At 52.8% G+C, this 115,343-nt stretch carries 102 protein-coding genes, 1 tRNA gene and 1 pseudogene (2 of these 104 running past the window's edge); 67 read left to right on the top strand and 37 right to left on the bottom strand.

Going from position 1 to position 115,343, the window contains the following annotated elements:
* A protein-coding gene (locus SERS4_RS0103285; RefSeq protein ID WP_156816636.1) for a LacI family DNA-binding transcriptional regulator crosses the window boundary here: on the bottom strand, nucleotides 1–907 show its 5' portion. The gene continues 128 nt to the left of window position 1, outside the view; 907 of the gene's 1,035 nt are visible here — the first part of the coding sequence; it begins with the start codon at nucleotides 905–907; its stop codon lies off the left edge, out of view.
* A 286-nt stretch (nucleotides 908–1,193) separates the two neighbouring features.
* On the opposite strand from SERS4_RS0103285, the gene ascF reads away from it, so the two are divergent.
* The 5 genes from ascF (at nucleotide 1,194) to SERS4_RS0103260 (ending at nucleotide 7,253) form a co-directional block, all read left to right on the top strand.
* Nucleotides 1,194–2,645, top strand: a complete 1,452-nt coding sequence (ascF, locus tag SERS4_RS0103280) for a PTS cellobiose/arbutin/salicin transporter subunit IIBC (protein WP_017891475.1) — start codon at nucleotides 1,194–1,196, stop codon at nucleotides 2,643–2,645.
* Between the two features lie 27 nt (nucleotides 2,646–2,672).
* The gene (locus tag SERS4_RS0103275; RefSeq protein WP_017891474.1) at nucleotides 2,673–4,103 is read left to right on the top strand and encodes a 6-phospho-beta-glucosidase; all 1,431 of its coding nucleotides are present in this window, start codon (nucleotides 2,673–2,675) and stop codon (nucleotides 4,101–4,103) included.
* Between the two features lie 355 nt (nucleotides 4,104–4,458).
* On the top strand, nucleotides 4,459–4,776 hold the full coding sequence (locus SERS4_RS0103270) for a hypothetical protein (RefSeq protein WP_017891473.1): 318 nt from the start codon (nucleotides 4,459–4,461) through the stop codon (nucleotides 4,774–4,776).
* Nucleotides 4,777–5,030: 254 nt separating this feature from the next.
* Nucleotides 5,031–6,149 (top strand): HNH endonuclease, encoded by a 1,119-nt coding sequence (locus tag SERS4_RS0103265; RefSeq protein WP_017891472.1) that lies wholly within the window; start codon nucleotides 5,031–5,033, stop codon nucleotides 6,147–6,149.
* Nucleotides 6,150–6,281: 132 nt separating this feature from the next.
* A complete protein-coding gene (locus tag SERS4_RS0103260) occupies nucleotides 6,282–7,253 on the top strand; it encodes a 5'-nucleotidase (RefSeq protein WP_017891471.1) in 972 nt (323 codons plus the stop codon).
* A gap of 96 nt (nucleotides 7,254–7,349) precedes the next feature.
* On the opposite strand, the gene SERS4_RS0103255 is transcribed toward SERS4_RS0103260, so the two are convergent.
* The 4 genes from SERS4_RS0103255 to fic form a co-directional block, all read right to left on the bottom strand.
* Complete coding sequence (locus SERS4_RS0103255; protein ID WP_017891470.1) at nucleotides 7,350–8,672, bottom strand: type II toxin-antitoxin system HipA family toxin; 1,323 nt, start codon at nucleotides 8,670–8,672, stop codon at nucleotides 7,350–7,352.
* A gap of 4 nt (nucleotides 8,673–8,676) precedes the next feature.
* Nucleotides 8,677–8,973: a helix-turn-helix transcriptional regulator gene (locus SERS4_RS0103250; RefSeq protein WP_017891469.1), complete on the bottom strand. Its 297-nt coding sequence runs from the start codon at nucleotides 8,971–8,973 to the stop codon at nucleotides 8,677–8,679.
* 207 nt (nucleotides 8,974–9,180) lie between these two features.
* Nucleotides 9,181–9,816: a carbonic anhydrase gene (locus SERS4_RS0103245; protein WP_017891468.1), complete on the bottom strand. Its 636-nt coding sequence runs from the start codon at nucleotides 9,814–9,816 to the stop codon at nucleotides 9,181–9,183.
* A 255-nt stretch (nucleotides 9,817–10,071) separates the two neighbouring features.
* On the bottom strand, nucleotides 10,072–11,148 hold the full coding sequence (fic, locus tag SERS4_RS0103240; protein WP_012005021.1) for a protein adenylyltransferase Fic: 1,077 nt from the start codon (nucleotides 11,146–11,148) through the stop codon (nucleotides 10,072–10,074).
* Nucleotides 11,149–11,465: 317 nt separating this feature from the next.
* Between fic and SERS4_RS26905 the strand changes: the two are divergent.
* Nucleotides 11,466–11,585, top strand: a pseudogene (locus SERS4_RS26905) (IS3 family transposase); the annotation flags it as partial.
* Between the two features lie 307 nt (nucleotides 11,586–11,892).
* On the opposite strand, the gene SERS4_RS0103230 reads toward SERS4_RS26905, so the two are convergent.
* From SERS4_RS0103230 to SERS4_RS0103185, 11 genes are all read right to left on the bottom strand, one after another.
* Nucleotides 11,893–12,729, bottom strand: coding sequence for a DUF4942 domain-containing protein (locus SERS4_RS0103230; protein WP_017891466.1), 837 nt, complete (start codon nucleotides 12,727–12,729; stop codon nucleotides 11,893–11,895).
* A gap of 113 nt (nucleotides 12,730–12,842) precedes the next feature.
* Entirely contained in the window at nucleotides 12,843–13,163 is a 321-nt protein-coding gene (locus SERS4_RS0103225; RefSeq protein ID WP_017891465.1) for a TA system toxin CbtA family protein, read from the bottom strand.
* Between the two features lie 41 nt (nucleotides 13,164–13,204).
* The gene (locus tag SERS4_RS0103220; RefSeq protein ID WP_017891464.1) at nucleotides 13,205–13,561 is read right to left on the bottom strand and encodes a type IV toxin-antitoxin system YeeU family antitoxin; all 357 of its coding nucleotides are present in this window, start codon (nucleotides 13,559–13,561) and stop codon (nucleotides 13,205–13,207) included.
* 31 nt (nucleotides 13,562–13,592) lie between these two features.
* Nucleotides 13,593–13,814: a DUF987 family protein gene (locus tag SERS4_RS26080; protein ID WP_071592986.1), complete on the bottom strand. Its 222-nt coding sequence runs from the start codon at nucleotides 13,812–13,814 to the stop codon at nucleotides 13,593–13,595.
* A gap of 8 nt (nucleotides 13,815–13,822) precedes the next feature.
* On the bottom strand, nucleotides 13,823–14,293 hold the full coding sequence (radC, locus tag SERS4_RS0103215) for a DNA repair protein RadC (protein WP_017891463.1): 471 nt from the start codon (nucleotides 14,291–14,293) through the stop codon (nucleotides 13,823–13,825).
* 71 nt (nucleotides 14,294–14,364) lie between these two features.
* Entirely contained in the window at nucleotides 14,365–15,186 is an 822-nt protein-coding gene (locus SERS4_RS0103210) for a DUF932 domain-containing protein (protein ID WP_017891462.1), read from the bottom strand.
* Between the two features lie 75 nt (nucleotides 15,187–15,261).
* Nucleotides 15,262–15,690, bottom strand: a complete 429-nt coding sequence (locus tag SERS4_RS0103205) for a hypothetical protein (protein ID WP_017891461.1) — start codon at nucleotides 15,688–15,690, stop codon at nucleotides 15,262–15,264.
* A gap of 35 nt (nucleotides 15,691–15,725) precedes the next feature.
* Nucleotides 15,726–15,905 carry a hypothetical protein gene (locus SERS4_RS0103200; protein ID WP_004390421.1) on the bottom strand — a complete coding sequence of 60 codons (180 nt, stop codon included), beginning with the start codon at nucleotides 15,903–15,905 and terminating at the stop codon, nucleotides 15,726–15,728.
* 49 nt (nucleotides 15,906–15,954) lie between these two features.
* The gene (locus SERS4_RS0103195) at nucleotides 15,955–16,758 is read right to left on the bottom strand and encodes a hypothetical protein (RefSeq protein WP_017891460.1); all 804 of its coding nucleotides are present in this window, start codon (nucleotides 16,756–16,758) and stop codon (nucleotides 15,955–15,957) included.
* A gap of 19 nt (nucleotides 16,759–16,777) precedes the next feature.
* Nucleotides 16,778–17,212: a hypothetical protein gene (locus SERS4_RS0103190; protein WP_017891459.1), complete on the bottom strand. Its 435-nt coding sequence runs from the start codon at nucleotides 17,210–17,212 to the stop codon at nucleotides 16,778–16,780.
* A gap of 413 nt (nucleotides 17,213–17,625) precedes the next feature.
* Nucleotides 17,626–18,786 carry a hypothetical protein gene (locus tag SERS4_RS0103185; RefSeq protein WP_026142178.1) on the bottom strand — a complete coding sequence of 387 codons (1,161 nt, stop codon included), beginning with the start codon at nucleotides 18,784–18,786 and terminating at the stop codon, nucleotides 17,626–17,628.
* Nucleotides 18,787–19,154: 368 nt separating this feature from the next.
* Here SERS4_RS0103185 and SERS4_RS0103180 point away from each other — a divergent pair, with 368 nt between their 5' ends.
* The 15 genes from SERS4_RS0103180 to SERS4_RS0103110 all read left to right on the top strand — a co-directional run bounded on the left by SERS4_RS0103180 (nucleotide 19,155) and on the right by SERS4_RS0103110 (nucleotide 40,805).
* The gene (locus SERS4_RS0103180) at nucleotides 19,155–19,361 is read left to right on the top strand and encodes an AlpA family transcriptional regulator (protein WP_017891457.1); all 207 of its coding nucleotides are present in this window, start codon (nucleotides 19,155–19,157) and stop codon (nucleotides 19,359–19,361) included.
* A 325-nt stretch (nucleotides 19,362–19,686) separates the two neighbouring features.
* Nucleotides 19,687–20,262, top strand: a complete 576-nt coding sequence (locus SERS4_RS0103175; protein ID WP_017891456.1) for an inovirus-type Gp2 protein — start codon at nucleotides 19,687–19,689, stop codon at nucleotides 20,260–20,262.
* A gap of 93 nt (nucleotides 20,263–20,355) precedes the next feature.
* Nucleotides 20,356–20,613 (top strand): hypothetical protein, encoded by a 258-nt coding sequence (locus SERS4_RS26900; RefSeq protein WP_128451329.1) that lies wholly within the window; start codon nucleotides 20,356–20,358, stop codon nucleotides 20,611–20,613.
* Between the two features lie 383 nt (nucleotides 20,614–20,996).
* Complete coding sequence (locus SERS4_RS0103170; protein WP_017891455.1) at nucleotides 20,997–21,830, top strand: TerY-P anti-phage system-associated VWA domain-containing protein; 834 nt, start codon at nucleotides 20,997–20,999, stop codon at nucleotides 21,828–21,830.
* A 7-nt stretch (nucleotides 21,831–21,837) separates the two neighbouring features.
* The gene (locus tag SERS4_RS0103165; RefSeq protein ID WP_017891454.1) at nucleotides 21,838–22,557 is read left to right on the top strand and encodes a TerY-P anti-phage system serine/threonine phosphatase; all 720 of its coding nucleotides are present in this window, start codon (nucleotides 21,838–21,840) and stop codon (nucleotides 22,555–22,557) included.
* 13 nt (nucleotides 22,558–22,570) lie between these two features.
* Nucleotides 22,571–24,274 carry a TerY-P anti-phage system serine/threonine kinase gene (locus SERS4_RS0103160; protein WP_017891453.1) on the top strand — a complete coding sequence of 568 codons (1,704 nt, stop codon included), beginning with the start codon at nucleotides 22,571–22,573 and terminating at the stop codon, nucleotides 24,272–24,274.
* A 66-nt stretch (nucleotides 24,275–24,340) separates the two neighbouring features.
* Nucleotides 24,341–24,883, top strand: coding sequence for a hypothetical protein (locus tag SERS4_RS0103155; protein ID WP_017891452.1), 543 nt, complete (start codon nucleotides 24,341–24,343; stop codon nucleotides 24,881–24,883).
* Between the two features lie 296 nt (nucleotides 24,884–25,179).
* The gene (locus SERS4_RS0103145) at nucleotides 25,180–26,166 is read left to right on the top strand and encodes a hypothetical protein (protein ID WP_026142176.1); all 987 of its coding nucleotides are present in this window, start codon (nucleotides 25,180–25,182) and stop codon (nucleotides 26,164–26,166) included.
* Between the two features lie 549 nt (nucleotides 26,167–26,715).
* Nucleotides 26,716–28,944, top strand: coding sequence for a DEAD/DEAH box helicase family protein (locus SERS4_RS0103140; protein ID WP_017891449.1), 2,229 nt, complete (start codon nucleotides 26,716–26,718; stop codon nucleotides 28,942–28,944).
* Between the two features lies 1 nt (nucleotide 28,945).
* Nucleotides 28,946–31,396, top strand: coding sequence for a sigma factor-like helix-turn-helix DNA-binding protein (locus SERS4_RS0103135; RefSeq protein WP_017891448.1), 2,451 nt, complete (start codon nucleotides 28,946–28,948; stop codon nucleotides 31,394–31,396).
* 458 nt (nucleotides 31,397–31,854) lie between these two features.
* A complete protein-coding gene (gene hsdR / locus SERS4_RS0103130; protein ID WP_017891447.1) occupies nucleotides 31,855–34,290 on the top strand; it encodes an EcoAI/FtnUII family type I restriction enzme subunit R in 2,436 nt (811 codons plus the stop codon).
* Between the two features lie 74 nt (nucleotides 34,291–34,364).
* Complete coding sequence (locus tag SERS4_RS0103125; protein WP_017891446.1) at nucleotides 34,365–35,837, top strand: N-6 DNA methylase; 1,473 nt, start codon at nucleotides 34,365–34,367, stop codon at nucleotides 35,835–35,837.
* A complete protein-coding gene (locus SERS4_RS0103120; RefSeq protein WP_017891445.1) occupies nucleotides 35,837–37,612 on the top strand; it encodes a restriction endonuclease subunit S in 1,776 nt (591 codons plus the stop codon). The genes SERS4_RS0103125 and SERS4_RS0103120 overlap by 1 nt, the downstream gene beginning before the upstream one ends.
* A 44-nt stretch (nucleotides 37,613–37,656) precedes the next feature.
* Complete coding sequence (locus tag SERS4_RS0103115; protein ID WP_017891444.1) at nucleotides 37,657–39,558, top strand: AAA family ATPase; 1,902 nt, start codon at nucleotides 37,657–37,659, stop codon at nucleotides 39,556–39,558.
* 143 nt (nucleotides 39,559–39,701) lie between these two features.
* Entirely contained in the window at nucleotides 39,702–40,805 is a 1,104-nt protein-coding gene (locus SERS4_RS0103110; RefSeq protein WP_017891443.1) for a nuclease, read from the top strand.
* 108 nt (nucleotides 40,806–40,913) lie between these two features.
* Here SERS4_RS0103110 and SERS4_RS0103105 read toward each other — a convergent pair whose 3' ends face one another.
* From SERS4_RS0103105 to lptF, 4 genes are all read right to left on the bottom strand, one after another.
* Nucleotides 40,914–42,179: an integrase arm-type DNA-binding domain-containing protein gene (locus SERS4_RS0103105; RefSeq protein ID WP_017891442.1), complete on the bottom strand. Its 1,266-nt coding sequence runs from the start codon at nucleotides 42,177–42,179 to the stop codon at nucleotides 40,914–40,916.
* Between the two features lie 199 nt (nucleotides 42,180–42,378).
* Nucleotides 42,379–42,463 (bottom strand) — tRNA-Leu (locus tag SERS4_RS0103100).
* A gap of 245 nt (nucleotides 42,464–42,708) precedes the next feature.
* Nucleotides 42,709–43,779, bottom strand: coding sequence for an LPS export ABC transporter permease LptG (gene lptG / locus SERS4_RS0103095; RefSeq protein WP_012005020.1), 1,071 nt, complete (start codon nucleotides 43,777–43,779; stop codon nucleotides 42,709–42,711).
* The gene (lptF, locus tag SERS4_RS0103090; RefSeq protein ID WP_017891441.1) at nucleotides 43,779–44,873 is read right to left on the bottom strand and encodes an LPS export ABC transporter permease LptF; all 1,095 of its coding nucleotides are present in this window, start codon (nucleotides 44,871–44,873) and stop codon (nucleotides 43,779–43,781) included. The genes lptG and lptF overlap by 1 nt, the downstream gene beginning before the upstream one ends.
* Nucleotides 44,874–45,153: 280 nt before the next feature.
* Here lptF and pepA point away from each other — a divergent pair, with 280 nt between their 5' ends.
* The 4 genes from pepA (at nucleotide 45,154) to SERS4_RS0103070 (ending at nucleotide 50,804) form a co-directional block, all read left to right on the top strand.
* Nucleotides 45,154–46,665, top strand: a complete 1,512-nt coding sequence (gene pepA, locus SERS4_RS0103085; RefSeq protein WP_012005018.1) for a leucyl aminopeptidase — start codon at nucleotides 45,154–45,156, stop codon at nucleotides 46,663–46,665.
* 84 nt (nucleotides 46,666–46,749) lie between these two features.
* Nucleotides 46,750–47,199, top strand: a complete 450-nt coding sequence (locus SERS4_RS0103080; RefSeq protein WP_017891440.1) for a DNA polymerase III subunit chi — start codon at nucleotides 46,750–46,752, stop codon at nucleotides 47,197–47,199.
* A 13-nt stretch (nucleotides 47,200–47,212) separates the two neighbouring features.
* Nucleotides 47,213–50,104, top strand: coding sequence for a valine--tRNA ligase (locus tag SERS4_RS0103075; protein WP_017891439.1), 2,892 nt, complete (start codon nucleotides 47,213–47,215; stop codon nucleotides 50,102–50,104).
* 196 nt (nucleotides 50,105–50,300) lie between these two features.
* Entirely contained in the window at nucleotides 50,301–50,804 is a 504-nt protein-coding gene (locus tag SERS4_RS0103070; RefSeq protein ID WP_026142174.1) for a GNAT family N-acetyltransferase, read from the top strand.
* 47 nt (nucleotides 50,805–50,851) lie between these two features.
* Here the strand turns inward: SERS4_RS0103070 and SERS4_RS0103065 are convergent, their stop codons facing one another.
* Nucleotides 50,852–51,841, bottom strand: a complete 990-nt coding sequence (locus tag SERS4_RS0103065) for an acyltransferase (RefSeq protein WP_017891437.1) — start codon at nucleotides 51,839–51,841, stop codon at nucleotides 50,852–50,854.
* A gap of 352 nt (nucleotides 51,842–52,193) precedes the next feature.
* On the opposite strand from SERS4_RS0103065, the gene SERS4_RS0103060 reads away from it, so the two are divergent.
* Nucleotides 52,194–53,801, top strand: a complete 1,608-nt coding sequence (locus tag SERS4_RS0103060) for a GMC family oxidoreductase (RefSeq protein ID WP_017891436.1) — start codon at nucleotides 52,194–52,196, stop codon at nucleotides 53,799–53,801.
* 21 nt (nucleotides 53,802–53,822) lie between these two features.
* On the opposite strand, the gene miaE is transcribed toward SERS4_RS0103060, so the two are convergent.
* Nucleotides 53,823–54,587 carry a tRNA isopentenyl-2-thiomethyl-A-37 hydroxylase MiaE gene (miaE, locus tag SERS4_RS0103055; protein ID WP_012005012.1) on the bottom strand — a complete coding sequence of 255 codons (765 nt, stop codon included), beginning with the start codon at nucleotides 54,585–54,587 and terminating at the stop codon, nucleotides 53,823–53,825.
* A 55-nt stretch (nucleotides 54,588–54,642) separates the two neighbouring features.
* Nucleotides 54,643–55,071, bottom strand: a complete 429-nt coding sequence (gene rraB, locus SERS4_RS0103050) for a ribonuclease E inhibitor RraB (RefSeq protein ID WP_012005011.1) — start codon at nucleotides 55,069–55,071, stop codon at nucleotides 54,643–54,645.
* A gap of 163 nt (nucleotides 55,072–55,234) precedes the next feature.
* Between rraB and argF (SERS4_RS0103045) the strand changes: the two genes are divergently transcribed.
* The 7 genes from argF (SERS4_RS0103045) (at nucleotide 55,235) to SERS4_RS0103015 (ending at nucleotide 64,072) form a co-directional block, all read left to right on the top strand.
* Nucleotides 55,235–56,254, top strand: coding sequence for an ornithine carbamoyltransferase (gene argF / locus SERS4_RS0103045; protein WP_012005010.1), 1,020 nt, complete (start codon nucleotides 55,235–55,237; stop codon nucleotides 56,252–56,254).
* A 618-nt stretch (nucleotides 56,255–56,872) separates the two neighbouring features.
* Nucleotides 56,873–58,093, top strand: coding sequence for an arginine deiminase (arcA, locus tag SERS4_RS0103040; protein WP_026142173.1), 1,221 nt, complete (start codon nucleotides 56,873–56,875; stop codon nucleotides 58,091–58,093).
* A 21-nt stretch (nucleotides 58,094–58,114) separates the two neighbouring features.
* The gene (arcC, locus tag SERS4_RS0103035) at nucleotides 58,115–59,032 is read left to right on the top strand and encodes a carbamate kinase (protein ID WP_156816635.1); all 918 of its coding nucleotides are present in this window, start codon (nucleotides 58,115–58,117) and stop codon (nucleotides 59,030–59,032) included.
* Nucleotides 59,033–59,050: 18 nt separating this feature from the next.
* The gene (argF, locus tag SERS4_RS0103030; protein WP_017891433.1) at nucleotides 59,051–60,055 is read left to right on the top strand and encodes an ornithine carbamoyltransferase; all 1,005 of its coding nucleotides are present in this window, start codon (nucleotides 59,051–59,053) and stop codon (nucleotides 60,053–60,055) included.
* Nucleotides 60,056–60,145: 90 nt separating this feature from the next.
* Entirely contained in the window at nucleotides 60,146–61,576 is a 1,431-nt protein-coding gene (locus SERS4_RS0103025; protein ID WP_017891432.1) for a basic amino acid/polyamine antiporter, read from the top strand.
* A gap of 64 nt (nucleotides 61,577–61,640) precedes the next feature.
* Nucleotides 61,641–62,132 carry an arginine repressor gene (locus SERS4_RS0103020; RefSeq protein WP_017891431.1) on the top strand — a complete coding sequence of 164 codons (492 nt, stop codon included), beginning with the start codon at nucleotides 61,641–61,643 and terminating at the stop codon, nucleotides 62,130–62,132.
* Between the two features lie 371 nt (nucleotides 62,133–62,503).
* Nucleotides 62,504–64,072, top strand: a complete 1,569-nt coding sequence (locus SERS4_RS0103015; protein WP_017891430.1) for an ABC transporter substrate-binding protein — start codon at nucleotides 62,504–62,506, stop codon at nucleotides 64,070–64,072.
* A 104-nt stretch (nucleotides 64,073–64,176) separates the two neighbouring features.
* Here SERS4_RS0103015 and SERS4_RS0103010 read toward each other — a convergent pair whose 3' ends face one another.
* The 5 genes from SERS4_RS0103010 to SERS4_RS0102985 all read right to left on the bottom strand — a co-directional run bounded on the left by SERS4_RS0103010 (nucleotide 64,177) and on the right by SERS4_RS0102985 (nucleotide 67,821).
* Nucleotides 64,177–64,437, bottom strand: coding sequence for a Rho-binding antiterminator (locus SERS4_RS0103010; protein WP_017891429.1), 261 nt, complete (start codon nucleotides 64,435–64,437; stop codon nucleotides 64,177–64,179).
* 13 nt (nucleotides 64,438–64,450) lie between these two features.
* Complete coding sequence (locus SERS4_RS0103005) at nucleotides 64,451–64,702, bottom strand: DUF2024 family protein (RefSeq protein ID WP_017891428.1); 252 nt, start codon at nucleotides 64,700–64,702, stop codon at nucleotides 64,451–64,453.
* 361 nt (nucleotides 64,703–65,063) lie between these two features.
* Complete coding sequence (locus SERS4_RS0102995) at nucleotides 65,064–65,462, bottom strand: RidA family protein (RefSeq protein ID WP_017891426.1); 399 nt, start codon at nucleotides 65,460–65,462, stop codon at nucleotides 65,064–65,066.
* A 17-nt stretch (nucleotides 65,463–65,479) separates the two neighbouring features.
* Nucleotides 65,480–66,919, bottom strand: a complete 1,440-nt coding sequence (locus tag SERS4_RS0102990) for an amidohydrolase family protein (RefSeq protein WP_017891425.1) — start codon at nucleotides 66,917–66,919, stop codon at nucleotides 65,480–65,482.
* Nucleotides 66,920–66,957: 38 nt separating this feature from the next.
* Nucleotides 66,958–67,821, bottom strand: a complete 864-nt coding sequence (locus tag SERS4_RS0102985) for a MurR/RpiR family transcriptional regulator (RefSeq protein WP_017891424.1) — start codon at nucleotides 67,819–67,821, stop codon at nucleotides 66,958–66,960.
* Nucleotides 67,822–68,014: 193 nt separating this feature from the next.
* On the opposite strand from SERS4_RS0102985, the gene SERS4_RS0102980 reads away from it, so the two are divergent.
* From SERS4_RS0102980 to SERS4_RS0102945, 8 genes are all read left to right on the top strand, one after another.
* Nucleotides 68,015–69,256: an amino acid deaminase gene (locus SERS4_RS0102980; protein ID WP_017891423.1), complete on the top strand. Its 1,242-nt coding sequence runs from the start codon at nucleotides 68,015–68,017 to the stop codon at nucleotides 69,254–69,256.
* A gap of 19 nt (nucleotides 69,257–69,275) precedes the next feature.
* A complete protein-coding gene (locus SERS4_RS0102975; protein WP_017891422.1) occupies nucleotides 69,276–70,073 on the top strand; it encodes an ABC transporter ATP-binding protein in 798 nt (265 codons plus the stop codon).
* 121 nt (nucleotides 70,074–70,194) lie between these two features.
* Nucleotides 70,195–71,151 (top strand): ABC transporter substrate-binding protein, encoded by a 957-nt coding sequence (locus SERS4_RS0102970; RefSeq protein WP_017891421.1) that lies wholly within the window; start codon nucleotides 70,195–70,197, stop codon nucleotides 71,149–71,151.
* Nucleotides 71,151–72,155: an iron ABC transporter permease gene (locus tag SERS4_RS0102965; protein ID WP_017891420.1), complete on the top strand. Its 1,005-nt coding sequence runs from the start codon at nucleotides 71,151–71,153 to the stop codon at nucleotides 72,153–72,155. Before SERS4_RS0102970 ends, SERS4_RS0102965 begins: the two co-directional genes overlap by 1 nt.
* 303 nt (nucleotides 72,156–72,458) lie before the next feature.
* Entirely contained in the window at nucleotides 72,459–73,394 is a 936-nt protein-coding gene (gene pyrB / locus SERS4_RS0102960) for an aspartate carbamoyltransferase (RefSeq protein ID WP_012005001.1), read from the top strand.
* Nucleotides 73,395–73,406: 12 nt separating this feature from the next.
* The gene (gene pyrI / locus SERS4_RS0102955; protein WP_012005000.1) at nucleotides 73,407–73,871 is read left to right on the top strand and encodes an aspartate carbamoyltransferase regulatory subunit; all 465 of its coding nucleotides are present in this window, start codon (nucleotides 73,407–73,409) and stop codon (nucleotides 73,869–73,871) included.
* Between the two features lie 98 nt (nucleotides 73,872–73,969).
* On the top strand, nucleotides 73,970–74,356 hold the full coding sequence (ridA, locus tag SERS4_RS0102950) for a 2-iminobutanoate/2-iminopropanoate deaminase (protein WP_017891419.1): 387 nt from the start codon (nucleotides 73,970–73,972) through the stop codon (nucleotides 74,354–74,356).
* A 213-nt stretch (nucleotides 74,357–74,569) separates the two neighbouring features.
* Nucleotides 74,570–77,551, top strand: a complete 2,982-nt coding sequence (locus tag SERS4_RS0102945) for an amino acid adenylation domain-containing protein (RefSeq protein ID WP_017891418.1) — start codon at nucleotides 74,570–74,572, stop codon at nucleotides 77,549–77,551.
* A 77-nt stretch (nucleotides 77,552–77,628) separates the two neighbouring features.
* On the opposite strand, the gene SERS4_RS0102940 is transcribed toward SERS4_RS0102945, so the two are convergent.
* Together SERS4_RS0102940 and SERS4_RS25640 are read right to left on the bottom strand one after the other, a co-directional pair.
* Nucleotides 77,629–77,895: a hypothetical protein gene (locus SERS4_RS0102940; RefSeq protein ID WP_017891417.1), complete on the bottom strand. Its 267-nt coding sequence runs from the start codon at nucleotides 77,893–77,895 to the stop codon at nucleotides 77,629–77,631.
* 57 nt (nucleotides 77,896–77,952) lie between these two features.
* Nucleotides 77,953–78,210, bottom strand: coding sequence for a hypothetical protein (locus SERS4_RS25640; protein WP_017891416.1), 258 nt, complete (start codon nucleotides 78,208–78,210; stop codon nucleotides 77,953–77,955).
* Between the two features lie 282 nt (nucleotides 78,211–78,492).
* On the opposite strand from SERS4_RS25640, the gene SERS4_RS0102930 reads away from it, so the two are divergent.
* From SERS4_RS0102930 to SERS4_RS0102915, 4 genes are all read left to right on the top strand, one after another.
* A complete protein-coding gene (locus SERS4_RS0102930) occupies nucleotides 78,493–79,929 on the top strand; it encodes a circularly permuted type 2 ATP-grasp protein (protein WP_026142171.1) in 1,437 nt (478 codons plus the stop codon).
* Complete coding sequence (locus tag SERS4_RS0102925) at nucleotides 79,923–80,852, top strand: alpha-E domain-containing protein (protein ID WP_017891414.1); 930 nt, start codon at nucleotides 79,923–79,925, stop codon at nucleotides 80,850–80,852. Before SERS4_RS0102930 ends, SERS4_RS0102925 begins: the two co-directional genes overlap by 7 nt.
* Complete coding sequence (locus tag SERS4_RS0102920; RefSeq protein WP_012004996.1) at nucleotides 80,849–81,643, top strand: transglutaminase family protein; 795 nt, start codon at nucleotides 80,849–80,851, stop codon at nucleotides 81,641–81,643. Before SERS4_RS0102925 ends, SERS4_RS0102920 begins: the two co-directional genes overlap by 4 nt.
* A gap of 75 nt (nucleotides 81,644–81,718) precedes the next feature.
* Complete coding sequence (locus SERS4_RS0102915; RefSeq protein WP_017891413.1) at nucleotides 81,719–82,447, top strand: proteasome-type protease; 729 nt, start codon at nucleotides 81,719–81,721, stop codon at nucleotides 82,445–82,447.
* A gap of 60 nt (nucleotides 82,448–82,507) precedes the next feature.
* On the opposite strand, the gene SERS4_RS0102910 is transcribed toward SERS4_RS0102915, so the two are convergent.
* Nucleotides 82,508–84,901, bottom strand: a complete 2,394-nt coding sequence (locus SERS4_RS0102910) for a beta-N-acetylhexosaminidase (protein ID WP_017891412.1) — start codon at nucleotides 84,899–84,901, stop codon at nucleotides 82,508–82,510.
* Nucleotides 84,902–85,046: 145 nt separating this feature from the next.
* Nucleotides 85,047–87,755, bottom strand: a complete 2,709-nt coding sequence (gene mgtA, locus SERS4_RS0102905; protein ID WP_017891411.1) for a magnesium-translocating P-type ATPase — start codon at nucleotides 87,753–87,755, stop codon at nucleotides 85,047–85,049.
* Between the two features lie 477 nt (nucleotides 87,756–88,232).
* Between mgtA and treR the strand changes: the two genes are divergently transcribed.
* The 4 genes from treR to SERS4_RS0102885 all read left to right on the top strand — a co-directional run bounded on the left by treR (nucleotide 88,233) and on the right by SERS4_RS0102885 (nucleotide 93,134).
* Nucleotides 88,233–89,180, top strand: coding sequence for a trehalose operon repressor TreR (gene treR, locus SERS4_RS0102900; protein ID WP_012004992.1), 948 nt, complete (start codon nucleotides 88,233–88,235; stop codon nucleotides 89,178–89,180).
* A 297-nt stretch (nucleotides 89,181–89,477) separates the two neighbouring features.
* Entirely contained in the window at nucleotides 89,478–90,614 is a 1,137-nt protein-coding gene (locus SERS4_RS0102895) for a tail fiber domain-containing protein (protein ID WP_017891410.1), read from the top strand.
* A 100-nt stretch (nucleotides 90,615–90,714) separates the two neighbouring features.
* Nucleotides 90,715–92,871: an S-type pyocin domain-containing protein gene (locus SERS4_RS27205; RefSeq protein ID WP_017891409.1), complete on the top strand. Its 2,157-nt coding sequence runs from the start codon at nucleotides 90,715–90,717 to the stop codon at nucleotides 92,869–92,871.
* Nucleotides 92,871–93,134 (top strand): hypothetical protein, encoded by a 264-nt coding sequence (locus SERS4_RS0102885; protein ID WP_017891408.1) that lies wholly within the window; start codon nucleotides 92,871–92,873, stop codon nucleotides 93,132–93,134. The genes SERS4_RS27205 and SERS4_RS0102885 overlap by 1 nt, the downstream gene beginning before the upstream one ends.
* 153 nt (nucleotides 93,135–93,287) lie before the next feature.
* Here SERS4_RS0102885 and SERS4_RS0102880 read toward each other — a convergent pair whose 3' ends face one another.
* Nucleotides 93,288–93,701 (bottom strand): Exc2 family lipoprotein, encoded by a 414-nt coding sequence (locus SERS4_RS0102880; RefSeq protein ID WP_017891407.1) that lies wholly within the window; start codon nucleotides 93,699–93,701, stop codon nucleotides 93,288–93,290.
* 320 nt (nucleotides 93,702–94,021) lie between these two features.
* Between SERS4_RS0102880 and treB the strand changes: the two genes are divergently transcribed.
* Nucleotides 94,022–95,437, top strand: a complete 1,416-nt coding sequence (gene treB / locus SERS4_RS0102875) for a PTS trehalose transporter subunit IIBC (protein ID WP_012004987.1) — start codon at nucleotides 94,022–94,024, stop codon at nucleotides 95,435–95,437.
* Between the two features lie 44 nt (nucleotides 95,438–95,481).
* Nucleotides 95,482–97,146, top strand: a complete 1,665-nt coding sequence (treC, locus tag SERS4_RS0102870; RefSeq protein WP_017891406.1) for an alpha,alpha-phosphotrehalase — start codon at nucleotides 95,482–95,484, stop codon at nucleotides 97,144–97,146.
* Between the two features lie 27 nt (nucleotides 97,147–97,173).
* On the opposite strand, the gene SERS4_RS0102865 is transcribed toward treC, so the two are convergent.
* Nucleotides 97,174–97,698, bottom strand: coding sequence for an NAD(P)H-dependent oxidoreductase (locus tag SERS4_RS0102865; RefSeq protein WP_017891405.1), 525 nt, complete (start codon nucleotides 97,696–97,698; stop codon nucleotides 97,174–97,176).
* Between the two features lie 104 nt (nucleotides 97,699–97,802).
* Here SERS4_RS0102865 and SERS4_RS0102860 point away from each other — a divergent pair, with 104 nt between their 5' ends.
* The 3 genes from SERS4_RS0102860 to nrdG all read left to right on the top strand — a co-directional run bounded on the left by SERS4_RS0102860 (nucleotide 97,803) and on the right by nrdG (nucleotide 101,647).
* The gene (locus SERS4_RS0102860) at nucleotides 97,803–98,711 is read left to right on the top strand and encodes a LysR family transcriptional regulator (protein ID WP_012004984.1); all 909 of its coding nucleotides are present in this window, start codon (nucleotides 97,803–97,805) and stop codon (nucleotides 98,709–98,711) included.
* 272 nt (nucleotides 98,712–98,983) lie between these two features.
* Complete coding sequence (nrdD, locus tag SERS4_RS0102855; protein ID WP_017891404.1) at nucleotides 98,984–101,122, top strand: anaerobic ribonucleoside-triphosphate reductase; 2,139 nt, start codon at nucleotides 98,984–98,986, stop codon at nucleotides 101,120–101,122.
* Between the two features lie 60 nt (nucleotides 101,123–101,182).
* Nucleotides 101,183–101,647 carry an anaerobic ribonucleoside-triphosphate reductase-activating protein gene (nrdG, locus tag SERS4_RS0102850; protein ID WP_017891403.1) on the top strand — a complete coding sequence of 155 codons (465 nt, stop codon included), beginning with the start codon at nucleotides 101,183–101,185 and terminating at the stop codon, nucleotides 101,645–101,647.
* Between the two features lie 71 nt (nucleotides 101,648–101,718).
* Here nrdG and SERS4_RS0102845 read toward each other — a convergent pair whose 3' ends face one another.
* The gene (locus tag SERS4_RS0102845; RefSeq protein ID WP_026142169.1) at nucleotides 101,719–102,777 is read right to left on the bottom strand and encodes a permease; all 1,059 of its coding nucleotides are present in this window, start codon (nucleotides 102,775–102,777) and stop codon (nucleotides 101,719–101,721) included.
* A 231-nt stretch (nucleotides 102,778–103,008) separates the two neighbouring features.
* Here SERS4_RS0102845 and phnF point away from each other — a divergent pair, with 231 nt between their 5' ends.
* From phnF to phnP, 11 genes are read left to right on the top strand one after another with little or no spacing between them, the layout of a single operon-like run.
* Entirely contained in the window at nucleotides 103,009–103,734 is a 726-nt protein-coding gene (gene phnF / locus SERS4_RS0102840) for a phosphonate metabolism transcriptional regulator PhnF (RefSeq protein WP_026142168.1), read from the top strand.
* Nucleotides 103,735–104,178, top strand: a complete 444-nt coding sequence (phnG, locus tag SERS4_RS0102835) for a phosphonate C-P lyase system protein PhnG (protein ID WP_012004979.1) — start codon at nucleotides 103,735–103,737, stop codon at nucleotides 104,176–104,178. It begins immediately after the preceding gene.
* 3 nt (nucleotides 104,179–104,181) lie between these two features.
* Nucleotides 104,182–104,763 carry a phosphonate C-P lyase system protein PhnH gene (phnH, locus tag SERS4_RS0102830; protein ID WP_017891400.1) on the top strand — a complete coding sequence of 194 codons (582 nt, stop codon included), beginning with the start codon at nucleotides 104,182–104,184 and terminating at the stop codon, nucleotides 104,761–104,763.
* Nucleotides 104,763–105,848 (top strand): carbon-phosphorus lyase complex subunit PhnI, encoded by a 1,086-nt coding sequence (locus tag SERS4_RS0102825; RefSeq protein ID WP_012004977.1) that lies wholly within the window; start codon nucleotides 104,763–104,765, stop codon nucleotides 105,846–105,848. The genes phnH and SERS4_RS0102825 overlap by 1 nt, the downstream gene beginning before the upstream one ends.
* Nucleotides 105,841–106,701: an alpha-D-ribose 1-methylphosphonate 5-phosphate C-P-lyase PhnJ gene (locus SERS4_RS0102820; protein ID WP_017891399.1), complete on the top strand. Its 861-nt coding sequence runs from the start codon at nucleotides 105,841–105,843 to the stop codon at nucleotides 106,699–106,701. Before SERS4_RS0102825 ends, SERS4_RS0102820 begins: the two co-directional genes overlap by 8 nt.
* Nucleotides 106,701–107,489 carry a phosphonate C-P lyase system protein PhnK gene (gene phnK, locus SERS4_RS0102815; RefSeq protein WP_012004975.1) on the top strand — a complete coding sequence of 263 codons (789 nt, stop codon included), beginning with the start codon at nucleotides 106,701–106,703 and terminating at the stop codon, nucleotides 107,487–107,489. The genes SERS4_RS0102820 and phnK overlap by 1 nt, the downstream gene beginning before the upstream one ends.
* A 16-nt stretch (nucleotides 107,490–107,505) precedes the next feature.
* Nucleotides 107,506–108,210, top strand: a complete 705-nt coding sequence (gene phnL / locus SERS4_RS0102810; protein WP_017891398.1) for a phosphonate C-P lyase system protein PhnL — start codon at nucleotides 107,506–107,508, stop codon at nucleotides 108,208–108,210.
* Nucleotides 108,210–109,346: an alpha-D-ribose 1-methylphosphonate 5-triphosphate diphosphatase gene (phnM, locus tag SERS4_RS0102805; protein ID WP_017891397.1), complete on the top strand. Its 1,137-nt coding sequence runs from the start codon at nucleotides 108,210–108,212 to the stop codon at nucleotides 109,344–109,346. Before phnL ends, phnM begins: the two co-directional genes overlap by 1 nt.
* Complete coding sequence (phnN, locus tag SERS4_RS0102800; RefSeq protein WP_017891396.1) at nucleotides 109,346–109,915, top strand: ribose 1,5-bisphosphokinase; 570 nt, start codon at nucleotides 109,346–109,348, stop codon at nucleotides 109,913–109,915. Before phnM ends, phnN begins: the two co-directional genes overlap by 1 nt.
* Nucleotides 109,912–110,514, top strand: coding sequence for a DapH/DapD/GlmU-related protein (locus tag SERS4_RS0102795; RefSeq protein WP_017891395.1), 603 nt, complete (start codon nucleotides 109,912–109,914; stop codon nucleotides 110,512–110,514). Before phnN ends, SERS4_RS0102795 begins: the two co-directional genes overlap by 4 nt.
* 14 nt (nucleotides 110,515–110,528) lie before the next feature.
* Nucleotides 110,529–111,311 carry a phosphonate metabolism protein PhnP gene (phnP, locus tag SERS4_RS0102790; protein ID WP_017891394.1) on the top strand — a complete coding sequence of 261 codons (783 nt, stop codon included), beginning with the start codon at nucleotides 110,529–110,531 and terminating at the stop codon, nucleotides 111,309–111,311.
* Here phnP and SERS4_RS0102785 read toward each other — a convergent pair.
* Together SERS4_RS0102785 and SERS4_RS0102780 are read right to left on the bottom strand one after the other, a co-directional pair.
* Nucleotides 111,262–111,900: an NAD(P)H-binding protein gene (locus SERS4_RS0102785; RefSeq protein WP_017891393.1), complete on the bottom strand. Its 639-nt coding sequence runs from the start codon at nucleotides 111,898–111,900 to the stop codon at nucleotides 111,262–111,264. The two genes, phnP and SERS4_RS0102785, sit on opposite strands and share 50 nt — an antisense overlap.
* Before the next feature lie 46 nt (nucleotides 111,901–111,946).
* Entirely contained in the window at nucleotides 111,947–112,381 is a 435-nt protein-coding gene (locus tag SERS4_RS0102780; protein WP_012004968.1) for a YhbP family protein, read from the bottom strand.
* A gap of 431 nt (nucleotides 112,382–112,812) precedes the next feature.
* Here SERS4_RS0102780 and speFL point away from each other — a divergent pair, with 431 nt between their 5' ends.
* Entirely contained in the window at nucleotides 112,813–112,917 is a 105-nt protein-coding gene (gene speFL, locus SERS4_RS26890) for a leader peptide SpeFL (RefSeq protein WP_112363015.1), read from the top strand.
* A 277-nt stretch (nucleotides 112,918–113,194) separates the two neighbouring features.
* On the top strand, nucleotides 113,195–115,343 hold the 5' portion of the coding sequence (gene speF / locus SERS4_RS0102775) for an ornithine decarboxylase SpeF (RefSeq protein ID WP_017891392.1). 14 nt of this gene lie beyond the right edge of the window; only the first 2,149 of its 2,163 coding nucleotides appear in the window; its start codon is at nucleotides 113,195–113,197; its stop codon lies off the right edge, out of view.

The following is a 115,343-nucleotide window of genomic DNA, read 5'->3' as shown; positions in this document are numbered from 1 at the left end:
TGGTTTCCTTAATCATTTCGGACACCGGCATTTTCATGCTGGAGAGTGAGGGAATGGTATAAGGGGCCAGTGGAATATCATCGAAACCTATCACCGACACGGCGGACGGCACCGGGATTTGGCATTCCGCCAGCCGCTTGATGGCGCCGATGGCCATCTCGTCGTTGCTGGCAACAATCGCGCTAAAGGCGTGGTCGCCGGCCAACAGCTTATCGACCGCCGCCATGCCGCTTTGCGCGTTCCACTTCCCTTCGACAATCAGCGCGTCTTTTACGCCAATATCATGTTCCGCCAGCGCAGATTTGTAGCCTGAGAGCCGCTCCAGCCCGGTGGGGGAATCCAGCGAACCGGTGATAAAAGCGATATCGCGATGCCCCCGCTCGATTAGCTGCTGCACCGCCGTCACGCTGGCGGCGTGTTGATCGCTGAAGATGCAGTAGCTGTCGTTAAGCCTGAGCCGACGGTTGATGACCAGGATCGGCTGCTTGTGCCGGGAGATGATCTCGTCCATTTCGCTAATCGACAGAAAACGCGGGTAGATGATCACGCCGTCGCAGCGCATATCCAGCAGGTATTCAATGGCGGCTTTTTCTTCTGCGGCGGTGTGCTTGCCGTCCGCCAAAATCAACTGGCGGCCGTGCTCTTCCATGATGCGCGCCGACTGAAACATCAGCTCGCTGAAGTAGTTACCGCTGTACAGCGTATTGGTCACCACCAGCCCGATGGTCTGGGTGGTTTTGGTCGCCAGATTACGCGCCAGCAGATTGGGCCGGTAACCCGTTTCGGCGATGGCTTTGTCCACCCGTTCACGCTTCTCCGGGCTGACGTAGCCGCTGCCGGACAACACGCGGGACACCGTCGCTTTCGACACGCCCGCCCTGTTCGCTACCTCAAGTATTGTTGCCATCTCTGCGCCGTCAAAGTCGATTGAGTCAGCGCAGTCTACCCAAGACGCCCCCTGTTTGAAATGTTTTCACACCCGCTTCCGTCGCCACCCTTGAACCAAAAGTGACCGCCATCACGAAACAAAAAACCAAAAAATCATAATTCTTGCCACCAAACAAATATCACATCATGATTTTGTGAAACCGGTTTCTTGTGGGCGTTTCATTCAGATGGAACGGCGGATCGCCCAGGCAATAAAAGTTCGCCTTTGGGCAATCCGAATTCCTATCTAAAGAGACGATAATTCCATGCCGAAGAATTACGCAGAGATCTCACCCGCTATCGTGAAGGCGCTGGGTGGCCTCACCAATATTGAAGCCGTGACCCACTGCATGACCCGCCTGCGGTTCGTGGTGAAAGACAAGGCTCTGATCGACACCCCGGCGCTGAAAGCCATTAATGGCGTATTGGGCGTGGTGCACAGCGGTGAGCAATGCCAGGTAATCATCGGCAATGAAGTGTCGAAGGCTTATCAGGCGGTGCTGGCGCTAGGCATGCCGGGTAACACCCCCACCGCCACTCCGGCAAAACGCAAAATCACCCTGAAAGGCATTGGTGCCGGCATTCTCGACGCCCTGATCGGCACCATGTCACCGTTGATCCCGGCCATCATCGGCGGTTCGATGGTGAAACTGCTGGCGATGATCCTGGATATGTTCGGCGTGTTCGAAAAAGGCTCGTCGACCCTGGTGATACTGAACGTGATTGGCGACGGCGCGTTCTTCTTCCTGCCGGTGATGGTGGCCGCCTCTGCGGCGCTGAAATTCAAAACCAACATGTCACTGGCAATCGCCATTGCCGGGGTGCTGCTGCACCCCAACTTTATCGACCTGATGGCCAAGGCGGCGCAGGGCCAGGCGGTGGAGTTTGCCTACATCCCGGTGACGGCGGTGAAATACACCTACACGGTGATCCCCGCGCTGGTGATGACCTGGATATTGTCGTACATCGAGCGCTGGGTTGACCGCATCACCCCGGCGGTGACCAAGAACTTCCTTAAGCCGATGCTGATTGTGCTGATTGCCGCGCCGATCGCGATAGTGTTTATCGGCCCGGTCGGCATCTGGATCGGCAGCGGGATTTCGGCGCTGGTGTACACCGTGCATGGTTATCTGGGCTGGCTTTCCGTCGCCATTATGGGGGCCATTTGGCCGCTGCTGGTGATGACCGGCATGCACCGCGTATTCACGCCAACCATCATCCAGACCATCGCCGAAACCGGCAAAGAGGGCATGGTGATGCCTTCGGAGATTGGTGCCAACCTGTCGCTCGGCGGCTCTTCGCTGGCGGTGGCGTTCAAAACCAAGAACCGCGAACTGCGCCAGACCGCCTTGGCCGCCGCCGCTTCCGCCATTGTCGCGGGCATTTCCGAACCGGCGCTGTACGGCGTGGCGGTGCGACTTAAACGCCCGTTGATCGCCAGCCTGATCAGCGGTTTTATCTGCGGTGCCGTCGCCGGTCTCGGTGGGTTGGCCAGCCATTCGATGGCTTCGCCCGGCCTGTTCACCAGCGTGCAGTTCTTCGACCCGACCAACCCGATGAGCATTGTCTGGGTCGGCGGCGTGATGGTGCTTGCCGTGGTGCTGTCATTCGTGCTCACGCTGCTTTTGGGCTTCGAAGACATCCCGGAAAGCGAAGAGGCTCAAACCGCGCCCCCGGCCCCCGCGACGAATACCGTTAACGCTGCGAATACCCAATGAAGCACTATTTAAGTTACAGAGGATTTCATGTCTGATTCGACATTCCCGCAAGGGTTTTTATGGGGCGGCGCCTTGGCCGCCAACCAGTCTGAAGGTGGCTATCTGGAGGGCGGAAAAGGGCTGACCACGGTCGATATGATCCCGCATGGCCCCAACCGCATGCCGGTAAAACTCGGCCTGGAAAAGCGCTTTACCCTGCGTGAAGACGAGTTTTACCCAAGCCACGACGCCATTGATTTTTACCACCGCTACCGCGACGACATTGCGCTGATGGCGGAGATGGGCTTTAGCGTATTCCGCACCTCTATCGCCTGGAGCCGGATTTACCCGAACGGCGACGAGCTGACGCCCAACCCGGAAGGCATCGCCTTCTACCGCAGCCTGTTCGAAGAGTGCCGCAAATACGGCATCGAGCCGCTGGTGACCCTGTGCCATTTCGACGTGCCGATGCACCTGGTGACCGAATACGGCTCCTGGCGCAGCCGCAAGATGGTGGAGTTTTTCACCCGCTATGCCCGCACCTGTTTTGAAGCCTTCGACGGGCTGGTGAAATACTGGCTCACCTTCAACGAGATCAACATTGTGCTGCACAGCCCGTTCTCCGGCGCAGGATTAGTGTTTGAGGCGAACGAGAACCCCGAGCAGGTAAAATACCAGGCCGTGCACCACGAACTGGTGGCCAGTGCGCTGGCGACGCGCATCGCGCACGAGGTGAACCCCGCCAACCAGGTGGGCTGTATGCTGGCCGGCGGCAATTTCTACCCCTGGTCCAGCAAGCCGGAAGACGTGTGGGCCGCGCTGGAGAAAGACCGCGAGAACCTGTTCTTTATCGATGTGCAGGCCCGTGGTGCCTACCCTTCTTACTCTGCCCGGGTGTTCCGCGAGAAAGGCGTGAGCATCGCGATGGAAGAAGGCGACAGCGAGATCCTGAAGAATACCGTCGATTTTGTCTCTTTCAGCTATTACGCCTCGCGCTGCGCTTCTGCCGATATGAACGACAACAACAGCAGCGCCGCCAACGTGGTGAAATCCCTGACCAATCCGCATATTCCGCGCAGCGACTGGGGCTGGGGTATCGACCCACTGGGTTTGCGCATCACCATGAACATGATGTACGACCGCTACCAAAAACCGCTGTTCCTGGTGGAAAACGGCCTGGGCGCGCACGACGAGTTCAATGCCGACGGCGAGATAGCCGACGATTACCGCATCAGCTACCTGCGGGAACACATCCGCGCCATGGCCGACGCCATCGCCGACGGCGTGCCGGTGATGGGTTACACCACCTGGGGCTGCATTGACCTGGTGGCGGCTTCGACCGGCGAAATGAGCAAGCGCTATGGCCTGGTTTACGTCGACCGCGACGACAACGGCAACGGCACCCTCGCCCGCACGCGCAAGAAGTCTTTCTGGTGGTACAAACGAGTGATTGCCAGTAATGGGGCCGATTTGGGGTAGGTTGGGTACGATAAAGGCAGCTAAAGGCGATTATTGCGAGCCGTATTCCAGATTGGGCAGTAAGCCCCTGTAATTCTGTACAGGCTGTTTTTTAGCCTTTTTGTCAGCGCTATAGTCTGTTGGCTGCGGCACAATCCGCAGCCGGAGTTAGCGTTCCGAATCCCCCAACCCTGTCCGAATATGGTATAAATTCGGCATGCCGATGCGCACCCAAACAATGGTGGCTCGGGTGGTGCTTCCTCCGGGAAGGCCGGGATCCGTTGGGGCCGGTTACGCTAACTCCGCTCGAGCTACCACCCCGAGTTTAGCGTCTCTTCTGGTAGCGGTATTTCTCTCCCCAATGGAAATGACCGATATGGAAAACACCTCTCCAACAAGCACACCTGAAACAGCGCCAAGCACCCTCACCCTCTATCGCCAACTCTTCATTCAGCTCGATCTCAGCACCCTAGATTCAACACAACTTTTAGACCTTGCCGCCCTCTCCGCCGAGCAGGCCGAAGGACTCTGCCACGGCCTGATGCTGTTCGGTGAACTTATGCAAAAGCACCCGCAACCTGACGACACCCAGTGGGAACAGCTAACTCACTACCTCAACGCGACGGCTCACTTGGTGCCAGCACTTTGCAACCTCTATGGCCGCGCGCTGCGTGAGATGGAGTGCCAGAGCTGATAAGTTAAAATAAAAGCCAAAATCAATAATAAGAACGGCATTAGTTTTGTGCCGTTCTTATCACTCCGGTAAATCTTATAGATCTGACTGACATATCACGATAAACACATTCACGAAGGTAGGCATTTCCCCCGTGGCCTGGCATAGTTAACGCATTCGATAAATCGATGAGTTAACTGCTGGATAACGACGCATGGCCGCTGGCAGCACGCAAACGCATTGATCAGAATCTGTTCTGCAATGAGGGAAATGTTTTGGCTATTAAGATCGCGATGTTATCTTCTAAAGAGGCTGTTTTAGACGCAATCAAGGAATATAACAACCAAGGTTATGATAATTTCCTTAAAAAAAATAAAATTGAAAAAATAAGAACACACAAGGTCCGTTATAATAAATCTCTGTACGACATTAATGGGATCGCTACAGCAGCTTATATTCTCCAACTTGGAGAACCGTCAGAGAAAATAAAATTCAGTGTTAATTTAGAAATAATCATCCAAGCGTTTAAAAACCTTGGCTTCGAGGTGGTTGAGACACCGCACCCTCTGCAGAAATTAGAAAAAGGTGAGCTTTACAAACGTAAAGACCTCCACGACCTCTATGGCGGGCAAGAGCAGGGCGGAATATCGACACCCAAAGAATTCCCCGTTATCTTCATTTTTACTGGCGAAGCTGGCGAAACTCATGGGTACAAAGACGGATGGTCTAACGACGACCACTTTTCCTACACGGGAGAAGGCCAAAACGGTGATATGGCGTTTACCAACGGTAATAAACATATCCGAGACCATAAAGATAATGGTAGGGATATACTTTTATTTGAATATAATAAAAAACGTACTGGCGTAAAATTTGTTGGATTGTTTGAGTGCGATTCATGGAATTACACCCAATGTCTAGATACCGAGAAAAAAATGAGGCAAGGGATCGTTTTTAATTTATTCCGGGTATCTTCCGCTCAAGACGTTGACAATGACACCACTACATCAGAAATAGACCAAAAGAAAGAAACGCTCGAGCAGCTACGTGCCAAGGCCATAAAATCATCCATGATGACGGGCCAGCGTAAAGAAAGTGACAGCAAGAACTCTTGGTTCAAGCGCAGCGAGGACGTGAAAAAATACGTACTGCAACGCGCCAATGGCATCTGTGAGTCATGCGATAAACCGGCTCCGTTCATGAAAAAGAATGGCGAACCCTACCTGGAGCCTCACCACACAAAACGCCTAGCCGATGAAGGCCCCGATCACCCTCAGTGGGTTGGCGCTATCTGCCCTACCTGCCACCGTCGGATACACAGTGGAGCTGATGGGAAAGCGCTGAACCAGACTTTGATGGTGAAGTTGGAGCTGAAAGAAGCCAATTTTAAATAGCCATTATTTAAAAACTATTTGAGCAGAAGTGTTTCAAGGGGGGTGTTTAAAGATCGGGGTCTAAAAAAGGATCATCTTTTCCCCACATCATCCTCTGCCAACGCTTTGCGGTGATCCGATAGGAGAGTACAAATGGCATTAGATCTAAGCAATACATTGGTTATTGGTATAAGTGCTACCGCGCTGTTTGATATGAGTGAGTCGGATCGTATGTTTCAAGAAACATCTGCCACAGATCCCGACAGTGCAATTGAGCAATATCGTGCCTATATGCTAGAGCACGAAAATGAACCACTCAAGCCTGGGACGGGCTACCCACTTATCAAAGCATTACTCGGTCTAAACCAGCATAAACGGGCCGAAGATAAATCACCGTTAGTAGAAGTCGTTGTTATGTCTCGTAATAGCCCAGAGACCGGTATTCGTGTATTAAACACCATCCGCCACGATAAATTAGACATCTCACGTTCGGCATTCACAGCCGGAGAAACAGTTGCTGATTACTTAGATGCATTTGATGTAGACCTTTTTCTGACGACAAATGTTGCTGATGCACAGAAGGTAATTGACTCTTGTTTCTGTGCTGCAGCCATTTTGAAAGATCCTCCTGCAGATGCTCCAGAGATCCCTGAAGGCCAGGTCAGAATTGCCTTTGATGGAGATGCCGTACTTTTTTCAGATGAGAGTGAATTGGTCTATAAAACACAAGGGATGGCAGCATTTCACGCTCAAGAGAATGCACAGCAAGACATCCCTATGGGGGAAGGCCCGTATGCTACATTGCTCAAAAAGTTGGCAAAACTTCAGGAGCGGCTGCCAATAAGAATGGAATACTCCCCAATCCGTATTGCTTTAGTCACTGCAAGAAATTCCCCTTCCGAGATGAGAGTGATTAAAACGCTACGCAACTGGGGCGTTTACGTTGACGAAGCATTTTTTCTCGGTGGGGTTGGAAAAGATAAAGTTTTAAAAGCATTCAGACCACATATCTTCTTTGATGATCAAGATGTTCATTTGGATGCAGCAGCAAAGCTTGTGCCTTCAGGTAAAGTGCCTTATGCGAAAACTTCTGGACTCTATTTAGCGGCGGATACGAAGAATTGATATTGTAATTGGCCTCCAAGCGGGTAAATGCTGGTAAATTATACGTGATTAAGCCCCAATATCTGGGGCAACATGATTCCTTACCAGCACCGCTTATTATCTCCCTGCCAACCTCGCACTCTGCTGCCGCATACCATCAAAAATTTTCACCGCTAATTCAGATGGAAACTGCCCCGGCAGCAAGTCAGCGACACGATCAATGACTCCCGGAGTATCCGCGAGGAGCTCTTCAATAATGGATTCAACCTCATACTGGCCTAACCCAGTTATTTCACCGTGTTTTATCCAGTGACGGCGTCGGATCTGGCTAATGAGGTAATGGTTACTGCTACCACGAACGGCCATCGCCAGTTTGCACTTCTGCCAGGCTATCTGGCTATTCCCCGGGCCAATCACTGGCCACGCGGATAACACATCGTACAGTGGCGTCATGTGGTAACGATTTTGCGGTAAATGCGCAAGACTGAAATTCTTTGCGTGACCATCGGTCGCAGCCAGTAGCCAAAAAATAATCTGTGCTTTAAAAAAGTGTCTGCGATCTGTTTCAGCCTGATCTGAACGGCTCAAGACTCCCATAATATCGGTAATACCGGGGCCACTATCTGACTGGTACTTCCTCAGTGGCGAAACGCCCAGAGCCTGACACATATCCTCTTGCGGCAGGCGGATCCACCACTGTTTATCGCTTGAAAGTTTTCTGTCAAAACGCTCAACGACCAGTGCCTTTTGATCTTCAAATTGCGCAATAGCCGTTCTTGCGACAGGCACTCCATAGTGCTCAAGTATGAGAGAGCAGAGCCACTCATTCTCGATGGATGTGCTCATATCAGCTCGCATATTGCCCACCAGCCCCAGCGCTAATTTGAAAATATGCGTGGTCGGCGTATTTCCCTCAGGCAAACACCACTGATTGTCATGCCACAACAGCGCTGTTTTTTCCTGAGCGCCGGCAATAGATAAACGTAGGTCGTCATCCTGGCCGTGTTGCCCCGGTAACACCGTGGCAGTATTGCGAAGCATCTCGGCAATTTGCGCCTCTGAAAGCGGTCGTTGCCTGATGGAAAAGATATGGGCGGGTTGCTCATCAATATCAAGAAGCTGTATAGCGCCAACGCAATCACGGCCAAGCTCAGCAAGTAAATCAAAGGGATCCAGACTTTCGGCATGATAACGCATTGCCAGCCGTCGGCGGATCCCTTCGCTATCAGGCAGCAGGTTATCGAAATAATCGCGTACTACGTTGCCGCGATAAGGTTGATTCCCCGGAGTGAAAGGCAACGAAAGCGATAAAGGCCGCCCCTGACTATCAGCAATCCAGTCAGGGTGATATTCCAGCCGATCTTCACCTTTGTGCTTTTCCCAGTATCCCACCGGAATACCGTTCATCCAGATAGCTAAGCGTTGTTGCGAACGGCGCATCTCATCACCACTGTTCCCGTCTGGCGGGTGAGTTTCTATGTTCGGCAGAAGCTTCCTCGGTTTCACATCCCGGAGAGGTAAGCTCTGATGAAAACACCATTTCAATACCCAGCACATTAAACACCCTAAACAGACGTTCCAGGCTGGCTGATGCCGGGTTTGACTCCAGGCGAGCATAGGTCTGCTGGGTTACGCCCAGCCTCTCAGAGACGTCTTTTTGCGTCAGACCTTTCGCTTTACGAAAACCCACCAGTAAAGGACGCAGCTGGCTCAGAGTTTTTAACGGATAGACGGTATTCATAGATAGCGGCTCGCTGCCTTATCGCTGTGTACAGATTATAAACTGTATTGTTCAAGTTACACCCCAAAGGCTGTAAATGCAAAATACAGCTTATAGGGTGTTTTGTTCCAAGTACAGCCTAAAGGCTGTTAGCTTGGCTAAATTTATCCATAAAAAAATCCACGCCGAAACGTGGATTGAATTTGATAGCCAAGACTAGGCATCGCTTTATTCGAAGTGAACTGCGGGGTTATCCGCCAGTGAAACAAAATTCTTGGTATTTTTATCCAGCGTGCGGATCTCGCCACTTTCGATGTCGTACACCCAGCCGTGCAGACGCAGGCCGTTGTTGCGCAGCCCCACGGCAACGGACGGGTGAGTCTTAATGTTATTTAGCTGGGCGATGACGTTCTCTTCGACCATAGCGTTAACTTTGTCGATTTCGTTATCCCACGTTTTCTTCTCTACCACCGCTTTGGCCGCGTCCGCATAGTGCAGCCAGTGGGCCACAGCAGGCATCGGGTCAAGGCACTGGCAAGAGGCTATCGCCTTCATGGCGCCACAGTTCGAGTGGCCGCAAATCACGATATCCGTGACGCCCAGTGCCACCACCGCGTATTCAATGGTCGCCGACACCCCGCCCGGTTCCGGGCCAAAGGAAGGAACGATGTTGCCTGCGTTACGAATAACGAAAAGCTGCCCCGGTTCTTGCTGTGTCACAAGCTCGGGTACCAGGCGGCTGTCAGAACACGAAATAAAAAGCGCTTTAGGGTTCTGGCTGGAGGCAAGGCTGCGGAAGAGTTCCTTACGCTGTGGGAAAATCTCTTTCTGGAAGCTGAGGAAACCTTCAATGATATGTTGCATAGCACGCTCTCTGGGTCTGTAGTCTCGATAACATGATAATCATCACTCCCGGTTAGTCCAGCACCTCTTAGAAGGAAATGAACGTTCAAGGGACTGCGGAACCTGCCCGCAAAAGTGGCAATGACGAGTAGCGGCAACGCGGTTAAATTGGGGATAACCGCTCTCTGCGCATTCTTTAATTGAGGGGGTGACCGTGAACTCCCCCCACTTATTGAGCACGGATGGGTCGTTGCCCCTACCTTAATGGGTATATAACTACTGATTCAATTCCTGTAGCAGCCTGGTGTTGATATACAGCTTTTCACGGCCAACTCTCATTTCCTCCAGAATACCAATTTCTACCAGTTGCTTAAGATACGTTGATGCCGTCTGGCGCTTGGCTACACCGCGTTCCACAAGGTTATCGATCCGGCAATACGGCTGCGCAAAAAGCGCCTGGATAAGTTCATGGGTGTAAATTTTCGGCAACTTCTCGCGCACATATTCTGTGGTTTCTGCCATCAATGCCCGAACAATCGATATCTTGTCAGTCGTCCACCGAGACGTGTTCTCTATCGCCTCCAGCATAAACAAGATCCATGATTCCCAATCCCCCTCTTCTGTCACCCTGCGCAGGAGCATGTAGTAATCGTCACGCCGCTCCAGGATGAAGTGAGATAAATACAGAATAGGCAGCGAAAGCAGCCCAGTCTGAATCAAATACAAGATATTCAGGATACGGCCCGTTCGCCCGTTCCCGTCAGGAAAGGGATGAATACACTCAAACTGATAGTGCGCAATAGCCATTTTTACTAGTGGATCTAAATCATCATCGCCGTGTATGAATCGCTCCCAATTCGCCAGTAAGTTACGAATAACGTCTTCACCCACGGGGGGGGTGTACACAGCGTTTTTGTTCTGATCGCGCAATACCGTACCCGGCGTTTTCCTGATATCGGTTTGCACTGCGCGTAATTTGGTACAGATAGTTATCGCGGTGTTTGTACAGAGCGGATAAGCCTCGAGGTGGGTGTAGCCATCATAAAGTGCTGTACGATAGCGCAGCGCTTCCTTGGTGGCCGGATCTGCGCCATCTGCGCGATCTGCATACTGGAAGAGCTGATCGCTGGTAGTCACGATATTCTCAATGCGTGAAGAGTCTTTCGCTTCCAGCATAGGAAGGATATTTATCAGCAAACCTTGATCGGGGATCAGCTCACCTGCAGTTTTCAACTCTGCGATCGCTGCGCGCGCACTTATGCACGCTTTGAGTACATTGCGCGTTTCAACACGCTCCAGATCGGGCGGCAGTATCGGCAAATCGTTGTAAGGAGTTTCTGGATCCCAGTTCATATGTTTATAAAAACCGTTTTCATCGACATATAGCCATCTTATGTCGATGCCATAAACATGTCACGCCATCATGTTTAAAAAATTGCATTTTATCGATATATCAGCGGAACCTGTCGATACCCTGGATCTATCCCAGCCATATGTTTAAAAAAACGAATTTCATCGACACAGAGTCGGAATATGCCGCTGTCATAAACACGTTGGGGGATTAGGTTTGAAAAGGTCATTTTTATCGACCTATCTGGATATGCAGCGTAGCTTGCCTGCATAAATTGATTGCACTGCCGAGAGTTTTACTGCCCGTTGGGTTAACTCACTATAAAAATCAGGACATGGCCCGGGTGGATATCTTCGATTACATTGAAGTGCGCTACAGCCGTACCCGGCACCATAGCCATCTCGGTGGCGTCAGCCCTGAGGTCTTCGAAAAGGCCTCGCCGCGAGGACAGAAACTGTCTACCGGAACGGGGGCACTCCACCATGCCAAATTTCAGGCACAAAAAAACCACCTTTCGGTGGCTTCTTGTTCGCGCTGTACTAATGGTGCGAAGGCCGGACTCGCCAAATCAACCTAACAACCTGAATTACATAAATATATAATCAGTTAATATTGCTTTGTATACTCACTTGTATACTCAATCAGTTTTAATTAAAAAACATTATAAATCAATTAGTTAAATATAGTTCTACATCCCCAGTTTTAAGCCATTTTTGCCAGCAAAGAGCCTCGTTAAAATTGCCGCATCACCTAGGCTTAGCTAACATTCCTGGATAGTGTTTAGCGATGATATCGTTCATCATCTCAATCAACTCTTGGCGCTTAAAGGTCAAGTGCGCAGTGCCCTTTTGAAAATAACGAATGCTGAAAAACTCATCCTCGTAAACATCCTTAGCCGGGTTATCCCGAATATGCTCCATCAATCGAGTAGTAACATCGCTACGGGTGTCGGGTATCGGTTTACCATCCAGCAGAAATAACATTCGTTCCAGGTCCGCTAATTGATCCCGCCGCCAGCCCCAGTTTAAGCTAAAGCCCCATCGATTATGACTCACCAAGTTATTGATAATGATTTTCTTACCGAAGTTACAGGGACTGTTAGTTTTATAATCCCAGGACAGCCCTTTGAAGACATTGATAATGCCACGTTCAAAGACATCCATTTTGTTCAGATGTAGCTGCTCAAAAGTACTGAGGATATTCGCCTCGCTGATGGCAGGCAGATCCCCCTCCTCCAGATTCTTATGCCACTGGTCACGGGCCTGAGCATCCATCAAGGCCATCATGCCAGACTTCAACATCAAGTCTCGCCAGATACTACGGTCAATATTGCGGGTGACGGCAGGCAGCGCTTTATCTACCTTTTCGGTCATCCAGCTATCGTAACGGTGCCCGGCTTTCATCGCCCAGTCTTGCGCTGTACCCCCACCAATTTCTGAGGTTAGCCGTGAAATGGCATCAAGCTGCTGAATGAATTGTTCTATCTGTTTCAGTGCGGTATCGCGGCCAGTGACCACACGTTCAATATTGGTCGAAAGGATAAGTTCTTTGTGATCTGTTAACACGTCGGGTTCTGTTTGCATCGTTAATCGTCCGTAAAAGCAAACACGCCTGCCGGGAGTGGCAGGCGCATTATGCGATGAATAAAAGAAGTAGAAAGTGCAGAGGTAAAAATCAGGAAGGAGACTCGAAGAATTTAAGTATTCATTAATCCGGTAGCTCGCCTGGCTCTGAGAATATCGATAGCGGTCAGAAATGGTGTCTGATCTTGCCATGTAAACCCTTTGCGGTCAGTGCGTATCAGTTCATAGCGTTCCCCCAGAAAGTTCACCGCATCAGCCAGTGTTATTCCCGCTTCGATATGTTCCTGGATGGCGGAATCATCATGGAATGTTGTGTCGTTTAGCGTTAGACCGTAATGGTGTTCCAGCAGATAAGTTAATAGTTGCTGCCAGACCTGCACGGGCGACAGGCGTGACGAAACTGGCACCGTGACCGGTACAGTTGAAATATGCATGAGTTGAGTCCCTGATAAAGGAAGAGGAAGGTGTTACCTGGTTATGGCTGACTGGGGTAAATAGTGATGTAAACGTAGCCATGAGAGCCGAGAGTGTCAGCTTCACAAGTGAGTCCGTTGTAATGCAGAGTGACGGAGTGCTGACTGCGGGGATCAAGCTCTCCAGTGGTGAGCATCCGCTCTAGCTGTTTCATTATTAGTGGAAACGCCTGGTCCAGGCACAATGCTTCATCGTCACTGAATGAACCATTAAACCCAGCTCGGTCAGTCAGAAAGTAGAGACGGTTACCTTCCTGAACCAGGCGAGCGCCGAAGCACGGCGTGATATTACTTATTAATCCCCATTGAAGGCAGGATGCGCTCTCCGCTGATGTGCCGGATAAGATGGTCGACTGCATTAACATATTCCTTAATGACTGAGAGAGGTGATTAATTCATCGTCACGCTGCGAAGGATGGCATATGGGCCTGCCCGGTCCTGACGACGCTCAACAAAAACAGCGAGTACGCCGCTGATATCCTGAACTTCACGTCCGTAGTAATGGCAGACACTACCATTCCACCGGTAGTGACCTGTACAGAAGGCAGATAGCCTGGATTCGGGATGCTGACGATAAATATGCATTGCCTGGCGCTTACTGATGATTTTCATTCTGCACCTCACAACCAGCCACATTCAGCAAAAGAAACCACTTCGTTCCCTACTACGAGATGATCCAGCACCCGCACTTCCACCAGTGCCAACGCTTTTACGATCCGCTGGGTGATATGTTTATCCTGCTGGCTGATTTCTGTCGTACCTGAAGGATGGTTATGGGCCAGAATGACCGCAGCTGCATTGTGCTTCAGGGCCGATTTAACCACTTCACGGGGATGCACTTCGGTATGGCTGAGCGTGCCGGTAAACAGTGTTTCTCGTTCCAGCAGACAGTGCTGATTGTCGAGATATATCACGATAAAAACTTCACGTTCCTGATGAACCATCTGGAGCTGAAGCCAGGTTTTAGTGAAGCTGGTAGAGGTAAATGGCTCACTCGGTTGACGCTGGTATTTTTCCAGCAGGTGCAGTGCACGGCGAATGACACGTTGCTCGTTGGCAGTGAATACCGGGGATATATTGAGTGCGGACATAAGTGCTCCTGAAAACAAAAAAGCCCCACCGGCTTAGCGGCAGGGCGTGAAGAGATGGATGGTAAAAAAGTTCATAAAGCAAGCTGCAGCATATTCTCGGCCATCACCCAAAGGGCACGATTGAGTTTCACATCACCGTCGATACCTTTAACGGCGCGTGTATGTGCCCGTTTACCTTTGGTAGTTCGCCCATACAGTCCACCTTTAATCAGGTTTTCCTGAACACGCTGGTAAGTGGTCCAGAGATCGTTACTTTCATCCTGCCAGCGGCGCGGGGATAGTATCTGCGATTCCGTCACCGGCTGATGTTCTTCACCAAAGCGATAGGTTAATGCTGCTTTCGCCATCGCCTGCTGTGCTGGTGGCGGTAATATCAGCGACTGCATGGCATCGCGCTTCTCTTCCACCCGGTCAAAAATCCCCAGTACTTCGTAAGCCCCTTCAATGACTTTCTCCACCACGTTACCTTTATGCGGCACGCGTACTTCCCCAAACGACTCACCACAAATCAAACCATTCTGACAAACTGAACGAAATAATCCCGGTAGCATCTGGTATGAACTGGAGCCATCGTGGCTATTAAGGAGGATGATTTCTGGCACCTGTTTGCCAGTGATCTGGCCTTCGCGACGCAGGCGCAGCATGTGTTTGGTGTGCTCTCGCTTGCTCTGGTCCCGAACTCGGGTCTGGCAGGCAAAGAAAGGTTGAAAGCCTTCTCGCTGTAAGTTTTCTAGCAGGGTAATGGTCGGAATATATGTGTATCGGTCACTGCGGGATTCATGTTTATCTTCGCTGAAGACACTCGGCACATAGTGTGCCAGTTCGTCACGGGTTAACGGGCGGTCGCGGCGAACAAGATTGACTGAGCCGAAGCGGCTGGCTAAACGGGTCATAAAAACTCCTGTAGAAAATGGGCATAAAAAAAGGCCACCCCGAAGGATGGCCCTGTCTGTTATTAATGAGTCTGATTAGGTCGCTGGTGGTAACGTTGGTTGTAGCGCAGGTGGCACCAGTTCTGCTGAGTCGTGCCTTTCGGCCCGGTAGAGCTGGAGTTGCGCCAGTAACGGGGCTTTCCGTGACTGGAGATAAGCCAGGCACCATTCCCTTCTGACAACCAGTCTGACCGGTACGGGCAGAAGCTCATAAGCCTTATTGAACACCGACTCGATAAATACATCGTCACTGAGTTTATCTTCAGCAATGTTCAGCAAGCCGTTGATAACGATAATATCGAGCAATCGCTTATATCGGGTAGTACGGGATTCTGGCGTTTCTGTCGTTTGCTCACTGACCTTTTCTTCAACCCGCTCTACCGGGTCATCAGTGGAGGAGACATTTCGCCGTATACTGAATTTCTCTTTCAGTCCCTTGAGTTTCCCCTGGGTATTTTCAGACATATTGCTTTTATCCTCTGAACGCTCAGAAAGGGAGATCAGGCAAGTGTGGCGAGTTTTTTAATGATGCGTATCAGACTCAGTGTGGTGAGACTGGCTCCCAGTGCTTTAACCGCAACGGAATTGCTGCGCATCAATGTCACACCGGCAACGCTCAAAACAAGCTGCCAGGTACAGTCCACGGTTGGTGGCGTTTCCTGCTGTAATGTTTTTCCCACTGAAACTCCATTAGCTGAATGCCGAATAAAAAGTATCTCACTGATAAACTTATTTATAACCATTGGGAACCCAGTGGCCCTGCTTACGGATATCAGTAATGATGTCTCCCTGGTTGATCGAAATCGTACGCCAGCCCGGCTCGTTGGCGGACGGATTACCGTAGGTGTATCCCACTGACATAGTGAGTGCTTCACCCGTGGTAGTGGTGAGATCAGCTTCATATGCCGCTTCGGTATTTTGTTTGCGGATGAAACGCACGGTATTAATGGCACGACAACGCAGACTACTTTTGGCATGTTCAAAAGAGTTATCCGCCATCTGGCAACCTTCAGATTTAATTTCATCCGTCAGGCTTGTCGAAGCATTAAAGTTTTTAGGAGCAGGAACGAAATTCGCCATATCGCTGCGCATTGTTGGCGGATCGGTCTGAAGCACAAGGTAAACAGGACAATCTGATTTTCCGACTTCACAGGCTTTTGCGACGAAATCACGTACCATCCAGCCTTTATTGCCGAAGTACTCAGCACCGCTCTCGTCTTTACATTGTGACCACGTGGCTTTTTGTCCCATCATCACGCCGTCTACCAGGATGCAGGTGACGGCTTTTACAGGCTTCCCATCCCAGCGAACAGCGTCAAAGGGTTGAATGCCGGTATGATTCACATCAAGCGTATAAGCCTGCGGGTTCTTCGCTATCCTGTCATTTGCCTGTTTCAGTTGATTACTGCCTTCCTGAGTCAGAAAGAAGGTATAGCGTTCGGGATGTATGTCGCCGTGAATTGTCATTGCAGACGAGACCAATGGAATAAACAGTGCAGCGGAGCTGAGAGATAAAACAACGAGTTTACGCATAAGGTTTCCTTTCAGTTTATTAATGATTAATACAGTCCTGCCATGTGGCATCAGCCAGTGCCTCATTCAGCCCTTTGGCGCTGAATTTTCTAGAGATAGCGGCATTCATAGAGGTCATTTTTATTACGTCTTTTTCACTTGTCGCTTTTAGCCCAGTAAAGGCCGTTTCATCCAGAGGATGGTTCGTACCATTGATACTGACTCCAGGTTCAGAAAGCCCTGTTTGTGACGAGACGCGGTAATCCTCCGCAGGTACGCTATAAGCAGCAGCCAGCTTTCCGCTTGTGCAGGTCAGTGTGAGCACTTCACCTGAAGCATTTTGAGTATTGAGTTCAAACTCCATGGCACTGATGTTCCCGTACCAGTCATGCCATTGCTGGTCAGCCTGTATGGCGCTGGCACTTTGACTGAGCAGCACTAATCCAGCCAGGGTTGCATAATAGTTTCTGAGCATTTGGTTTCCTTTCCTGATGATTTAAATACAAAAAAGCCCGCTTCCGTTTTAAGGGGAGCAGGCTGATCGTATTGATTAAATGAGCTAGCGGATAATCGTTAATACAGATCAGTTTCAGGAAATTGATCGTTATTATCTATAAAATAAACGATCAATTATCAATTATTAATAGTTTTTACCTATCGCAATTTCAGTATCGATCGGTGCAACAGATCAATGGGTTAGCACAACACAGGCAAAATAATGCCGGGGATATTCATTCAGGTAATATAGAGTTGAAAAAATCTGGGACTCAGTTTTCTGAACTTTTTTTTCAAAAGAAATGGCGAATACTGAGTCACTATATTAATGCATTCAATTAATTTAAGTATTAAACTAAAGCTTAAAATTATCACAACTGTGCTTTAAAACATTTAACCAAACCAGGGGTTGGCACCTGAGTGGTGTTCTGAAGTGTCATTATCTTGTTCATCTGATAAATCAGAATTTTTATTTTCGATATTCTTCATAACTTTTTCCATTACCTCATGTGCCTTTTCTCTCAGGATATCCTTTTCAGTTTTTACTGTTTCCTCTTCAGAAGGACCAGAAGCCTCTGATATTTTTTCACCTGAGATGAGTTCACTTTTTATTTTTTTAAAAAATGTGCTGTTACTTTTCCGCTTTGCTTTGCGATAGGATGATGATTCCCATGACTTTTTAAATCTGGATATGAATTTCTTATCATAATAGTACAGGGAAATATAAATACAACGGAGTGCTAGATATTTCTCGGTGGTGGTTGATGGCCTGAAAAGGCTAAGGAAATGAGGTTGATGAATATAACCATTCATACATGAGTAATATATTTCATCCAGAGTCGCTTGTGAAACAGTCTTATCACCCCCACTCTCTTCAATTATTTTTTCTTGTGCTCTTTTTATAGAGCCAGTAATGTAATTAATTTTATCTTTGCAGATATAATCCCATGCCCAGTTTATTTTTTCCTTTTCATTTTTCTTTAGCGGCAACCCAATTGCTAATGGGGAGTGCCTGTCCCACTCATACCTTATATCTGACATAATGGATAACTTTGATGAAAGATCCATGGGTGATCTGTCAAAGAAATCCTCTATACACTCAATGCGCTCACGATGACTTACGGGATATTGAATATTAATGTATCGATGATAAGGTGTTCTGGTATAAATAGTCAGTGTTTCATTATCTCCAAAATTTGACAGGGATCTGTTCTTATTACTGAAAACCCTGATATATGCCCATGCAAAATAACAGGCATCATTGCTACGTTTAAACCAACTAAACTCTCTTGTTGGCAATAATGCTTCTTTCGCTTTTTTAAGTCTATAGGCGTATGAGAATAAATCGTCTGAATCCTTATAAAGGATCCTAAAAGCCTCATTTATTGCCAGCACTGCTAAATTACAGTCTTCACCATATATGTGATTTAGGTGGTATGTTTTGATTTCCTTTGTTTGTCGGTAATATTCAAAAGCAACATCGTTTCTTACCATCCATAAAAACAATCTTACCTCACGTTTGGTTTTTATATCTATCCACATTTTTCCATTCAAGATTAGCTATCCTTTTACATTCAACTTTAAATGTTCTCAAAAGGATACTTCATAGTGTAAATCATAGCAATATTCATAGTTTAAAACACAGTGTAAAACGTAGGTGTAAAACCTCATACACAGCTTGTTATAAGGCATTTTTCACATGAAAAATGACACTTTCATTGACGTTAAAGCATAAGCAAAAACCTCACGCTATGCACACCCGTCAGCAGAGGAATCCCGGAGGTTATCAGAGGATGCTTTATATAGAGACTGAAAGCCTTAACAAAGTACAGAGTGGATGAATAGTAAAGCCGTACATATAGGACCTATGACATGAAAGGATGCCGCCCGGTGTCCTCCTGATACATTCCCGGAGTCCTCTCATGAACATGATTGATATACACAATGACCAGATGGTTGATATGGCATTTATTATTAGTTTTACTAAAGTAACCGATAAATGGATTTATAAATTGATTCAGGAAGGAAAGTTTCCAAAACCCATCAAACTGGGGCGTAGTTCTCGCTGGTTTGAAAGTGAAGTAATAATGTGGCTTAACGAAAGAGTTAAAGAATCCCGTGGTGATTAACACAAAAACCATTGAAAATATATTAACAACAAAAATATCATTAAATTAATCAATAAGTTTAATTTGGGTTAATTAGTGTTATTAGCGTTGTTAACCATGTTACTTATGTTAGCTATTCCAACTCTATCAACCCCACTAATGCTAACTGGTCTGTATTAACACACCAATTTATTTAATGGATAGTTACTGATTATACCTGTAATAAGATTTGACATATCTAACCAGCCTCCAGTCATGGAGGCTACTACCTGAAAGAAGTCAGAGGTAAGTATTACTTAACACAATTGCACAATGACATGAGTGAAAAACTAAAATAGGATTCATCATGTCAAAGTACAATGTAAGATACCCATTGAACCCAGTATTGTTATCTCATCTCTTTTCACATGCAGAGGCTTTGAGAGCGAAGTACTCTAGACTGCTTACATTCAGAATGGACTTCTTTTATCTCAAAGGAAGTCCTTTATTTGAGCAAAGAATAAATGACTGGTCTTGTCGTGATATGTATATGCTGGCAGAGCGGCTTATCGACACCAGCGATATTGTTGGTTATAGCTGGGTGATGGAGCGAACAGAGCAACATGGTGTTCATTATCATGCCATGTTCTATCTGAATGGCCATCTGCATCAGAAGTATTATCCGACGGCACAGGATGTATTACAGCTCTGGTCATATATAACCCAAGGGATGGGATATGCGCATATCTGTGACCCTAGCAATAATAACTACCCGGTCAATGGCCAGGGGGTATTTAATTACCATCATGAGCATCGCTTTGATGAGTTGTATTACACATTAAGTTATTTAGCGAAAGAGGATCAGAAGGAGGGGTTGTATTGCTATGGCCTGAGTGATGTCCCGGAGCCTGATGGCAGAGGAAGACCCAGGAAGGCGCTGTAATGGTTATTAATCATTAGCGCTCATAAATATCAATGTCGCATATTGATGCCAGCAAGAACTGCTGGCATTTTTCATTTAATGCCGGAGCTAATCATGCTTGATTTCGTCTATGCACCACACGCCATTACCCGTCATGGTGAATGGGTCACGCCGGTAACCGTCATGCCGGAAGATTACGATACGCTGTTCTGTGAGTACTGCAGAGGGAAAATAAACATTTCACTTGACCCGCTGACAGGCGTGAGAAGTTTTATTCATACACCACTCAGTCTGGAGCATATAAAGCGACTTATTGTCTGCCGTTACACCAGTGCATCGGTGGCTTCAGCTTACCGGACTGTGGCTGTATGACGGGTGGTAAAAAATCACCACATACTGCGCACTCCTCAGTCAGAGCGATTAAGCCACGTCTGTTACCCTGTAAAACGACGATACAAAACTGGCAATGCTGCTGGTGCCATATCTGTTGGAATGGTGAAAAGGTATGTCCGCAATGTGCGGACTGGATATACGCCATTACTTGTAGCGATCAATAAGCAGGCTGGATCATTTGAAAAATTCTAACTATTAAAATCCTAATAATCAGCACGGTATGTTAATCACCCTCAAAAGAGCATGGCTTAGTGTGATTTTTGTCAAGACCCGACTAAAAATTTCAACTGTTCCTCGGGCATTTCTCGCAATTGTCTAACAAATTGATACGATAGGAATAATCTCAAAGAGGAAAAAGACATATGGCTTACGAAGCTCAGATCAGTCGTAATAACCCTGCAGCATTTCTTTTCGTCGTCGATCAGTCTGGCTCGATGTCAGACAAAATGTCCTCCGGCCGAAGCAAGGCTGAGTTTGTCGCCGATGCGCTTAATCGAACTTTAATGAACCTAATCACTCGCTGTACGAAGTCGGAAGGCGTGCGTGACTATTTCGAGATTGGCGTTTTGGGCTATGGTGGTCAAGGGGTTTCTAATGGCTTCTCTGGTTCACTGGGAGGACAAGTCCTCAATCCAATTTCTGCTCTCGAACAGAATCCAGCCAGAGTAGAAGATCGCAAACGGAAGATGGATGATGGAGCAGGCGGAATCATCGAGACAGCAATCAAGTTTCCAGTTTGGTTCGATCCTATTGCTAGCGGCGGCACGCCTATGCGTGAAGCCCTCACCAGAGCCGCCGAAGAGTTGGTGACTTGGTGTGACTCCCATCCGGATTGCTATCCTCCTACTATCCTGCATGTCACTGACGGCGAATCAAACGACGGTGACCCGGAGGAGATTGCCAATCATGTACGACAAATTCGCACCAATGACGGTGAAGTTCTGATTCTTAATATCCATGTCAGTTCCCTCGGAAATGATCCAATCAGATTCCCCTCCTCTGACGCTGGCTTACCGGATGCCTACGCTAAGCTGCTTTTCCGTATGTCCAGCCCTCTTCCGGAACATCTGGTGCGTTTCGCGCAGGAAAAAGGTCATACGGTCGGTATCGAATCTCGTGGATTTATGTTCAATGCTGAGGCTGCCGAACTCGTCGATTTCTTCGACATCGGAACTCGCGCCTCTCAGCTGCGTTGATTCAGCAATGAAACTGGAGTTCTTAGGGACAGTTCCAAAAGATCCTGGATACCCTGAGGCGAATGAAGATAAATTTGCCTTCTCCGAAGATGGGAGAAGGCTGGCTCTATGTGATGGCGCGAGCGAGTCCTTCAACTCAAAGTTATGGGCCGATCTTCTTGCTCGTAAATTTATTGCAGATCCGAAAGTAAATCCTGAATGGGTAGCATCTGCTTTAGCGGAATATTCTGCCACGCATGACTTCCCTTCTATGTCCTGGTCCAAGCAAGCGGCATTCGAAAGAGGCAGTTTTGCGACACTAATAGGTGTAGAGGAATTTGAAGAGCATCAGGCGGTAGAGATCCTTGCTATTGGAGATAGCATCACCATGCTGGTTGATTGCGGGAAACTCATTTGCGCATGGCCTTTCGATAATCCAGAAAAATTTAATGAGCGGCCAACACTGCTTGCTACGCTGCTCGCTCATAATGATTTCGTCGGTGGAAGCACTTTCTGGACACGGCATGGGAAAACTTTTTACCTTGAAAAACTCACCCAACCCAAACTCCTCTGTATGACAGATGCGCTCGGCGAATGGGCACTGAAACAAGCGCTGGCAGAGGATTCTGGTTTTATCGAATTACTTTCGCTGCAAACTGAGGAACAGCTTGCAGAGTTAGTTGTGAGAGAGCGTGCAGCAAAACGTATGCATATCGACGACTCAACACTGCTTGTACTTTCGTTTTAACGCGGAAAGAAAGATGCCTTATCCATCTCTTGAACAATACAACCAAGCGTTTCAGCTACATAATAAGCTGCTAATCGATCCTGAATTGAAATCTGGCTCTGTAGCCACAACAGGGTTGGGTCTACCGCTAGCCATCAGTGGTGGTTTTGCGCTGACCTATACGATCAAATCAGGCGTTAAGAAATACGCCGTTCGTTGCTTTCATAGAGAGTCAAAGGCTTTAGAACGCCGTTATGAGGCTATTTCGAGGAAAATTTCTAGCCTTCGCTCCCCCTATTTTCTCGACTTCCAGTTTCAGCCCCAAGGGATCAAAGTCGAAGGAATATCTTACCCTATTGTCAAAATGGCATGGGCCAAGGGAGAGACACTTGGAGAATTCCTTGAGGTAAACAGGCGTTCTGCGCAAGCAATAGCGAAACTATCTGGATCGATTGAATCACTTGCTGCCTACCTTGAAAAAGAAAAAATAGCACATGGTGATTTCCAAACCGGAAACCTGATGGTTTCCGACGGAGGTGCAACCGTCCAGTTAATCGACTATGACGGAATGTTCGTTGATGAGATTAAGACATTAGGAAGCTCGGAGCTGGGGCATGTCAATTTTCAGCATCCCCGCCGTAAAGCAACGAATCCGTTCAATCACACTCTGGACCGTTTCTCACTCATTACGCTCTGGCTAGCTCTTAAAACCTTGCAAATCGATCCGTCCATTTGGGATAAATCAAATTCGGAACTGGATGCAATCATTTTTCGAGCTAATGACTTTGTAGATCCCGGTTCATCTTCCATCTTAGGGATGCTATCGGGCATTCAACAGCTTTCCACCTATGTAAAGAATTTTGCCGCAGTCTGCGCTTCAGCGATGGAAAAAACGCCTTCCCTTGGTGACTTCATTGCAAGTAAAAACATTCCCATATCGCTAGCGCCGATCAGTATGAATGGGGATATTCCAGTCAGGAGACTGAAACCCGGTTACATCGGTGCCTACACAGTATTATCAGCTCTAGAGTACAGCACCTGCCTTCAGCGAGTTGGTGATAAAGTTGAAGTTATCGGGAAGATTATTGACGTCAAACTCAATAAGACCCGAAATGGCAAACCATACATCTTTGTTAATTTCGGAGATTGGCGCGGTAATATCTTTAAAATATCAATATGGAGCGAAGGCATTAGCGCTATACCTTCAAAACCCGATGCCTCATGGATCGGGAAATGGATTAGTGTAATCGGTCTTATGGAACCGCCTTACGTTAGCGGGAAATACAAATATTCACATATCTCAATTACAGTAACGACTATCGGTCAAATGACCGTTCTTTCAGAAACAGATGCCCGTTGGCGTCTTGCTGGGCCAAACGATAGTCGACAAACATTAACTTCTACTAGCAGAAATCAGGAAGCCTTGGAGCGTATCAAGGGTAAGAGCACAACCTCAACTCCTAAGCCTATGAGCACTAACGCCACAACTGCAAACCAAGCAATCCTCAGCAAGTTACGGGCTTCTACACAAACTGCATCGCCAGCAAGAGCGCAAACCCAGCATGTTGTGCCTAATAAATCATCAACGCATTATGTGGCACCGACGAGAACATCAGCTTCACAGCAGGTATCACCAGCTCAAAACATTCCAAGTAAGACTGTTACTTCAAATCAACAAACTTCTAAGACAAATGTAATCATAAAGATTTTCAAATGGCTTTCGAGATTGTTGCATTAATTAGCAAGGCGAGCGATCTGCTTATCACGATGCTTGTTTCCTAAATATCGAAAAATAAGGTAAAAAATGGACGCAGAGAAAATTCAGTCAGATATAGATACTCTTTTGACATATATGAACGATGACATGGAGAACCTCGGAGAAACGATCAAAACTGTTTCATTTGGATTTGATATGGGCCAGAACGATCGCATTGCTATTGACGAGCGGTTTCACTGGTCGGAAGAGTATTTGTTCAAAATCATCAACATCTGCCATTCCCGTTCTCTACTACGTAAGGACTATGGAGATTTTGAACATGTATCCCTGACAGAAGAAGGCCAGAGCCGGGCTATATCAGTCAAACATGGGAAAAACCGTTCTTATGAGTTAGGAGCCAGCATGCAAATCTCGACGCTAAATGTTCATGGGCCAGCACAGGTTGGTAATGGTAATACACAAAACATTCACAATGTATTTAACCAATTACTTCAGCAGATCGAGGAATCTTCAGCTTCTGACGAAGAAAAGCAGGAAGCCAAAAGCCGTCTTGCTAAATTTTTGGAACACCCTTTGGTTGGCTCTATTGTCGGAGGTCTCGCTGGTTCTCTACCAGGTCTAATGGGATGATGGAAGATCTCAAAAAAACGATCCGGCTGCGCTGTGCATTCTGTCGTTCGGAGCAGTTTGCCTTACCATTCGAGGGTTACTCGCCTCCGAGTCATAGCCTTGTTGTTTGTGCCAACTGCGGAAGGGAAAACGACGTCACGTCTCTGCTCATCGTTACGAAATCGAAAGGGAGAGAAATAGCAGAAGCGTATGCTGATGAACTAGTTAAACAGATGAAGAAAGATCTGGTTAAAACTTTTAAAAACAGTAATTTCATAAAGATAAAGTGATTGCACCAAAAACATCATGGAGGAGGTATGTCAAAGACCAAAGTACTTTTTGCTTATTGCCATGAGTTAGAAAGATGTGTATCCATTGATGAAGCAAGAACAGAATTCTTTTCAAGAAAGCCGAACGACAGACAACGATTCACTTTCTCCTGCAGCGATCACAACTGCAGCGTCACCATTAGTGGCGTTAACTATCATGTCAAAGCAGAAGACGGGAAAAAATTCAAGGTTGCACATTTTCGTTCTCCACATCCCCACCATCAGGGATGTGAATGGATGCAATTTACTGAGGAAACGGATCAGGTCCGTCAGCCTGATGAGACAGAGGCTGATTACAACGAAAGAAAAGCTTGGCAGAAGCTAAATGATTTTATCAATTGCTTCGATCCTTGTACTGATGATGAAGATCCTGAGCAAAAGAAATCAGGACAGCTTACAGCACGTTCACAGGTAAACAATCCCGTCAAAGGCGATGATTTGTCTAGCGGTCGATCTCTCAAGTGGAGCCGTTATACACGAACTAACCAGCTACAGCGGCTGGTAGACACCTGGCAAGAAGCCAAGGAAACTCTTACACACAACGAGTTCAGAGCATTAAGGCTAAGAGTCAAAAACTATGGGAAGGTTTATTTCTATGAATATATAACGCATATTCAGAAAGGGCTAAAAAACCAATACGCAGGCGTCATTTTCGGCGGTGGCTCTTTAGTTAAACGCTATGGTCGTGGTTTTCTCATTCACTTCTTCGATAAACATGACGATAAACCCATTCGTCTATATATCGATAAGAACCTTATGGATAAAGGGCGGTTCGGCCATTATGTTGAAGAAATTTTTGCAACAGAAAACGTGAGATATTTTCGTGTCTTTTTGTTAAACCCGGATGTCTCTGAAAGAAAAGATCGCGCAGGCAAACCCATTATCAACCTTGAGATATCAAGCCTGCGACAATTGGCGATTTACTACGAACTCAGCTCTTCTGAAAGAGATAAATCTTCGTTAGCGATAACGTAACCTGCCCCATCAGATGATAAGAGCGCTCGCTATAGCCGTGTTCAACAATGTTCCTCTGTTTCAAAGCTGTAGATTTAACAAACCCGAGACAATACCAAAGCAGGCTATCGTCTTTCCTACAGCGCAAGCCATACCGCCACTAGGAAAACCTCTGCGGTCAGGTTATACGGCTTTGGTACTGCAGGTGCTATGTCTGCTGGAATGGTGTGAAGGTATGTCTACAATGTCACAACTGAATTTGTGTTAGATGCGCAAGAATCTGTACAGGCAGCTTTGTGCCAGATATCGTCACTCGCCACCTGAGAATTCAACATCTTTTCAGGTGACCAAATTCAGTGAAACACCTCATAGATCATGCCAAAATACTTTCATAAGTGAAAGAATCTACCATTAAGTGTGTTATTTGATAGAGATCTCTATTTACTAGCTACATTGGCGAACGTTGTTCACGGCGGGAAGCTTAGCCCCCCGGCAAATCGCCCCCCCTACATTGAGTGGGAATATGTAGCTTAAAGTTAATGTGGTTGTTTTATGGAGGATAATGGTGTTATGACGGTTTCTGTCATTCCGCAGTACAAGCCTTTAATCGCGGAATTTAAAGACATTGATAATCTTTCCTCTTCGGACTTTGAAATTTTCGTTCGCGATTTGTTTGTTGCATCGGGATGGACCGATGCCGAAATTACCCAAACAGGCAAAGAATTCAAACACGGTGATGGCGGGGTCGATATTTTCGCCTGGAAAGGGAGGCGAAAGTTTGCCATTGAGGTGAAACAGCGCCAACTGGGTACGACAGTAGATGTGAAGGCTCTTAATCAACTAGTTACCGGCGCCACGCTGGCAAATGTTACCTATAAAATTTTAGTTACCAACTCCTGGTTTACCTCTGAAGTGAAGGCGCGGGCGTTACGACTCGGCGTTGAGTTGATAGACCGGGATGAGTTGCAAAATCTGTGGGTCATTAAGCATTCCGAGATTGGCCGTGATATTAAGCCGCGAACTTATCAGCAGGACGTGATTAACGAAGCCCTTGCACTTCATGCAGCAGGAAAGTCAAAACTGCTGATTGAAATGGCGACGGGATTAGGCAAAACCTATACCGTTGCCCACTTAATTAAGCGCTTAATTCAACAAAATAGCCGCAGGCCAAGAGTGCTATTTCTGGCACATCAGGTCGAGATTTTACTGCAATCTGTTACCGCATTTAAAAACGTTTTGGGTATTGGTAACTACAGTTTTTCTGCCTGTTTCGGCGGCACACATCCCGAAGAGACTGATTTCGTCTTTGCGTCATTTGATACGCTCTATAGCAAACTCGATGAGCTATCTGCAGGAGCATTTGATTACGTCATTGTCGATGAAGCCCACCATACGCTGGCAAAAACCTATTCTGCGGTGGTGTCGCTTTTCCAGCCGCAACTCCTGATTGGCCTAACCGCGACCCCGTACCGGACGGATAATCGCGATGTAGTGAGTTTCTTTGGTGGCGCCGATGGGCATATCGGTAAATTCGATCTGGTTTGGGCACTCAAAAACAAAAAACTGGCATTCCCCAAATATCTTGTCCTGCTTGACGATCTGGATCAGGATAAGATCGACCAGCTTGAGAGCGGTCTTTCTCTATCCGATATCGATAAACTGCTTTTTTTGCATAAAAAAGATCATGAGATTGTCCGCCTCATCAACAAAACAGTGACCGAGCAGGGGATAGAGGACGTAAAAGGGATCATCTTTTGCCGGAATATCCAGCATATGAATCATCTTATTGCGTTCTTTGAGCCCGGCACGGCCACCCTTGTGCACTCAAAAATGTATGATCAGGAACGACGAGAAAATATTCGATTGTTCAGGGAAGGGGATTATAAATACATTTTGGTGTGCGACCTGTTCAATGAAGGTATTGATATTCCAGAAACCAACCTGTTGATCTTTATGCGTTATACAGGGTCACGTACAATCTGGTTACAGCAGTTAGGACGTGGGTTGCGCAAAACGCCAAATAAAGAGTTTGTTCATGTCTTAGATTTTGTTGGATCCCTTGAGCGGTTGAATGAGATTAAGGGCCTAGCAAAAGAGATTGAACAGCAGCCAAGGTATCACGACAGCACTATTGATGATCCGGAGGAGATGGACGCGCCCGGGGTTTATCATGACACTTCGCTGGAGGTGCAATTCAGCGCAGAGGCGGCGAAAGTACTGGCTCTGCTGGAAGAGATGAAAATGCAGCTTAATAGCCGCGATGTACTGCTGGATAAGTTGCGCCGATATCGCGAAAAAAATGACGAGTTGCCCTCCATTGCAGAACTGGAACAAGAGTTAGATGACGTTAGCCTTGATCAAATTGCCACCCATTTCGGCTCTTATTTGAGCTACCTGACAGCCGCATTCAATGAAGACGTAGATATTCCTTCCATGCGCACGAGACTGATTGAATTTCTCGATACCTTTATCGGGGATAACAATATGGCACCAAGTTTTTACACGATTTCACTTAATTTCGGCGTGAACCCGTTGTACGAATTCAGCGAAAAAGAGATTCAACAGCTTCTGCCAGATTACGACAACCTTGTCAGTGCCCGAATTACAGTGACAGCCCCGCAGGACGTGAGTGATATGCCGGTGAAGGAAGTGGAAGTTTGCCCGTGGATCGAAACGTACCGGGGACAGCCTTTGAACCTTGTCAGCTTTAAGCAATTACCGTCGGATGTGCAGGAACAGATTAAGAACAAATATCAATCGGCATTCGTGTTTCTCAAAAAGCTAAAAGACGCGCTTTAATATGGAAAAAATTGACATCGTTGCAGATCAACTTCAGCTCGACCGAGCTCTCAATAAACTCATCCATAACCTGGTCGAAGAAAGTCAGCTCACGCTCGGAGAAACGCTCAGTGCCTGGGAGCTCTGTGAAAAACTCAGCATGCAGCAATTCATGGCACTGAAGAAAAATGTCTATTTTGCGGATTTGCTGCGAGCAGTAGAGATTTCGCTCCCCCTCGGGCAGACGCTTCACGTAGATGGCGCGGAAATCAGGCAGGTTGAAACTGAGTTTGAGGAAAAGCCCGAGGCAGCGCGTGATGAACCGGTGATGGAATGCTTGCGGATCCCCGCCTTATCCACCTCGCTGGAGACGATTCAATTGCCTGAACGATTTATGAAATTAATCAAGCGATTGAAAAACATTCAACTGATAAACCCAGATTTTGTGCCTGGTGAAACCTTCGGAGAACTCATCACGTTGTCAGTCAACGAGCTGGCTGAACAGCCTGGCGTTGGTGTGCTGTATATTGATATTTTTAAAGAATTGCAACATTTGGCTCAGTCTGCACCTGCCGTTGAGGCTATCGACACTGCTAATATGGGCATTGATTTCGCGAAGGTGGATATCAGCCAGATGCGGTTGAGCCTTGCGGGCGTGGAAACCAAATATACGAAAGCACTGGAAAAATTTGGTCGCTATCTTAAAACGGAAGATATGGGCGAGATGTTGCAGGCTATTCTGCATGCCGAATATGAGCAATTAGTAGCCATTCCGACCTGGGGAAAAGGAAGTATCACACAGTTATTGGCATTTAGAGACAGGTTACGGGAAGAGATCATCGCCATTCAGAATGGTGACATTGACTACCTAGCGCTTGAATCCGTCTTGATCGTTCCAAAACGGCTTATAAACTGCCCATTGAATAAACTTGAAGCCGTTTTACTGGAAGATATCGAATCTTACTTCGATAAAAGCAGTGAAATGAAGGTCGACATTGCCCAACGCCGCTGGGGGTTCGTCGAAGAAAAAAAGACCCTCGAAGAGATCGGGACCGATTACGTCGTATCGAGAGAGCGCATTCGCCAGATTCAGGCCGATATAAGACAAGAATTTCTTGGGCATATGCGGGTCAGTCAACCATTGGTTTGGGAGGCACTGGAGCCTGAGATATCGCCGGACCTTAGTGTGAAAATGCAGACACTTTTTTCCTGTTTCTCCTCTGAACGTGACTTCTTCGAATTTCTGGATATGGTGTCAGGGCAGACAGAGCTTATCGCTCATGTCTATCCCGAGATTGATAAAGCGATCCTGAATACCTACTTTGCCGAGAATGGCGCACCAATCCACCTTGACGACATCCGGGAGTTTATTCCCTCCGTCTGCAGCATCGAAATACCCTACGTTGACAATGCGATTCTTCATCTTGCGCAACAAGGCGTCATCCAGCTTAAAGATGAGAACGTCTACCCCCTGCAACTGAAGAAAGCTGAAGCCAGCGCCTGCGTGCTGATTAAACACGAAAAAGGTCTGCCCTGGCTGGATATTTCGAAATTAATCAATGTGAATAATTATTCGCGCAGCCCTGTTTACGAGGACCGTCTGGATCACGAAGCGTTTAACCAGCCTGAATATATCTACCTGTCCGGCAAGGGTACCTACAAGCACACCTGTTTTATCGATGTCGATGCGGCGCTGATAGACGACATTTTTATGGAAATGATGGAATACGCCGAGAAAAATTCCCGTCCGGTGTTCCACCTGAATGAGTTTTACCAGGCCTCGCGCAATCTGAAAAAGCATGATTACTATGTCATTCGCCATTTTGTGAAACATTTCGGCGAGGATTACGGTTTTTACTTCGACGGAAAATCTCAGGCGGATTCGATCGGGCTGGAGAAAGGCTTTAAGAACATCACGCAAAAGGACGTCATTGTCGAAGCGATGAACAACAGTGATAAACCGCTAACGAAACCTGAAATTGCCAATTTGCTGAAGAGTAAAAGCCTAGCACATGCGTCGTTTTATCTGGATGACCTGATTGAGCGGGGAAGTGTTGTTCAGGTGGACCACATGCTCTACACCACACCTGCCTGCGCCTATAAAAATATCGTCATCGACGACTATGTCGCGGCCCTTCATGCATTGCTTCTGCATTTTGGAAAGCCAGTAGAGCCCTCCATTTTTAAAGCACAACTGAACATGCAATTTGAGCGAAGCTACTCGAAATATTTCTATGCTTCTCTTGCCCGGTTAAATGCCAAAGCACAGGGCTGGCACCGTAAACATAGCCTATATTCGGCCACGGAAATTCCTTTTAGCAATATATCATCGGCAATGGACATGCTCTGCGATTCTGGAGCTCCCTTGCAGCAGAATATTGATGCCCTGCAGGTAAATATCGCCATTACACGTGAAACGGCTGCGATTGCCATTCGAAACTGGCGCACAGCACGATCTATGGTCAACTGCTAACAAAGCGAGGAGGCCCAGAGCCTCCTTCCTATTTACAACTTAGCGCAATACCAGCCAGCGCTGTGTTGTAGCAGTCCTCGAACAACTTCAAGGGTAAAAACTCAAACTTGAGTGGAAGTTATGGGTGCCAGCAAAAAAATTAAAGGTCAAAAACCCTTTCACCCTGAAGACCGTACCGCCACACATTGGCGTCGGCTTTGACGTGATTCCTAAGAGATTCGTTTGTCAATACGGCTGTCATTGGGCGCTTCATACCAATAGTAGATGTTGCCAATTTCAATATGTGTTTATCAATCAGTACCAGCTCATGCGATCCAACACAGGTACTCGGAAACCGTAGATTTTCCTAGCGAAAAATGATTTTGGCTTTGGCAGCCCAAAACGTCATTTCAGGTCATTACTTGATGCACTAACCTGTGTAAAATCAGAACTAACCCAATATCGTTGAGAGCTCTGCTATGGCTGGCGTAAACAAAACTCATCTGACTGAAACGGACATCATCACCAAATACATCCTGCCAGCGGTTAAAGACGCAGGCTGGGATATGATGTCGCAGATCCGCCAAGAAGTGAAACTCCGCGATGGTAAAGTAGTGGTACGCGGCAAACTGGCGGCACGCCTGACTGTGAAATCAGCCGATATTGTGCTTTACCACAAACCGGGGTTACCGCTTGCTGTTATAGAAGCAAAAGCGAATAAGCATGAGATTGGCAAAGGGATGCAGCAAGGGCTGGATTACGCGCGCTTGCTTGATGTGCCTTTTGTTTTTGCCTCCAACGGTGATGGCTTCATCTTTCACGATAAAACCAACCCTGTGCAGCTTGAATCTGAAATCAAGCTAGAAGATTTCCCAAGCCCTGAACAGCTATGGGATAAATACTGTACCTGGAAAGGTTTTACTACCGAACAAATGCCCGTCATCAGCCAAGATTACTATGATGACAACTCAGGAAAATCTCCGCGTTACTATCAGTTACAGGCAATTAATAAAACCATAGAAGCCGTATCTGCTGGGCAAAAACGTGTATTACTGGTCATGGCTACCGGAACCGGGAAAACCTACACCGCTTTCCAGATTATCTGGCGTTTATGGAAAGCCAAAAACAAGAAACGCATTCTGTTCCTCGCTGACCGCAATATCCTGGTTGATCAAACAAAAACTAACGATTTTCAACCCTTTGGCAGCGCGATGACAAAAATCACCGGGCGCACCATTGACCCGGCTTATGAAATGCAACTGGCGCTGTATCAGGCGATTACTGGACCTGAAGAACATCAGAAAGCGTTTAAACAAGTCGCGCCCGATTTCTTTGACCTGATTGTTATCGACGAATGCCACCGTGGCAGCGCGTCGGAAGACAGCGCCTGGCGTGAAATCCTCGAATACTTCAGCAGTGCCACGCAGATTGGCCTCACCGCCACGCCGAAAGAAACCGAAGAAGTCTCCAGCACCGATTACTTTGGCGAACCGGTCTATACCTATTCCCTTAAAGAAGGCATTGAAGATGGCTTTCTCGCCCCTTACAAAGTCGTGCGCGTCGATATCGACGTGGATTTACAAGGCTGGCGTCCGACCAAAGGGCAGGTAGATAAACACGGCGAGTTGATTGAAGACCGTATTTATAACCAGAAAGATTTTGACCGCACCATGGTCATTGATGAGCGCACCATGCTGGTGGCGCAAACCATCACCGACTATTTAAAACGCACCAACCCGATGGATAAAACCATCGTCTTTTGTAACGACATCGACCATGCCGACAGAATGCGCCGGGCGCTGGTCAACCTGAACCCGGAGCAGGTGAAGAAGAACGAAAAGTATGTGATGAAAATCACTGGCGATGACGAGATCGGCAAAGGGCAACTGGATAACTTCATCAATCCTAAAAAGCCTTACCCGGTGATTGCCACCACGTCTGAACTGATGAGCACGGGCGTGGATGCTCAAACCTGCAAGCTGGTGGTGCTGGATCAAAACATTCAGTCGATGACCAAGTTCAAGCAAATCATCGGGCGCGGCACGCGTATCAACGAGAAACATGGCAAGCTGTGGTTCACCATTCTCGATTTCAAAAAAGCGACCGAATTGTTTGCCGATGAACGTTTTGATGGCGTACCGGAAAAAGTGATTCGTACCACGGCAGAAGAGATTACCGACCCGGGCTCTGATTTTGACGAGCAACTGGAAGACGACACGCCAGAGAGCGAATTGCCTGATGTGTTTACTGGGATGGAAGAAACCCCTGCAACGTATGACCCGACATCAGGCGATGGAACTGGCGCTTTCGAAGAAGACGACGAAAACAAAATCCGCAAATTCCACGTTAACGGCGTTGCAGTAAAAGTGCTGGCGAAACGCGTTCAGTATTACGATGCCGACGGCAAACTGGTCACAGAATCCTTCCAGGATTATACCCGCAAAACGTTGCTAAAAGATAAAGACTACGCATCACTTGATGACTTCACCCGTAAATGGCAATCTGCCGACCGCAAGCAGGTGATCATCGAAGAGTTGCAACAGTTAGGCGTGCTTTGGGATGTGTTAGCCGAAGAGGTGGGTAAAGATCTCGACCCATTCGATTTACTTTGCCATGTGGTTTACGGCCAGCCGCCGCTGACGCGCCAGGAACGTGCCAACAACGTGCGTAAACGTAACTACTTCACCAAATATTCCGCGCCTGCGCAGAACGTGTTAAACACGCTTCTGGATAAATACGCTGACGAAGGCGTGCAGGAAATCGAGGATATTCAGGTGTTGAAACTCAAACCGTTCGACACGCTGGGCCGCCCGCTGGAAATTATCAAAAGTAGCTTCGGTAACAAGCAGGCCTACGAAGAGGCAGTGAATGAACTGGAAAACGAAATTTACCAGTTGCCACCACGCTCAGCCTGATAACCAAACTCCCTATTCTGCCACCTGGCGCTTTCGCCCCCGGTGGCATCCTTTTTTAAGAGTGGTAAGAAAACATGTCGATTAGCTCAGTCATTAAATCTTTGCAGGACATCATGCGCAAAGACGCAGGCGTGGACGGCGATGCACAGCGTCTCGGGCAGCTTTCGTGGCTGCTGTTTTTGAAGATTTTTGATACCCAGGAAGAAGAGCTGGAACTGGAGCAGGACGACTACCAGCTGCCGATCCCGCAGCGCTATTTATGGCGTACCTGGGCGACGAACAGTGAAGGCATCACTGGTGATGCCCTGCTGGAATTCGTCAACGATGATTTGTTTCCTACATTGAAAAATCTCACTGCTCCGATCGATAAGAATCCGCGCGGCTTTGTGGTGAAACAGGCGTTTAGCGATGCCTATAACTACATGAAAAACGGTACGTTACTGCGCCAGGTAATCAACAAGCTTAACGAAATCGACTTCAGCAGCAGCTCTGAACGCCACCTGTTCGGCGATATCTACGAACAAATCCTGCGCGACCTGCAAAGCGCCGGTAATGCGGGTGAGTTCTATACTCCGCGTGCCGTCACGCGCTTTATGGTCAACCGCATCGATCCTAAATTAGGTGAATCGATCATGGACCCGGCCTGTGGCACTGGCGGCTTCCTCGCCTGTGCGTTCGACCATGTGAAAGAGCATTACGTCAACACCACCGAAGACCACAAAACGTTGCAACAGCAGATCCACGGCGTCGAGAAAAAACAGCTTCCACACCTGTTGTGTACCACCAATATGCTGCTGCACGGCATTGAAGTGCCTGTGCAAATCCGCCACGACAACACACTCAACAAGCCGCTCTCCTCATGGGACGAGCAACTGGATGTGATTATCACCAACCCGCCGTTTGGCGGCACCGAAGAAGACGGTATTGAGAAAAACTTCCCGGCAGAGATGCAAACCCGTGAAACCGCCGATCTGTTCCTGCAATTGATTATCGAAGTGCTGGCAGATAAAGGCCGCGCAGCAGTGGTATTGCCTGACGGCACACTGTTTGGTGAAGGTGTTAAAACTAAAATCAAAAAGCTGCTCACCGAAGAGTGCAACCTGCACACCATCGTGCGGTTACCGAACGGCGTGTTTAACCCGTACACCGGTATCAAAACCAATATTCTGTTCTTCACCAAAGGCCAGCCAACCAAAGACATCTGGTTCTACGAGCACCCGTACCCGGACGGTGTGAAGAACTACAGCAAAACCAGGCCGATGAAGTATGAAGAGTTCCAGACCGAAATCGACTGGTGGGGCAGCGAAGCCGACGATTTCGCCAGCCGCGAAGAGAACAACCAGGCGTGGAAAGTCAGCATTGATGAGATCATTGCGCGCAACTTCAACCTCGATATTAAAAACCCGTACCAGGGCGAAACCGTCAGCCACGATCCGGACGAACTGTTGGCGCAGTACCAGACTCAGCAGGCGGAAATCAGCGAACTACGTAATCAGCTACGTGACATCCTCGGTGCCGCTCTGGCAGGTAACAAGGAGGTGAACTGATGGCCGTTGAACAACTGATCACCCAGCATATCGATATCTGGACTTCCGCGCTGCAAACCCGCTCCACCGCCGGGCGGGGCAGCAATGGCAAAATCGATCTCTACGGCATTAAGAAACTGCGCGAGCTGATTCTGGAACTGGCGGTACGCGGCAAACTGGTGCCGCAAGATCCGAATGATGAACCTGCGTCTGAGTTACTGAAGCGTATTGCTGCTGAAAAAGCACAACGGGTGAAAGAAGGTCAAATAAAAAAACAAAAACCGTTACCTCCAGTGAGTGATGAGGAAAAACCATTTGAAGTACCAGAGGGGTGGGAGTGGTGCCAGTTACAAACTATTACGTCAAAAATCACTGATGGAGATCACAAAACACCCGCCAGAATTAATGATGGCTTTAAGTTAATGTCGGCTAAAAATGTTCGAGATGGATATCTTGATTATGATAACTGCGACTATATTTCCGAAGCGGATTATATTAAATCGAGAGAGAGGTGCCTTCCAGAAATAGGTGATCTTTTAATTGTATCTGTTGGTGGGACAATTGGGCGTAGTTCTCTTATTAGAGAAAGTGCTGACTTTGCATTAGTTAGAAGTGTGGCAATTATAAAGCCACTATTATTCGATTCTAATTACCTTAAACTCTCAATGGACTCATTTTTGTTGCAAGGTTTTATCCATGAAACTAAACGAGGGGGAGCACAACCTTGTTTATATCTTTCGGAAATAACTAAGTTTCTTTTTCCTATGCCTCCTGAAGAAGAACAAAAACGAATTGTCTGCAAAGTTAACGAACTCATGTCCCTTTGCGACCAACTGGAACAGCAATCGCTAACCAGTCTGGATGCCCATCTGCAACTAGTAGAAACCTTGCTAGCAACGCTGGTCGATAGCCAACATGCCGAAGAACTCGCCGAAAATTGGGCGCGAGTTAGCGAGCATTTCGACACGTTATTTACTACCGAAGCAAGCATCGACGCCCTTAAACAAACCATTCTGCAACTGGCGGTAATGGGTAAACTGGTGCCGCAAGATCCTAACGATGAACCTGCTTCCAAACTGCTAAAACATATTGAGCAGGAAAAAGCGCAACTGGTAAAAGAAGGAAAAATTAAAAAACAAAAACCGTTGCCGCCAGTGAGTGATGAGGAAAAACCTTTTGTCCTACCAATGGGATGGGAATGGTGTCGTTTAGGTGATTTGGCACTTGGTTCAGAGGCCGGGTGGAGCCCGCAATGCGAGTCACATCCAAGAAATGGCGATGACTGGGGGGTCTTGAAAATCAGCGCAGTTACTTGGGGAGAGTTCAATGCTGAGGAAAACAAGGCGCTACCGGTAAAATTGGAGCCTAAACAGGAATATGAAGTTAAAGGGAATGATTTCCTTTTATCAAGAGCAAATACATCCGAGTTGGTTGCCCGCTCTGTGGTTGTACCTCAAACGGTGCCTAAGCATTTAATGCTTAGTGATAAAATTATACGTTTCCAATTTCCCGATTTGATAGATGTGAACTATATCAATATAGTGAATAATTCTATGCTTTCACGTGAGTATTACGGAATAGTAGCTGGTGGTACCAGCGCATCAATGAAAAATGTTACACGAAATCAAGTTTCTCTATTGCCTGTTGCATTGCCTCCTTATAATGAAAAAAAGAAGATAATTTCTGTTATAGAAAGTGTTTTAGTGCTTGTCGACACTCTTAAAGATCTAGTTGTAAAAAGTGAAGGCATTAAAAAGAATTTAACTGATTCTATTATTTTTCATTTTGAAAATTAATGTGGCCATTATTGCATAATTAATAGAATACTAAGGAGTGTTAGGTGCGCATAAAATCAATTTACATTTCGCGATACAAAAACATTCATGACTTCCAGATGGATTTTGATGATAATAATGGCATCGATGTTTTTGTTGGGAAAAATGCAAGCGGGAAATCTAATTTTTTTGAAGCTATCATTGAGATTTTTCGTCATATTGATCAGTTTGGTCAAGAGAACAACACAATTAGTTTTGAGTATGGCATATTTTACGAAATTGATGGGATTGTGACCAAAATTGAATGGGCCAAGGATCGGTTGTTCATCAATGATGAGGTTGGCCAACGAAAATTAGAAAAAACCCCTTTCCCTGACAATATACTTGTATATTACACCGGACATAATACTACTGTGTCCAGCTTAATTGGTAATTACAAATCATTATTTCAGAGAAAAATTAAAGGCGCTGATTTATCCGATTCACGTAAAATTATTGGGATTGGGCCAGATTACAAAAGTCTGCTTCTAACTCTTATTATATCGCATCATCAAGATAATCCTGCTAGAAATTATATTCTAAATAAACTTGCAGTTAGCAAGCTGGGTCTGACAAAACCTGGCACCAAAGAAGTTACTGAGCCTGTAATCAGATTAAAGTTAGATCGCCCTGATTATGCTAAAGGTAAAAGAGATTTTAATATTCAGCTGAATGATGAAACGGATCGATATTGGAATGCAGTCGGCATTACTAAAGAATTTCTTGATTCTTTATCGCAATGCAGATGGGATAATACTGATCAAATATCCGTTAATGAAGGATACTTTCAAGATGAAGACCATTACATACTGTATATATCCATAAAGAAATTACAAGAAAAATTTGAAAAGCGCTGGGATGAACTTTTTCAGCAGTTTGATAACCTAAAAGTTTTAGGAATGCTTTCTGATATAACTGTACCCTTACGATTAGATTCTGATATTGAAGGTGACATTAGTTCCTTTAGTGATGGGCAATTTCAGTCGGTTTATGTTTATGCAGTCTCGGAGTTTTTCAAAAATAAAAACTGTGTGACATTGCTTGATGAGCCTGATGCTTTTTTGCATCCAGAATGGCAGCATCAATTTATTAATCAAGTTAAAGAAATTAATACAATTGCGTTATGTAAAAACCACATTTTAGTGACTACTCACAGTGCTTCAACTATCGCTTCATTAGAGCAAAAATATATTTCCGTGATATATTCTGAGAACCACAAGGTAAAATTTTGTAAGCAAGATAAAAACCAGGTTATTCGTGACTTATCTGCCGGGATCATCTCTTTTTCAGAAACCGAAGCCAGACTGGCATTAAATCAATTTCTCAAAACATCATCTGGAAATGTGCTTTTTACTGAAGGGGTCACTGATGAAATAATTCTCAACATCGCATGGGATAAGCTAAACCCTAGACGAAACCGTCCGTTTGGAATTCAAAATGCTTTCGACCGTACTTTCTTGAGAAATTTATTCTCCCGTGATGAATTGAAGCTAAACTTCCCTAACAGAAAAATGTTTGCCTTATTTGACTTTGACGATGCATATAACGATTGGAAAGGTCTTAAAGGTCTGGACATTGTTATTGACCCATATTCTGGATTAGCTAAAAAATTAAAATATGAATGTCATTACGCTTTGTTGCTTCCTGTTCCAAAGGATAATGACATTAAAAAACAAGTTATTGACGAAAAAAATCAAGCATGGGGTGGGCGCGGAGGCTCTCACTTATCTATAGAACTATTGTTTTATAAAGAGGATTTGCTTGAGAAATGGTTCATCAAACGACCTTTCATCGCAGGTAGTGAAATCATAGAGTTTGCGGGTGACAAAGCTAAATTTGCTAAAACAATGGTGCCGGCATTACCAGCAGAGAGTTTTGAAATATTTAGGCCACTGTTTGATTTCATAGAGAGCAAATGCCATGAATAAATTTTTCGAGTTAATATCATACGGTACTTAATTTTTAATACCACTAAATTAAAATGATATCCATTGAAGTGTTACTTCTTTTTTAAAGTAAGAACATATATCAAAACAATAATTTGAAATTCAGATTTAAAGAGGAAGCACTAATGCCAGTTCATCACGCTATCTGGCGGGTAGGAGAGACTCCCGAGCCGCTAACCATCAGCAAACTCGCCAGCGAGCAACTGCTGGAGAAGATGATCTTAAACGATCCCTCCATTCTCTCTGACCAATGGATGATCATCGGCCATCAGGAAAATACGCTCGACAAAGGGCGTATCGACCTACTGGCGATTGCGCCGGATGCCTCGCTGATCCTGATTGAGCTTAAACGCGACCGCACGCCGCGTGAAGTCGTTGCCCAGGCGCTTGATTACGCCTCCTGGGTGGATGACTTAACCGCCGATCGTCTGTCACAGATTTACGAGAAATTCTCTGGCGGCGGTAATTTAGGCGACGCGTTTAAACAACGCTTCAATATCGAACTGGAAGAAGATTCACTGAACCAGTCACACCAAATCATCATTGTCGCAGCGGAATTGGATCCGTCCACCGAGCGCATTATCGACTATCTTAGCAAGAATGGTATCTCAATTAACATCCTGTTCTTTAAGGTGTTCCAGCACGGTAACGAACAGCTTTTAAGCCGCACCTGGCTTATCGATCCGAGCGAAACGCAAACCAATGCCGCACAGTCAATTTCAAGCGTAAATGGCAGCACTAAAGAACCCTGGAACGGTGAGTTTTACGTCTCATTTGGCGACCGACACAGCCGCGTCTGGGAAGAAGCACGCAGCTACGGATTTATCAGCGCAGGCGGTGGCAGTTGGTACAGCCAAACATTAAAACAGCTCCAGCCGGGTGACCGTGTCTGGGTCAATATTCCTAAAACAGGTTATGTAGGTGTGGGTCTGGTACAAAGTGCCGTTGAGCCGGCCAGCAGCTTTATGGTTAACACTGACGATGGCGAAAAACTCGCAATGGATGTGCTCAAATTTGGTGCCTGGTATCGCGATAACGCCTATGATCCCGATAAATCAGAATATTTTGTCTCGGTTAAATGGCTTGAATCCCGCAGCGAACAAGAGGCAGTGAGCGAGATTGGTTTCTTCGGTAATCAAAACACGGTGTGTAGGCCGACGGCCCCACGGTGGCGTCATACCATCGAGAAGTTGAAGCGATATTTCGGAAACTGGAACGCCGAATTGTAATTCGCTGGTAATGGTTTTCCAGATATTCATGAAATCAGTATGTTGGGAGACTTCTTAAAATTGATTACAGCCGCAGTACTAGCTGCGGCTTATGGTTGTGCTATTTTCTTACCTCAATGGATTGTTGAGTTTTGCATATTCGAATGGAGATATGACTGCTTCACGATTCACATCCAAATAATCCGCCCACCACTGCACCATTAGCCTCCGCTCCCCAAGATGCTCGGCCTTATGAATGTAAGCCGCACGCACAGAGTTACGCTCCTGGTGACTCATCTGCCGCTCTACCGCATCCTTCGACCATAATCCCGACTCAATCAACGAACTACAAGCCATGGTTCTGAAACCGTGACCGCATACTTCTATCTTCGTATCATAACCCATCACCCGCAGAGCTTTATTCACCGTGTTTTCACTCATCGGCTTACGAGGATCATGATCGCCAATGAAAATTAGCTCGCGATTCCCACTCGTACTTTTGATCTTTTCCAGAATCAATAGAGCTTGCCGGGATAAAGGAACAAGATGAGGAGTCCGCATTTTCGATCCTCGATGTGAATGCTTCACACCTTCCAAAGGCTCACGTTCTCCCGGAATCGTCCACATAGCGTTTTCAAAATCTACTTCTGACCAGCGAGCAAAACGTAGTTCACTAGAGCGAATGAAGACCAACAATGTCAACTCCACAGCTAAGCGTGTTAATGGTCTGCCGGTATATGTGTCGATACGATGAAGTAGTTCAGGAATGCGATTCAGTTCTAGCGCAGCACGATGCTGTCGTTTAGCTGTAGCAACCGCTCCAGCGATCTCTTGTGCGGGGTTATAGTCGATTAAACCGCTTTGCACGGCAAATCGCATAATTGCTGTTGTTCGTTGCTGTAAACGTGCTGCCACCTCAAGACGTCTAGACATCTCTACGGCTTTAATGGGAATAAGTAAATCTCTGGTTTTTAACTCAGCGATATTCCGCTTCCCAATCGCATCGAACAGATTATCTTCCAGACTTTTAAGAACACGGCCACTGTGCGACTCAGACCACTTTTGATTACTGGCATGCCAGTCTCTGGCAACTGATTCAAAAGTGATGACCTCTTTAGCCTGTTCTTCTTTTACTGCACGCTTATGCTCACGAGGATCGACACCGGCAGCAACAAGCCTCCTGGCCTCTTCCCTCTTTTGACGAGCATCAGCTAGTGACGTTTCGGGGTAAACACCAAAAGCCATAAGGTGTTGCTTACCACCAAAGCGGAAACGAAAGCGCCAGTATTTGGAGCCGTTAGGGTGTATCAACAAAAACATGCCATCGCCATCTACTAGCGAGTATTCCTTTGCTTCAGGTTTTGCCGAACGCACCTTGGTATCAGTCAGGGCCATGATGGTATTCCTTCCATATGCTGCCGTGAGTATATAAGCATTATCGAACCAGCATATATACTCGGTTCTATACTCACAAGCATGTTGATGTGGGGTAACTCAGATTGACGTCGGTTGACTGAAAAGCGGGGCAAAGCCTTGCGGGGACTGGATTTTAGACATAAAAAAAGACCTCCAGAGAGGTCCATTTACATACTGTTGGTGCCGAAGGCCGGACTCGAACCGGCACGTATCTCTACGGTTGATTTTGAATCAACTGCGTCTACCGATTTCGCCACTTCGGCACTGCAAGTAGTATGCGGAAAACGTGGGCATTATACCTTTCAGCGATCCGCGTGCAACACTTATCCGTTGTTCAATGAGTTAAGTGCTGAAAAAATCGTCGCCGGGGTCACGTTTGGCTGGTTTTATGGGCGCAGCATGCGGCGCTCCTAGGTATTCATTTCGGCAAGAGCCGCCTCACCGGGCCACCAGAAACAAAAAAGGCGTAACCCAATGGCTACGCCTTCTTAAATTGCCTGCAGTGCCGCTACTTGCGTTTCAACAGCATATAAACGCTGATCAACAAGAACAGCATGCTTGGCAGCAACGCGCCCAGCACCGGCGGCATGTTGTACACCAGGCTCAGCGGGCCGAATATCTGGTCCAGCACATAGAACAGGAACCCGAAGCTGATACCGGTCACCACGCGCACGCCCATCGGCACGCTGCGCAGTGGGCCGAAGATGAACGACAGCGCCATCAGCATCATCACCGCGACGGAAAGCGGCGAGAACACCTTGCTCCACATGTTCAACTGGTAGCGGTTGGCTTCCTGGCCGCTCTGCTTCAGGTACTTCACGTAGTTGTGCAGGCCGCTGATGGAGAGTGAGGTTGGATCCAGCGCCACCACGCCCAGTTTGTCCGGGGTCAGGTTGGTTTTCCATTCACCTGTCAGCGTCTGGGTGCCGGTGACCTGTTTTTCGTTGGTCAGGTCAGAAGTATCCACCTGCGAAAGCTTCCATACGCCGTCTTCGAAGCTGGCGCTGGCGGCATAACGCACCGTCTCCAGCCTGCGCTGGTCGTTGAAGTGGTAGATGTTCACGCCGGAAAGCTCTTTCTCGCCCGCAACGCGTTCGATGTAGATAAAGTCGGTGCCGTCTTTCGCCCACAGGCCGTTCTTGGTGGAAAGCAGCGAGCCGCCGTACATCTGCTGCGCGCGGTAGTTACGCGCCATTTGGTCGCCCTGCGGTGCCACCCACTCGCCAATCGCCATGGTCAACAGCACCAGCGGGATGGCGGTTTTCATCACCGATCCGGCGATCTGCATGCGGGTAAAGCCGGAAGCCTGCATCACCACCAGTTCACTGCGCGTCGCCAGTTGCCCCAGGCCAAGCAGTGCACCCAGCAGGGCCGCCATCGGGAAGAAGATCTCGATGTCCTTCGGCACGCTCAGCAGAGTAAACATCCCGGCGCTGAGCGCCGTGTATTCACCCTGGCCCACTTTACGCAACTGGTCGACGAACTTGATGATGCCGGAAAGCGACACCAGCATGAACAGCGTCATGATGATGGTGTTGAAAATCGTCTTACCGATATATCGGTCTAAAACGCCAAACATCAGGCCGCTCCTCTCAGGCGTGCACGCAGCTTACGCATCGGCACCGTATCCCACAGGTTCAGCGCCAGCGCGATCGCAAAGTACGCCGCGTTGACTACCCACAGCCATACCATCGGATCCAGCTTGCCCTTGCCGCCGTTAGAACGCAGCGAGGTCTGCAGCAGGAAGAATATCAAATACAGCAGGATGGCCGGCAGCATGCTCAGCACGCGGCCCTGACGCGGGTTCACCACGCTGAGCGGCACCACCAGCAACGCCATAATGACCACGGAAAGCACCAGCGTCAGGCGCCAGTGGAACTCGGCGCGCGCGTCCGGATCATCAGACTCCAGCAGCGTCTTCATCGACATCTGCTCGGCCTGGTTGCCGTCCACGGTGACCGCACGGTGGCCGACTACGGCTTTATAGTCGTTGAAATCGGTAATGCGGAAGTCACGCAGCAGCGCGGTGCCCTCAAAGCGGGTGCCCTTGTCCAGCGTCACCACCTGCGAACCGTCTTTCATCTGGTTAATCTGGCCATGTTCAGCCACCACCACGGAAGGGCGCTGGTTGCCGTTCGGCCGCAGTTGCGCCAGGAACACGTTGTTAAAGGTGCTGCCCTTAACATTGCCGATAAACAGCACCGCGTTGCCGTCTTGCGAGGTTTTGAACTGCCCTTCTGCCAGCCCGGCAATGCTTGGGTTGGCTTTGGCTTCGGAAACCACCACGTCCTGATAGCGCGAAGCCCAGGGCCCGACCCAGAACACGTTGGCCGCCGCAATAACGGAGGTGAAAAGTGCCAATACCATGGCCGCAATGATCAGGGTTCGTTTACCCAGTCCGCAGGCATGCATCACGGTGATTTCGCTGTCGGTATACAGCCGCCCAAGCGTCATCAACAAGCCAAGAAACAGGCTTAATGGCAGGATTAGCTGCGCCATCTTCGGCACACCCAATGCGAGCAAAGAAAGAACTAAATTTGTCGGGACATCGCCGTCCACCGCATCGCCTAACACCCTGACTAAATTCTGACAAAAGAAGATCAGAAGCAGGATGAACAGGATCGCGATTTGGCTCTTTAGCGTTTCCCGTACCAGATATCTTATGATGATCACGCTTATTACGCCTGTGAAAACTTGTCTTTTTGCAGGAAAATCGATAGTTTCATCGCTAATCCGCCATTTATTCTCATCATATGGCAACCGACACAGCTAAAATAGTATTACAACATCTAGCATTTGGGTGTCCTATAGGAACTTGCCTATAGTCGCCAAAACAGAGCAATTTACGCCGTTCAGGTTAACATAACTCGTTAACTCAATGGCGGGAGATCGTTACGGAGTGCGCCATTCTAGCCGTAGCGCCTGCCTTTGTCTTTAAGATTCAGGAGAGTGCATGGAGTTCAGTGTAAAAAGCGGTAGCCCGGAAAAACAGCGCAGTGCCTGTATTGTAGTCGGCGTTTTCGAACCGCGCCGCTTGTCCCCTATCGCAGAACAACTCGACAAAATCAGTGATGGTTATATCAGCGCTTTGCTGCGCCGTGGCGAACTGGAAGGTAAAGTCGGGCAGACGTTACTGCTGCACCATGTACCTAACATTCTCTCCGAACGCATCCTGTTAATTGGCTGTGGCAAAGAGCGCGAGCTCGATGAACGCCAGTACAAACAGGTGATTCAAAAAACCATCAATACCCTTAACGATACCGGCTCCATGGAAGCGGTCTGCTTCCTGACCGAGCTGCACGTGAAAGGCCGCAACACTTACTGGAAGGTGCGTCAGGCGGTGGAAACCGCGAAAGAAACGCTCTACACCTTCGATCAGTTGAAAAGCAACAAAGTGGAGCCACGCCGTCCACTGCGTAAAATGGTGTTCAACGTGCCAACCCGTCGTGAACTCACCAGCGGTGAACGTGCGATCCAGCACGGTCTGGCGGTGTCTTCCGGCATCAAGGCGGCGAAAGATCTCGGCAATATGCCGCCGAACATCTGTAACGCCGGTTACCTGGCCTCACAGGCTCGTCAACTGGCGGACGCCTTCAGCACCAACATCACCACCCGCGTCATCGGCGAACAGCAGATGAAAGAGTTGGGGATGAACGCCTATCTGGCGGTTGGCGCAGGTTCGCGTAACGAATCATTGATGTCGGTGATGGAATATAAGGGCAATCCTAACCCGGACGCTAAGCCAATTGTGCTCGTCGGTAAAGGCCTGACCTTCGATGCCGGCGGCATCTCGATCAAACCTGCCGAAGGCATGGACGAGATGAAGTACGACATGTGTGGCGCTGCCACCGTGTACGGCGTGATGCGCGTGGTGGCGGAACTGAACCTGCCGCTGAACGTGATCGGCGTGCTGGCCGGCTGTGAAAACATGCCGGGCGGCAGCGCTTATCGTCCGGGCGACGTGCTGACCACCATGTCCGGCCAGACCGTCGAGGTGTTGAACACCGACGCCGAAGGCCGCCTGGTATTGTGCGACACCCTGACCTACGTTGAGCGTTTCGATCCGGAGCTGGTGATTGACGTTGCCACCCTGACCGGTGCCTGCGTGATCGCCCTGGGCCACCACATCACCGGCCTGATGTCGAACCACAACCCGCTGGCGCATGAACTGATTGGCGCGTCCGAACAGGCCGGCGACCGCGCGTGGCGCTTGCCGATGTCCGACGAGTACTACGAGCAGCTGGACTCCAACTTTGCCGATATGGCGAACATTGGTGGCCGTCCGGGCGGGGCTATCACCGCAGCCTGCTTCCTGTCGCGCTTTACCCGTAAGTACAGCTGGGCGCACCTGGATATCGCCGGCACCGCCTGGCGCTCCGGCAAGGCCAAAGGGGCCACCGGTCGTCCGGTTGCCTTGCTGTCGCAGTTCCTGCTTAACCGTGCGGGGCTGAACGGCGACGATTAAATCTGAGCGGTAATTCAGGTATAATCCCGAGGGGCACAGCATGCTGTGCCCCTACACTTTTTATAGGCAGCGGTGAATCAGACCATGAAACAGGCAACGTTCTATCTAATCGAACACGCGGAACCCACAGGTGCGCTCAGCGCGCATGAGGCCGTGGCCTGCGCCGTTGCCGCCGAACGTTGGCGTTCCGGCAAGCGGGTGTTGATCGCCTGCGAGAGCCAGGAACAGGCCCAACGGTTGGACGAAGCGCTATGGCAGCGCGATCCGCACCAGTTCGTGCCCCACAACCTGGCCGGTGAAGGCCCGCATTACGGCGCCCCGGTCGAACTGTGCTGGCCCGGCAAACGCGGCAACTCCCCGCGTGACCTGCTGATCGCCCTGCTGCCGCAGTTTGCAGATTTTGCTACTGCTTTCCATGAAGTGGTAGACTTCGTCCCATACGAAGACACCTTAAAACAGTTGGCGCGCGACCGATATAAAGCTTATCGCAGCGTCGGCTTCCATTTGACCACGGCCACGCCGCCAACTCACTGAACAACGATATAAAATGGAAAAGACAAACAGTCACCTCGATACCGCCTACGACCCGAAAGAGATCGAACAGAAGCTGTACGATCACTGGGAAAACCAGGGTTACTTCAAGCCAAATGGTGATACCAGCCAGGAAAGCTTCTGCATCATGATCCCGCCGCCGAACGTCACCGGTAGCCTGCACATGGGCCACGCCTTCCAGCAGACCATCATGGACACCATGATCCGTTACCAGCGCATGCAGGGCAAAAACACCCTGTGGCAGGCGGGTACCGACCATGCCGGTATCGCCACCCAGATGGTGGTTGAGCGTAAGATCGCCGCAGAAGAAAACAAAACCCGCCATGATTATGGCCGCGATGCGTTCATCGACAAAATCTGGCAGTGGAAGGCAGAATCCGGCGGCACCATCACCCGTCAGATGCGCCGTCTGGGCAACTCCGTGGACTGGGAGCGTGAGCGCTTCACCATGGACGAAGGCCTGTCCAACGCGGTGCGTGAAGTGTTTGTTCGTCTGCACAAAGAAGATCTGATCTACCGTGGCAAGCGCCTGGTGAACTGGGATCCGAAACTGCGCACCGCCATCTCCGATCTGGAAGTGGAAAACCGCGAGTCCAAAGGCTCCATGTGGCACCTGCGCTACCCGCTGGCCGACGGCGCCAAAACCGCCGAAGGCAAAGATTACCTGGTGGTCGCCACCACCCGTCCGGAGACCGTGCTCGGTGATACCGGCGTAGCGGTGAACCCGGAAGATCCACGCTACAAAGACTTGATCGGCAAAGAAATCCTTCTGCCGCTGGTTGGTCGCCGTATCCGCATCGTCGGTGACGAACACGCCGATATGGAAAAAGGCACCGGCTGCGTGAAAATCACCCCGGCGCACGACTTTAACGACTACGAAGTCGGTAAACGTCACGGCCTGACGATGATCAACATCCTGACTTTCGACGGCGATATCCGTCAGGAAGCGGAAGTGTTCAACACCCTCGGCGAAATCTGCACCGATTACTGCAACGAGATCCCGGCCCAGTTCCGTGGCCTGGAGCGTTTCGCCGCGCGTAAAGCGGTAGTTGCCGCCTTTGAAGAGTTGGGCCTGCTGGAAGAAATCAAACCACACGATCTGACGGTGCCTTACGGCGACCGCGGCGGCGTGGTGATCGAACCTATGCTGACCGACCAATGGTACGTGCGTACGGCTCCGCTGGCGAAAGTGGCGGTGGAAGCGGTTGAGCAAGGCGAGATCCAGTTCGTGCCGAAGCAGTACGAAAACATGTACTTCAGCTGGATGCGTGACATTCAGGACTGGTGTATCTCACGTCAGCTGTGGTGGGGTCACCGTATCCCGGCCTGGTACGACGTGAACGGCAAAGTCTATGTTGGCCGCAACGAAGCAGAAGTGCGCAGCGAGAACAACCTGGGCCCTGACGTGGTGCTGAACCAGGACGAAGACGTGCTGGACACCTGGTTCTCTTCCGGCCTGTGGACCTTCTCTACCCTGGGCTGGCCTGAGCAGACCGACGCGCTGAAAACCTTCCACCCGACCAGCGTGATGGTCAGCGGCTTCGATATCATCTTCTTCTGGATTGCGCGCATGATCATGCTGACCATGCACTTTATGAAGGATGAAAACGGCAAGCCACAGGTTCCGTTCAAGACCGTCTACATGACCGGTCTGATCCGCGACGACGAAGGGCAGAAAATGTCCAAGTCGAAAGGTAACGTGATCGACCCGCTGGACATGGTTGACGGCATCTCGCTGGAAGACCTGCTGGAAAAACGCACCGGTAACATGATGCAGCCGCAGCTGGCGGAAAAAATCCGCAAGCGCACCGAGAAGCAGTTCCCGAACGGCATCGAGCCGCACGGCACCGACGCCCTGCGCTTCACCCTGGCGGCACTGGCTTCTACCGGCCGTGACATTAACTGGGACATGAAGCGCCTGGAAGGCTACCGCAACTTCTGTAACAAGCTGTGGAACGCCAGCCGCTTTGTGTTGATGAACGCAGAAGGCCAGGACTGTGGCTTTAACGGCGGCGAGAAAGTGCTGTCGCTGGCGGACCGCTGGATCCTGGCTGAATTTAACCGCACGGTGAAGGCATACCGCGAAGCGCTGGACACTTACCGCTTCGATCTGGCCGCCAACATCCTGTACGAATTCACCTGGAACCAGTTCTGTGACTGGTATCTGGAACTGACCAAGCCGGTGGTGACCAACGGCAGCGAAGCGGAACAGCGCGGCACTCGCCATACGCTGATTACCGTGCTGGAAGCCCTGCTGCGCCTGGCGCACCCGGTGATCCCGTTCATTACCGAAACCATCTGGCAGCGTGTGAAAACCCTGACCGGCGAAACCGCGGCTACTCATCAAAACAGAAGCATCATGCTGCAGCCGTTCCCAGAGTACGACGCCGCGTTGGAAGATACGCAAGCGTTGAACGACCTGGAGTGGATCAAGCAGGCGATCACCGCGGTGCGTAACATTCGCGCCGAGATGAACATCGCCCCGAGCAAACTGCTGGAAGTGCTGCTGCGCAACTGCAATGCCGACGCCCAGCGCCGCGTGCAGGAGAACCAGAGCTTTATTCAGCGTCTGGCACGTCTGGAGTCGATCGCCCTGCTGCCTGCCGGTGACAAAGGTCCGTTATCGGTCACCAAACTGGTGGACGGTGCCGAGCTGCTGATCCCTATGGCCGGCTTTATCGATAAAGACGCCGAGATTGCGCGTCTGTCGAAAGAGATGGGCAAGCTGGATGCGGAAATCGCCTCGATCGAAGGTAAGCTGTCTAACGAAGGTTTTGTGGCGCGTGCGCCAGAAGCCGTGGTCGCCAAAGAGCGCGAACGTCTGACCGCCTGCAAAGAAGGCAAAGTGAAGCTGCAGGAACAGCAGGCGACCATCGCCGCGTTGTAATCTGTCGGTTCACTGTAACAGCTGAAAACAGCGGGGATTTCCCCGCTGTTTTTTTATCGCCGTTGCATCCGGCCCGCTTAAGATGTTATTACAATATATTAATATATGCCGCATGGATGCCGCCGGGGAATCAACCCAGGCGCGTTTTGTGCTGCGATAAAAACGAATGTGGTTCCTTTTAATGGCGAGTGTAAACATGACAACAGCAACCCCAGTACGTCTTCTGGTGCGCCCAATAACGGCTGACGATAATGCCGCTATTGCCAATGTCATTCGCGAAGTCTCCGCCGAGCACGGTTTAACGGCGGACAAAGGCTATACCGTTTCCGACCCCAATCTGGACGTCTTGTATCAGCTCTACAGCCTGCCTCGCAGCGCTTATTGGGTGATAGAAGTCGACGGTCAGATTGCCGGGGGTGGCGGTGTTGCGCCGCTGCAGGGCGGTGAAGTGGATATTTGCGAATTACAGAAAATGTATTTCCTGCCGGTTTTACGCGGCCAGGGCCTGGCAAAACGCCTGGCGCTGCAGGCACTGGAGTTCGCCCGTCAACAGGGTTTCCGCTGTTGTTATTTAGAAACCACCGCCAGTCTGACCCAGGCTATCGGCCTGTATGAGCATTTGGGCTTTGAGCATATCGACCAGGCCATGGGCACCACCGGCCACGTCGACTGCGAAGTCACGATGCTGAAGACGCTGTGATCTTGCTACTGCGCCCGCGGTAATAACGGGCGCAGCATGCAGCGCCCCTACGCCCTCACCCCGCCTTTCACTGCCAACTCAATCCGGCTCAGCACCAGGCTGGTCAGGTAGGATACGGCAATTAACAACAGCAGGATCAGCGGCGTATAGCGCGGCGCAAAGATCAGCTTCTGGGTGAAGTAATAGCAATAGAAACTGTGGGTTAGCCACATATACATCGAATGCTTGCCCAACTCGCCCACTATCCGGTTCACCCTGCTGCCCAAGCCATCTGCCGTATTCATCAGCGCAATAATAAACAGCGGCGTCACCAGCAGCAGCCCAGGATTATGCGCGACGATAAATACCGCCACCGTCACCATCAGCAAGATTAGCGGATGGGTACGACTCAGGATGGCGATCAGTTTCACCAGCCACGAGTTCGGCGGCATTTTCTGGCTACGGCCAAACACCATGCCAAAGCCAAACGGCAGCAACCAGGTGCAATATTCAATCAACACCTCTGGCGCCCAGCCAACATACTGCAGCCCCTTGCCGCACAGCGCCGCCAGAAACAGCAGCCCCAGCAACGGGCCGATATTCAGCCGCGACAGCAGCGGCAAAGAGAGCACATACAACACGTAGAGTTTAAAGAACCACCACTCGCTGTTATAAGTGGATTTTATGCCCATCAGGTTTTCGAGAAACAGCAACGGCGACAGGGAATATCTTTCGCCCGGAAAGAAAATGATGCCAATCGGCACAAAGATAAACAGCACTATCCAGTAGCTGATATATAAGTTCTTCAGCTTGCCCCAGATATATTTAAACGACACTTCTTTTTTTAGCGAGAATCCGTAGCCGGATAAAAACAGGAACATCGACACACAAATCTTGCCGAACAGGCCAACAAACATCTCAATATCGACACTGTTAGCCATATGATAAACCGGGATATCCTGGCTAATGCGGCTTGGGTAAGCAAATAGATGGTGGATTAACATCAGAATGATGGCAATCCCTTTTAAATAATTAGACTTATTAATCGAAATTTCCATATTTCTTAATATCTTATCCGATAATAGATTGGCTCATCATATAGCAGCATTTTTACGCTGACACTCTCTTTCCTGCTCGGATAAGTCTCATAATTAATATTCCTTTAAGAAACAATGCGCCGTTTGTTTATAAAACCGCATTTTCTCTCGCCAGCCTGTGCCCGCAGACAATCAACATACAAACATTAATATGGTTACGTTATTTTTTATTCATATAAATCATGAATATGATAAAAAATACAAATATTTTTTGTGATATTCGTTAATAAATTAATGATTGCAAATTGACCTCTGACCCGCTTGGGATACTCTGCCAGAACAGGCTAATGCCGCAATCGCACAGGGAGCAGTCATGTCGGAAAACGCTTTTGATTACATCATTGTCGGTGCCGGTTCTGCCGGTTGCGTGCTGGCGGCGCAGTTGATCCGCCGCACCCAGGCGCGGGTACTGCTGCTGGAAGCCGGTGGCGACGACAATAATCTGTTCATCAAGATGCCGGCCGGCGTGGCGAAAATCATCGCCAAAAAAAGCTGGCCGTATGAAACCGAGCCGGAGCCGCATGCCAATAACCGCCGCATGCAAATCGCCCAGGGCAAGGTGTTGGGCGGCAGCAGCTCGGTCAACGGCATGATCTATATTCGCGGCCAGCGACAGGATTACGACGAGTGGGCCGAACGCTATGGCTGTGTTGGTTGGGGCTATCAGGACGTGCTGCCCTACTTCAAACGCGCCGAGGCCAACGAGAGCCTGTCGGATAGCTATCATGGTGGCGAGGGGCTGCTGCCGGTCAGCGAGAACCGTTACCGCCACCCGCTCAGCATGGCGTTTATTCGCGCCGGCCAGGAGTTGGATCTCCCCTACCGCAACGATTTCAACGGCGACAGCCAACAGGGCGTCGGCTTCTACCAAACCACTACCCACAACGGCGAGCGCGCCAGCACTGCGCGTACCTATTTGAAAGCCGTGCGTAACGAACAGCGGCTGGTGGTGAAACTCAATGCGCTGGTACACCGGGTGGTACTCGACAACAACGTCGCCACCGGCGTGGTGTATAGCCAAAACGGCGGTGCCGAGGTCACGGCCCATGCCGCGCAGGAAGTGATCCTCAGCGCCGGCGCGGTAGGATCGCCAAAGATCCTGATGCTGTCCGGCATCGGGCCACGCGAACATCTGCAGCAGTTGGGGATCGAACCGCTGGCGGATCTGCCGGTCGGCAAGAACTTTCACGATCACCTGCATATGTCGATCAACGTCAGCACCCGCGAGCCGATCAGTTTGTACGGTGCCGATCGCGGCCTGCAGGCGCTACGCCACGGCACCGAATGGCTGGCGTTTCGCAGCGGCGTGCTGAGTTCCAACGTGCTGGAAGGGGCCGCCTTCACCGACAGCCTGGGCGACGGCCGGCCGGACGTACAAATCCACTTCCTGCCGATGCTCGACAGTTGGGACGACGTACCCGGCGAACCACTGCCCAATATCCACGGCTTCACGCTTAAGGTTGGCTATCTGCAACCCAGGGCGCGCGGTGAAGTGCTGCTGCGCAGTCGCGATCCCAAGGATCCGGTGAAGCTGCACGCCAACTATCTTGGCCACCCGGAAGATTTGGCCGGCAGCGTGCGTGCGGTGAAGTTCGGCCTGCGTTTTCTGCAAACCGCCGCCCTCAAACCGCTGATCAAAGATTTGCTGATGCCGCAGCCGGCATGGCTGAACGATGAGGCACAACTGGAAGAGTTCGTACGCAACTTCTGCAAAACGGTGTATCACCCGGTCGGCAGTTGCCGCATGGGCCAATCCCCGCAGGACTCGGTAACCGATTTACAACTGCGGGTGCACGGATTTGAACGGTTGCGGGTGATCGACTGCTCGGTGATGCCGCAGGTGACCAGCGGTAATACCAATGCGCCGACCATCATGCTGGCGGAAAAAGCGGTGGATTTGCTGCTGGGCACGCCGGAATAAATTCATACGGGTGCCCGGCTATCAGGCGATGGCAGGCACGCCGCTGTGGAAACGGAATTCGCTGTCCGGGGTTTGGATCAGCGCCGCTTCTATGCGGCCAAAATGGGCCACCCGTTCGCTGATATCGCCACCGGCTATCTGTTCGGCCAATGTCAGGTAGTCCTGGTAGTGACGCGCTTCGGAGCGCAGCAACGAAACGTAGAAGCGGTTGAGCTCGTCGTCCAGGTGCGGCGCCAGGCGGGCGAAACGTTCGCAGGAACGCGCTTCGATATAAGCGCCGCAAATCAGTTTATCAATCAGCGTGGCCGGATCGTGGGTGCGGATCTCACGGATCATTCCTTTGGCATAGCGGCTGGCGGTGATTTTCTTATACGGGATCTGCCGCGCCAGCATAATCTCCAGCACCTGCGAGAAATGATGCAGCTCTTCTTTGATCAGCAGCACCATTCTGTCCGCCAGATCCTGACCGTAGGCCGAGCCGTTTTTTGGCAGGATCTTGCGGGTGAAATTGTTCTGCTGGAACAGCGCTTCCGGCACGCCCTGCGCTTCATGCAAAAATGCCTCGTAAGGCCTGAGCAGCGCCAGCAGTGCGTCACCGCTCTCCTTGTCAGCCACGTAACGACGGATCAGCCACATGCCGGTCTGCGCGGCTTTTAGCTCGCAAACCATATGGTCAGTCAGCAACAGCGGCAGGTTTTCCGGGCGGCGCGCAGCATCAATCCAGGCGTCTGGGGTTTCACAGTGCAGGAAGTTTAAAATCGGGGCTAACAGGGATTGGTATTTCATGTGTTCTTATCAGGGGCCAACAAGCGCCGGCCCACAGGAATTAAGCAGAAGTTAATTAATGGCGTTTACCGTCGTCGTCTTCGTCGATGAAGTCACCTTCTTCTTCATCATCGTCACCTTCTTCGCCGTTCGGATCTTCGAAGTAGGTGCCCCAGCCGTCGTAGTTAACGCCGCAACGTGCCGCCAGTGCGACCAGTTGCTCAACCTGAGCGTCGATCACTTCGGCGTTCAGACCCACTTCGCTGATCACGTCACAACACATCACCAGGGTACCGTCTTCCACTTCCAGCTCTTCGGCGTCGGTCACTTCAAAGCCTAACTTGAAGGCTTCGACAGCGGCTTTCTCCAGCACTTCAAACTTTTCAGCAGAGAGATGGTGTTCGATGGTGTAGAGCGCCTCTGGATCGCTGCCGTCTTCCAGCAGTTCTTCGATGATCAGGCGGGTCTCTTCACGTTGTTCGTCTAGCTGTTCGCTGTTTGCCATGCCTATATCCTCAAGTCAAATGGCCTGTATTGCGCCTATTTTCACACACCGTCGGCATTGCTTCCACGATAAACGTGAAAGATTTCCATTCCGGGGTTGAAATTGAATATTCATACATATAAAGTGAATTTAAATTCAATTTAAGCGATAAGGATTTACGGCAATGAGTAGCATAAACCCGTTCTACAAACGTCACTTCCTGAGGTTAATGGATTTCACCCCGGCACAGCTGCATGCGCTGCTGAAACTGTCGGCCGACTTGAAGCAGGCCAAGAAGCAAGGCAAGGAAGTACGCCACCTGCAGGGCAAAAACATCGCGCTCATCTTCGAAAAAGACTCGACCCGTACCCGATGCTCTTTCGAAGTTGCCGCATTCGATCAGGGTGCTCAGGTCACCTATCTCGGCCCGAGCGGCAGCCAGATTGGCCATAAAGAGTCGATGAAAGACACCGCCCGCGTGCTGGGCCGGATGTATGACGGTATTCAGTACCGCGGTTACGGCCAGCATCTGGTGGAAACCCTGGCCCAGCATGCCGGCGTGCCGGTATGGAACGGGCTGACCAATGAGTTCCACCCCACCCAATTGCTGGCAGACCTGCTCACGGTACAGGAACAGCTGCCGGGCAAGCCGCTGAGCGAGGTGAAGTTCGCCTACCTCGGCGATACCCGCAACAATATGGGCAACACCCTGTTGGAAGCCGCCGCGTTGGCGGGAATGGATCTGCGTCTGGTGGCGCCGAAGGCCTGCTGGCCACAGCCGGAGCTGGTGGCAGAGTGCCAGGCATTAGCCAAACAGACCGGGGCCAAAATCACCCTGACCGAAGATATTGCCGAAGGGGTGAAGGACGCGGACTTCCTGTATACCGACGTCTGGGTGTCGATGGGTGAACCCAAAGAAACCTGGCACGAGCGTATTGGGCTGTTGAAACCCTATCAGGTCAATATGGCGATGGTGAAACTGACCGGCAACCCGAACGTTAAATTCCTGCACTGTCTGCCGGCGTTTCACGACGACCAAACCACCCTCGGCAAGCAGATGGCAGAGCAATACGGACTGCATGGCGGCATGGAAGTGACCGATGAAGTGTTCGAGTCCGCGCACAGCGTGGTGTTCGATCAGGCGGAAAACCGTCTGCACACCATCAAGGCGGTGATGGTCGCCACCCTGAGCGAAACGCTTTAACCCCACCAGCCAGGCATGTCGGGCGGGCTCTTGACCCGCCCCATCCCCTTGCCGATTAATTATTCCGTCCTCTTTCGCCGTTCAGTGGATTTTTATGCAAACTGCGCGCATAACCCCATCCTGACCGGGATAAACCCCGGTGCTAATAATCTGTTTACTCAGCATAAAAAAAAGATAAACCGACCCTATCACAAAAATAAAAATCGCCACTCTGCTGCCAACAGGAATAAAAATTCAAAAAAACATGGATTCATAAGAATATAAATTGCCAATTAGTGAATAAGTACGCCAGCCATCCACACAAAGAAAATAAAAACAATAAGTTAAGATAAAACTGATCAAACCAAGGCCCGCCCCTCCTTTTTATTATTGGATAATTAACGCGAGGCGCGAGTATTAATTCATTCTGAATAATAGATTTAAAAACAAAACAATGACATCAATCAATTAATAGCATGTTTCATTTCCCGCCTATTTATCACGTGATCTCCATCACAAAAAACCAGCAAGCAAAGTTTATTATTCTCCGCAACGCAACGGTACCCATCCTTATGAAAGGAAATAATCCCTTTATTTCTTTTCGTTCGATGTTACTCAAATCTGAAAATAGGGAATGAAATGAATAAGAACTATGTAGGGTCTGAAATAGGCCAACTGCGCAGCGTTATGCTTCACCGTCCTAATTTAAGTTTGAAAAGATTAACACCTTCTAATTGTCATGAACTCTTATTTGATGACGTATTATCTGTCGAACGAGCTGGCGCCGACCACGATATATTCTCCAAAACGCTAAGAGACCAGAATGTCGAAGTATTACTGCTTACCGATCTACTGAAAGAGACCATGAGCATTCCCGCTGCCAAGCAATGGCTGTTGTCGACACAGGTCTCTGACTTCCGGCTTGGGCCGTCACTGGCGGCCGATATTCGTGGCTGGTTGGGCGACTTGTCCGATCTGCAACTTGCCCGCCATATGACCGGAGGCCTGACCTATGCCGAGATCCCTGCCAGCTTCAGTAATATGGTGGTCGATACCCATCAGGGCAACGATTTTATTATGAATCCACTGCCTAACCATTTATTTACCCGCGATACCTCATGCTGGATATATAACGGCGTATCGATTAATCCAATGGCGAAACCGGCACGGCAGCGTGAGACCAATAATCTGCGTGCCATTTATAAATGGCATCCTTATTTTTCAAAAGGCAACTTCACGACTTATTTTGGCGATGAGGAACGTAATTATGATCACGCCACGCTGGAAGGTGGCGACGTCCTGGTTATTGGCCGCGGCGCGGTATTAATCGGTATGTCAGAGCGCACTACGCCACAGGGGGTGGAATTCCTGGCACAGGCACTCTTCCAGTCCCATCAGGCAGAGCGGGTCATCGCCCTGGAATTACCCAAGCACCGTTCCTGTATGCACCTGGATACCGTCATGACTCACATCAACCTGGATACCTTCTCGGTCTATCCGGAAGTGGTGCGCAAAGAGTCACAGTGCTGGACGCTGACCCCTGACGGGAAAGGCGGCCTGCATCGCCAACAGGAAAAACACTTCCTGACCGCGATTGAACGCGCCCTGGGGATTACCCAGGTGCAGCTCATCACCACCGGTGGCGACAGCTTCGAAGCTGAGCGCGAACAATGGAACGATGCCAATAACGTCCTCACTATCCGCCCTGGCGTGGTGGTCGGTTACGAACGTAACACCTGGACCAACGAAAAATACGACAAGGCCGGCATCACCGTACTGCCGATCCCCGGCGATGAACTGGGCCGTGGCCGCGGCGGCGCCCGCTGCATGAGCTGCCCGCTGGAACGCGACGCTATCTAACCCCCCAACGGAATAATAAACATCATGACTAAACCTACTGTGGTGATTGCCCTGGGTGGGAACGCCCTGCTGCGCCGTGGAGAACCGCTTGAGGCGGATATCCAGCGCCGCAACGTCTTGCTCGCCAGCCGCCAAATCGCTGCGCTGACCAAGGACTGGAACGTGGTACTGGTGCACGGCAACGGCCCGCAAGTCGGATTATTGGCGCTGCAAAACAGCGCCTACCCGCAGGTCGCGCCTTATCCGCTGGACGTATTGGGGGCAGAAAGCCAGGGCATGATCGGTTATCTGCTGATTCAAGAGTTGAAAAACTGTCTGCCGGAGCAACAAGTCAGTGCGCTGCTCACCCAGGTGGAGGTTGACCCTGACGACGGCGCCTTCAGCAACCCCAGCAAATATATCGGGCCGGTCTACGACCAGGAAACCGCGCTGGCGCTAAGCCTGGATAAAGGTTGGGCAATCAAACCGGACGGCAAGTATTTCCGCCGCGTGGTGCCTTCACCCAAGCCGCTCAACATCATTGAAACCGCCGCGATTAACGCACTGATTGCCCAGGGCCATCTGGTTGTCTGTGCCGGTGGTGGCGGCATTCCGGTGCTGCGGCAGGAAGGCAGATTGCAGGGGATCGAGGCGGTGATCGACAAAGATCTGTCCGCCGCTTTCCTGGCGGAACAAATCAATGCCGACGCTCTTTTGATCCTGACCGATGCCGATGCCGTGTATCTCGACTGGGGTACCCGACAGCAGCGAGCGCTGAGCAAGGTGACGCCGGAGGATCTGGCCGACATCACCTTCGACGCCGGATCCATGGGGCCGAAAGTCTCGGCTGCCAGCCATTTTGTGCGCTCTCGCCACGGCATTGCCGGCATTGGCGCACTGCAAGATGCCACCCGCATTCTGACCGGCGAGCAGGGCACATTAATTTCTCCAACGCATTGAATAGAGAGGGGCAACCTTATGAGCATCAACTTACGTCATCGCCATTTTCTGAAACTGCTGGATTTCAGCACCGACGAAATCCAGCACCTGATCGATTTGGCCTTCGCGCTTAAAAAAGCCAAATACGCAAAAGCAGAGAAACAACGCCTGTGCGGTAAAAACATCGCGCTGATTTTTGAGAAAACCTCTACCCGCACCCGCTGCTCGTTTGAAGTGGCCGCGTTCGACCAGGGCGCCCGGGTCACTTACCTCGGCCCCACCGGCTCCCAGATCGGCATTAAGGAATCGATGAAAGATACCGCCAGGGTGCTGGGCCGGATGTATGACGGTATTGAATACCGCGGCTTCGGCCAGGCGATTGTCGAAGAACTGGCGGAATTTGCCGGGGTGCCGGTATGGAACGGTTTGACCGACGAATTCCACCCGACGCAAATTCTGGCGGATTTGATGACCATGCTGGAGCATCTGCCGGGGAAAAAACTCAATCAAATCTCCTTCGCCTACCTTGGGGATGCGCGCAATAACATGGGTAATTCGTTGATGGTCGGCGCAGCAAAAATGGGGATGGATATCCGTCTGGTCGCACCAAAGGCCTTTTGGCCTGATGAAGCGCTGGTCGCACAGTGTAGCGATATCGCCCGCAATACCGGCGCGCGTATCACCCTGACCGACAAGGTTGAGCAAGGTGTGAAAGATGTCGACTTCCTCTATACCGACGTTTGGGTCTCTATGGGGGAACCCAAGGAAGCCTGGGCTGAGCGCGTCAAGCTGATGCAGCCCTATCAGATCAATGCTGCGGTGTTGAAAGCCACCGGCAACCCACAGGTCAAATTTATGCACTGCCTGCCCGCCTTCCATAACGAGCAAACCAAAGTGGGTAAAGAGATTGAGCTTGCCTACGGTCTTAAAGGGCTGGAAGTCACCGAAGAGGTGTTCGAATCCTCCCACTCCATCGTGTTCGATGAAGCGGAAAACCGCATGCACACCATCAAGGCCGTAATGGTCGCCACCCTCGGCGACTGATCGGCAGGCGGCGGTGCCAGTCACTGCCGCGTTCCCCTCTCTGCATCATTATTTACTTTCTTGCTGCCCTGTGTAGCTGGAGGAACCCTTATGTCTGAAAAAAAACTGGGACTGATGGCGCTTATTGCGCTGGTGATAGGTTCCATGGTGGGTGGCGGCGTGTTCAGCCTGCCGCAAAACTTCGCTTCTGTGGCCTCACCCGGTGCACTGTTGATCGGCTGGCTGATTACCGCCGTCGGGATGATTTGCCTGGCACTGATTTATCAGAATCTCAGCGCCCGCTGTCCAAAGTTGGAAGGGGGGATTTACAGCTATGCCCGCGCCGGGTTCGGTGACTTTATCGGTTTCCAGTCGGCCTGGGGTTACTGGTTCGCCGCCTGGCTGGGCAACGTTTCTTATTCGGTACTGCTGTTCAGCGCCCTCAGCTTCTTCTTCCCGGTGTTCGGCCTGGGTAATAACTGGCAGTCAATCCTCGGGGCCTCCATTGTGCTGTGGCTGGTACATGCGCTGGTGTTACGCGGCGTGCAAGAGACCGCGATGATCAATACCGTGCTGACGGTAGTCAAGGTACTGGTATTGCTGGTATTTATCGCCGCAGTGGTGATCGCCTTCCGCATCGGCATTTTCACTGCAGACTTCTGGGGCCGCATGATGCTGGTCAATGGTAGTCATCCCGCGCTGTTTGAACAGGTAAAAGGCACCATGCTGATTACCACCTGGGTGTTTGTCGGCATCGAGGGGGCTACCGTGGTCTCCTCGCGGGCAGCCAAACGCGCCGATATCGGCAAGGCCACCGTGATTGGGTTGCTGGGTTGTCTGGTGATTTATGTTCTGGTCAGCGTGCTGTCGATGGGGGTGTTGGATCAAGCCACGCTGAACGGATTAAAAAATCCGTCGACCGCTGGGGTGCTGGAATCCGTGATCGGCATCTGGGGGGCACGCCTGGTCGCCGCTGGGGTCATTTTGTCGGTAGCCGGCGCGCTGTTAGCCTGGACACTGTTCGCCTCGGAGCTGCCGTTTGTCGCGGCCAAAGACGGCATGTTCCCCAAAATATTCACCAAAACCAATGCCAATGGCTCACCGTCAACCTCGTTGTGGATCACCAATGGTTTGATTCAACTGTTCCTGCTGTTGACGTTGTTCTGTAGCGCCGGTTACCAGGCACTGTTCTCTATCGCCACCGCCGCCATCCTGCCTCCCTACCTGTTCAGCGCCGCCTATGGTCTGAAACTGGCGATCACCGGCGAAAACTACCGGGTTGGGGAGTCGCGCACCCGCGATCTGGCCCTCGGATTGATTGGTACCCTCTACGGTTTTTGGCTGTGTTATGCGGCTGGCAGCCAGATGCTGCTGAGTTCGCTGCTGTTCGTTCCCGGTGTGCTGGTCTTCCTGTGGCACCAGAAAACCCAGCGTGCAGAGCGGCTTTGGAAAGGCTATGAAGCACTAATTGCCACCTTTTTGGTCATTATCGCCTGCATTACCGTTTATATGATTGCGACTGGTCATATCACCCTCGGTTAACAATACTTTATTACATTGATTTATATAGAGTTATCGCTCATTTTCAAACCAAGGCAGTATTAAAATGACGAATAAGATAGAAACCTCATGGGGCAAGGAGCAACGCAAACTGGCACTGTGCCGCAAACTGGTCGTCAGCCAACGTTATTCATCGCAGGAGGAGATCCGTCATCAAATGATGCGTAGCGGCTATAAGGGCATTAGCCAGTCGACCGTATCTCGCCTGTTGAAAATGCTGGGGGTAATGAAGGTGCAGAATGCCAAGGGGAAAAAAGTCTATTCCCTCAATGCGCTGCACCACCCGGCGCCCGATATCAACGAGCCGCTGTCAGCGATGCTGATCGACGTCGAGCATAACGACAAGTTTGTGCTGATCCACATGAATTCCGGTTACGCGAAAGCCATGGCGAGGATTATCGATCTTTGCGCCTGGCCCACCGTATTGGGCGTGATCGCCAGCAGCAATGTGGTGTGGATAGCGCCGCGCGATACGCGAGATGTCGCTCAGCTGCATCAGCGGCTGCTGAACCTGCTGGAAAGCAATGCCGGTCTTTGATGCCCAACCAGCCCTGTATTGCACAGGGCTTTGATAAAAAAGTTGTCTTTAAACTCGAGATACCCGGGCCTAGCGCACCGAGGGGCACTCCGGCAGCTAAAGCTGCTACGACCCCTTCGGCACGCTCTCCCTAATAACGGACTTTGTCAGACGTCTGGAGCCTTGTACTGAACAGGGCTTTATTTACCATTGAAAATGGCGCTCCGCGCTCTGGCCTCTTATAGTTTTTTTGTCTATCAAATAGCCGATTAACCTTTGTCAGCCACCGACAAAGGTTCTACCGTGCATGCTGACGGCGAAACGCCGCGAAAACTAACGATAACAATGACTTCTCGGCACCGGAGCCCGCGGTGCATTCAGGGGAAATATCAATGAAAGCCAAAGTCCTGCCGCTGTTAATGCTTGCCGCGTTGTCCACCGCCACATTGGCCGCCACTCCACCCAACACGCTGGTGGTGGTGCAATCGCTGGATGACATCGTCAGCCTCGATCCGGCGGAAGCCAACGAACTGTCCAGCATCCAGACCGTGCCAAGCCTGTATCAGCGGCTGGTGCAGGCGGATCGCGACGATCCGGCGAAGGTGGTGCCGGTGCTGGCGGAAAGCTGGCAGGGCGACGCCGCCGCCAAAACCCTGACGGTCAAACTGCGCCCACAGGCGCTATTTGCCTCCGGTAACCCGTTGACCGCCGATGATGTGATCTTTTCCTACAGCCGCGCGGTGAAGATGAACAAGTCACCGGCATTTATCCTCAACGTCCTCGGCTGGCAGCCGGATAACATCGACGCACAGCTGAAGAAAATCGACGACCATAGCCTGCAACTGAGCTGGACGGCAGACGTCAGCCCGGCAGTGGCGCTGAATATTCTTTCCACCCCGATCGCCTCGATCGTCGACGGTAAAACGGTGCAGGCCAACATCAAAGACGGTGACTACGGCAACGCCTGGCTGAAAATGCACTCCGCCGGTAGCGGGCCGTTCAAAATGCGCGTCTACCAACCGCATCAGGCGATTGTGCTGGATGCCAACCCGACGTCGCCGGGTAGCAAGCCGCTGCTGAAAAGCATCATCATTAAAAGCGTGCCGGACTCCGCCACCCGCCGCCTGCTGATCCAGCAGGGCGACGCCGACGTGGCGCGCGAGCTTGGCCCGGACCAGACCGTGGCGCTGAAAAATCAGCCGGGTGTGAAGGTGCTGGAAATCCCTTCCGCCGAGCAAAACTATCTGGTGTTCAACACCGGCAATACCGCCAACCCGCTGCTGAAGAACCCGGCCTTCTGGCAGGCGGCGCGTTATCTGATCGACTACCAGGGCATCACCAAAGATCTGCTGAAGGACCAGTATTTTGTGCACCAGAGTTTCCTGCCGGTCGGCTTGCCGGGCGCGCTGAAAGACAATCCGTTCAGCTTCGATCCGGCCAAGGCCAAGGCGATCCTGGCCAAGGCCGGCATCACCAACGCGGCGCTGACGCTGGACGTGGAGAACAAACCGCCGTTTATCACCATCGCCCAGGCGTTGCAGGCCAGCTTTGCCGAGGGTGGTGTGAAGCTGGAACTGTTGCCGGCGGCCGGTAGTCAGGTCTATTCACGGGTGCGCGCCCGTCAGCATCAGGCAGCAATCCGTCTGTGGATCCCGGACTACTTCGACGCTCACTCCAACGCCAGCGCCTTCGCCTATAACGACGGCAAGACCAGCACGGTAGCGGGCCTCAACGGCTGGCAGATCCCGCAGCTAAGCCAACAAACATTGGCGGCGGTGGCCGAGGCCGATCCGGCCAAGCGCACCGCACTCTATACCGCCATGCAGCAGGAACTGCAGCGTAGCTCGCCGTATGTGTTTATCGATCAGGCAAAAACCGAAGTGGTGCTGCGCGATAACGTCAAAGGCTACCAGCAGGGTCTGAATGCCGACATGGTCTACTACGATCGCGTCAGCAAATAAGGGGCTACAAAAGGAGCATCTTTAAGCGGTGGGATATGACGAGGCGGCCAGCGCCGCCTCTTCTATAACGGTTCAATTTTCTTGAACACGGCAATATAAACCCTTTACTTAAAAACAATGCGATGAATCAGCTTGTTTTTATCCAGATGAGTTATGGCATGAATATAATCAAGACGGATACTCACTCGATCGCCGCCGTCATCCAAAATAAGAAATTCACCGTCGCCAGGCTGAGTCAGGGTGGTGATGGGCTTAGCGGTTATTACCTTCCCGTCATCTAACTCAATCTGTAATACCCAGGAATATAAGCAGGCTATTTCCAAATGGTCATGGAGATCGCAATTAATGGGTTGATATGCATTCATAATACAGCCTATTTCAGCCAGTCAAGTCGATGATAAAATACCCCTGTCGTTTGACCACGGATACCACCTCCGGCGGAGCGAGCTCAGTGTGACAATACGCACACATGTTTTGTTTAATATCTGCCGCCTGAATTCCCTGAGCCTCCAGCCAGTTATTGGCATATTTAAGTGCCAATTGTTGATCTTTGCTTTCGATCAGTACATCAAAATGCAGAAAGCGCCCGGTTCTGGTTTCTACATAGGTATCAAATACGTTAATTTCCATTATTTTTTATCCTTCCATATAGCGGGTAATGAAAGATCGCCAGAGGCAATATGAGTGAGTCGAAAAAAGTCTGTGTTTTATTAAATCTCACTTTTATACCCCACCAATTAGTATCGACTCGATACCAACAATCTTTAACAAAGTTCGTCCCTTTGTCAACAAAGTTTTGAATCGATACTATATGTTCAGATAAAAACAATCCCGCAAGATGCGGACAGCCGTAGCCTGGAAAGCGAAGGGATTTTTTGCAAGACGTTGTAATTTTTGGCCATTGAGGTGGGCCAGGCCCCTCCGTAGGCCCGGCTCTTTTTGCAGCGCAGCAAGCAATGAAACCATCAAGTCATGATCGTTCCATCATCCACTAGCGGGCAGTGCGTGCGGCGTTATAGCAGGTAATATCCACTTCAACTTTGCAATCCACCACTAAATCGGCAACCGCGCAAATACGCGCCGGTGGATGAGCAGCAAAAAACTCGCGGAAGACTTTATTGAATGACTGGAAATAACGCGCATCGGTCAGAATGACCTTAACATGCACCACGTCCTCCAGGCCGTATCCCGCTTCCTGCATAATATCCAGGCAGTTTTGGATCGCCAGGCGCGATTGCTCGATAATGCCGCCCTCCACCACTTCGCCGTCTTTCATCGGTGTCTGACCGGAGATATACAGCCAGCCACCGGCTTCTACCGCTCTGGAAAAGGGCAGATGCTGCCCGCCGGTGCCGGTTCCGCCATCAATTCCGTATCTTTTAATCGTCATGCCTTGCTCCTGTCGATTTATTTGCCCTGGCGGCACAAAAACCGCCCGGCGCGCAGGCCGGTAACGGCCTGATGTTCGTAACTCAGTACGCCGTTCACCCACACCGCGTCAATCCCGGCGGCGGGTTGTTGGGGCTGGCTGAACGTCGCGCTGTCTTTCACTTTCAACGCATCGAACAACACCAGATCGGCGTAGTAACCTGTCTTAATCAGCCCACGCTGCGGCAGTTGATAGCGCGCCGCGGACATGCCACTCATTTTGTGTACCGCCACGGTCAGGGGAAATAGCCCTTCGTCACGGCTGTAATGCCCCAGTACGCGCGGGAAAGCTCCCCACAGGCGCGGATGCGGCATCGGATCGTTCGGCAGGCCATCCGACCCCACCATGGTCAGCGGATAACTCAACACCCGGCGGACATCCTGCTCGTCCATGTTGTAGTAAATCGCCCCTGCCGGCATCAGCCGCTTACCAGCCTCATGCAGGCTCATCGACCAGCTTCCGGCGATGTCGCGCAAAGACTGCCCCGCCATCTCCGGGTGCGTTTCGGACCAGGTGATGACGATGTCGAAATCATCGGTGATCTGTTTTAAATCCAGCGTCGAAGAACTGGCGGAATAAGGGTAGCAGTCGCAGGACACATCCTGTGTCTGGCGCACCTTGTCGAACAGTTTTAAGGTTTCCTGGGTGCGGCCCCAGTTTTTGGCCCCGGCACATTTATGATGCGAAATCACCACCGGCACCCGGCCGTGGCGGCCAATGCGGAAGGCCTCGTCCATCGCCTCAAGGATAGGTTCAAACTCCGAGCGCAGGTGAGTGGTGTAAATACCCTGCTCATCCGCCAGCTCTTCCGCCAGGGCCATCACCTCTTCGGTAGGGGCCGAAAACGCCGAGGCATAGGCCAGACCGGTACTCAACCCCAACGCGCCCTGTTGCAATGCGCTGCGCAACTGCTCGCGCATGGCAACAATTTCTTCGCTATTGGCCGGGCGGAACAGATCATCCATCTGATTGCTGCGCAAGGTGGTATGCCCGATCAGCGTCGCCACATTCACCGCGGGCATCACGGTTTCCACCTGCTGACGGTAGGCGGCAATCGTCGGGTAAACGAAATGCTCTTTTTCTCCCAGCAGGTTCATCGGGTCCGGCACCTGGGTTCTGATCGTCGCACCGGCCGCGCTGATACCACAGTTACCGACAATCACCGTGGTCACGCCCTGTGAAATCTTCGGCAGCATTTCAGGCATGCGGATCACGTTGGTATCATCATGGGTATGCACGTCGATAAATCCTGGCGACAATACCCGTTCGTGCCCCTCAATCACCACCTCGGCGTCGGCCTCGATGGCAGCCGCAATCGCCGCAATGCGATCGTCTTTGACCGCCACATCCGCCCGGTATTGTGGCCCACCGCTGCCGTCGATCACCGTGACATTTTTAAACAGATACTGATACCGCATGAATCATTATCCTTCCGTTATTGTCTGTGGGATCCGGCTCAGTCACCTAATGGCTGCCGATCGGCCCCTCCGCGATGGCTGTCCAGCGCCAGCTTGATGCGGCGTAGCCGATCTCTGGACTGGCGTTTATTCGCCATGGCCAGCGCCGTCGCCAGCACGTCCACCATCGCCAGCATGGCGTAGCGCGAGCTGCTGGGTTTGTAGATGTAATCATTTTCCTGCACCACCAACGCCAACAGCACGTCAGCCTGCGCCGCCAGTGGCGTTCCGGCAGGAGCAATCACCACCACTTTGGCCCCGTACTGGCGGGCAATGGCGGCACTTTCCACCACTTCCTGCGTGTAGCCGCCCAGTGACAGCGCCACCACCACATCCTGCCGGCTCACCACCGCCGCCATCATGCGCACCAGCAAGCCATCACTTTGTGCCGTCACCGGCAACCCCAGACGAAACAGCCGATGCTGGATCTCTGCTGCGCAGAGGGTCGAGCCGCCGCCCATCCCCATCGCCACAATTTGTCGTGCACCACTGAGTAACTCCACCGCCTTGGCCAGCGCTGCGTCATCGAGGCTCCGCCGATTAATATTCAGGACATTGATAATGCTTTCATAAATCCCCTGAATTCCTTCGAGGTCCGGCTCTTCGTGAATGAAGCGTTGCCCCACCGCCAGCGACTGCGCCAATTTGACCTTAAGGTCACGCACGTCCCGGCAGCCCAGCGCTTTGGCGAAACGAGTGATCGAAGCCTGGCTAACGTTAGCCTGCCGGGCCAATTCGGCAATCGGCAGGGCAGTCACCGCCTCCGCATCATCCAGAATGAATTGTGCGATGCGTTTTTCGGCGCTGCTCAGCTCGATAAAACGCTCCGTAATGCGCGAGATAATGTCGATTTCAACACCCATCGCCTGACCTCATAGTGGTTAAATTTTGTCATTTACAATGCAAGAAAACAGTGGAAGACTACACAAAAAACAGTTCTAAAAATGATACTTTGTACCCAACTCAAGATAATAAATATTTAAAAATCATTTAAATCAATAATTTTAGTCACGATACTCATTTTAAAAAAAGATAGAGCACCTAAAGGATAATGTTATGAAATACCAAACAGATTTCACCGTTACCCACAAAGCCGCCGTGATGCACAGCACCCCAAACGGCCCGGCGAACCTGCTCAATGAAGATGTCTGCCTGCCGGCTGCCGCCATCAAGCGCAGCAGCCTGGAAAATAATATTGCCTGGATGCAAAACTATGCCGACGCGCGCGGCGTCTCTTTAGCCCCACACGGTAAAACCACCATGACGCCGTGGATTTTCCAGCGTCAGGTAGCGCAAGGGGCCTGGGCCATTGGCGTCGGCTCCGCCTGGCAGGCCAAAGTGGCCATGGAAGCCGGCGTGCCTCGGGTACTGATGGCAAACCAACTGGTCGGCAAGGCCAATATGCAACTGATCGCCGAACTCAAGGCGCAGCATCCCGCTAGCGGTTTCTTTTGCTGTATCGATAGCCTGAGCAATGCGCAAACCCTCGCGGCATTTTTCAGCCAGCACGGGCAAACGCTGGATGTGTTGGTGGAATTGGGTGTCTCCGGTGGGCGCTGCGGCTGCCGCAGCGTGGCGCAGGCAGAACGGCTGGCGCAGGAGATAGCCGCCCTGCCGGGTTTGCGTCTGCAAGGTATCGAGCTGTATGAAGGCGTGATGCACGGCGACGACGCCCAGAGCAAAATCGAACAATTCCTGCGTGAAGCCGCCGGTCTGCTGCGCAGGCTACACCAGCAAGGTTTATTGAACGCTGAACAAGCGATCCTGACCGGTGCCGGTTCCTCCTGGTATGACGTGGTTTGCAACGTCTGGAGTGAAGAGGCACTGCCGGCAAACTGTCGCGTAGTGATCCGCCCCGGCTGCTACATCACCCACGACCAGGGAATTTACCAGGACGCGCAAAATGCGGTGCTGGCCCGTGACAGCTACGCCTGCGATTTGGCAGGGGAATTAACCTCGGCATTGGAACTGGTGGCGCTGGTGCAGTCGGTGCCTGAGCCGGGCCGGGTTATCGTCAACTTCGGCAAACGAGATGCCGCCTTCGACGCCGGCCTGCCGCAACCGATCGCCCATTACCGCAATGGGGTTCGCCAGCAGAGCGACACACAGCACCTGATTACCCATGGCATCATGGATCAGCATGCCATGTTAAGCTGCCCGGCAGAGTTCCCGGTGCAGGTCGGTGATATTCTGGTGTTCGCCACTTCTCACCCATGCCTGACCTTTGATAAATGGAAAACGCTGTTTTTGATTGACGATAATTACAACGTTATAGAAACCATTGAGACGTTTTTCTGATAACGAAAAAGGATACCTGATGAATAACCTGCCCACCGACCGTCTTTTATCGGTGCAGAATCTTTCCCTGGCGAGCCCTGGGAAAGTTCCACGGATTAATCGGGTCACCTTTACCCTTCAGCAAGATGAGTCCGTCACCATCATCGGTCCAAACGGCAGTGGAAAATCCACGTTATTACGGCTCATTACCGGTGAGCTAAAACCGAGTGAAGGTGAGATTCTCTTTCAGGGAACGCCCTTATCGGCCATCAAACCCCAGCAGCGCGCCCGTTCCATCGCCTTGCTTAGCCAACACGATAATGCAGATTTACGGCTTAAAGTTAATGAGTACGTGGCCCTGGGTCGCCTGCCCTGGCAGGCCGATCGCGTACCATCCGAGCACCAACGCATAATTGCACAAGCGATGGATGACGTAGGTATCCGCCATCTGCAACATCTTCCGTTGGCCAGGCTTTCGGGGGGCGAACGTCAACGTGCCGGGTTTGCCCGGGTTCTGGCGCAGCAGCCGGTGTTGTTATTACTCGATGAGCCGACCAATCATCTCGATCCCCTGGCCCGGCACCAACTGCTGTCACTGATCCATCAAAAAAAGATAGCCAGCTTGAAAGTGCTGCATGATCTTGAGTTGGTCCAACCCTTTTCCGACCAGGTCATCATGATGCATCAAGGGAAAATCCTTTGTTATGGGCCCCCCGATGTGGTGCTGGAGTCAGCGCACCTGCAACAGGTATTTGGTATGAAATCGCTGCAAGCCCGCCATCCGCTAACTGGCGAAGCCCTGCGCTTTTTCGAGGCGTTGCCGACATCACCCTGCTGAAATTCATCCCAATCGACGGTTGTTTGATCTAACTACATTTGTCATACGAATTATTCAGGTATGTTGCCCCGGTTCCCAATGAGCCGGGTTACTGACTCCGGTTTATCAATCTGGAGTCGATGTGAAAAAGTTAATCCTCGCCGCCTTACTGGCATTAGCCTCAGAAAGCGTCGCAGCCTCTGGTTTTCCTGTCACCGTAGACAACTGCGGTCAGCCACTGACCTTTGTCCAGGCCCCGCAACGGGTGGTTATCCAGGACATTAATATGTCGCAAATGGCATTTGCCCTGCAGCTACAGCCTGCGATGGTTGGCGTGACCGGTATTTCCGGCTGGTATAAAAATATCCCTGAGTTTACGCAACAGCGGGGAACCATCCCTGAGCTGGCACCGAAATACCCGACTGTCGAAAATCTTCTCGCCGTTAATCCTGACCTGTTTTTCGCTGGCTGGAACTATGGCCTGCGCGGTGACGTCACTCCGCAGGCGCTGGCGAAATTTAATATCAAAACGCTGATACTGAGCGAAAGCTGCATCCACGTAGACAGTCATCGCCCACGCGCCAGCCTGGATTTGTTGTATGACGACATGATTAGGCTCGGCAAAGTCTTCGGCAAACAGGAACAGGCGGAAACGCTGGTCAGTGGCTGGAAGCAGCAAGTGACCGATATCCATCGAAAAATTGCGACGCAAAAGCCGATAAAGGTGTTTCTTTATGATTCCGGCGAAGACAAGCCCTACACCAGCGGGGCCTACGCGATGCCGACGGCAATTATTGAAGCCGCCGGGGCGAAGAATGTGATGGATAGCCTGAACACCAGTTGGGCAACCACCAACTGGGAAAGTGTCGCGGCGGCAGAGCCTGAATTTATCATTCTGGTGGATTACCAGGCAGAGACGACCGACGATACCGACCAAAGGCAGCTTTTCCTTGAACAGCACCCATTGATGAAACACACCCGGGCAGTGCTCCATCATCGTTATTTGAAATTGAAATATCAGGAGCTGACGCCGGGGCCGGTCAATATTGATGCCATCCACAAACTGGCGCACGCCCTTTACCCCGCAGCCTTTACCTAATGTCGGAAAAAATGCGTTTCAGGCTGGCATGGACAGTCGCCCCACTGTTGCTGGCAGGGTTGATGTTCGCCAATGTCGCACAAGGCAGCGTGTCGCTCTCTTTCTCTCAGGTGGTGACCGCACTGGGTATCACCCCTGGCGAAGTGCCGCCGATGATTAAAAGTATTGTGCTGGATCTGCGGCTGCCCCGCACGCTGCTGGGATTACTGGCCGGTGCCGGGCTGGCGCTGGTCGGGGCGCTATTACAAACCACCACCCGCAATGACCTGGCCGATCCTTTTCTGTTCGGCCTTTCCTCCGGTGCCTCCGCCGGCGTGGTCATGGTCATTACCCGCCTCGGTAATAGCCTCGGGGCCTGGGCATTACCGGTGTCTTCTTTTGTCGGTGGGATACTCTCCGCTGCGGTGGTGATGATTATTTTTATGACTCAATCGCAGAAAGGCACCGATAAACTGATTATCTGTGGCCTGGCGGTCTCTTTTTTATTCGGGGCCTTCACCAATTATCTGGTGTTTTCCGGCGATCAACGCACCGCCAGCAGCGTGCTGTTCTGGACGCTGGGCGGGCTGGGGCTGGCGCGTTGGGACAATTTGATTTTTGCCTTGCTGGCGCTACTGATATTGGTGGCATTGATTGCCTTGCGCTGGCGATCGCTGGATGGCTTGCTGGCGGGCGAACAGACAGCAGGCACCCTGGGCATCAACACCAGCCACTTACGCACCGAAGTTTTTCTGTGCTGTTCGCTGGCGACCGCGTTACTGGTGGCATTAACCGGGGTGATTGGGTTTGTCGGGTTAATGGTCCCCCACCTGGCTCGCCCCTTTACCGGCGTGCGTCACCGGCGTCTGCTGCCGTTGGTTGGCGTATTGGGTGCCGTACTGCTCTCTGCCGGCGATCTGCTCAGCCGGGTCATTACCGCGCCGCAGGAACTGCCTATCGGCATTATTACTGCCGGTCTGGGCGGTATTTTCGTGCTGGCCATTTTGCTACGACGAACCCAGTGATCGCCAATTGATATGGCCTGTCTCTAAAGGCCACCAGCCAATCGATTGCGAAAGGGCAAAAAACGGCGCTTTAGCGCTTGCAGTGATCAAAAGCGCGAGTATAATGCGCGACAATTTGCCAGGAGAAAGCATGAAAAACGACGCTTGTTTTGTTAGCCACAACCGACAAAACCGACTGCCAAGCGGCAGCCAACTGCCGTTGTTTCTCCTGTTGCTAAACCGATCGTTTCAAGCCCCTCGTTGAGGGGCTTTTTTTTGCCTGAAAAGTCCCGCGCCACGGGCACGAGTCGAGGAGAGTGAAAAATGGCCAACCCGCTGTATCACAAACATATCATCTCTATTAACGATCTCAGCCGCGAGGATCTGGAGCTGGTGCTGCGCACCGCCGCCAGCCTGAAAGCCAATCCACAACCCGAGCTGCTAAAGCACAAGGTGATCGCCAGTTGCTTCTTTGAAGCCTCTACCCGTACCCGCCTGTCGTTTGAAACCTCGATGCACCGTCTGGGCGCTTCGGTAGTCGGCTTTGCCGACGGCAGCAATACCTCGCTCGGCAAGAAAGGCGAAACCCTGGCCGACACCATCTCGGTGATTGGTACCTACGTCGATGCCATCGTGATGCGTCACCCGCAGGAAGGCGCGGCGCGGCTGGCGACCGAGTTCTCCGGCGGCATTCCGGTGCTCAACGCCGGTGACGGTGCCAACCAGCACCCGACCCAGACGCTGCTCGACCTGTTCACCATTCAGGAAACCCAGGGCCGTCTCAACAACATCAATATCGCCATGGTCGGCGACCTGAAATACGGCCGCACCGTACACTCGCTGGCGCAGGCGCTGGCCAAGTTTGAAGGCAACCGCTTCTTCTTCATCGCCCCGGACGCGCTGGCGATGCCGGCCTACATCCTGCAGATGCTGGAAGAGAAAGGCATTCAATACAGCCTGCACAGCAGCATTGAAGAAGTGGTGCCGGAGCTGGACATTCTCTACATGACCCGGGTGCAGAAAGAGCGCCTGGATCCTTCCGAATACGCCAACGTGAAGGCGCAGTTCGTGCTGCGCGCGGCGGATCTGGCCGGGGCACGTGACAACCTCAAGGTGCTGCACCCGCTGCCGCGCATTGATGAGATCACCACCGATGTGGATAAAACGCCGTACGCCTACTACTTCCAGCAGGCGGGCAACGGTATTTTCGCCCGTCAGGCGCTGTTGGCGCTGGTATTAAACGCAGATTTGGCTCTTTAAGGGGGAACCGTCATGACTCACGATAACAAACTGCAGGTTGAAGCAATCAAGTGCGGTACGGTGATTGACCATATTCCGGCGCAGATAGGTTTTAAGCTGCTGACGCTGTTCAAGCTGACCGCCACCGACCAGCGCATTACCATCGGCCTGAACCTGCCTTCAGGCGAGCTGGGCCGCAAAGACCTGATCAAAATCGAGAATACTTTCCTGACCGAACAGCAGGCCAACCAACTGGCGATGTATGCGCCCAAAGCCACGGTCAACCGCATCGACAATTACGAAGTGGTGCGCAAACTGACCCTCAGCCTGCCGGACCATATCGACGGCGTGCTGACCTGCCCGAACAGCAACTGCATCAGCCGCAGTGAGCCGGTGTCTTCCAGCTTTAGCGTGAAATCCCGCGACGGCGACGTACATCTGAAATGCCGCTACTGCGAGAAAGAGTTCGAACATCAGGTGGTGTTGCAGGCAGACTGAGTCTGCGGTTTTCGCCGGGAGACGGCGCTGTTATTCTCCCGGCGACGCCCTATAATGGGGTTTCTGGATAGAACAACCCTCGATTATCAGGAGAAAAAATGTCACGTAACATTAGCACTGAACTCGCCCCGGCAGCCATTGGTCCTTACGTGCAGGGCGTTGATCTGGGCAGCATGATCATCACTTCCGGTCAGATCCCGGTCGATCCTAAAACCGGCGCCGTTGCCGACGACGTGGCCGCTCAGGCACGCCAGTCACTGGAAAACGTTAAAGCGATCGTTGAAGCTGCCGGCCTGAAAGTCGCCGACATCGTGAAAACCACGGTGTTCGTCAAAGACCTGAACGATTTCGCCACCGTTAACGCCGCTTACGAAAGCTTCTTCACCGAGCACAGCGCGCCGTTCCCGGCCCGTTCTTGCGTCGAAGTGGCCCGTCTGCCAAAAGACGTGAAAATCGAAATCGAAGCCATCGCCGTTCGTCGTTAATTCCACGACCGCGCACGCGCCCAACGGTCAGCCATCGGCTGGCCGTTTTTATTTCATGAAAATTATTATTCCAGTTATTTTATAAAGATAACCTCACTTCCAACACATTTACATTCCCACAATAAAAATGCATCTATAATTATTTTTCACCCGGCCGGGACATGACTCTTTGCAGTTTGTTAATCAGACTAATAATCTCAGGAGAATAACCCCATGGCTCAAAGCGTATTGGATTATTTTATCCAACAGGTGACCTATTCCCCCGAAGCACTGGCGATCGTCAGTCACAATAAGCGCCTCACTTATCGGCAGTTGGATGACGCCAGTAACCAACTGTGCGGATACCTGCAACAGCAAGGCGTCCGCCCCGGTGACTGCGTGCCGCTCATAGCATTACGTTCTGCAGAATTCCCGATCGGTATTCTGGCCATCCTGAAAGCCGGAGCCAGTTATATTCCCATTGATGCCCGATATCCTGAAAAAAGAATTCAGGATATCCTCAGACAAAGCGCATCTAACACAATAATATTGAGCAACTTATCAATCGATCTTGGAATTAAATACCCTGGCGTACAAGCCTTTGCCATTGATAATATTACCTCGAATGAACCGTTACCCTTTGAATTAATAAAACCGCAGGGTGATGAGACGGCCTATATTATTTTTACCTCCGGCACTACCGGCAATCCCAAAGGGGTCATGATTGCCCATCATTCACTGTTGAATATTGTCCTCTGGCATAACCAAAAGTTCGCCATGAACCACACAAGCCGTTCAACGCTGATAGCCGGTATTGGTTTTGACGTGGCGCAGTGGGAAATTTGGGCAGCGTTGACCAGCGGCGGTACGTTGTATTTGCCAGAGGAAGAGACCCGCTTGCAGCCTTCCGCCCTGCTCGACTTCTTCGCACACCACCAAATCACCCATGCTTTTGTGCCCACAGTGTTGGTGGCTGAAATTGTCAGTGCGCCACAGCCGGAAAACCTGGCGTTGCGCTACCTGTTTACCGCAGGGGAAAAGCTCAACCCGGTCGATCTCAGCGGGGTGAGCTACCCGTTGGTGGATTACTACGGCCCGACAGAAGCCACCATCTTCGCCACCTGGAATTTGGTCAGTTGCGCCACACAACACGCTCCTGCCACTATCGGTCGGCCGGTGGCAGATACCGAGATATTCATTCTCGATGATAATCTGCAACCCGTCAGCGGGCAGCAACCCGGCGAGCTTTACATCAGCGGCAGTTGCCTGGCACGCGGCTATCTGAATGATTCGCAGCTCACCGCCGAAAAATTTATTACCCCCGCGCATTTTGCCGGCAAACGGCTCTACCGCAGCGGCGATCGGGCGCGCTGGCTGCCGGATCATCGTGTCCAGTTCCTCGGCCGTATCGACGACCAGATCAAGATCCGTGGTAACCGCGTGGAACTGGGCGAAATAGAAAGCGTCATGGCACAGGTGACAGGCGTGAAGGCCGCCGTTGCTGCCGTCACCCAGCCGCAGGATCCGGCTAACAAACAGATTGTGGCCTTTCTGGTGGCCGACCGGAACGACGCTGGAGTGATCGAACGCGTGAAGCAACATCTGAAAACCACATTGCCATCTTACTTCCTGCCCGCCGAGTACCGGCTGCTGGAACGTCTGCCGATCAACGCCAACGGCAAAACCGATAAGGCTGCGCTGCTGGCCCTTTCTCGCGCGGATCAACCTCCGACAGCAGAAACGCTGACCGGCAGCCGGCAGACCCTTGCCGCTATTTGGTGCCAGCTGTTGGGGACGGAGAATATCCGTGCCGAAGACAATTTTTTCGACATCGGCGGCCATTCACTGCTGGCGGCAAAGTTGGCGACGGCCATCGCCCAGCAAATTGGAGGGAAGGTTTATGTCCGCGATATTTATGAATACCCGACGATAAATCGTCTGGCGCAGGCGCTGGATGAACGCAGCGGCCATGCACTGCCGGCGGTGGACAGCGAACCGGTGCGTGCTCTGCAGGACGACGTCTGGTTACCCGCAGACCTCACCATCAATCCGCATTACGACGTATGGCAGATAAGCTCGCCCAGGGCCATTTTGCTCACCGGTGCCACCGGGTTTATCGGTGCGCATCTGCTGGCAGAGCTGCTGACCACTACCCGTGCCGAGTTGTATTGCCTGGTGCGGGAGCACAGCCGGATATCCCCGCAACAACGACTCGACGAGATCCTGACTCGCTATCAGATTGCTTTATCCCCCGAGCAGCGCGGCCGCATCCATCTGGTCCCCGGCGACGTGGCCGAGCATGATTTCGCCCTGTCACCTGAGCGCTACCGTGAACTCAGCCAGCGGGTCGATATCATTTATCATTCGGCAAGCGCGGTGAACTTTATCCAACCCTATTCTTATATGAAACGCGACAATGTGCAGGGGCTGCGCGAAATCATTCGCTTTGCCGCGCATCAGCGCACCAAACCACTGATGTTGATGTCGACGATTTCGGTCTATAGCTGGGGGCATCTGCACACCGGCAAACGGGTGATGCTGGAAAGTGACGACATCGACCAGAACCTGCCGGCGGTGATCACCGATATTGGCTACGTCCGCAGCAAATGGGTAATGGAAAAAATTGCCGATCTGGCGGCATCGCAAGGCCTGCCGCTGATGACCTTCCGTCTGGGGTACGCCACCTGCCATAGCCGCACCGGCGTCAGTGCCAGCTATCAATGGTGGGGGCGACTGGTGAAAACCTGTATTGCCAGTGGCACGCGGCCTGCGCTGCAGGATTTACGCGAGGGCCTGACGACGGTGGACTATATGACCCAGGCGATTGCACATGTCAGCCGTAATCCGCTGGCTCTGGGGAAGAAATTCAACCTGATCCACCAGCACCGCAATAACCTGACGCTGCAGGACTTCTTCAGCCTGCTGGAGCGTGAGTTTGGCTACCACTTCCACCCGCTGCCCTTCGAGCAATGGCGGGCGCAGTGGGAACACAACGGCGATGCGCCGCTCTACCCGTTGCTCAGCCTGTTCAGGGACAATATGGTGAATGGACAATCGACGGTGCAGCTCTACCAAAACACCTACCAGTGGGATTGCAGCAACCTGCAGCATTTCCTGCAGCACAGCGGGATAGAAGAACCACACTTTACCCGGCAGGTGCTACTGAATTATCTGCAGCAGTCTATCGGAGCTCCACAGCCGTCATTGCAGGTATAAGGACCAGGGCGCCCGGAAATGTGAAAGGTGATTATTGAACTGAATAATCCAATGGCCGCTATTGCGGCCATTGCTGATTACTTATGGGTTCGGTTTCGACGGACACCGCCGGCGGCTTCCATGATCGGAGCAGTTTGAGGTTTAATGCGCTTTGCGGCCTGTTTCAACACGGCTATCACTTCTTCACGTGAAGCGCTAATCGGCATCCCTCGGGGCGTCAGGTTGTTAATCTCTTCAGAAGTATAGGTTTTTACAACTGTCAGCCCTTCCCCTTCGGCTATGTACACTTCCTGCTCATAGGAAGCAGTTTCCGCTACAATCCGATCTGTAGTTTTAATGACCATATCACCCCCTATAATCCCGTCAGCAGGTCATCATTGTCGCTCAAATATTGTGCAGCATCAACAGACTAGTCTTTGATTCGCATCCAAAATCTTAAAGCTAAATTTGAAAGCGTCAGGGTTATTCAGCGCGGTACCACTCAACTCCCAAGGGATACGCTGGCTTACTGGTTGCCGACGCGTCTGCACTATGCACCATTCCAAATCCTCTGCGGTTAACATTTGCACCCGAATGTTATGTTCACCGGCAGCAAAGATTTCATTGGTTGTTGCTAATACCCTTTGTCCCAGCTCCTGAACATTAAAATCATGCGGCATTATCAGTCCCTTGAATGCTTTTATAAATTAAGGCGTTAGAAATACGGCTTCAATTTTATAACGCACTTTTCATTCTGTCGTCGAGGCATCCACTTCTGGGTTTAGAGTCTGAGGCACGCGCCGCAGTTTTGCCCCGTTTTAAGGCAGCGTCCGGTTGGGTTGCACCCAAAGCGGGCCGTCTCCTGCCACAACCTGGCGTTTTCGCGCCATTATCGCCCCTTTATCACCTTGGCACATTTTATGCTGGATCCGTCTACAGCCTGCAATGTCGACGAGGTGACGATGCTAAATATCGATCTGTCCGCTTCACCGTTTTTTGATGAGATGCTTCTGGCTGAGGGTAAACACCGGGGTCATTACGAAGCTTACTGCCATTGGCTGCAACAGGCCGATCACAAGGCCATTCAGCGTAAAAGGGAAGAGGCTGCACTGCTGTTTCATCGGGTGGGAATTACCTTTAATGTTTATGGTGAGGATGATGGTGCCGAACGGCTAATCCCGTTCGACAGCGTGCCGCGCATCATTCCCGCCGGCGAATGGGCGATGCTCGATCGCGGCATCCGCCAGCGCGTCCAGGCGCTGAACGCCTTTCTGCACGATATTTACCATCAACAACATATTCTGAAGGCCGGGATCATTCCGGCGGAACAGGTGCTGGCCAACGATCAGTATCAGCCCTGCATGCAAGGGGTCGATTTGCACCGCAATATTTACGCGCACATTGTCGGCGTGGATATGGTGCGCGGCGGCGACGGCCAGTATTACGTGCTGGAAGACAACCTGCGCACCCCGTCCGGCGTGTCCTACATGCTGGAAAACCGCAAAATGATGATGCGCCTGTACCCGGAACTGTTCGCCCAGCAGCGTATTGCACCGGTGGAACGCTACCCGTCGCACCTGCTGCAAACCCTGCGTGAAAGCTCGCCGATTAACGATCCGACCGTGGTGGTGCTGACGCCGGGCCGCTTTAACAGCGCCTATTTCGAACACAGTTTCCTGGCGCAGCAAATGGGGGTTGAACTGGTGGAAAGCGCCGACCTGTTCGTCAAGGACGGCGCGGTGTTTATGCGCACCACCGCCGGGCCTTGCAAGGTGGACGTGATCTATCGGCGGGTAGACGATGCCTTCCTCGATCCGCTGGCGTTCCGCCCGGACTCGATGCTCGGCGTGCCGGGGCTGCTGTCGGTATATCGCACCGGTAACGTGGTGCTGGCCAACGCCATTGGCACCGGCGTGGCCGACGACAAGTCGATCTATCCTTATGTGCCGGAGATGGTGCGCTTCTATCTGCAGGAGGAGCCGATCCTCAACAATGTGCCGACCTGGCAATGCCGTCATAAAAATGAGCTGTCGTACGTGCTGGCGAACCTGGAACAGATGGTGGTGAAAGAGGTTCACGGCGCCGGTGGCTACGGCATGCTGATCGGCCCGGCGGCGAGCAAAGACGAAATCGCCCACTTCCGTACCCTGCTGCTGGCCAAACCGCACAACTATATTGCGCAAAACACGCTGGCACTGTCGACCTGCCCGACCTTCGTCAACGACGGCCTAGCGCCGCGGCATATCGATCTGCGGCCGTTTGCCCTCAGCGGTGCGGAAATTCGCCTGGTGCCCGGCGGCCTGACGCGCGTAGCGTTGGCGCAAGGCTCACTGGTGGTCAACTCGTCGCAAGGCGGGGGAACCAAGGATACCTGGGTGTTGGAGGACGACGCATGCTGAGCCGAACTGCCAGTGAACTCTATTGGATGGCCCGCTATCTGGAGCGGGCAGAAAGCATCGCCCGGGTACTCGACGTCACCAACAAGCTGTCGATGATGCCGATCCGCGACAGCGAAGATCAGGATCTGCAGGTGCCGCTCAATCTGACCAGCACCGGGGAGCTGTATGCCGCAGCCTATCCCGACCTGACCATGGCCAATCTGGTCAGTTTTTTTGCCCTCGACAGCCGCAACCACAGCAGCATTTACAGCTGTTTGCAGATGGGCTGGAACAACGCTCACGCGGTACGCGGCAGCCTGTCTTCCGAGGTTTGGGAGTGCATTAACTCCACCTGGATCGAGATGAAGCTGATCCGTCGCCAGGGCATTGGCTCGGTGGGGGCCGATGCTTTCTTCGACTGGGTAAAAGAACGCTCACACCTGTTTCGCGGTGCCATGTTCGGCACACTGCTGCGCAGCGACGCCATGTGCTTTATTCGCCTCGGCACCCTGCTGGAACGGGCCGACAGCACCGCCCGCTTGCTGGGGGTGAAAAACGCGCTGATGGACAGCGACGGCGACCCGGTACGCGAGTATTACCGCATGGATACGCTGCTGCGGGCGGTCAGCGCCCGCGAAGCCTATCACAGTATCTACAAGCAGCAGCTCAGCCGCGACACCATCGCCGAGCTGATGATCCTGCGCAATGAGATCCCGCGCTCCCTGCTGGCCTGCGTCAGCGATATGGTGCAGCAACTGGAACAGATTGGTGGCAACAGCGCCAATCAACCGCGCCGGCTGGCACATACGCTGCACGCCGAACTGCGCTTCAGCAGCATGAAGGATCTCAACCGGGTCGGGCTGAACGACTGGCTGGACGCGTTTCTTGGGCAAATTGGCGGCATCGCGGAAAGCATCCATCACACCTATCTGGAGGCACAATGAAACTCAACATTGAGCACAATACCCATTATACCTACGCCCAGCAGGTGCAGCGCAGCACCCAGTATCTGCGCCTGACGCCACAGAACTCCCGGCACCAGCGCGTTATCTCCTGGCAACTGACGCTGCCGGAAGATGCGGTGTGCACCACCGATGCTTTCGGTAACGTACTGCACGTGCTGACGCTGGATCACCCGCATCAGGCGATCACCATTCAGGCCCACGGCGTGGTGGAGATTGAAGACGGCGTAGAGGATCAGGTGATGGGGCATCTGTCACCGCTGGTATTCCTGCGCCACAGCCCCTTGACCCAGCCCGACAGTGCGATCCAGGCCTTTGCCCTGCGCTATTACCAACCGCAAGCGGTGCTTGCCGGGCTGGAAAACCTGATGGGCGAACTGCTGCTGAAAATGCCTTACAGCCCAGGTTCCACCAGCGTCACCGACAGCGCGGCCCAGGCGTTCGCCACCGGTACCGGCGTCTGTCAGGATCACACCCACGTATTTCTGGCCTGCTGCCGTAGCCTGAATATTCCGGCGCGCTATGTCAGCGGTTATCTTTACAGCGAAGACTCGACGCACGTCGCCACCCACGCCTGGGCGGAAGCCTGGGTCGACGAACGCTGGCACAGTTTTGACGTTACCAACAACACCCGTCTGCCGAACCAGCACCTTAAGCTGGCGGTAGGCATCGACTATCTGGACGCCTGCCCGGTGCGCGGCATGCGGCTGGGCGGCGGCTGCGAGAATATGCAGACCATCGCCGAAGTGCAGATGATGCCCAGCGGGCAATAGCCTGTTGCCGAAAGTGAAGGTTTACGGCACGCTGGCGTTTGGCGGCGTGCCAGTCTTGTTTTGAGGAATTGTGGAATGACCTATTGTGTGGCCATGCGCTTGTCATCCGGGCTGGTCTTTGCTTCAGATTCGCGTACCAATGCCGGAGTGGACCATATTTCCACCTTCCGCAAGCTGCACGTGTTCCAGCAGGACGGCGAACGTTTGCTGGTGCTGCAAAGCGCCGGCAATCTGGCGACCACCCAGAGCATCATCAGCCTGCTGCAGCGCCGCTGCAAAGACGCCGAAAGCCCCAATCTGCTGAATGCCCCCAGTCTGTACGAAGCCGCCACGCTGGTGGGCGAAACGGTGCGGGAAGTGATCCAACGCGACAGCGAAGCCCAGCAGAGCGGCAGCACCACCGATTTTAGCTGCAGCCTGTTGCTCGGCGGCCAGATCCATGGCGAAGAGATGCGGCTGTTTCATATCTATCCGCAGGGTAACTTTATCGAAGCCACCCGCGATACGCCCTATTTCCAGATTGGCGAAAGCAAATACGGCAAACCAATTATTGATCGGGTACTGAACTACGATACCCCGCTGGAACAAGCGATGCAGTGCGCGCTAATCTCCCTCGATTCCACGCTACGCAGTAACCTGTCGGTCGGCCTGCCGCTCGACGTGATGATTTATCCGCGCGACAGTTTCAGCAGCGCACAACAATACCGTATTACCGAAGATCATCCGCATTTCAACGCCATCCGCAAAGGCTGGGGCGAAGGGCTGGTCAGCATTTTCAAACAGTTGCCGCCGCTGCAGCTGTAGGTGCTGTGAGGGCTCGGCATGCAGATCCCCTACGCATGCTGAGCCCGACGATGCAGAAAATTATTCGATCGCGCTGGCACGCAGCAGGGCTTCCAGCGGATAAACCGCCGCAATCACCACTTCGTCACGTATTTGCGCCGCCGTATCCAGCTGTTGCTGTATTTGCCCGGCTTCGGCTTTGCTCAAGGGTTTGTTCTGCTGATAACGCTCCAGCAACATCAGCCCCAGTGCCGACAGCGCGCCGACATCCTGCGCTACCGGAGCCAGATCCTGCATCACCCGGTTACCGGCAATCACCGTTTTCACCGGCGCGGTATTCAACTGCCAGCGTTGCAAACGTTCGCGCAGCGCCTGTGCCGCCGCACTGTTATTGCGATCTTTCAGCAGGGCCGCGACCTGCAGCCCCATCTCGCGCACTGCGTTGCTTTCCGCCGGCAGAGCGTCGGCAAAGCGATTCAGCGGTTCGAACTGATGATAATTACCGGCCTTGAATTTCAGATGCTGACGGGTGTAGTACTGGCTCGGCTCTACCGCCTCGGCCAGGATTTGCAGCGGCGCGATTTGCACGCTATTCGCCAGCCGGGTGAATTCACGGGCGGTCTCAGCATGCTGCTGCAAGCCCACCGAAACTACCGACCAGGCGTCAACTGCCGCCAGCCGCCGGTACATGTTGTTTTCATCGGTTACGTCCTGCGCCGACCATAAGCGCTCCGCCACCGCGAACCCGCGCGGCCACAGCTTGAGATCGAGGATCGGTGCCCTGATGTTTTCCGCCCACAGCGCCGCCTCGCCGCCAAGAATATTGCTCTGCTGCTTCGCGTCCGGTACCACCGGCATCTTGCCCGCCGGGATCGCCGTCAGCTTGCCGCCGCTGGTCGGGTAACGCACGTTGCCAACCAGCGTATACCCACTGAGCTTATCCTGCTGCAGCGTGAACACAGGACGCGTCTCGCCCATCCAGGTATCGACGCGGAAGCTCACCTGCTGCGGAGAACGCCAGACGATATCCTGCAACGCACGGCGAGATTTGCCGTTGAAGTCGATAAAACCACGCCAGCCTTGTTTGCCTTCAATCAGGGTAAAGCTGCCTTCCACCGCGCTGCCCTTCAGTCGCGGCATGCTGAACTGCCAGCTCTGCGCCTTTTCATCGGGCTGCACCTCGGTGGCGACGCCCAGCGGCTGCGGCAGGATCTCGTTGCGATAGTGATAGGCGCTGCTCTGCGGTTGATCGAGGTAGAAGCCGGTGGACAGAATGCCCTGATAGCCGTCCTGCGCGCTGGCCCCCAGTGAGTCCTGACCCTGCCAGGATTGGATCACAATGCTGCGTGGCAGCGACGGGTGATAAATTTCATCCCAGCCGACCATCTGCCGTTGGTGCTGTTCGAGGATTTTTTCCAGCTTCTGGTTGAAGTAGGCCTGCAGCGCGTGGGTGTCCGCCAACTGATGTTGCTGCATAAAGGCCTGAATGGTTTTCGATTGCTTCCATTGGCTGGCATCCACCTCGTCACCGCCAATATGCAGGTAAGGATCGGGGAAGATCGCCGCCAGTTCGCCAATAATAGCGTCGACAAATTGATAAACTTCTTCACGGGTCGGATCGAGCGTTGGCTTATGGACACCCCATTTGCGCTCCATCTGATACGGCCCCGGCGCGCTCATCAATTCCGGGTAAACCACGGCGATGCTGGAAGCATGGCCCGGCAGATCGATTTCCGGCACCACCCGGATGCCGCGCGCGGTGGCATAGGCCACCACCTGTTGCATCTGTTCGCGAGTATAAAACTGGCCGTCACTGGCCTGCTGTTGCAGCTTGGGATAATGCTCAGAAGCAAAACGCCAGCCCTGATCGTCGGTCAGGTGCCAGTGAAACACGTTGAGCTTGGCTGCTGCCATGCCGTCGAGCTGGCGCAAAATATCCGCCAGCGGCAGGAAATGACGCGCCGAATCCAGCAGCACGCCGCGCCACGGGAAACGCGGTACGTCGGTGATGCTAACCAGCGGCAGGAAGGTGTTCTGGCCGTCGGTCTGCACCAGTTGCAGCAGGGTTTCCATGCCACGCAGCGCACCGAAACGGGTATTGGCGGTCAGCGTGACGCCATCCTGCATCACCACCAGTTTATAGCTCTCGTCGCTGCCCGGCAGCGGCTGCGCCGCCACCTTGTCTTTGATGTTCACGTTAATCACCACGCCAGCGGCTTTTGACGCCTGCGGTGTCAGCGTCCAACCGGTTTGCAGCTCAATACGTTGCCGCCAGCGCGGCAGCGCATCACCCAAATCGTCACCCTGCAGGTTAATCGACAAACGGTGATCCAGCACCAGCCTGCCCGCCGGTTGGGTCAGTTCCACCTGCTGCGGCCAGGGCATCAGCGGCAAATCGCCGGCCGGCTGCGCCAGCGCGCCCAGGGAAAGCAATAACGATGAAGCCAGTAGCGTATAACGCAGAGATCTGTGCATCAGAAATTCCTCAGAGGAAAAAAATCAATAAAAACAGCGAAGCTATAAATAAAGACTGAGCACAGTACAGATGTCCAACGGCGAGGGTGAAAAGCCGGGTTGGATCACAGATGCCCCTCTTCCAGGCGAAAGAGGGGCGCGGGAATCACTGCCAGCCGTAACGGTGCACAAACCAGCCTTTCACGCACTGGGTCAGCACCATATAACCGGTCAGGATCAGCACCAGCCATGGGAAGTAGCCGAGCGGTAGCGCCTGCAGCTGCAGGAAACTGGCCAGCGGCGAGAAGGTCAGGCCGATACCGGTGGCGATCACCACCAGGGTCATGATGCACAGCGGCCACGAAGGACGACTCTGGATAAACGGAATTTTGCGCGTGCGGATCATATGCACAATCAGCGTTTGCGACAGCAGCCCTTCAACGAACCAGCCGGACTGGAACAACGTCTGCATTTCCGGCGTATTCGCTTTAAACACCCACCACATCAGGCTAAAGGTCAGCACGTCAAAGATCGAACTGATCGGCCCAAAGAACACCATAAAGCGCCCAATATCGCCGGAGTTCCAGCGCTGTGGCTGGGTTATCTGATCGTCATCGACGTTGTCGAACGGAATAGCGACCTGCGAAATGTCATACATCAGGTTCTGGATCAGCAGGTGCAGCGGCAACATCGGCAGGAACGGCAAAAAGGCGCTGGCGATCAGCACGCTGAAAACGTTACCGAAGTTAGAGCTGGCGGTCATCTTGATGTACTTGAGCATATTGGCGAAGGTACGACGCCCCTCAATCACCCCCTGCTCCAGCACCATCAGGCTTTTTTCCAGCAGGATAATATCCGCCGCTTCCTTGGCAATATCCACCGCAGAGTCGACTGAAATCCCAATATCCGCCGCACGCAGCGCTGGGGCATCGTTGATCCCGTCGCCCATAAAGCCGACCACATGGCCCTGCTGGCGCAGCAGCTTGACGATACGTTCCTTATGCAACGGCGTGAGCTTGGCGAACACCGTGGTACGTGCCGCCGCCTGCGCCAGCTGCTGGTCGTCCATCTGTTCGATCTCACTGCCACGCAGCACATGATCCGCCGCCAGCCCAACGTCTTTACACACCTTGGCCGCCACCAGCTCGTTGTCGCCGGTGAGGATCTTCACCGTTACGCCGCTGTTTTTCAGCGCCGCCAGCGCCGGTGCGGTGCTCTCTTTTGGCGGATCGAGGAAGGCCACATAACCTTCGAGGATCAGATCCGATTCGTCGGCCACACCGTATTCATAAGCCTGCGCCGGCAGGATCTTGTTGGCTACCGCCACCACCCGCAGCCCCTGCTGGTTGAGATCGTCGGTAACACGCCGGATACGTGCCAACAACGCCTCGGTCAGCGGGATCACTTGATCTTCCTGCCGCACATGGCTGCAAATCGCCAGCATCTCTTCCAGCGCGCCCTTACAGATCAGCTCGTGGTATTGCGCGTCTTTGGCCACCACCACCGACATCCGGCGGCGTTCAAAATCAAACGGGATCTCATCCACCTTGTGGTAATGCTGCAACGCATCCGGCTGTTGGTTTTGTTCCGCACAGCTCAGCACCGCCACATCGAGCAGGTTTTTCAGCCCGGTCTGGTAGAAGCTGTTCAGCCAGGCGTAATGCAGCACCCGGTCGCTGGCGACGCCAAACACGTCGGTATGGCGCTCCAGCACGATTTTATCCTGGGTCAGGGTGCCGGTTTTATCGGTGCACAGAATATCCATGGCGCCAAAGTTCTGAATGGCGTCCAGGCGTTTGACGATCACTTTCTGTTTGGACAGCTTCACCGCCCCTCTGGCCAGGGTAGAAGTGACAATCATCGGCAGCATTTCCGGGGTCAGCCCCACCGCCACCGACAGCGCGAACAGCGCCGCTTCCCACCAGTCGCCCTTGGTGTAACCGTTGATCAGCAGCACAATCGGCGTCATCACCAACATAAAACGGATCAACAACCAACTGACTTTACTGATCCCGCTCTGGAAGGCATTGGGTTGCTGATCCTGACCGATCACGCGCTGCGCCAGTTGACCGAAGTAAGTGTCACCACCGGTACCGATCACCATCGCCAGCGCGGTGCCGCTCACCACGTTGGTGCCCATAAAGCACAGGTTTTGGCATTCCAGCGGATCTTCTGACTGCTCACGCAGCTCGGCGACTTTTTCCACCGGCAAGGACTCACCGGTCAGCGCCGCCTGGCTGATAAACAGATCCTTTGCCGACAGCACGCGCAGATCCGCCGGGATCATGTCGCCCGCCGCCAGTTTGATGATGTCGCCCGGCACCAGTTGCGAGATCGGCAGTTCCAGGTGTTCGCTTTTACCGGTCAATGCGTCACTACGAATTACTGTAGCGGTATTGCTGACCATGGCTTTCAGCGCATCCGCCGCCTTGTTGGAACGCGCTTCCTGAATGAAATTCAGCAGCGTGGAGATCACCACCATCAGGGCGATCACCAGCGCCCCGGTCAGATCCTCGGTGGCATAAGAGATCATGCCAAGCGCGGTCAGCAGCAGGTTGAACGGGTTGCGATAGCAGTGCCACAGGTGCTGCCACCAGGCCTCTTGCTGCTGATCGTCAATCACGTTCTCACCGCAGCGTTCGCGCACCCGCTCCGCCTCATGGGCGGTTATGCCTTCCGGATGACTTTGAAAGCGCAGATAAAGCTCGGTGGTGTTCGCGGCAGCGCATTCCAGCCGCTGCTGTGCCAAACCGGCGGGCAACCCCTGCGCTTTGCCGCCAAGGCCGTCCAACAGGCTGTCACGGTGCACCAAACGGCGCGGTAAATTGCGGCTGAGCAGGCCCAGCAGCTGACGGGGGATGTTTGTTAGTTTCATTTTTTTGCACCTCGTCGCCCATTGCCTCACGGCAGCGGGTGAACGCGGGATCGCCCCCGGCCAGGCTTTCGGACACGCCAAAAAGCCTCTGCCGGGGCAGATCCTTGTCTTTTTTTATAGCAGCAGGAGCGAACGACGGGCGCGCGCTACCGGTTACCGTTTATTACTTCCCCGGTAAAACAGCAGCGCAAAGCGGGCAGGTTTTACCGGGGAGCCGAGTCAGGGTCTAACGGGGTCGGATCGGGATCCATAGGGTTGATAACCTCCGGTAAATGAAAAGATCAAACGACAAGAGCGGCCGTTCAGCGCGGTACACAAATCCCTGCATTAGCCTATAGCTTTCAAGCTGGTCGCCTGGCTGCAACTTGAAAGATGATGGATACAGCGCCAAGATCCGTTGCGGAAAATAGGCTATGCTGACGGGCATTCAGCGTAGGCCGCCAGTTTACGCCTTTTAACCTCAATGAAAATTAAACCATGCAAAACCGGCTGACTATCAAGGACATCGCACGCCTGAGCGGCGTAGGTAAATCCACCGTATCACGCGTGTTGAACAACGAAGGCAGCGTGAGCCCGCAGACCCGCGAACGGGTGGAAGCGGTGATCCGTCAGCAGGGGTTCACCCCGTCCAAGTCTGCTCGCGCCATGCGCGGCCAGAGCGACAAAGTAGTCGGCATTATCGTTTCCCGTCTCGACTCTCCGTCTGAAAACCAGGCGGTACGCACCATGTTGCCACTGCTGTATCAGCACGGCTTCGACCCGATCGTGATGGAAAGCCAGTTCGAGACCCGGCTGGTGGAAGAGCATTTGCACGTTCTGCAACAGCGTAATGTCGACGGAGTGATCCTGTTCGGTTTCACCGGCCTGACGGCGGCCATGCTCAGCCCATGGCAGGATAAAATGGTGGTGCTGGCACGCGAATACGAGGGGTTTTCTTCGGTTTGCTACGACGACGACGGTGCCGTGCGGCTGCTGATGGAACGCCTGCAGCAACAGGGCCACCGGCATATCGGCTACCTGGGGGTGCAACTGTCGGATGCCACCACCGGTATGCGCCGCCACCAGGCCTATCTCGACGCCTGCCGGCAACAGCAGATTACCCCAAGCGTGGCGCTGGGTGAACTGAGCTATCAGAGCGGCTTCCAACTGGCTGCCTCGGTCATCGATGCCCAGACTACCGCCCTGGTGTGCGCCTCCGACACTATCGCCCTTGGTGCGATCAAATACCTGCAACAGCAGCATATTGCCCCGCTGCAAGTGTGCGGCATCGGCAACACGCCGCTGCTAAACTTCCTGTTCCCCGAGACGTTTTCGGTTGATCTGGGCTACGGCACGGCCGGGCTGCAGGCCGCACAACAGCTGCTGGGCCAGCTCAGCGGCGAACAGGGCATCCGCCAGATCATCGTACCCAGCCAACTCGCCTGACGGCGGTTCTTTGTTTATCCGCATACATTCCCCAGTCTGAGATCCCCTGTTGATGCTCACACCCAGTGAGCATTAATTCATCGTTATTTGTATCAGCCACCACACCACTATTCCTGATTGACGCCCCTCATTCATAGCAATAGATTACTGTATATGCGTACAGTTGTTTTTTTGTATGTCTTAGCGGTTTTTCAGCACACGGAGTGTGTACCTCCCCAGACCTGCCATTCAGGAGCAACGGAGGGTACCGGACGCTGTTAACCATCAGGAAACAGAGAGTCGAATAGGAAGATAATCATGGCTGAAGAAAATAAAAATGCTCAGGTGACTAACGGCGTTAATGACGATGTGACTGAGCTGAAATCACTGACCACCCTGCGTAAACGTGTCGTCAGTGACGGTGAAATTGTGTCTAAAGCAGCAAACGGTTTTCGCCTGGCAAACGGCAATACCGGCGTGATGCTGCGTAACGACGGTAAGGATTTTTACGCCCTGACCACGCCAAGCGGTCAGGCACAGGACGGGCAGTGGAACACCCTACGCCCCTTCTCTTTTAACCTCTCAACCGGCCGCGTGTCGCTGCGTAACGGGGTGGATATTTCCGGCGGCGCGATGGTGTCACACAATGCAGGCATCAGCGCCGAGACCACCGGCCCGACACCACTGATCGCAGGGCAAGTCTACTATGCATCTTCTGTGGAAAGTAAGTTCACCAGTGGTAACAACACCACCACTATGTTGATTAGCTCCAGGGTTATAGGCAATGAACAGGATTATGGCCTGCTTTCTTATCGTGACATGAAGGGGAATTGGAACGAACTTCAGGTCAGACCCAATGCTGAACTGAATGTCGGTCAGATAACCAAACGCAATCCTAATGGCTGGTTTTGGGCAGAGGGGGTAATGAATAAAAGCAAAGAGGAGCGTGTAACTAATGGCTTGCATATGCAAGGGCACGGGAGCGTATATTCCAATTTATTTCTCTCTGAACGTATCCAAAAACATCAGGCTGTAGAACTTCAAGTAGGCGACGATGTAATAAGTGGCCTATTTGAATTCCGCAATAATGGCAATGCCTACACCAATGGCACCTGGAACAGCAGCTCCGATGTCCGAATGAAAACCGATATCGAGAAAATTGACGGCGCACTGGATAAGTTGGGAAAAATTGGCGGTTATACCTACCTGAAACAGGGCGTTCCGGAAGCCGGGGTAATAGCCCAGGAAGTGGAGAGTGTATTACCTCAATCCGTCACCACCACCGAACTGAAATTAAATGACGGCAGCGTTCTGAAAGACGCCCGCGGAATTAATATCAACGGCGTGGTCGCCCTTCTGGTCGAGGCGTTAAAGGAAGAACGTGAGGCCCGGCTTGCGCTGGAAACTCGGTTGGCGGTGTTGGAAGAGGCTATTTCAACAGCTCGTAGTTCTTGAGCAACGACTAACTCTTGGCGTTTGCAACGGAGCAATGACTGTAGTTGGCATATATACCGCATTTGCTCCGACAGCCTCATAAAATAAAAAGGGAAAACTCATGGGTGGATTTAATTACGGTGGTGGGAAAGGTGATGGTACCGGTTGGAGTCGCGAGCGGGGTGATGAACCCGATCCAGGTGGTGGTTCCCAAGGCAACGGCGGAAGAGACAGTAGCAGCAGTGGGAATTCCCAGGCGGCAGCAATACAGCGACAGATGAACGCAATTAAAAGTGACTCTCACGTTAATAATGTTTTGAAAAATTTACAGAAAAAAGTGCGTACTGTGGCACCTAACGCAAGGGTTTCCCTTACAGGTGTGGATGATACAGGCAGAGTACAAGTGAGTATTGATGGGATTAGAATTGCGGACGATGCCGCAGTTTTAAACGCTATCAAGTCAGTCCCACAGGTTAAAAATTTACTTGGCATAGATTTCCCTAAGAGTGGCACAAGCGGGTTCGCAGGGAATATAGATACCGGACACAGAATCGGTAATTTTAAAAGCGTTCCTAACGGGAACAATACTGGAAATAATTCCGATGCCGAAGACAAGGCGTCACTGGAAACGTATTCCGAGGTACTAAGCGGGAATATCCCTCCCGGTTTCTGGCTTGATAATAATAAGGTCATGACCGAGGTTACGATAAAATATGAAATCAACGGTGGTGGGAAGGGAAGTGACCGTACAGGTTACAAACAAACTAACGCTGAAGTTCCTTCGCTGACAGCAGCCTACCAACAATTTAAACAAGTAGAGCGAGAAGTGGCCGAAGAAGCCCACAAAACCGAAGAAACCCGCAAGGCCGAAGAAGCCCGCAGGGCCGAAAAAGCCCGCAGGGCCGAGGAAGCCCGCAAGGCCGAGGAAGCCCGCAGGGCCGAGGAAGCCCGCAGGGCCGAAGAAGCCCGCAGGGCCGAGGAAGCCCGCAAAGCCGAGGAAGCCCGCAAGGTTGAAGCGGCGCGGAAAGCGCTGTTTGCCAAAGCGGGTATTTTGGATGCACCGGCTTATCCCCCCGAAAAGCTGAAAGCGGCCAATGCAGCGTTGGCAACCGCAGGCGCCATGGTACTCAACCGTGCGCCCGCCATGCTACAGGCGTCGACGGTTGCACAGGGTGTTATGACAACCTCCAGTGAACTGGCCGGTTCCGTAGCGGGGGCGCTGTGGCGTGGGGCAACGGAAGTCGGCAGCATACGTGCCGGTACCGCTGTCGCAGCAGGGTCGGTACTGGGGGCTTTGGCTGTCGGGTTCATTCCGACAGCCGCCGGAACGGGCAGTGACCAGGTTCCCGGTCGTGATGTCAATATGTTTGCCTTCCAGGCAAGTCTGGCGGCCGTTGGAACAACGACGATCCAGCCGGGGATGACCTCGGTCGATTTGCCGGTGCGCGGGTTTATATCGAGGGACAGGGACGGAAGGCAGAGTGTAAACTTTGTCAGAACGGGGGTCGGCAGCGTATCTGCCAGCGTACCGGTGTTCAGACCGGTACGTGATGAGGCAACCGGGCTGGATAAAATCACACTACCGGCAATGGGGGGCGTGCCTGCCCGAACCATACTGATCAATCCTGTGCCGACTGGCCCTGCAGCACCGTCACATACAGGCAATGGCTCACCGGTACCCAAGTCGCCAGTACATACCGGCACCAATATCAGACAGGCAGATAGCATAGTCGTCACGACCTTCCCGGCGGACGTCGTCCAGGATTTGCAAGATTTTATCTTGTGGCAGCCAGATGCGACGGAAACAGGCGTTGAAGCTATCTATGTAATGGTCAGTAAGCCTTATGGCGAAAGCAATGCCAGAGGCGAACACAGCGGCCGTGATTACAATACCGAGAAAGCTGGCGGGCCTATCCAGAACCTGGACTGGAAAACCGCTAAAATTGACCGTGCCGGTGTAGACAAGGTAAAACTGCATACAGGACGTTTCGGTGAATCTGCCGATAATAAGGTGATGGTCGACCGTCTGGAGAAAATCCTGAAAGGAGACCTTGCTCCGACTGATACCGATAAACGTTTTTATACTCATGAGATCAGGGAGTTGGAGCGCTATAGAAATCTTGGAGTTAAAGATGGCGAACGTCCAAAGAATAGAGCTGAAGTTTGGAACAATACCCATACAGCAACTCTCGAAGACTATAAAATCAATGAGAAAAATCAACCTTTGTATACACCTGAAGCTGATGAGGCGTATCGCAAAGCAGAGGAGGGTAAATAATGTTAGATCTTGAAGGTATTTATAAAAATGAAAGTGTAGAGGATGTCCTTTTGCATTTTGCGCCACGGACACCCTACCCTAGCATTGATCGTATGTATGTGCGCTACAAGTTTGAGATCGCTGCAGATGGGAAATTGTTACAAACATATCAACGGTTAGTAAGGGAAGGGAAACTGATAGAAAATGAAAATCCACTTCCAGAAAAAGGCCCCAACTGGAAAGCCCCAGCTTTCGTGACTGAGAAAAAATACGGCATCGAATAATCACCATATTTTTACGAAGCTTTAATTTAACCAAAGCCCAACAAATTCTCACTTGTTGGGCTTTTTATTAATACCGTCGTATTACTCTATCTATTTACCTGTACCATCAATATTCCATGAAGAGATAAATGGATGATATATCAGCACCACCCCTCAAGGCCGTCCGTCATAGCCATCCCAGTAGGTAGCCACGGCGGAATCCAGCAGGATCTGGCGTTGTTTTTGCGGGTTATCCACTGAATATTCCTGATTGATAAATTTCCCTTTCTGCCCCATTTCACTAAGGAATTCAGGGCTGCGGAAATAGGCTTCCTGCTGCTCTGCCTGCTGGCGCGTCAATCCCTTGGCTCGATCGGCCTTCCCCATTTGATAGAACTGGTCAAAAAACGGAATAGAGGCTTTTATCGAGTCTGGAATTTGGGTTCGCATTTCGGGGGAAAAATCCTCTCGCGCCAGTTGATAAATCGCATGCTTGGCGTGGCGTTCCGGGCTGCTTTTTTGGCTAGTGCAGGCGCTCAGGAACAGCGCGGTGAAGACAATAAGGATTCGGGGCAATGTCAAAGTCATCATTCTTCCTTGAAAAAGTACGTGGTAGCGACGCTCACATAACGTATCGGACTAATGAGTCGCGCTAATTTCAATCAACTTATTGATTGTTAAGGGTGACAGTATAGCCGCCAATGCTCTTGTTCAAGAAAATATTACTGGATGTTTCGGCCGGCTCGCAAAATTCCCTGTTGAATAAATGGTCATTTTTTTATCGTTTTGTGATCCTCACCCCAAACCGGGAACGTTCCCATTCCATAAAAAAAGCGGAGTGACTAAGCTTTGATCATTACTCCGACAACACCTCTGCGGCAGTCCCATACCAAGAAAGGTATCTAATAATGAGCAAAGTAAAACAGCAGGATATCGATCGCCTGATTGTGCTGGTGGGCGGGCGCGAGAATATCGCTACCGTTAGCCACTGCATTACCAGGCTGCGTTTTGTTCTCAATGACCCAGCTCTGGCCAAACCGAAAGAAATCGAAGAGTTGCCGATGGTCAAAGGCTGCTTCACCAACGCCGGGCAGTTCCAGGTGGTGATCGGCCCCGAGGTCGGGGATTACTACCAGGCTCTGATCGCCACCACCGGCGTCAATGAAGCCGACAAAGAGCAGGCCAAGGTCGCAGCGCGCCAGAACATGACCTGGAGCGAACGCGCCATCTCGCACTTCGCCGAAATCTTCTTCCCGCTGCTACCTGCCTTGATCAGCGGCGGTTTGATCCTCGGCTTCCGCAACGTCATCGGCGACATCCCGATGTCCGGCGGCCAAACGTTGGCGCAGATGCATCCGGCGTGGAAAACCATCTACGACTTCCTGTGGTTGCTCGGTGAAGCCATCTTCATGTTCCTGCCGGTCGCCATTTGCTGGTCAACGGTGAAAAAAATGGGCGGTACGCCGGTACTCGGCATCGTGCTGGGTATCACGCTGGTGTCCCCGCAGTTGATGAACTCCTATCAGCTCGGCCAGCAGATCCCGGAAGTGTGGAACTTCGGCTGGTTCACCATACAGAAAGTCGGCTATCAGGCGCAGGTGATCCCTTCCATGCTGGCCGGTATGGCGCTGGGCTGGATTGAGACCCGTTTGAAAAAGATCGTGCCGGATTACCTGTATCTGGTGGTGGTGCCGGTAGTTTCCCTGCTGCTGGCCGTGTTCCTGGCACATGCGTTTATCGGGCCGTTCGGCCGCATGATTGGCGACGGGGTAGCCTGGGCGGTGAAAGCCGTGATGACCGGCAGCTTCGCCCCTATTGGCGCTGCGCTGTTTGGCTTCCTGTATGCACCGCTGGTGATTACCGGCGTGCATCAGACCACGCTGGCCATCGATATGCAGATGATCCAGAGCATGGGCGGCACCCCGGTTTGGCCACTGATCGCACTGTCCAACATTGCGCAGGCCTCGGCGGTGCTGGGCATTATTATTGTCAGCCGCAAGGCCAACGAACGTGAAATCTCGGTGCCGGCGGCCATCTCCGCCTACCTCGGCGTCACCGAACCGGCGATGTACGGGATCAACCTGAAATACCGTTTCCCAATGCTGTGCGCAATGATCGGCTCCGCCTTCGCCGGGCTGATCTGCGGCCTGGACGGCGTGATGGCTAACGGTATCGGCGTCGGTGGTTTGCCGGGCATTCTGTCGATCAAACCGCAGTTCTGGATGATTTACACGGTGGCGATCCTGGTGGCGGTGGTGATCCCACTGGTACTGACCATCATGGTTTACAAACGCAAGGCCAGCCGCGGTGAGCTGCCGGTCTGATTGAAATGTAGGGGCCCGGTACCCGGGTCTATTAAGGTATTTATATGAGCAATCCAATCCCCTGGTGGCAGAACGGCGTCATCTATCAAATCTATCCGAAGAGTTTTCAGGACAGCACCGGCAACGGCTACGGCGATCTGGCCGGTGTGACGGAGCGGCTGGACTACCTGCAGGAACTGGGCATCGACGCCATTTGGCTGACGCCGGTGTATGTCTCGCCGCAGGTGGACAACGGTTATGACGTGGCAGATTACTGCGCCATCGATCCCGCCTACGGCAACATGGAGGATTTTGATCGGCTGATTGCCGCCGCCCACCAGCGCAGCATCCGCATCGTGATGGATATGGTGTTCAACCACACTTCGACCGAACACCCGTGGTTTAAAGCCTCGCAGGATCCTGAAAGCCCGTTCCGCCAGTTTTATGTCTGGCGCGACGGCGAAGGCGATGCCCTGCCGAACAACTGGCGCTCCAAGTTTGGCGGCAACGCCTGGCAGTGGCACGCCGACAGTGGCCAGTATTATCTGCACCTGTTTGCCACCGAGCAGGCAGATCTCAACTGGGAGCACCCACCGGTGCGCGAAGAGCTGAAGAAGGTTTGTCAGTTCTGGGCCGACAAAGGCGTCGACGGTCTGCGCCTGGACGTGATCAACCTGGTCTCCAAGCAGCAGGATTTCCCGTCCGATAACCAGGGTGATGGCCGCCGTTTCTACACCGATGGCCCACGCATTCATGAATTTCTACAGGAAATGAGCCGCGACGTGTTTCAGCCGCGTGGCCTGATGACCGTCGGTGAAATGTCCTCTACCACGCTGGAACATTGCCGGCAGTACGCAGCGCAAAGCGGCGAAGAGCTGTCGATGACTTTCAACTTCCACCACCTGAAGGTGGACTATGCCGGCGGCGAAAAATGGACGCTGGCGGCGCCGAATTACGTCGAACTCAAACAGATTTTCAGCCACTGGCAGCAAGGCATGCACAATCAGGCGTGGAACGCGCTGTTTTGGTGTAACCACGACCAGCCACGTATCGTTTCACGCTTCGGTGACGAGGGTGAACTGCGGGTGCCGGCCGCCAAGATGCTGGCTATGGTGCTGCATGGCATGCAGGGCACGCCTTATATTTATCAGGGCGAAGAGATCGGCATGACCAATCCGGGCTTTAACTCCATAGAACAGTATCGCGATGTGGAAAGCCTGAACATGTACGCCGAACTCAGCGCGCAGGGGAAAAGTGACGCCGAGCTGCTGGCGATCCTGGCCAGCAAATCCCGCGATAATGGCCGCACGCCAATGCAGTGGAGCGCCGCGCCGCACGCCGGTTTCACCCAGGGCACGCCGTGGATTAGTTGTGCGGAAAACTATCCGCAGATCAACGCCGAAGCGGCGCTGGCCGATCTGGATTCGGTGTTTTACGCCTATCGTCAGTTAATCACCCTGCGCAAACAGTATCCACTGCTGACCCACGGTGACTACCGTGACCTGGCCCCTGTTCACCCGGCGTTGTGGTGCTATCAACGCAGCTGGAATGGCCAGCGCCTGCTGGTGGTGGCCAACCTCAGCCGCGAACCGCTGGCCTGGCAGGCCGAAGGCGTGGAGCCCTCTGCTTTATGGCGGCCGCTGATGGGCAACTACGCCGACGCCCCTGCCCAGCCGCAGGCCACCAGCTTACGCCCGTTCGAAGCGGTGTGGTGGCTGCTGGAAGACTAATGCTGTCGGGGCGTGGCCGGCTACGCCCTACAGTTTTTTCAGCAGTTCCACCACGCAGGCAGCCTCTTGCACCAGGCGTTCATCGCTCATATCAGACACCCCCTGCACCAGATGCGGCGGCAGGTAATCCATGCCGGTCAGATTGGCTACCGCATGGAACGGGCGCAGCAAATCTGCCACCGGATAACGGTTATAACCTTCTGGCGTATAAGCCTGCGGATTGCCGCCGGTAGTAACCACCAGTTGCAGCGGTTTACCCTGCAGTTGGGTGCCTTCGCTGCCGTAGGCGAAACCGTGGGTTAATACCGCGTCCTGCCATTCACTGAGGATCGCCGGGGAACTGTACCAGTAGAATGGGAACAGCATCACCACCGCATCATGGCCCTGCAGCAACTCCTGCTCGCGCGCCACGTCGATTTTATAGTCCGGGTAAGCACGCATCAGTTCGTGAATAGTCACGTTCGGCAAAGGACGTAGGGCTTCGATCAACGCTTTGTTGATCCGTGAGTCATCGGGAAAACGGTGGGCGGTTAACACTAAAATGCGCGACATAAGAGATCCTTGATTTAAATTTGATATCGCATTTTTCCATTTCTCACGCGCCGGGTGTAGGCTGTTAGTTGTCACTTTAATTTCAACCGAAAGTATCAACCACTATGTCGCTTCCCTTTGATGTGCACCGCCTGCTGCCGGCCTTCCTTGCAGCCGCCCAGGCGCAGAACTTTTCCGCCGCCGCACGTCAATTGGGCGTCACGCCAGCGGCCATCAGCAAGAATATCCGCGTGCTGGAAGAAAAACTGGCGCTGCGGCTGTTCCAGCGTAATACCCACAACGTGGTGCTGACCGATGAAGGCAAGGCGCTGTTGCAACAGGTAGCGCCGTTGTGGCAGGCACTGTCCGCCACGCTGGAAACCGCCGGCAGCGCGCAACAAGCCCCTTCCGGTACGGTGCGCGTCAGCATGATCCCGGGTTTCGGCCGCCAGATGCTGATGCCGTTGATCCCGCAGTTCCTTGAACGCTACCCGCAGATCGACCTGGATCTTTCGCTGGATGCGCGGGTGGTCAATCTGGTGGGGGAAGGTTTTGATGTGGGGATCGGCAGCCGGGTCGATCCCGACAGCCGGCTGGTGGCGCGATCCTTGTACCCGATGCAGATGGTGCTGGCGGCCTCGCCCGGCTATCTGGCGCAGCACGGCATACCGCAGGATCCGCAAGATCTGTTGCAGCACAACTGCCTGTTGCATCGCAACCCGGCCACCGGTCGCAGCGTAAAATGGCCGCTGCAACAACAGGGCGAAGCCAAAGCGCTGGAGCTGCAGGGCCGTCTGGTAGCCAGCCGCCCGGAAATGCTGCTGGATGCGGCGCTGGCCGGGCTGGGCATCGTCTGCCTGGCCCGTTGGTACGCAGAGCATCATTTTGCACAAGGCACCCTGCAGCCGGTGCTGGCGGATTGCTGGCCGCGGCCGACCCAACTGTGGTTGTACTATGCCTCCGCCGATCTGCCGCCGCGGGTGCGCGTCTGGGTTGAGTTCCTGCTCGAGCATTTCCGTCACCGCCCGGCCTGAATTTTCAGGCCAAAAATTCGGGCTTGTACAGCTAACGCCCGCTCTTTCCATTTCCTTGTTCTACGTCAAAAGAATCTCGCCAATATCTATATATAGTGCATTAAGAAACACCAACACCTATATATAGTAGTTATCCACAAATTCATCCACACGTCGCTTCAGCCCTTGCGCGCTGCGGCATTGCCCTGTGGATAAGCCGAAATCATACCGATACCCAACGGCTTTTAGCCTGCCGGGCATCAGCGCTCCCTCGGGGAACAAGGAGTAACAACGTGAAACCAGTAGTGATTAAACGGGACGGTTGTCAGGTACCTTTTGACGAGGCACGTATTGGGCAGGCTATCGAGCGCGCCGCGCTGGCCGTCGGTATTGTCAATGCCGACTACTGCGCTACCGTCGCCCGCGTAGTCGCTCAACGGATGTCACAGCAGCAGCGCGTTGATATCCATGAAATTCAGCAGGCGGTAGAAAATCAGTTGATGGCCGGCGAATACAAGCAGCTGGCCCGCGCCTATATTGAATATCGTCACGATCGCGACGTAGCGCGTGAACTGCGCGGGCGGCTGAACCAGGAGATCCGCGGCCTGGTGGAGCAAAGCAACATGGCGCTGCTGAACGAAAACGCCAACAAGGACAGCAAAGTGATCCCCACCCAGCGCGATCTGCTGGCCGGGATCGTCGCCAAGCATTATGCCAAGCAACACATCCTGCCGCGTGACGTAGTGCTGGCCCACGAGCGCGGCGAGATCCACTACCACGATCTCGATTACTCGCCGTTCTTCCCGATGTTCAACTGCATGTTGATCGACCTGAAAGGCATGCTGACCAACGGCTTCAAGATGGGCAACGCCGAGATCGAACCGCCGAAGTCGATCTCCACCGCCACTGCAGTCACCGCCCAGATCATCGCGCAGGTTGCCAGCCATATTTATGGCGGCACCACCATTAACCGCATTGACGAGATCCTGGCCCCGTTCGTCAGCGAAAGCTTCAACAAGCATCGGCAGGTCGCCGAACAGTGGCAGATCCCGGACGCGCAAGGCTACGCCATGGCACGCACCGAGAAAGAGTGTTACGACGCCTTCCAGTCGCTGGAATATGAGGTCAACACCCTGCACACCGCCAACGGCCAGACGCCGTTCGTGACCTTCGGTTTTGGCCTGGGCACCTGCTGGGAATCACGGATGATCCAGCGTTCAATCCTGCAAAATCGCATCGCCGGGCTGGGCAAGAACCGTAAGACGGCGGTGTTCCCCAAACTGGTGTTCGCCATCCGCGACTGCCTTAATCACCAGTACGGCGATCCGAACTACGACATCAAACAGCTGGCGCTGGAGTGCGCCAGCAAGCGCATGTACCCGGACATCCTCAATTACGATCAGGTGGTGAAAGTCACCGGCTCGTTCAAAACCCCGATGGGGTGCCGCAGCTTCCTCGGTACCTATGAAGAAAATGGCGAACTGGTACACGACGGCCGCAACAATATCGGCGTGATCAGCCTGAATCTGCCGCGCATTGCGCTGGAGGCGGTCGGCGATGAAGACCGCTTCTGGCAGTTGCTTGACCAGCGTTTGCTGTTGGCGAAAAAGGCGCTGATGACGCGCATTGCCCGGCTGGAAGGCATCAAGGCCCGGGTCGCACCAATCCTGTATATGGAAGGCGCCTGCGGTGTACGCCTGAAGGCGGACGACAATATCGCCGACATTTTCAAGAATGGCCGCGCGTCGATCTCACTGGGTTATATCGGCCTGCATGAGACCATCAACGCGCTGTTCGGTGACCAACGGCACGTCTACGACGACGAAGCGCTGCGCGCCAAGGCGGTTGCCATTGTTGCCCGCCTGCGGGCCGCCACCGACAGTTGGAAGGAAGAAACCGGTTATGGCTTCAGCCTGTACAGCACGCCGAGCGAGAATCTGTGCGACCGCTTCTGCCGGTTGGATACCGCCGATTTCGGCGTGGTGCCGGGCGTCACCGACAAAGGCTATTACACCAACAGCTTCCACCTCGACGTGGAGAAAAAGGTTAATCCTTACGACAAACTGGATTTTGAAGCGCCTTATCCCCCATTGGCCAACGGCGGTTTCATCTGTTATGGCGAATACCCGAACCTGCAGCACAACCTGAAAGCGCTGGAAGACGTATGGGATTACAGCTACAGCCGCGTACCTTATTACGGCACCAATACGCCGATCGATGAGTGCTACGAGTGCGGCTTCACAGGCGAGTTTGCCTGTACCAGCAAGGGCTTTACCTGCCCGAAATGCGGCAACCACGAGCCATCCAAGGTGTCCGTCACCCGTCGGGTGTGTGGTTACCTCGGCAGCCCGGACGCCAGGCCGTTCAACGCCGGTAAGCAGGAAGAAGTGAAACGCCGGGTGAAACACCTGGGGAATGGGCAAATCGGCTAACGCCGGGCCGCTCTGCATCAGGGCTCAGCATGCTGAGCCCCTACCATCAGAAAGCGAAATATGAACTACCACCAGTACTACCCCATCGACGTGGTCAACGGCCCCGGTACCCGCTGCACGCTGTTTGTCGCCGGTTGCGTACACCAGTGCCCCGGCTGCTACAACAAAAGCACCTGGCGGCTTAACTCCGGCCAACCTTTTACCCAGGCGATGGAAGACCAGTTGATTGCCGATCTGAACGACAGGCGTATTCCGCGCCAGGGCCTGTCGCTGTCCGGCGGCGATCCGTTGCACCCGGCCAACGTCCCGGCGGTGCTGCAATTGGTGAAAAGAGTGCATGCCGAGTGCCCCGGCAAGGATATCTGGCTGTGGACCGGCTACCGGCTGGCAGAGCTGGATGCCCAGCAAATGCAGGTTGTGGACCGGATTAACGTGCTGATTGACGGCAAGTTTGTGCAGGATTTAAAAGACCCGGCGCTGATCTGGCGCGGCAGCGCCAATCAGGTGGTGCATAAGCTGCGTTGAGGATCCCCTCATCCCGGCCCTCTCCCTCAGGAGAGGGAGATGGGCATCTAACCATTGTCGCATATCTTCGCTTACACCATCCCCATTCCCACCACGCCAGTGACTATCCCGCACAGCGCCACCAGCGCGGCGGTCAGGCACAGGGCTTTGGCGGAAAAGGCTTTGTTCAGCATCAGCAGTGAAGGCAGGCTGACCGCCGGCAGGGTCATCAACAACGCCAGCGCCGGGCCGGTGCCCATCCCCGCCAACATCATGGTCTGCACAATCGGGATTTCCGCTGCCGTGGGGATCACAAACAGGCAACCGGCGATCGCCAGCCCAATGATCCACAGCAGACTGTTGTCTATCGCACCGTCAGCATGCGGGAACAGCCAGACCCGTGCCGCCCCCAATGCCAGCACCGCCAGAATGTAGATCGGAATGGTCGACCAAAACAGCGCCCACAGCGCCTTTAGCCAGCGGCCAAAGAAGGGTTGTGCCTCGGTTTTCTCCAGCGGTATCACCGGCATTTGCAGTGCTGCAGGTTGCGGGTCGTTGGCAGTCGCGCGCTGCACCAGCCAGGCAATGCCCAATACCATAATCACCCCGGCCACCAGCCGAATAGCGGCAAACTGCCAGCCAAGCACGAAGCCCATAAAAATCAGCGTCGCCGGGTTCAGCACCGGATTACTTAGCCAGAATGCCATCGCTGCGCCGCTGGATACCGACTGACGACGCAGCCCGGCGGCGACCGGTGCCGCACAGCAGGTGCACATCATGCCCGGCAGGGCGATCGCTGCGCCCAAAAGGGTGCCGGAAAACCTCGGATGACCCAATGTACGCATCAACCAGTCACGCGGGATTAACACCTGCACCAGCGAGCCCAATACCACGCCGAGCACTGCAGCCTTCCACACCGCGGTGAAATAGACCAGCGCATAGTGCCAGGCCGCCAGCCACGGGCTGCTGTCGCCATTAGCCAGTATCGATTTGCCGATCGAGTGGGTATCCGCCGCCAGAAAAGCCTTGCCGTAATAGGGCTGCCATTTGACGTAGTAGAGCCCGACGGCCACCACCAGCAGAAACAGGATCGGTTTCCACAGCGGCCAGGGGCGGCTGCGGTGTTCGGTTGCGGTCAAGGGCTGTGGCATGGGGTTGGCTCGGTTCGGTTCGGTGAACAATGACGTCAGCTTAGCGCGCCGCCGCCCCGAGCGCATCATCAGCCTGTCCCAAATAGTTCATCTGTTCGCCACTGACACGTAACCAGATTGTCATTTAACCCCGGCAGAATAACGCCAACTTCACCAAAGGGTACACATCATGCAACGCCAATCATCAGCATCCTGTGAATGGGTATTCGGCACGCCGAGGTTTTTATTATGATGGACTTATCTAGACATCCGACCAGTTTCCCTACCCGCTACCAGCAAATCGCCGCGCAGCTAGAGCAAGAGCTGCGTACCCAATACCGCTGCGGTGACTATCTGCCCTCCGAACAACAGCTGGCAGAGCGCTATCAGGTTAATCGCCATACCCTGCGCCGCGCGGTTGACCAATTGGTGGATCGCGGCTGGCTGCAACGTCGGCACGGCATCGGCATTTTGGTGCTGATGCGCCCCTATGACTATCCGCTGCATGCCAATACCCGGTTCAGCCAGAACCTGTTCGAGCAGGGCAGCCACCCCACCAGTGAGCGCTTACTCGCTGTATTACGCCCGTGTAATGGGCATGTTGCCAGTGCACTGTCGCGTGAAGAAGGCGAAACGGTGATCCACCTGCGCACCCTGCGCCGGGTCAACGGCGTGCCGATGAGCCTGATCGACCATTATCTGCCAGATCTGGACTGGTGGCCGGCGTTGCAGCAGTTCCACAGTGGCTCATTGCACGAATTTATCGAACTCAACATCCACCAGCCGCTGACCCGCAAGCAGACGCGCATCAGCGCACGCCGCGCGCAGGCTAAAGAGAGCCGGTTGCTGGAAATAGCCACCCACGCGCCGCTGCTGTGCGTGCGCACCCTCAACGTCTGCACCGGCAGTGACAGCGTGGCGGAATACTCCGTCAGCCTGGCACGCGCCGACATGATTGAACTGACCATGGAGCACTGAATGCAAGCCTTACAGCCGAGACAACGCTGGATGTCGGTATTGGCGCACAGCCAGCCGGACCAGTTGCGCAGCCACTGGCAGGCGCTGAACCTCAGCCCGCGCTATCAAACCATTCGCGCGCCGGAAATTGGCCTGGCGCAGTTACAGGGCCGCATGGGTGCCACCGGCCGCCGCTTTGTGCTGGGCGACATGACCGTCACCCGCGCGGTAGTGCAACTGGAAAACGGCGGTTACGGCTACAGCTATATCGCCGGACGTGACAAGGCGCATGCCGAACTCTGTGCGCTGGCGGATGCCCTTTTGCAACTGCCGGAGCAGGCCGAATTGCTGCAACAGCAGCTGATTGAGCCACTGGCGGCCTTGCAACATGAGCAACGCCAACTCCGTGCCCGGGCGGTAGCCTCCAGCCGGGTGGACTTCTTTACGCTGGTGCGAGGGGATTAACCGATGAGCCTACTGACAGGTTTTGCACAACCGATCGAACAATCGCAACAGGCTTTCCGCCTGATCCTTAAGGCGTTAAGTGAACCAGGCTATATCGTCACACTGCCGGCAAGCCCGGCCTGGGGCGCGCTGAACGCCGCCAGCACCGCCGCACTGCTGACCCTGGCAGACCAGGAAACCCCGATTCAACTGTGTCTGGCGCTAGAAAGTGAGCAAGTGCTAACAAACATTCGCTTCCATAGCGGTGCTCCGTTGGCCAATAACAGCGAAGAGGTGTGCTTTGCCCTGTTCGATGCACAACTGCAGGCCACTGATTTGCAAGCGTTACCGCACGGCAGTGAGATTTCCCCCGAGTTCAGCGCCACGGTGGTGGTACAGATCGACAGTCTGGAACAGGGTACCCCGCTGCGCCTGACCGGCCCCGGCATTGAACATCAGCGGGTTATCTCGCCGTCGTTGCCGCAGGCCTTACTGGATTACCTGATTAACCGCCCGCAGCGTTTCCCGCTGGGGCTGGATTTCCTGCTGACCTGCGGTGAGCGCCTGCTGGCGCTGCCACGGGCCACCCATGTGGAGGTGTGCTGATGTACGTTGCCGTTAAAGGGGGCGAAAAAGCCATTGAGGCCGCCCATCAGTTACAGGAACAACTGCGGCGCGGCGACGACAGCGTACCCGCGCTCGGCACCCAGCAGATTGAACAGCAATTGGGGTTGGCGGTAGATCGGGTAATGACCGAAGGCGGTATCTACGATCCGCAGTTAGCGGCGCTGGCCATCAAGCAGGCGAGCGGCGATCTGGTCGAGGCTATTTTCCTGCTGCGCGCCTACCGTACCACCCTGCCAAGGTTGGCGGTCAGTGAGCCATTGGCGACCGAAAATATGCGGCTGGAGCGCCGTATCTCGGCGGTTTACAAGGACTTGCCCGGTGGGCAGGTATTGGGGCCGACCTACGATTACACCCACCGGCTGCTGGATTTTGCCCTGCTGGCCGAAGGCGAAGCGCCGCGTGCGCCACAGGCCGACGAACCGCTGCCGGAAAATTGCGCCCACGTGTTCGACTTGCTCAGTCAGCAGCAACTGGCACTGGCGGAGCAGGATGACGGCAGCGCGCCGGATGATATCACCCGCAATCCGCCGGTTTACCCCTGTTCCCGCTCGGCACGCTTGCAACAACTGGTACGCGGTGACGAAGGCTTCCTGCTGGCACTGAGCTACTCCACCCAGCGTGGTTACGGCCGTACCCACCCGTTCGCCGGCGAGATCCGCACCGGCTATGTTTCGGCGGAGATAGTGCCAGAAGAGCTGGGTTTCGCGGTAGATATCGGCGAGATCCTGTTGACCGAATGTGAAATGGTCAACGGCTTTATCGACCCGGTCGACCAGCCGCCACATTTCACCCGCGGCTACGGTCTGGTGTTTGGCCGCGCCGAACGCAAGGCGATGGCGATGGCGCTGGTGGATCGCGCGCTGCAAAGCCCCGAGTACCAAGAAGGCATCGCCAGCCCGGCGCAGGATGAAGAGTTCGTGCTGGCCCACGCCGACAACGTCGAAGCCGCCGGCTTCGTTTCCCACCTCAAATTGCCGCACTACGTTGATTTCCAGGCCGAACTGGAATTGCTCAAGCGCCTGCGGCAGGAATTCAGCGAACGTCAGGAGGCCCGCGATGAGTGAAGTATTAACCGGTTATAACCTGGGCTATCTGGACGAACAGACCAAACGCATGATCCGCCGCGCTATTTTGAAGGCGGTAGCAATCCCCGGCTATCAGGTACCGTTCGGCGGCCGTGAGATGCCAATGCCCTACGGTTGGGGCACCGGCGGCATTCAGTTGACTGCCAGCGTGATTGGCCGCGCCGACGTGCTGAAGGTGATCGACCAGGGGGCCGATGACACCACCAATGCGGTTTCCATCCGTCGCTTCTTCCAGCGCGTTGCCGGCGTCGCCACCACCGAGCGCACGCCGGAGGCCACGCTGATCCAGACCCGGCACCGTATCCCGGAAACCGCGCTGCGTGAAGACCAGATCCTGATTTATCAGGTGCCAATCCCGGAGCCGCTGCGCTTTATCGAGCCGCGTGAAACCGAGACCCGCAAAATGCACGCGCTGGAAGAGTACGGCGTGATGCAGGTGAAACTGTATGAAGACATCGCGCGCTACGGCCATATCGCCACCACCTACGCCTATCCGGTGAAGGTCAACGACCGCTACGTGATGGATCCGTCACCGATCCCGAAATTCGATAACCCGAAAATGCACATGATGCCGGCGCTGCAGCTGTTTGGGGCCGGGCGCGAGAAGCGTATCTACGCCCTGCCGCCGTTCACCAAGGTGGAGAGTCTGGACTTCGACGACCATCCTTTCACCGTGCAGCAGTGGGACGAGCCTTGTGCCCTGTGTGGCTCACGCCACAGCTATCTCGATGAGGTGGTGCTCGACGATCAGGGCAGCCGCATGTTCGTTTGTTCCGACACCGATTACTGCCAGCAGCAGCTGGCGCAACCTTCGCAAGAGGCGCAGCACTGATGACTTCCACCCCTCTGAGCACCACACCGCTGCTGTCGGTGACTAACCTCACCCATCTGTACGCACCGGGCAAGGGCTTTAGCGATGTCTCTTTCGATATCTATCCCGGCGAAGTGCTGGGCATCGTTGGCGAATCCGGCTCCGGCAAAACCACGCTGCTGAAATCTATCTCCGCACGGCTGGCACCGCAGCACGGACAAATCCTTTACCGCCCGCAGGCCGGGCAACAGCACGATCTGTACGCGATGGCGGAAAGCGATCGCCGCCGCCTGCTGCGTACCGACTGGGGCGTGGTGCATCAGCATCCGCTCGACGGACTGCGCCCCCAGGTTTCTGCCGGTGGCAACATCGGTGAACGCCTGATGGCTATCGGCCAGCGTCACTACGGCGACATTCGCCGTCAGGCCGGCCAGTGGCTGGAGGACGTCGAGATCCCGGTATCACGCCTGGATGACCTGCCGACCACCTTCTCCGGCGGCATGCAACAGCGGTTGCAGATTGCCCGCAATCTGGTGACCCACCCGAAGCTGGTGTTTATGGACGAACCCACCGGCGGGCTGGACGTTTCGGTACAGGCGCGGCTGCTCGATCTGCTGCGCACGCTGGTGGTGGAAATGCAGTTGGCGGCAGTGATCGTCACCCACGATCTCGGCGTAGCGCGCCTGCTGGCACACCGACTGCTGGTGATGAAACAGGGCGAGGTGGTGGAAAGCGGCCTGACCGACCGGGTGCTGGACGATCCGCACCATCCTTATACCCAACTGCTGGTTTCTTCGGTGCTGTCGTAACGCAAGGTAATGATAAATGACTATTCAAATCCGGGTTGAACACCTCAGCAAAACCTTTGTGCTCCACCAGCAGCACGGCACGCAACTGCCGGTGCTGCACGATGCCAACATGACGGTCAGCAGCGGCGAATGCGTGGTATTACACGGGCATTCCGGCAGCGGAAAATCCACTCTGCTACGCTCACTGTACGCCAACTATCTGCCTGACAGCGGCCATATCTGGGTTAATCACCAGGGTGAATGGCTGGATATGGTGCAGGCCGAAGCGCGTCAGATCCTGGCGGTACGCCGCCATACCCTTGGCTGGGTCAGCCAGTTTCTACGGGTGATCCCGCGTATCAGCGCGCTGGACGTAGTGATGCAGCCGCTGCTGGAACAGGACGTCAACCGCGCCGAATGCCGCGAACGCGCCGAGACGCTGCTCAATCAGCTCAACGTACCGCAACGTCTGTGGCAGCTGGCGCCGTCGACCTTCTCCGGTGGTGAACAACAGCGGGTGAACATCGCTCGCGGCTTTATCGTCGATTACCCGATCCTGTTGCTGGACGAACCCACCGCCTCCCTCGACAGCCGCAACAGCGCGGCCGTGGTCGCGCTGATCGAGCAGGCCAAACAACGTGGCGCGGCGATCGTCGGTATTTTCCATGATGAAGGCGTCCGCCAGCAGGTCGCCGACCGGTTATATGACATGCAGGCGCCACAGGCGCTGGAGATCCTCTGATGATCATCAATAACGTGAAACTGGTGCTGGAAGATCAAACTGTCGAAGGCTCGCTGGAGGTCAGCGACGGCATGATCCGCAGCTTTGCCGATACGCCCAGCCAGTTGCCGCAGGCATTGAACGGTGAAGGCGGCTGGCTACTGCCGGGGTTGATTGAACTGCACACCGACAATCTGGACAAGTTTTTCACCCCGCGCCCGAACGTCGACTGGCCGGCGCATTCGGCCATGAGCAGCCATGATGCATTGATGGTGGCCAACGGCATCACCACCGTGCTGGACGCGGTGGCGATTGGCGACGTACGTGACGGCGGCCATCGGCTGGAAAACCTGCAAAAAATGATCGACGCGGTGATCCACAGCCAGCGCGCCGGGGTCAACCGCGCCGAGCACCGGCTGCACCTGCGCTGCGAACTGCCCAACGAGAGCACCCTGCCGCTGTTCGAACAGCTGATGGACAAGCCAGGAGTGTCGCTGGTGTCGTTGATGGACCATTCGCCGGGCCAGCGCCAGTTCGCCTCGCGTGAAAAATACCGTGAGTATTATCAGGGCAAATATCACCTCAACGACCAACAGATGAGCGAGTATGAAGAGCGGCAGGTCGAGCTTTCTGCCCGCTGGGCCACGCCGAACCGCGAAGCCATTGCCGCCCATTGCCGGGCGCGTAAAATTTCGCTCGCCAGCCACGACGATGCTACCGCCGCCCACGTCAGCGAGTCCTGCGCGCTGGGTAGCGTGATTGCCGAGTTCCCCACCACCGAAGATGCCGCTCTTGCTTCGCACCAACAAGGATTGCAGGTGCTGATGGGCGCACCGAATATCGTGCGTGGCGGCTCACATTCCGGCAACGTGGCAGCCCATCACCTGGCGGCGTTGGGCGTGCTGGATATCCTGTCCTCCGACTATTACCCGGCCAGCCTGCTGGATGCGGCGTTTCGCATTGCGGCCGATGAGCGCAACGGCTACAGCCTGCCGCAGGCGGTACAGATGATCACCCGTAACCCGGCCAGAGCGCTGGATTTGCAGGATCGCGGCACCATCGCCGAAGGCTTGCGGGCGGATCTGGTGTTGGTACGACCGCACGGCGAGCACGTTTACGTGCAGAACGTGTGGCGCCAGGGCAAGCAGGTGTTCTGATGGCGCAGCTTATCTATCTGATGGGACCATCCGGCTCAGGCAAAGACAGCCTGTTGGCCGCACTACGCGCCGATGTCGACAGCGCCCCACTGGTGGCGCACCGCTATATCACCCGGCCGGCAGATGCCGGCTGCGAGAACCATATTGCGCTCAGCGAACCGGAGTTCCTGCGCCGCCGCGCCAAAGGCTTGTTTGCCCTCGACTGGCAGGCGCATCAGCACCATTACGCCTTTGGCATCGAGGTGGATCTGTGGCTGTTGCAGGGGATCGATGTGGTGGTCAACGGATCGCGTGCCCATCTGGCACAGGCACAGCATCGCTATGGCGCACAACTGCTGCCGGTGTGCCTGCAGGTCAGCAGCGATATTCTACGTCAACGCCTGCAAAACCGCGGGCGTGAAAACGCCGATCAGATAGAACAACGGTTGGCGCGGGCGGCGGAATATCAGCAAAAGTTGCCCGCCCTTTGCTGCCGACTGGATAACGACGGCAACCTTGATGACACCCTGGCAGCGCTGTTGGCGCTACTGCCCGCTTCAGCCAAACAACCACAGGATGCCATGCCATGAATGATTTGGCGCAGCCGAAAATCGGCGACAATGTGACGCTTAACCGCAGCCGCCTCGGCCAGTATGTTCATCTGGCCGACGATGCGATCCTCGAAGAAGTCGAAATGGGCGACTATTCCTATACCGCCGGACATAACCAGATTTTTTACGCCACCATCGGCAAATTCGTGTCGATTGCCTCTTATGCGCGCATCAATCCCGGCAACCATCCCACCTATCAGCGCATCGCCCAGCACCATTTCACCTATCGCGCTTCGGAGTACGGCCTGGGGGAAGATGATGAGGCCTTCTTCGACTGGCGGCGTGAACACCACGTGACCATCGGCCACGACGTGTGGATCGGCCATAACGCCATCGTGATGCCCGGTGTCAGCATCGGCAACGGCGCGGTAATCGGCAGTGCGGCGGTGGTGACCAAGGATGTGGCCCCTTATGAGATTGTCGCCGGCGTGGCGGCCAAAAAGATCGGCATGCGTTTTGACGACGCTCTGATTGAACGTATTGAACGCAGCCAGTGGTGGCACTGGGATCATCAGACGTTGCAACAACGGCTGGCGGATTTCCGTGATATCCATGCCTTTGCGGAGAAGTATTTATAATCGGGAGTGACCAGATGCAACTGACGTTTCTCGGCACCGGCGGTGCCCAGCAGATCCCGGTGTTCGGCTGTGATTGTCTGGTCTGTCAACGGGCGCGGCGCGAACCGGCATTCCGGCGCAGACCTTGCGGTGCGATGCTTAAATTTCAGGGGGAAACGACCTTGCTGGATGCGGGATTGCCGTCGTTGGAACGGCGCTTTTCGGCGGGGGAAATTCAACGTTTTTTACTGACACATTACCACATGGATCATGTACAGGGGTTATTTCCTTTACGCTGGGGCTGCGGAAATTTTATTCCGGTGTATGGCCCGGCCGATGAACAGGGCTGCGATGATTTGTTCAAACACCCGGGCATTCTGGCATTTCAGCCGCCGTTTACCCCCTTCGAAACGGTTGAACTGGGCGGGCTGCACATCACCCCGCTGCCGCTGCAACATTCGAAACTCACGCTGGGTTACCTGATCCAGACCGCAGGCAAATCGCTGGCCTATCTGACCGATACCGTCGGTTTACCGCCGGATACCGAGGCTTTTCTGCGTGCAGTAACATTGGATTTAATGGTGCTCGACTGCAGCCTGCCGCCTCAGCCGCAGGCTCCGCGCAATCACAACGATCTGACCCGCGCACGGGAAACCCAACAACGCTTACAACCCGGCCGCACTCTGCTGACACACATCAGCCATCATCTCGATCTGTGGCTGATGGACAACGAACTGCCTCCGGGTCTGGAGCTGGCGTTCGATAATCTCAGCGTGCACTGTGGTAACAATGCAGCCGATCGGATTCCAACACCTTAACACCCTGACCAGGGCTGAACGCCTGCTCCAACAGCGTCTGCGCCACGTCTTTGGCGGCAACCCCGCGCCATTTGCCGGGCAGCAATTTAAACAACGGCGCACTCAGGCGCTCCAGCAAACGTGGCGAGGAGCGCTCGCCCAACAGCATAGATGGCCGTACCAGCGTCAGGCGCGGCCAGTTCTGCTCACGCAGCGCCTGTTCCATTTCCCCCTTGGTACGGTTGTAAAGGAAGGTCGAACGCGTGCTGGCACCCAGTGCACTGACCGCCAGACAGTGCTGCGCACCTAATCGCCGACCGGTCAGCGCGCTTTCCACCACCAGGGTGTAATCGACGTAATGGAAATTGGCGTCGCTGCCCGCCTCACGCCGCGTGGTACCCAGACAGCAGAATACTATATCGATCGGCTGCTCCTGCTTTGTCAGCAGCGCGAACAGGTCATCACCCACCGGGTTATCCAATTTTTCATGCGCCGGCAGCGGCTTACGCGTTGGCGCCACGATCGCCGTGACCTGCGGATCGGCCTGCAGCAGGTGCAACAATTCGCGCCCCACCAACCCGGTAGCCCCTACCATAAATACCCGTGCCATATACCCTCCCGCCGATTGATCTGTCTGAAAAGTATAGTTTATTGCGTCAGGTCCGCGTCCAATGCAGTTTCGTGCCGAAGCCGAGGGTGTTGTCGGTCATTTTCACTTCTTGCAGACTCAGTTGCCATACCGGTGCTTTCATCACTTTGGCTATTGGGAAACGCTTGCAGTAGCGCGCGCGTGCAAGCCGCTCCTCGTCACCGCTCAGCATCACCGCTTCGGCGCGATACTGCACGCCGCGGATCAACGCGATGGTCTTCGGCTTTGGCGCTATGGTGCCGACCACCCGGCTATTTTGCAGCATCAATTCGCCGTGGCGGGTATGGGTCTCGGTCATTAGCCACAGTGCCATTTGCCCGGCATCAAAGACGTAAAAACAGTTGGCACACCACATGTCCATACCATTGCCGGCGCACAGTGTCAGCACATGCTGTTTGCTGAGGAAATGCGCAATTTGTTGCTGCTCTTCGGTCGTGTTCAACGTCAATTCTCCTTCCCTTTGCTCGCGTCATCTTACCTGCGTTGTTGAGGACGGTCACAAATAACGATAATGCCACCACTTTACGCAGATGATTAACCAATCACACATGGTGCATTTATATTCAAATAATGAATAAATGACCTTATAACATATAAAAAACAAATTAGATTTATCTGGGTGTTATGCGAGCAATTTAAATGCTTTTTTTTGTTACCGGCCCTACGCAGATAAAATTCAGCGCTCAATTCGCTGGTTTTTTATCAAACCATTTACATATCTAAAAAGCACCATTATTCATCTTTATGCACATCACTGCATAACAAGTGAATAATTATTTATCAATAACCCATATTACGTGACTGGCATCACATATTTAACTCTGCAGCACGTTAAAATAACGCCATCTTTTCACTCCATAAGGTGGATTAGAAATGGAAAACAACAATCGAAAAATGGCGCATATAAGACGCACAACCCATATTATGATGATGGCTCATCGTAGCTGCTTTAGCTTTGCCTTCTTTAACTTCAGATAACCCTCACCTCTCTCGTTGTTACTAAAAACAGCCTGTCACTATTACGTCTGAACTATTTTTCCTGACATATCAGGACGGATCCCTATTTTATTTTTCCGTGAAATAGCCGAAGTAAATTACTGTTTATAGTACACAAGACATAAAACAAAAATCCGAATGAACTCAGGCCTGCGATTAAGCATGACTGCGCTCTTCTCACGCCTTTATTTTAGTGAGGGCATTAGCGACAGGGCTATTAACCTGCCGGCGGGATGCCTTTGCCTGAAGAATGATTAAAATGAATAAATTAAAAATTGCCGCTAATAGCAAAACATTAAGTTGCTTCGAAACCACTCGCGAAGTTGTCGATGTACACCAGAGTGATTTTAATGATATTGCCGCCATCGTATTGTCGGTGGAGGATGTCACGCAAGGAATGGTGGCTCACCTCGAAGAGATCGGCCTGAATATCCCGTTATTCGTGGCGGTTTGCTGCGAAGAAGAGCTGGACAACGCCATACTGCCTGCCCTGCATGGCGTATTTGAACTCTGTGGCAAGAACACCCAGTTCTATGGCAAGCAGTTGGAAGCTGCGGCAGTAAAATATGAAAGCGAACTGCTGCCACCTTTCTTTAATACGCTGACCCAGTATGTCGAAATGGGTAACGCCACCTTTGCATGCCCTGGGCATCAGGGGGGCGAATTCTTCCGTAAGCATCCAGCCGGGCGTCAGTTCTTTGACTTCTTTGGCGAGACCCTTTTCCGTTCCGATATGTGCAACGCGGACGTCAAACTGGGTGATTTGTTGATCCATGAAGGCGCCCCCTGCGCGGCGCAGCAGCATGCCGCCAAAGTGTTTAACGCCGATAAAACCTATTTCGTTCTTAACGGCACCTCCGCCTCAAACAAGGTGGCAACCAACGCCCTGCTGACGCGCGGTGACCTGGTGCTGTTCGACCGCAACAACCATAAATCCAATCATCATGGCGCGCTGATCCAGGCGGGGGCGACACCGGTGTATCTGGAGACCGCCCGCAACCCGTTTGGCTTTATCGGCGGCATTGACGCGCACTGCTTTGAAGAACGCTACTTACGCCAGCAGATCCGCGAGGTCGCGCCGGAGCGCGCCAATGAAGCCAGACCTTTCCGCCTGGCGATCATTCAGTTGGGCACCTATGACGGCACCATTTATAACGCCCGTCAGGTGGTCGATAAAATTGGTCATCTGTGCGATTACATCCTGTTCGACTCGGCCTGGGTCGGCTATGAGCAATTCATTCCAATGATGAAAGACTGCTCTCCGTTGCTGCTTGAGCTAAACGAAAACGACCCTGGGATCATTGTGACTCAGTCAGTCCACAAGCAGCAGGCCGGCTTCTCGCAGACCTCGCAAATCCACAAGAAAGACAAACATATCAAGGGACAAGATCGCTATTGCAACCACAAACGCTTTAACAATGCCTTTATGCTGCACGCTTCCACCAGCCCGTTTTACCCGCTGTTCGCCGCACTGGACGTTAACGCCAAAATGCATGAGGGCAAAAGCGGCCGACGCCTGTGGAAAGAATGCGTTCGCGTCGGCATTGAGGCGCGCAAAATGCTGCTGGAGACCTGCAGCTTAATCAAACCTTTTGTGCCGGACCAAATCGACGGTAAAGCCTGGCAGTCTTATGATACCGAGACGATGTCCAACGATTTGCGCTTCTTCAACTTCATTCCCGGTGAAAAATGGCATGCCTTTGAAGGCTATGCCCAATCGCAGTATTTTGTCGACCCGTGCAAACTGCTGCTCACCACGCCGGGCATTGATACGGCAAGCGGTAACTACAGCGACTTCGGTATTCCGGCGACCATTCTGGCCAACTATCTGCGCGAAAACGGCATAGTACCGGAGAAATGCGACCTCAATTCGATCCTGTTCCTGCTGACTCCGGCCGAAGACATCGCCAAAATGCAGCATTTGGTGGCGCTGATTGCCCGCTTTGAAAAACATATTGAGCAAGATTCTTTAATTAGTGAAGTCTTGCCTGCGGTTTATAAAAACAATCAGCAGCGCTATGAAAATTATACCCTGCGCCAACTCTGCCAGGAAATGCACGATCTTTACGTGAGTTACGACGTTAAAGAACTGCAGAAAGAAATGTTCAGGAAGAGTTATTTCCCTCGTGTGGCAATGAATCCACAAGACGCCAACACCGAATTTGTCCGCGGCAATGTGGAATTAGTCTCTCTGGCGAAAGCCGAAGGCAGAATTGCCGCCGAAGGTGCCTTGCCTTATCCCCCAGGCGTATTGTGCGTTGTCCCAGGGGAAGTGTGGGGCGGTGCTGCACAGCGTTATTTCCTGGCATTGGAAGAAGGCATCAATTTATTACCCGGCTTCGCACCGGAATTACAGGGCGTGTATATCCAGCAGGATGAAGATGGCTGGAACCGTGCTTACGGTTATG

Origin of the sequence: Serratia sp. S4 (genome assembly GCF_000347995.1) — a bacterium.
Lineage (GTDB): Bacteria > Pseudomonadota > Gammaproteobacteria > Enterobacterales > Enterobacteriaceae > Serratia > Serratia quinivorans.
The sequence above is the reverse complement of the archived record's forward strand: the minus strand, read 5'-3'. Positions and strand labels throughout refer to the sequence as shown.

What these genes read in the sequence shown, in the direction of transcription:
- mgtA (WP_017891411.1), bottom strand. Translation starts at nt 87,755, where the DNA reads ATGAAACTAACAAACATCCCCCGTCAGCTGCTGGGCCTGCTCAGCCGC.
- SERS4_RS0103195 (WP_017891460.1), bottom strand. Translation starts at nt 16,758, where the DNA reads ATGCGTAAACTCGTTGTTTTATCTCTCAGCTCCGCTGCACTGTTTATT.
- SERS4_RS0103260 (WP_017891471.1), top strand. Translation starts at nt 6,282, where the DNA reads ATGGCATTAGATCTAAGCAATACATTGGTTATTGGTATAAGTGCTACC.
- SERS4_RS0102990 (WP_017891425.1), bottom strand. Translation starts at nt 66,919, where the DNA reads ATGCGGTATCAGTATCTGTTTAAAAATGTCACGGTGATCGACGGCAGC.
- hsdR (WP_017891447.1), top strand. Translation starts at nt 31,855, where the DNA reads ATGGCTGGCGTAAACAAAACTCATCTGACTGAAACGGACATCATCACC.
- SERS4_RS0102910 (WP_017891412.1), bottom strand. Translation starts at nt 84,901, where the DNA reads ATGCACAGATCTCTGCGTTATACGCTACTGGCTTCATCGTTATTGCTT.
- SERS4_RS0102825 (WP_012004977.1), top strand. Translation starts at nt 104,763, where the DNA reads ATGTACGTTGCCGTTAAAGGGGGCGAAAAAGCCATTGAGGCCGCCCAT.
- pyrI (WP_012005000.1), top strand. Translation starts at nt 73,407, where the DNA reads ATGACTCACGATAACAAACTGCAGGTTGAAGCAATCAAGTGCGGTACG.
- SERS4_RS0103220 (WP_017891464.1), bottom strand. Translation starts at nt 13,561, where the DNA reads ATGCAGTCGACCATCTTATCCGGCACATCAGCGGAGAGCGCATCCTGC.
- SERS4_RS0103180 (WP_017891457.1), top strand. Translation starts at nt 19,155, where the DNA reads ATGAACATGATTGATATACACAATGACCAGATGGTTGATATGGCATTT.
- pyrB (WP_012005001.1), top strand. Translation starts at nt 72,459, where the DNA reads ATGGCCAACCCGCTGTATCACAAACATATCATCTCTATTAACGATCTC.
- SERS4_RS0102940 (WP_017891417.1), bottom strand. Translation starts at nt 77,895, where the DNA reads ATGGTCATTAAAACTACAGATCGGATTGTAGCGGAAACTGCTTCCTAT.
- phnN (WP_017891396.1), top strand. Translation starts at nt 109,346, where the DNA reads ATGGCGCAGCTTATCTATCTGATGGGACCATCCGGCTCAGGCAAAGAC.
- SERS4_RS0102785 (WP_017891393.1), bottom strand. Translation starts at nt 111,900, where the DNA reads ATGGCACGGGTATTTATGGTAGGGGCTACCGGGTTGGTGGGGCGCGAA.
- SERS4_RS0102930 (WP_026142171.1), top strand. Translation starts at nt 78,493, where the DNA reads ATGCTAAATATCGATCTGTCCGCTTCACCGTTTTTTGATGAGATGCTT.
- SERS4_RS0103190 (WP_017891459.1), bottom strand. Translation starts at nt 17,212, where the DNA reads ATGCTCAGAAACTATTATGCAACCCTGGCTGGATTAGTGCTGCTCAGT.
- treR (WP_012004992.1), top strand. Translation starts at nt 88,233, where the DNA reads ATGCAAAACCGGCTGACTATCAAGGACATCGCACGCCTGAGCGGCGTA.
- SERS4_RS26080 (WP_071592986.1), bottom strand. Translation starts at nt 13,814, where the DNA reads ATGAAAATCATCAGTAAGCGCCAGGCAATGCATATTTATCGTCAGCAT.
- SERS4_RS0102885 (WP_017891408.1), top strand. Translation starts at nt 92,871, where the DNA reads ATGTTAGATCTTGAAGGTATTTATAAAAATGAAAGTGTAGAGGATGTC.
- SERS4_RS0103135 (WP_017891448.1), top strand. Translation starts at nt 28,946, where the DNA reads ATGGAAAAAATTGACATCGTTGCAGATCAACTTCAGCTCGACCGAGCT.
- SERS4_RS0103270 (WP_017891473.1), top strand. Translation starts at nt 4,459, where the DNA reads ATGGAAAACACCTCTCCAACAAGCACACCTGAAACAGCGCCAAGCACC.
- SERS4_RS0102915 (WP_017891413.1), top strand. Translation starts at nt 81,719, where the DNA reads ATGACCTATTGTGTGGCCATGCGCTTGTCATCCGGGCTGGTCTTTGCT.
- phnK (WP_012004975.1), top strand. Translation starts at nt 106,701, where the DNA reads ATGACTTCCACCCCTCTGAGCACCACACCGCTGCTGTCGGTGACTAAC.
- SERS4_RS0103205 (WP_017891461.1), bottom strand. Translation starts at nt 15,690, where the DNA reads ATGTCTGAAAATACCCAGGGGAAACTCAAGGGACTGAAAGAGAAATTC.
- SERS4_RS0102880 (WP_017891407.1), bottom strand. Translation starts at nt 93,701, where the DNA reads ATGACTTTGACATTGCCCCGAATCCTTATTGTCTTCACCGCGCTGTTC.
- SERS4_RS0103080 (WP_017891440.1), top strand. Translation starts at nt 46,750, where the DNA reads ATGAAACAGGCAACGTTCTATCTAATCGAACACGCGGAACCCACAGGT.
- SERS4_RS0103015 (WP_017891430.1), top strand. Translation starts at nt 62,504, where the DNA reads ATGAAAGCCAAAGTCCTGCCGCTGTTAATGCTTGCCGCGTTGTCCACC.
- SERS4_RS0102920 (WP_012004996.1), top strand. Translation starts at nt 80,849, where the DNA reads ATGAAACTCAACATTGAGCACAATACCCATTATACCTACGCCCAGCAG.
- SERS4_RS0102965 (WP_017891420.1), top strand. Translation starts at nt 71,151, where the DNA reads ATGTCGGAAAAAATGCGTTTCAGGCTGGCATGGACAGTCGCCCCACTG.
- speFL (WP_112363015.1), top strand. Translation starts at nt 112,813, where the DNA reads ATGGAAAACAACAATCGAAAAATGGCGCATATAAGACGCACAACCCAT.
- SERS4_RS0102985 (WP_017891424.1), bottom strand. Translation starts at nt 67,821, where the DNA reads ATGGGTGTTGAAATCGACATTATCTCGCGCATTACGGAGCGTTTTATC.
- SERS4_RS0102995 (WP_017891426.1), bottom strand. Translation starts at nt 65,462, where the DNA reads ATGACGATTAAAAGATACGGAATTGATGGCGGAACCGGCACCGGCGGG.
- SERS4_RS0103250 (WP_017891469.1), bottom strand. Translation starts at nt 8,973, where the DNA reads ATGAATACCGTCTATCCGTTAAAAACTCTGAGCCAGCTGCGTCCTTTA.
- phnG (WP_012004979.1), top strand. Translation starts at nt 103,735, where the DNA reads ATGCAAGCCTTACAGCCGAGACAACGCTGGATGTCGGTATTGGCGCAC.
- radC (WP_017891463.1), bottom strand. Translation starts at nt 14,293, where the DNA reads ATGTCCGCACTCAATATATCCCCGGTATTCACTGCCAACGAGCAACGT.
- SERS4_RS0103020 (WP_017891431.1), top strand. Translation starts at nt 61,641, where the DNA reads ATGACGAATAAGATAGAAACCTCATGGGGCAAGGAGCAACGCAAACTG.
- SERS4_RS0103170 (WP_017891455.1), top strand. Translation starts at nt 20,997, where the DNA reads ATGGCTTACGAAGCTCAGATCAGTCGTAATAACCCTGCAGCATTTCTT.
- SERS4_RS25640 (WP_017891416.1), bottom strand. Translation starts at nt 78,210, where the DNA reads ATGCCGCATGATTTTAATGTTCAGGAGCTGGGACAAAGGGTATTAGCA.
- pepA (WP_012005018.1), top strand. Translation starts at nt 45,154, where the DNA reads ATGGAGTTCAGTGTAAAAAGCGGTAGCCCGGAAAAACAGCGCAGTGCC.
- SERS4_RS0103075 (WP_017891439.1), top strand. Translation starts at nt 47,213, where the DNA reads ATGGAAAAGACAAACAGTCACCTCGATACCGCCTACGACCCGAAAGAG.
- SERS4_RS0103225 (WP_017891465.1), bottom strand. Translation starts at nt 13,163, where the DNA reads ATGCATATTTCAACTGTACCGGTCACGGTGCCAGTTTCGTCACGCCTG.
- SERS4_RS26900 (WP_128451329.1), top strand. Translation starts at nt 20,356, where the DNA reads ATGCTTGATTTCGTCTATGCACCACACGCCATTACCCGTCATGGTGAA.
- SERS4_RS27205 (WP_017891409.1), top strand. Translation starts at nt 90,715, where the DNA reads ATGGGTGGATTTAATTACGGTGGTGGGAAAGGTGATGGTACCGGTTGG.
- SERS4_RS0102845 (WP_026142169.1), bottom strand. Translation starts at nt 102,777, where the DNA reads ATGCCACAGCCCTTGACCGCAACCGAACACCGCAGCCGCCCCTGGCCG.
- SERS4_RS0102795 (WP_017891395.1), top strand. Translation starts at nt 109,912, where the DNA reads ATGAATGATTTGGCGCAGCCGAAAATCGGCGACAATGTGACGCTTAAC.
- SERS4_RS0102895 (WP_017891410.1), top strand. Translation starts at nt 89,478, where the DNA reads ATGGCTGAAGAAAATAAAAATGCTCAGGTGACTAACGGCGTTAATGAC.
- phnF (WP_026142168.1), top strand. Translation starts at nt 103,009, where the DNA reads ATGGACTTATCTAGACATCCGACCAGTTTCCCTACCCGCTACCAGCAA.
- SERS4_RS0102945 (WP_017891418.1), top strand. Translation starts at nt 74,570, where the DNA reads ATGGCTCAAAGCGTATTGGATTATTTTATCCAACAGGTGACCTATTCC.
- phnL (WP_017891398.1), top strand. Translation starts at nt 107,506, where the DNA reads ATGACTATTCAAATCCGGGTTGAACACCTCAGCAAAACCTTTGTGCTC.
- lptG (WP_012005020.1), bottom strand. Translation starts at nt 43,779, where the DNA reads ATGTTTGGCGTTTTAGACCGATATATCGGTAAGACGATTTTCAACACC.
- treB (WP_012004987.1), top strand. Translation starts at nt 94,022, where the DNA reads ATGAGCAAAGTAAAACAGCAGGATATCGATCGCCTGATTGTGCTGGTG.
- argF (WP_017891433.1), top strand. Translation starts at nt 59,051, where the DNA reads ATGAGCATCAACTTACGTCATCGCCATTTTCTGAAACTGCTGGATTTC.
- SERS4_RS0103060 (WP_017891436.1), top strand. Translation starts at nt 52,194, where the DNA reads ATGTCGGAAAACGCTTTTGATTACATCATTGTCGGTGCCGGTTCTGCC.
- SERS4_RS0103105 (WP_017891442.1), bottom strand. Translation starts at nt 42,179, where the DNA reads ATGGCCCTGACTGATACCAAGGTGCGTTCGGCAAAACCTGAAGCAAAG.
- ascF (WP_017891475.1), top strand. Translation starts at nt 1,194, where the DNA reads ATGCCGAAGAATTACGCAGAGATCTCACCCGCTATCGTGAAGGCGCTG.
- SERS4_RS0103125 (WP_017891446.1), top strand. Translation starts at nt 34,365, where the DNA reads ATGTCGATTAGCTCAGTCATTAAATCTTTGCAGGACATCATGCGCAAA.
- SERS4_RS0103245 (WP_017891468.1), bottom strand. Translation starts at nt 9,816, where the DNA reads ATGCAACATATCATTGAAGGTTTCCTCAGCTTCCAGAAAGAGATTTTC.
- SERS4_RS0103230 (WP_017891466.1), bottom strand. Translation starts at nt 12,729, where the DNA reads ATGCAAACAGAACCCGACGTGTTAACAGATCACAAAGAACTTATCCTT.
- SERS4_RS0102975 (WP_017891422.1), top strand. Translation starts at nt 69,276, where the DNA reads ATGAATAACCTGCCCACCGACCGTCTTTTATCGGTGCAGAATCTTTCC.
- SERS4_RS0102820 (WP_017891399.1), top strand. Translation starts at nt 105,841, where the DNA reads ATGAGTGAAGTATTAACCGGTTATAACCTGGGCTATCTGGACGAACAG.
- treC (WP_017891406.1), top strand. Translation starts at nt 95,482, where the DNA reads ATGAGCAATCCAATCCCCTGGTGGCAGAACGGCGTCATCTATCAAATC.
- rraB (WP_012005011.1), bottom strand. Translation starts at nt 55,071, where the DNA reads ATGGCAAACAGCGAACAGCTAGACGAACAACGTGAAGAGACCCGCCTG.
- SERS4_RS0103005 (WP_017891428.1), bottom strand. Translation starts at nt 64,702, where the DNA reads ATGGAAATTAACGTATTTGATACCTATGTAGAAACCAGAACCGGGCGC.
- SERS4_RS0103165 (WP_017891454.1), top strand. Translation starts at nt 21,838, where the DNA reads ATGAAACTGGAGTTCTTAGGGACAGTTCCAAAAGATCCTGGATACCCT.
- miaE (WP_012005012.1), bottom strand. Translation starts at nt 54,587, where the DNA reads ATGAAATACCAATCCCTGTTAGCCCCGATTTTAAACTTCCTGCACTGT.
- fic (WP_012005021.1), bottom strand. Translation starts at nt 11,148, where the DNA reads ATGAACTGGGATCCAGAAACTCCTTACAACGATTTGCCGATACTGCCG.
- SERS4_RS0103160 (WP_017891453.1), top strand. Translation starts at nt 22,571, where the DNA reads ATGCCTTATCCATCTCTTGAACAATACAACCAAGCGTTTCAGCTACAT.
- SERS4_RS0102865 (WP_017891405.1), bottom strand. Translation starts at nt 97,698, where the DNA reads ATGTCGCGCATTTTAGTGTTAACCGCCCACCGTTTTCCCGATGACTCA.
- phnP (WP_017891394.1), top strand. Translation starts at nt 110,529, where the DNA reads ATGCAACTGACGTTTCTCGGCACCGGCGGTGCCCAGCAGATCCCGGTG.
- SERS4_RS0103140 (WP_017891449.1), top strand. Translation starts at nt 26,716, where the DNA reads ATGACGGTTTCTGTCATTCCGCAGTACAAGCCTTTAATCGCGGAATTT.
- arcA (WP_026142173.1), top strand. Translation starts at nt 56,873, where the DNA reads ATGAATAAGAACTATGTAGGGTCTGAAATAGGCCAACTGCGCAGCGTT.
- argF (WP_012005010.1), top strand. Translation starts at nt 55,235, where the DNA reads ATGAGTAGCATAAACCCGTTCTACAAACGTCACTTCCTGAGGTTAATG.
- phnH (WP_017891400.1), top strand. Translation starts at nt 104,182, where the DNA reads ATGAGCCTACTGACAGGTTTTGCACAACCGATCGAACAATCGCAACAG.
- SERS4_RS0102925 (WP_017891414.1), top strand. Translation starts at nt 79,923, where the DNA reads ATGCTGAGCCGAACTGCCAGTGAACTCTATTGGATGGCCCGCTATCTG.
- SERS4_RS0103275 (WP_017891474.1), top strand. Translation starts at nt 2,673, where the DNA reads ATGTCTGATTCGACATTCCCGCAAGGGTTTTTATGGGGCGGCGCCTTG.
- SERS4_RS0103175 (WP_017891456.1), top strand. Translation starts at nt 19,687, where the DNA reads ATGTCAAAGTACAATGTAAGATACCCATTGAACCCAGTATTGTTATCT.
- SERS4_RS0103210 (WP_017891462.1), bottom strand. Translation starts at nt 15,186, where the DNA reads ATGACCCGTTTAGCCAGCCGCTTCGGCTCAGTCAATCTTGTTCGCCGC.
- SERS4_RS0103070 (WP_026142174.1), top strand. Translation starts at nt 50,301, where the DNA reads ATGACAACAGCAACCCCAGTACGTCTTCTGGTGCGCCCAATAACGGCT.
- SERS4_RS0103025 (WP_017891432.1), top strand. Translation starts at nt 60,146, where the DNA reads ATGTCTGAAAAAAAACTGGGACTGATGGCGCTTATTGCGCTGGTGATA.
- SERS4_RS0103145 (WP_026142176.1), top strand. Translation starts at nt 25,180, where the DNA reads ATGTCAAAGACCAAAGTACTTTTTGCTTATTGCCATGAGTTAGAAAGA.
- SERS4_RS0103065 (WP_017891437.1), bottom strand. Translation starts at nt 51,841, where the DNA reads ATGGAAATTTCGATTAATAAGTCTAATTATTTAAAAGGGATTGCCATC.
- SERS4_RS0103110 (WP_017891443.1), top strand. Translation starts at nt 39,702, where the DNA reads ATGCCAGTTCATCACGCTATCTGGCGGGTAGGAGAGACTCCCGAGCCG.
- SERS4_RS0103120 (WP_017891445.1), top strand. Translation starts at nt 35,837, where the DNA reads ATGGCCGTTGAACAACTGATCACCCAGCATATCGATATCTGGACTTCC.
- nrdG (WP_017891403.1), top strand. Translation starts at nt 101,183, where the DNA reads ATGAACTACCACCAGTACTACCCCATCGACGTGGTCAACGGCCCCGGT.
- ridA (WP_017891419.1), top strand. Translation starts at nt 73,970, where the DNA reads ATGTCACGTAACATTAGCACTGAACTCGCCCCGGCAGCCATTGGTCCT.
- SERS4_RS0103255 (WP_017891470.1), bottom strand. Translation starts at nt 8,672, where the DNA reads ATGCGCCGTTCGCAACAACGCTTAGCTATCTGGATGAACGGTATTCCG.
- SERS4_RS0103155 (WP_017891452.1), top strand. Translation starts at nt 24,341, where the DNA reads ATGGACGCAGAGAAAATTCAGTCAGATATAGATACTCTTTTGACATAT.
- SERS4_RS0102860 (WP_012004984.1), top strand. Translation starts at nt 97,803, where the DNA reads ATGTCGCTTCCCTTTGATGTGCACCGCCTGCTGCCGGCCTTCCTTGCA.
- SERS4_RS0102980 (WP_017891423.1), top strand. Translation starts at nt 68,015, where the DNA reads ATGAAATACCAAACAGATTTCACCGTTACCCACAAAGCCGCCGTGATG.
- SERS4_RS0103010 (WP_017891429.1), bottom strand. Translation starts at nt 64,437, where the DNA reads ATGAATGCATATCAACCCATTAATTGCGATCTCCATGACCATTTGGAA.
- phnM (WP_017891397.1), top strand. Translation starts at nt 108,210, where the DNA reads ATGATCATCAATAACGTGAAACTGGTGCTGGAAGATCAAACTGTCGAA.